115 protein-coding genes (2 of these 115 cut by a window edge) are annotated in these 114486 nt (G+C 55.1%); 66 read left to right on the forward strand and 49 right to left on the reverse strand.

From position 1 onward, the window contains the following. A protein-coding gene (gene murJ, locus WH298_RS17200) for a murein biosynthesis integral membrane protein MurJ (protein WP_180823410.1) crosses the window boundary here: on the forward strand, positions 1-456 show its end. The gene continues 1083 nt to the left of window position 1, outside the view; the window shows 456 of its 1539 coding nt (coding positions 1084-1539); its start codon lies beyond the left edge, outside the window; it ends in the stop codon at positions 454-456. A gap of 319 nt (positions 457-775) precedes the next feature. Here murJ and flgN read toward each other — a convergent pair whose 3' ends face one another. The 3 genes from flgN to flgA all read right to left on the reverse strand — a co-directional run bounded on the left by flgN (position 776) and on the right by flgA (position 2283). Then, positions 776-1207: a flagellar export chaperone FlgN gene (flgN, locus tag WH298_RS17205; protein ID WP_007885821.1), complete on the reverse strand. Its 432-nt coding sequence runs from the start codon at positions 1205-1207 to the stop codon at positions 776-778. 5 nt (positions 1208-1212) lie between these two features. Continuing rightward, positions 1213-1518: a flagellar biosynthesis anti-sigma factor FlgM gene (flgM, locus tag WH298_RS17210; RefSeq protein WP_007885819.1), complete on the reverse strand. Its 306-nt coding sequence runs from the start codon at positions 1516-1518 to the stop codon at positions 1213-1215. Between the two features lie 105 nt (positions 1519-1623). Beyond that, the gene (gene flgA, locus WH298_RS17215; protein ID WP_007885817.1) at positions 1624-2283 is read right to left on the reverse strand and encodes a flagellar basal body P-ring formation chaperone FlgA; all 660 of its coding nucleotides are present in this window, start codon (positions 2281-2283) and stop codon (positions 1624-1626) included. A 153-nt stretch (positions 2284-2436) separates the two neighbouring features. On the opposite strand from flgA, the gene flgB reads away from it, so the two are divergent. The 11 genes from flgB to flgL all read left to right on the forward strand — a co-directional run bounded on the left by flgB (position 2437) and on the right by flgL (position 12392). Beyond that, the gene (gene flgB, locus WH298_RS17220; RefSeq protein WP_007885812.1) at positions 2437-2850 is read left to right on the forward strand and encodes a flagellar basal body rod protein FlgB; all 414 of its coding nucleotides are present in this window, start codon (positions 2437-2439) and stop codon (positions 2848-2850) included. A gap of 2 nt (positions 2851-2852) precedes the next feature. Continuing rightward, positions 2853-3257 carry a flagellar basal body rod protein FlgC gene (gene flgC, locus WH298_RS17225; RefSeq protein WP_007885810.1) on the forward strand — a complete coding sequence of 135 codons (405 nt, stop codon included), beginning with the start codon at positions 2853-2855 and terminating at the stop codon, positions 3255-3257. A gap of 12 nt (positions 3258-3269) precedes the next feature. Next, positions 3270-3941, forward strand: coding sequence for a flagellar hook assembly protein FlgD (gene flgD / locus WH298_RS17230; RefSeq protein ID WP_007885808.1), 672 nt, complete (start codon positions 3270-3272; stop codon positions 3939-3941). Positions 3942-3966: 25 nt separating this feature from the next. Further along, positions 3967-5229 (forward strand): flagellar hook protein FlgE, encoded by a 1263-nt coding sequence (gene flgE / locus WH298_RS17235; protein ID WP_007885806.1) that lies wholly within the window; start codon positions 3967-3969, stop codon positions 5227-5229. A gap of 20 nt (positions 5230-5249) precedes the next feature. Further along, positions 5250-6008, forward strand: coding sequence for a flagellar basal body rod protein FlgF (locus WH298_RS17240; protein WP_007885802.1), 759 nt, complete (start codon positions 5250-5252; stop codon positions 6006-6008). 17 nt (positions 6009-6025) lie between these two features. Then, complete coding sequence (gene flgG / locus WH298_RS17245) at positions 6026-6808, forward strand: flagellar basal-body rod protein FlgG (RefSeq protein ID WP_007885801.1); 783 nt, start codon at positions 6026-6028, stop codon at positions 6806-6808. Positions 6809-6871: 63 nt separating this feature from the next. Beyond that, positions 6872-7582, forward strand: a complete 711-nt coding sequence (locus tag WH298_RS17250; protein WP_007885798.1) for a flagellar basal body L-ring protein FlgH — start codon at positions 6872-6874, stop codon at positions 7580-7582. 12 nt (positions 7583-7594) lie between these two features. Continuing rightward, positions 7595-8701, forward strand: coding sequence for a flagellar basal body P-ring protein FlgI (locus WH298_RS17255; RefSeq protein WP_007885796.1), 1107 nt, complete (start codon positions 7595-7597; stop codon positions 8699-8701). Next, the gene (gene flgJ, locus WH298_RS17260) at positions 8701-9642 is read left to right on the forward strand and encodes a flagellar assembly peptidoglycan hydrolase FlgJ (RefSeq protein ID WP_049851093.1); all 942 of its coding nucleotides are present in this window, start codon (positions 8701-8703) and stop codon (positions 9640-9642) included. The genes WH298_RS17255 and flgJ overlap by 1 nt, the downstream gene beginning before the upstream one ends. Before the next feature lie 119 nt (positions 9643-9761). Next, the gene (gene flgK / locus WH298_RS17265) at positions 9762-11405 is read left to right on the forward strand and encodes a flagellar hook-associated protein FlgK (RefSeq protein ID WP_180823411.1); all 1644 of its coding nucleotides are present in this window, start codon (positions 9762-9764) and stop codon (positions 11403-11405) included. A gap of 18 nt (positions 11406-11423) precedes the next feature. Next, on the forward strand, positions 11424-12392 hold the full coding sequence (flgL, locus tag WH298_RS17270; protein ID WP_180823412.1) for a flagellar hook-associated protein FlgL: 969 nt from the start codon (positions 11424-11426) through the stop codon (positions 12390-12392). A gap of 291 nt (positions 12393-12683) precedes the next feature. Here flgL and rne read toward each other — a convergent pair whose 3' ends face one another. Both rne and WH298_RS17280 read right to left on the reverse strand, forming a co-directional pair. Further along, the gene (gene rne, locus WH298_RS17275; protein ID WP_180823413.1) at positions 12684-15989 is read right to left on the reverse strand and encodes a ribonuclease E; all 3306 of its coding nucleotides are present in this window, start codon (positions 15987-15989) and stop codon (positions 12684-12686) included. 251 nt (positions 15990-16240) lie between these two features. Continuing rightward, positions 16241-16420, reverse strand: a complete 180-nt coding sequence (locus WH298_RS17280) for a hypothetical protein (RefSeq protein ID WP_152929112.1) — start codon at positions 16418-16420, stop codon at positions 16241-16243. Positions 16421-16561: 141 nt separating this feature from the next. Between WH298_RS17280 and rluC the strand changes: the two genes are divergently transcribed. Beyond that, positions 16562-17518, forward strand: a complete 957-nt coding sequence (gene rluC, locus WH298_RS17285; protein WP_007885787.1) for a 23S rRNA pseudouridine(955/2504/2580) synthase RluC — start codon at positions 16562-16564, stop codon at positions 17516-17518. Between the two features lie 11 nt (positions 17519-17529). Here rluC and WH298_RS17290 read toward each other — a convergent pair whose 3' ends face one another. Then, entirely contained in the window at positions 17530-18111 is a 582-nt protein-coding gene (locus WH298_RS17290; protein ID WP_180823738.1) for a Maf family protein, read from the reverse strand. A gap of 143 nt (positions 18112-18254) precedes the next feature. Between WH298_RS17290 and yceD the strand changes: the two genes are divergently transcribed. From yceD to ptsG, 14 genes are all read left to right on the forward strand, one after another. Continuing rightward, entirely contained in the window at positions 18255-18776 is a 522-nt protein-coding gene (yceD, locus tag WH298_RS17295) for a 23S rRNA accumulation protein YceD (RefSeq protein ID WP_007885785.1), read from the forward strand. A 14-nt stretch (positions 18777-18790) separates the two neighbouring features. Continuing rightward, on the forward strand, positions 18791-18961 hold the full coding sequence (rpmF, locus tag WH298_RS17300; RefSeq protein WP_007885783.1) for a 50S ribosomal protein L32: 171 nt from the start codon (positions 18791-18793) through the stop codon (positions 18959-18961). Between the two features lie 26 nt (positions 18962-18987). After that, positions 18988-20028 (forward strand): phosphate acyltransferase PlsX, encoded by a 1041-nt coding sequence (plsX, locus tag WH298_RS17305; protein ID WP_180823414.1) that lies wholly within the window; start codon positions 18988-18990, stop codon positions 20026-20028. Then, positions 20029-20982 (forward strand): beta-ketoacyl-ACP synthase III, encoded by a 954-nt coding sequence (locus tag WH298_RS17310; RefSeq protein WP_007885779.1) that lies wholly within the window; start codon positions 20029-20031, stop codon positions 20980-20982. A gap of 16 nt (positions 20983-20998) precedes the next feature. Then, complete coding sequence (gene fabD, locus WH298_RS17315; protein WP_180823415.1) at positions 20999-21931, forward strand: ACP S-malonyltransferase; 933 nt, start codon at positions 20999-21001, stop codon at positions 21929-21931. Between the two features lie 10 nt (positions 21932-21941). After that, entirely contained in the window at positions 21942-22676 is a 735-nt protein-coding gene (gene fabG / locus WH298_RS17320; RefSeq protein ID WP_007885776.1) for a 3-oxoacyl-ACP reductase FabG, read from the forward strand. A gap of 153 nt (positions 22677-22829) precedes the next feature. Further along, positions 22830-23066, forward strand: a complete 237-nt coding sequence (gene acpP, locus WH298_RS17325; RefSeq protein ID WP_007885774.1) for an acyl carrier protein — start codon at positions 22830-22832, stop codon at positions 23064-23066. Between the two features lie 86 nt (positions 23067-23152). Continuing rightward, positions 23153-24394, forward strand: a complete 1242-nt coding sequence (fabF, locus tag WH298_RS17330) for a beta-ketoacyl-ACP synthase II (protein ID WP_180823416.1) — start codon at positions 23153-23155, stop codon at positions 24392-24394. A gap of 75 nt (positions 24395-24469) precedes the next feature. Next, complete coding sequence (gene pabC / locus WH298_RS17335) at positions 24470-25282, forward strand: aminodeoxychorismate lyase (RefSeq protein ID WP_180823739.1); 813 nt, start codon at positions 24470-24472, stop codon at positions 25280-25282. After that, positions 25279-26298, forward strand: a complete 1020-nt coding sequence (gene mltG, locus WH298_RS17340) for an endolytic transglycosylase MltG (RefSeq protein WP_180823417.1) — start codon at positions 25279-25281, stop codon at positions 26296-26298. Before pabC ends, mltG begins: the two co-directional genes overlap by 4 nt. Further along, positions 26288-26923, forward strand: coding sequence for a dTMP kinase (tmk, locus tag WH298_RS17345; protein WP_180823418.1), 636 nt, complete (start codon positions 26288-26290; stop codon positions 26921-26923). Before mltG ends, tmk begins: the two co-directional genes overlap by 11 nt. Further along, the gene (holB, locus tag WH298_RS17350) at positions 26920-27909 is read left to right on the forward strand and encodes a DNA polymerase III subunit delta' (protein WP_180823419.1); all 990 of its coding nucleotides are present in this window, start codon (positions 26920-26922) and stop codon (positions 27907-27909) included. Before tmk ends, holB begins: the two co-directional genes overlap by 4 nt. A 17-nt stretch (positions 27910-27926) precedes the next feature. Then, the gene (locus WH298_RS17355) at positions 27927-28718 is read left to right on the forward strand and encodes a metal-dependent hydrolase (RefSeq protein ID WP_180823421.1); all 792 of its coding nucleotides are present in this window, start codon (positions 27927-27929) and stop codon (positions 28716-28718) included. Positions 28719-29004: 286 nt separating this feature from the next. Beyond that, complete coding sequence (gene ptsG, locus WH298_RS17360; RefSeq protein ID WP_049851105.1) at positions 29005-30438, forward strand: PTS glucose transporter subunit IIBC; 1434 nt, start codon at positions 29005-29007, stop codon at positions 30436-30438. A gap of 179 nt (positions 30439-30617) precedes the next feature. Here ptsG and bglB read toward each other — a convergent pair whose 3' ends face one another. Together bglB and WH298_RS17370 are read right to left on the reverse strand one after the other, a co-directional pair. Then, positions 30618-31757, reverse strand: a complete 1140-nt coding sequence (gene bglB / locus WH298_RS17365; RefSeq protein ID WP_180823423.1) for a beta-galactosidase BglB — start codon at positions 31755-31757, stop codon at positions 30618-30620. Further along, positions 31754-33361 carry an MFS transporter gene (locus tag WH298_RS17370; RefSeq protein WP_180823424.1) on the reverse strand — a complete coding sequence of 536 codons (1608 nt, stop codon included), beginning with the start codon at positions 33359-33361 and terminating at the stop codon, positions 31754-31756. The genes bglB and WH298_RS17370 overlap by 4 nt, the downstream gene beginning before the upstream one ends. 355 nt (positions 33362-33716) lie before the next feature. Here WH298_RS17370 and hinT point away from each other — a divergent pair, with 355 nt between their 5' ends. The 8 genes from hinT (at position 33717) to WH298_RS17410 (ending at position 39856) form a co-directional block, all read left to right on the forward strand. Then, complete coding sequence (gene hinT / locus WH298_RS17375) at positions 33717-34067, forward strand: purine nucleoside phosphoramidase (protein WP_007885755.1); 351 nt, start codon at positions 33717-33719, stop codon at positions 34065-34067. Between the two features lie 17 nt (positions 34068-34084). Then, positions 34085-34450, forward strand: coding sequence for a YcfL family putative periplasmic lipoprotein (locus tag WH298_RS17380; protein ID WP_007885751.1), 366 nt, complete (start codon positions 34085-34087; stop codon positions 34448-34450). 10 nt (positions 34451-34460) lie between these two features. After that, positions 34461-35057, forward strand: coding sequence for a penicillin-binding protein activator LpoB (gene lpoB, locus WH298_RS17385; protein WP_007885749.1), 597 nt, complete (start codon positions 34461-34463; stop codon positions 35055-35057). Positions 35058-35073: 16 nt separating this feature from the next. Beyond that, positions 35074-35859 (forward strand): thiamine kinase, encoded by a 786-nt coding sequence (gene thiK / locus WH298_RS17390; protein WP_422616034.1) that lies wholly within the window; start codon positions 35074-35076, stop codon positions 35857-35859. Between the two features lie 15 nt (positions 35860-35874). Further along, entirely contained in the window at positions 35875-36918 is a 1044-nt protein-coding gene (gene nagZ / locus WH298_RS17395; protein ID WP_180823426.1) for a beta-N-acetylhexosaminidase, read from the forward strand. 39 nt (positions 36919-36957) lie between these two features. After that, a complete protein-coding gene (gene ycfP / locus WH298_RS17400; protein ID WP_007885741.1) occupies positions 36958-37500 on the forward strand; it encodes an alpha/beta hydrolase YcfP in 543 nt (180 codons plus the stop codon). A gap of 212 nt (positions 37501-37712) precedes the next feature. Then, on the forward strand, positions 37713-39017 hold the full coding sequence (locus tag WH298_RS17405) for an NAD(P)/FAD-dependent oxidoreductase (RefSeq protein ID WP_085982480.1): 1305 nt from the start codon (positions 37713-37715) through the stop codon (positions 39015-39017). A gap of 296 nt (positions 39018-39313) precedes the next feature. Then, positions 39314-39856, forward strand: coding sequence for a glycine zipper 2TM domain-containing protein (locus WH298_RS17410; RefSeq protein ID WP_007885735.1), 543 nt, complete (start codon positions 39314-39316; stop codon positions 39854-39856). A gap of 180 nt (positions 39857-40036) precedes the next feature. Here the strand turns inward: WH298_RS17410 and mfd are convergent, their stop codons facing one another. Beyond that, the gene (gene mfd / locus WH298_RS17415) at positions 40037-43480 is read right to left on the reverse strand and encodes a transcription-repair coupling factor (protein WP_180823427.1); all 3444 of its coding nucleotides are present in this window, start codon (positions 43478-43480) and stop codon (positions 40037-40039) included. Between the two features lie 103 nt (positions 43481-43583). Next, positions 43584-43793, reverse strand: coding sequence for a hypothetical protein (locus WH298_RS17420; protein ID WP_007885732.1), 210 nt, complete (start codon positions 43791-43793; stop codon positions 43584-43586). 260 nt (positions 43794-44053) lie between these two features. Here WH298_RS17420 and lolC point away from each other — a divergent pair, with 260 nt between their 5' ends. The 4 genes from lolC (at position 44054) to cobB (ending at position 48170) form a co-directional block, all read left to right on the forward strand. Continuing rightward, the gene (gene lolC, locus WH298_RS17425; protein WP_007885731.1) at positions 44054-45253 is read left to right on the forward strand and encodes a lipoprotein-releasing ABC transporter permease subunit LolC; all 1200 of its coding nucleotides are present in this window, start codon (positions 44054-44056) and stop codon (positions 45251-45253) included. Then, positions 45246-45947 carry a lipoprotein-releasing ABC transporter ATP-binding protein LolD gene (gene lolD, locus WH298_RS17430; RefSeq protein WP_007885730.1) on the forward strand — a complete coding sequence of 234 codons (702 nt, stop codon included), beginning with the start codon at positions 45246-45248 and terminating at the stop codon, positions 45945-45947. Before lolC ends, lolD begins: the two co-directional genes overlap by 8 nt. Next, positions 45947-47191: a lipoprotein-releasing ABC transporter permease subunit LolE gene (lolE, locus tag WH298_RS17435; RefSeq protein WP_180823428.1), complete on the forward strand. Its 1245-nt coding sequence runs from the start codon at positions 45947-45949 to the stop codon at positions 47189-47191. Before lolD ends, lolE begins: the two co-directional genes overlap by 1 nt. Positions 47192-47336: 145 nt before the next feature. Next, positions 47337-48170 carry a Sir2 family NAD+-dependent deacetylase gene (gene cobB / locus WH298_RS17440; RefSeq protein WP_049851116.1) on the forward strand — a complete coding sequence of 278 codons (834 nt, stop codon included), beginning with the start codon at positions 47337-47339 and terminating at the stop codon, positions 48168-48170. Between the two features lie 146 nt (positions 48171-48316). Here cobB and potD read toward each other — a convergent pair whose 3' ends face one another. Genes potD through potA form a run of 4 tightly spaced genes read right to left on the reverse strand, consistent with a single transcriptional unit; the run spans position 48317 to position 52097 of the window. After that, entirely contained in the window at positions 48317-49360 is a 1044-nt protein-coding gene (gene potD / locus WH298_RS17445) for a spermidine/putrescine ABC transporter substrate-binding protein PotD (protein WP_007885725.1), read from the reverse strand. A 10-nt stretch (positions 49361-49370) separates the two neighbouring features. Further along, positions 49371-50144 (reverse strand): spermidine/putrescine ABC transporter permease PotC, encoded by a 774-nt coding sequence (gene potC / locus WH298_RS17450; RefSeq protein ID WP_180823429.1) that lies wholly within the window; start codon positions 50142-50144, stop codon positions 49371-49373. Beyond that, positions 50141-51001, reverse strand: a complete 861-nt coding sequence (potB, locus tag WH298_RS17455) for a spermidine/putrescine ABC transporter permease PotB (RefSeq protein ID WP_007885723.1) — start codon at positions 50999-51001, stop codon at positions 50141-50143. The genes potC and potB overlap by 4 nt, the downstream gene beginning before the upstream one ends. Further along, positions 50985-52097, reverse strand: a complete 1113-nt coding sequence (potA, locus tag WH298_RS17460) for a spermidine/putrescine ABC transporter ATP-binding protein PotA (RefSeq protein ID WP_007885722.1) — start codon at positions 52095-52097, stop codon at positions 50985-50987. Before potA ends, potB begins: the two co-directional genes overlap by 17 nt. Before the next feature lie 299 nt (positions 52098-52396). Between potA and pepT the strand changes: the two genes are divergently transcribed. After that, the gene (pepT, locus tag WH298_RS17465; protein WP_007885720.1) at positions 52397-53623 is read left to right on the forward strand and encodes a peptidase T; all 1227 of its coding nucleotides are present in this window, start codon (positions 52397-52399) and stop codon (positions 53621-53623) included. Between the two features lie 74 nt (positions 53624-53697). Here pepT and WH298_RS17470 read toward each other — a convergent pair whose 3' ends face one another. The 8 genes from WH298_RS17470 to rluE form a co-directional block, all read right to left on the reverse strand. Next, positions 53698-54819: a ribosomal protein uL16 3-hydroxylase gene (locus WH298_RS17470; RefSeq protein WP_007885716.1), complete on the reverse strand. Its 1122-nt coding sequence runs from the start codon at positions 54817-54819 to the stop codon at positions 53698-53700. A gap of 57 nt (positions 54820-54876) precedes the next feature. Continuing rightward, positions 54877-56337, reverse strand: a complete 1461-nt coding sequence (phoQ, locus tag WH298_RS17475; protein ID WP_007885714.1) for a two-component system sensor histidine kinase PhoQ — start codon at positions 56335-56337, stop codon at positions 54877-54879. Positions 56338-56340: 3 nt separating this feature from the next. After that, positions 56341-57009, reverse strand: coding sequence for a two-component system response regulator PhoP (gene phoP / locus WH298_RS17480; protein WP_007885713.1), 669 nt, complete (start codon positions 57007-57009; stop codon positions 56341-56343). A gap of 122 nt (positions 57010-57131) precedes the next feature. Beyond that, on the reverse strand, positions 57132-58502 hold the full coding sequence (purB, locus tag WH298_RS17485) for an adenylosuccinate lyase (RefSeq protein WP_007885712.1): 1371 nt from the start codon (positions 58500-58502) through the stop codon (positions 57132-57134). A 44-nt stretch (positions 58503-58546) separates the two neighbouring features. Further along, a complete protein-coding gene (gene hflD / locus WH298_RS17490) occupies positions 58547-59188 on the reverse strand; it encodes a high frequency lysogenization protein HflD (RefSeq protein WP_049851120.1) in 642 nt (213 codons plus the stop codon). A 36-nt stretch (positions 59189-59224) separates the two neighbouring features. After that, the gene (gene mnmA / locus WH298_RS17495; protein ID WP_180823431.1) at positions 59225-60337 is read right to left on the reverse strand and encodes a tRNA 2-thiouridine(34) synthase MnmA; all 1113 of its coding nucleotides are present in this window, start codon (positions 60335-60337) and stop codon (positions 59225-59227) included. Between the two features lie 42 nt (positions 60338-60379). Then, positions 60380-60853 carry an NUDIX domain-containing protein gene (locus tag WH298_RS17500; RefSeq protein ID WP_049851122.1) on the reverse strand — a complete coding sequence of 158 codons (474 nt, stop codon included), beginning with the start codon at positions 60851-60853 and terminating at the stop codon, positions 60380-60382. Between the two features lie 30 nt (positions 60854-60883). After that, on the reverse strand, positions 60884-61522 hold the full coding sequence (gene rluE / locus WH298_RS17505) for a 23S rRNA pseudouridine(2457) synthase RluE (RefSeq protein WP_422616035.1): 639 nt from the start codon (positions 61520-61522) through the stop codon (positions 60884-60886). A gap of 131 nt (positions 61523-61653) precedes the next feature. Here rluE and icd point away from each other — a divergent pair, with 131 nt between their 5' ends. Further along, the gene (gene icd / locus WH298_RS17510) at positions 61654-62904 is read left to right on the forward strand and encodes an NADP-dependent isocitrate dehydrogenase (protein ID WP_007891496.1); all 1251 of its coding nucleotides are present in this window, start codon (positions 61654-61656) and stop codon (positions 62902-62904) included. A gap of 83 nt (positions 62905-62987) precedes the next feature. Here the strand turns inward: icd and WH298_RS17515 are convergent, their stop codons facing one another. The 3 genes from WH298_RS17515 to WH298_RS17525 form a co-directional block, all read right to left on the reverse strand. Beyond that, on the reverse strand, positions 62988-63917 hold the full coding sequence (locus WH298_RS17515) for a glycosyltransferase family 2 protein (RefSeq protein ID WP_180823433.1): 930 nt from the start codon (positions 63915-63917) through the stop codon (positions 62988-62990). Then, the gene (locus WH298_RS17520; protein ID WP_007891506.1) at positions 63914-64273 is read right to left on the reverse strand and encodes a GtrA family protein; all 360 of its coding nucleotides are present in this window, start codon (positions 64271-64273) and stop codon (positions 63914-63916) included. Before WH298_RS17520 ends, WH298_RS17515 begins: the two co-directional genes overlap by 4 nt. A 180-nt stretch (positions 64274-64453) precedes the next feature. After that, positions 64454-65710: a mechanosensitive ion channel family protein gene (locus tag WH298_RS17525; RefSeq protein ID WP_180823434.1), complete on the reverse strand. Its 1257-nt coding sequence runs from the start codon at positions 65708-65710 to the stop codon at positions 64454-64456. Positions 65711-65914: 204 nt separating this feature from the next. On the opposite strand from WH298_RS17525, the gene WH298_RS17530 reads away from it, so the two are divergent. After that, the gene (locus tag WH298_RS17530; RefSeq protein WP_007891509.1) at positions 65915-66112 is read left to right on the forward strand and encodes a DUF6404 family protein; all 198 of its coding nucleotides are present in this window, start codon (positions 65915-65917) and stop codon (positions 66110-66112) included. Between the two features lie 54 nt (positions 66113-66166). On the opposite strand, the gene WH298_RS17535 is transcribed toward WH298_RS17530, so the two are convergent. Continuing rightward, positions 66167-66415: a CsbD family protein gene (locus WH298_RS17535; protein ID WP_007891510.1), complete on the reverse strand. Its 249-nt coding sequence runs from the start codon at positions 66413-66415 to the stop codon at positions 66167-66169. A 182-nt stretch (positions 66416-66597) separates the two neighbouring features. Between WH298_RS17535 and WH298_RS17540 the strand changes: the two genes are divergently transcribed. After that, positions 66598-66816, forward strand: coding sequence for a DUF2767 family protein (locus WH298_RS17540; protein ID WP_422616036.1), 219 nt, complete (start codon positions 66598-66600; stop codon positions 66814-66816). A 26-nt stretch (positions 66817-66842) separates the two neighbouring features. On the opposite strand, the gene WH298_RS17545 is transcribed toward WH298_RS17540, so the two are convergent. After that, complete coding sequence (locus tag WH298_RS17545; RefSeq protein WP_180823435.1) at positions 66843-67394, reverse strand: hypothetical protein; 552 nt, start codon at positions 67392-67394, stop codon at positions 66843-66845. A 61-nt stretch (positions 67395-67455) separates the two neighbouring features. Beyond that, the gene (locus tag WH298_RS17550; protein ID WP_049851222.1) at positions 67456-67785 is read right to left on the reverse strand and encodes a hypothetical protein; all 330 of its coding nucleotides are present in this window, start codon (positions 67783-67785) and stop codon (positions 67456-67458) included. Between the two features lie 199 nt (positions 67786-67984). On the opposite strand from WH298_RS17550, the gene WH298_RS17555 reads away from it, so the two are divergent. Together WH298_RS17555 and WH298_RS17560 are read left to right on the forward strand one after the other, a co-directional pair. After that, entirely contained in the window at positions 67985-68164 is a 180-nt protein-coding gene (locus WH298_RS17555; RefSeq protein ID WP_049851126.1) for a hypothetical protein, read from the forward strand. Between the two features lie 163 nt (positions 68165-68327). Further along, positions 68328-68711: a hypothetical protein gene (locus WH298_RS17560; RefSeq protein ID WP_180823436.1), complete on the forward strand. Its 384-nt coding sequence runs from the start codon at positions 68328-68330 to the stop codon at positions 68709-68711. A 1-nt stretch (position 68712) separates the two neighbouring features. Here WH298_RS17560 and WH298_RS17565 read toward each other — a convergent pair whose 3' ends face one another. Both WH298_RS17565 and ldcA read right to left on the reverse strand, forming a co-directional pair. Continuing rightward, positions 68713-69375 (reverse strand): MBL fold metallo-hydrolase, encoded by a 663-nt coding sequence (locus tag WH298_RS17565; RefSeq protein WP_180823437.1) that lies wholly within the window; start codon positions 69373-69375, stop codon positions 68713-68715. A gap of 23 nt (positions 69376-69398) precedes the next feature. Beyond that, positions 69399-70322, reverse strand: coding sequence for a muramoyltetrapeptide carboxypeptidase (ldcA, locus tag WH298_RS17570; RefSeq protein ID WP_180823438.1), 924 nt, complete (start codon positions 70320-70322; stop codon positions 69399-69401). Positions 70323-70485: 163 nt separating this feature from the next. Between ldcA and emtA the strand changes: the two genes are divergently transcribed. Continuing rightward, positions 70486-71115 (forward strand): membrane-bound lytic murein transglycosylase EmtA, encoded by a 630-nt coding sequence (gene emtA, locus WH298_RS17575; RefSeq protein ID WP_072093393.1) that lies wholly within the window; start codon positions 70486-70488, stop codon positions 71113-71115. Between the two features lie 78 nt (positions 71116-71193). On the opposite strand, the gene WH298_RS17580 is transcribed toward emtA, so the two are convergent. After that, complete coding sequence (locus WH298_RS17580) at positions 71194-72144, reverse strand: sugar-binding transcriptional regulator (protein WP_180823440.1); 951 nt, start codon at positions 72142-72144, stop codon at positions 71194-71196. 183 nt (positions 72145-72327) lie between these two features. Between WH298_RS17580 and WH298_RS17585 the strand changes: the two genes are divergently transcribed. The 7 genes from WH298_RS17585 to WH298_RS17615 all read left to right on the forward strand — a co-directional run bounded on the left by WH298_RS17585 (position 72328) and on the right by WH298_RS17615 (position 79853). Beyond that, on the forward strand, positions 72328-73269 hold the full coding sequence (locus tag WH298_RS17585) for a D-ribose ABC transporter substrate-binding protein (RefSeq protein ID WP_007891538.1): 942 nt from the start codon (positions 72328-72330) through the stop codon (positions 73267-73269). 13 nt (positions 73270-73282) lie between these two features. Further along, positions 73283-73882 (forward strand): DUF2291 family protein, encoded by a 600-nt coding sequence (locus WH298_RS17590; RefSeq protein WP_007891540.1) that lies wholly within the window; start codon positions 73283-73285, stop codon positions 73880-73882. After that, positions 73882-75396 carry a sugar ABC transporter ATP-binding protein gene (locus WH298_RS17595; RefSeq protein ID WP_036621842.1) on the forward strand — a complete coding sequence of 505 codons (1515 nt, stop codon included), beginning with the start codon at positions 73882-73884 and terminating at the stop codon, positions 75394-75396. Before WH298_RS17590 ends, WH298_RS17595 begins: the two co-directional genes overlap by 1 nt. A 1-nt stretch (position 75397) precedes the next feature. Next, positions 75398-76504 carry an ABC transporter permease gene (locus tag WH298_RS17600; protein WP_007891542.1) on the forward strand — a complete coding sequence of 369 codons (1107 nt, stop codon included), beginning with the start codon at positions 75398-75400 and terminating at the stop codon, positions 76502-76504. Between the two features lie 88 nt (positions 76505-76592). Further along, positions 76593-77426, forward strand: coding sequence for a transketolase (locus tag WH298_RS17605; RefSeq protein WP_007891543.1), 834 nt, complete (start codon positions 76593-76595; stop codon positions 77424-77426). Beyond that, complete coding sequence (locus tag WH298_RS17610) at positions 77419-78363, forward strand: transketolase family protein (protein ID WP_180823441.1); 945 nt, start codon at positions 77419-77421, stop codon at positions 78361-78363. Before WH298_RS17605 ends, WH298_RS17610 begins: the two co-directional genes overlap by 8 nt. Positions 78364-78365: 2 nt before the next feature. Beyond that, positions 78366-79853: an FGGY family carbohydrate kinase gene (locus WH298_RS17615; protein ID WP_180823442.1), complete on the forward strand. Its 1488-nt coding sequence runs from the start codon at positions 78366-78368 to the stop codon at positions 79851-79853. A 103-nt stretch (positions 79854-79956) separates the two neighbouring features. On the opposite strand, the gene WH298_RS17620 is transcribed toward WH298_RS17615, so the two are convergent. Then, entirely contained in the window at positions 79957-80691 is a 735-nt protein-coding gene (locus WH298_RS17620) for a flagellar brake protein (protein WP_007891548.1), read from the reverse strand. A 185-nt stretch (positions 80692-80876) separates the two neighbouring features. On the opposite strand from WH298_RS17620, the gene WH298_RS17625 reads away from it, so the two are divergent. After that, on the forward strand, positions 80877-81125 hold the full coding sequence (locus WH298_RS17625) for a GlsB/YeaQ/YmgE family stress response membrane protein (protein WP_049851133.1): 249 nt from the start codon (positions 80877-80879) through the stop codon (positions 81123-81125). Positions 81126-81187: 62 nt separating this feature from the next. Here WH298_RS17625 and WH298_RS17630 read toward each other — a convergent pair whose 3' ends face one another. Continuing rightward, a complete protein-coding gene (locus tag WH298_RS17630) occupies positions 81188-83287 on the reverse strand; it encodes a TonB-dependent siderophore receptor (RefSeq protein ID WP_007891555.1) in 2100 nt (699 codons plus the stop codon). A 261-nt stretch (positions 83288-83548) separates the two neighbouring features. After that, positions 83549-85228, reverse strand: coding sequence for an alpha,alpha-trehalase TreA (treA, locus tag WH298_RS17635; RefSeq protein ID WP_180823443.1), 1680 nt, complete (start codon positions 85226-85228; stop codon positions 83549-83551). A 207-nt stretch (positions 85229-85435) separates the two neighbouring features. Between treA and ghrA the strand changes: the two genes are divergently transcribed. From ghrA to WH298_RS17650, 3 genes are read left to right on the forward strand one after another with little or no spacing between them, the layout of a single operon-like run. Next, entirely contained in the window at positions 85436-86374 is a 939-nt protein-coding gene (gene ghrA / locus WH298_RS17640) for a glyoxylate/hydroxypyruvate reductase GhrA (RefSeq protein ID WP_180823444.1), read from the forward strand. A 24-nt stretch (positions 86375-86398) separates the two neighbouring features. After that, the gene (locus tag WH298_RS17645; protein WP_049851135.1) at positions 86399-87136 is read left to right on the forward strand and encodes a phosphatase; all 738 of its coding nucleotides are present in this window, start codon (positions 86399-86401) and stop codon (positions 87134-87136) included. Positions 87137-87162: 26 nt separating this feature from the next. Beyond that, positions 87163-87723 carry a TorD/DmsD family molecular chaperone gene (locus WH298_RS17650; protein WP_007891569.1) on the forward strand — a complete coding sequence of 187 codons (561 nt, stop codon included), beginning with the start codon at positions 87163-87165 and terminating at the stop codon, positions 87721-87723. 3 nt (positions 87724-87726) lie between these two features. Here WH298_RS17650 and WH298_RS17655 read toward each other — a convergent pair whose 3' ends face one another. Both WH298_RS17655 and WH298_RS17660 read right to left on the reverse strand, forming a co-directional pair. Then, complete coding sequence (locus WH298_RS17655; RefSeq protein ID WP_180823445.1) at positions 87727-89088, reverse strand: CoA transferase; 1362 nt, start codon at positions 89086-89088, stop codon at positions 87727-87729. A 47-nt stretch (positions 89089-89135) separates the two neighbouring features. Continuing rightward, the gene (locus WH298_RS17660) at positions 89136-90026 is read right to left on the reverse strand and encodes an EamA family transporter (protein WP_180823446.1); all 891 of its coding nucleotides are present in this window, start codon (positions 90024-90026) and stop codon (positions 89136-89138) included. A gap of 190 nt (positions 90027-90216) precedes the next feature. Here WH298_RS17660 and WH298_RS17665 point away from each other — a divergent pair, with 190 nt between their 5' ends. Further along, positions 90217-90942, forward strand: a complete 726-nt coding sequence (locus WH298_RS17665) for a glutamine amidotransferase (protein WP_180823447.1) — start codon at positions 90217-90219, stop codon at positions 90940-90942. On the opposite strand, the gene WH298_RS17670 is transcribed toward WH298_RS17665, so the two are convergent. Continuing rightward, on the reverse strand, positions 90930-91493 hold the full coding sequence (locus tag WH298_RS17670; protein WP_007891578.1) for a class I SAM-dependent methyltransferase: 564 nt from the start codon (positions 91491-91493) through the stop codon (positions 90930-90932). The genes WH298_RS17665 and WH298_RS17670 overlap by 13 nt on opposite strands. 238 nt (positions 91494-91731) lie before the next feature. On the opposite strand from WH298_RS17670, the gene exaC reads away from it, so the two are divergent. Together exaC and WH298_RS17680 are read left to right on the forward strand one after the other, a co-directional pair. Continuing rightward, positions 91732-93252 (forward strand): acetaldehyde dehydrogenase ExaC, encoded by a 1521-nt coding sequence (gene exaC, locus WH298_RS17675; RefSeq protein WP_180823448.1) that lies wholly within the window; start codon positions 91732-91734, stop codon positions 93250-93252. Positions 93253-93424: 172 nt separating this feature from the next. Next, positions 93425-93637 (forward strand): hypothetical protein, encoded by a 213-nt coding sequence (locus WH298_RS17680; RefSeq protein WP_180823449.1) that lies wholly within the window; start codon positions 93425-93427, stop codon positions 93635-93637. A 101-nt stretch (positions 93638-93738) separates the two neighbouring features. Here the strand turns inward: WH298_RS17680 and fumA are convergent, their stop codons facing one another. Continuing rightward, positions 93739-95382 carry a class I fumarate hydratase FumA gene (fumA, locus tag WH298_RS17685; RefSeq protein WP_180823450.1) on the reverse strand — a complete coding sequence of 548 codons (1644 nt, stop codon included), beginning with the start codon at positions 95380-95382 and terminating at the stop codon, positions 93739-93741. A 164-nt stretch (positions 95383-95546) separates the two neighbouring features. Further along, positions 95547-97058 (reverse strand): anion permease, encoded by a 1512-nt coding sequence (locus WH298_RS17690; RefSeq protein ID WP_007891586.1) that lies wholly within the window; start codon positions 97056-97058, stop codon positions 95547-95549. Positions 97059-97663: 605 nt separating this feature from the next. On the opposite strand from WH298_RS17690, the gene WH298_RS17695 reads away from it, so the two are divergent. Further along, positions 97664-100444, forward strand: coding sequence for a flavocytochrome c (locus WH298_RS17695; RefSeq protein WP_180823451.1), 2781 nt, complete (start codon positions 97664-97666; stop codon positions 100442-100444). Between the two features lie 51 nt (positions 100445-100495). Then, positions 100496-101455: an FAD:protein FMN transferase gene (locus WH298_RS17700; protein WP_180823452.1), complete on the forward strand. Its 960-nt coding sequence runs from the start codon at positions 100496-100498 to the stop codon at positions 101453-101455. On the opposite strand, the gene dcuR is transcribed toward WH298_RS17700, so the two are convergent. The 4 genes from dcuR to WH298_RS17720 form a co-directional block, all read right to left on the reverse strand. After that, the gene (gene dcuR / locus WH298_RS17705; protein ID WP_007891598.1) at positions 101449-102168 is read right to left on the reverse strand and encodes a two-component system response regulator DcuR; all 720 of its coding nucleotides are present in this window, start codon (positions 102166-102168) and stop codon (positions 101449-101451) included. The genes WH298_RS17700 and dcuR overlap by 7 nt on opposite strands. Further along, on the reverse strand, positions 102165-103790 hold the full coding sequence (locus WH298_RS17710; RefSeq protein ID WP_180823453.1) for a sensor histidine kinase: 1626 nt from the start codon (positions 103788-103790) through the stop codon (positions 102165-102167). The genes dcuR and WH298_RS17710 overlap by 4 nt, the downstream gene beginning before the upstream one ends. An 821-nt stretch (positions 103791-104611) precedes the next feature. Next, a complete protein-coding gene (msrA, locus tag WH298_RS17715; protein ID WP_007891162.1) occupies positions 104612-105148 on the reverse strand; it encodes a peptide-methionine (S)-S-oxide reductase MsrA in 537 nt (178 codons plus the stop codon). A 63-nt stretch (positions 105149-105211) separates the two neighbouring features. Next, positions 105212-105766, reverse strand: coding sequence for a flavin reductase family protein (locus WH298_RS17720; RefSeq protein WP_007891160.1), 555 nt, complete (start codon positions 105764-105766; stop codon positions 105212-105214). Between the two features lie 101 nt (positions 105767-105867). On the opposite strand from WH298_RS17720, the gene WH298_RS17725 reads away from it, so the two are divergent. Both WH298_RS17725 and WH298_RS17730 read left to right on the forward strand, forming a co-directional pair. Next, positions 105868-106926, forward strand: coding sequence for an NAD(P)H-dependent flavin oxidoreductase (locus tag WH298_RS17725; protein WP_339541589.1), 1059 nt, complete (start codon positions 105868-105870; stop codon positions 106924-106926). 48 nt (positions 106927-106974) lie between these two features. After that, positions 106975-107400, forward strand: a complete 426-nt coding sequence (locus WH298_RS17730; protein WP_049851865.1) for a thiol-disulfide oxidoreductase DCC family protein — start codon at positions 106975-106977, stop codon at positions 107398-107400. 22 nt (positions 107401-107422) lie between these two features. Here the strand turns inward: WH298_RS17730 and WH298_RS17735 are convergent, their stop codons facing one another. Then, a complete protein-coding gene (locus WH298_RS17735) occupies positions 107423-108349 on the reverse strand; it encodes a LysR family transcriptional regulator (protein WP_036621699.1) in 927 nt (308 codons plus the stop codon). Positions 108350-108444: 95 nt separating this feature from the next. Here WH298_RS17735 and WH298_RS17740 point away from each other — a divergent pair, with 95 nt between their 5' ends. After that, a complete protein-coding gene (locus WH298_RS17740; RefSeq protein ID WP_180823455.1) occupies positions 108445-108933 on the forward strand; it encodes a GNAT family N-acetyltransferase in 489 nt (162 codons plus the stop codon). Positions 108934-109025: 92 nt separating this feature from the next. On the opposite strand, the gene WH298_RS17745 is transcribed toward WH298_RS17740, so the two are convergent. Further along, positions 109026-109235, reverse strand: coding sequence for a DUF1471 domain-containing protein (locus WH298_RS17745; protein WP_180823741.1), 210 nt, complete (start codon positions 109233-109235; stop codon positions 109026-109028). A gap of 294 nt (positions 109236-109529) precedes the next feature. Here WH298_RS17745 and WH298_RS17750 point away from each other — a divergent pair, with 294 nt between their 5' ends. Continuing rightward, positions 109530-110255 (forward strand): pirin family protein, encoded by a 726-nt coding sequence (locus WH298_RS17750; RefSeq protein WP_180823456.1) that lies wholly within the window; start codon positions 109530-109532, stop codon positions 110253-110255. Between the two features lie 42 nt (positions 110256-110297). Here the strand turns inward: WH298_RS17750 and WH298_RS17755 are convergent, their stop codons facing one another. The 4 genes in view from WH298_RS17755 to WH298_RS17770 are tightly spaced (at most 37 nt apart) and all read right to left on the reverse strand, a layout consistent with a single transcriptional unit that may run on beyond the window. Continuing rightward, a complete protein-coding gene (locus WH298_RS17755; protein WP_007891147.1) occupies positions 110298-111119 on the reverse strand; it encodes an alpha/beta fold hydrolase in 822 nt (273 codons plus the stop codon). 37 nt (positions 111120-111156) lie between these two features. Further along, positions 111157-112782: an MFS transporter gene (locus WH298_RS17760; protein ID WP_180823457.1), complete on the reverse strand. Its 1626-nt coding sequence runs from the start codon at positions 112780-112782 to the stop codon at positions 111157-111159. Further along, the gene (locus tag WH298_RS17765) at positions 112769-113191 is read right to left on the reverse strand and encodes a DoxX family protein (RefSeq protein ID WP_007891145.1); all 423 of its coding nucleotides are present in this window, start codon (positions 113189-113191) and stop codon (positions 112769-112771) included. Before WH298_RS17765 ends, WH298_RS17760 begins: the two co-directional genes overlap by 14 nt. 3 nt (positions 113192-113194) lie before the next feature. Then, positions 113195-114486: the 3' portion of an amidohydrolase gene (locus tag WH298_RS17770; protein ID WP_180823458.1), read on the reverse strand. Its footprint extends 586 nt past the window's final position; the window shows 1292 of its 1878 coding nt (coding positions 587-1878); its start codon lies beyond the right edge, outside the window; it ends in the stop codon at positions 113195-113197.

Consider the following 114486-nt stretch of genomic DNA (forward strand, 5'->3'; position numbering starts at 1 on the left):
ATGGGACTGATCGTGGTGAAAGTGCTGGCACCGGGCTTTTACTCACGTCAGGACATCAAAACGCCGGTGAAAATTGCCATCGTGACGCTGGTTGTCACGCAGTTGATGAACCTGGTGTTTATTGGTCCGCTGAAGCATGCCGGCTTGTCACTGTCGATCGGTTTGGCTGCTTGCCTGAATGCCGCGCTGCTCTACTGGCAGCTACGTAAACAGGATATCTTTCAGCCGCAGCCAGGCTGGTTCAGTTTCCTGTCGCGCTTGCTGATTGCGGTGGTGGTGATGGCTGCGGCGCTGCTGGGTATTTTGCAGGTGATGCCGGCCTGGGAAGAGGGGCAGATGTGGTGGCGCCTGATTCGTCTGGCCGCAGTCTGCGCCATCGGCGGCGGGGCTTATTTTGTGATGCTCGGCCTGCTTGGCTTCCGTCCCCGCGATTTTGCGCGCCGGACGCTGGCGTAATAATTATGCACTCACGCAGACGGGAGTTTATTTTGGTCCGGCGGTCCTCGCGCCGCTGCGCGGTACCTTCACGTCGTACGTCAGCCTGACGTACCGGCTCAGCCGGGACCTCCCTGTCCCGGCTGAGCCTTTTGCCCGCGTCCTGCGGGCAAATCCTGGCTTCCTTTCTCCGTTCAGCCCTGTGGATGCCTGCCCAAAATAAACGCCCGACTGCTATTTATCTCTCATGCGTTCTGTCTAAAAGCAAAACAAAAAGGCCGCCATCCCGCAAGATGGCAGCCTTAATCAAACCCGCAATATTACGCCACGAACAGCGTTTTTACCCTTTACGACTTAAGGTCGCCTGACCTTTACCTAAACCATCCGGGCCGTAAAATGCCTGAGTTTGATGGGGTCGCAACACCGCCAGGGCTTCATTGGTGAAGCCAATCTGATGCTGCAGCAGAATCCCGTTATGCGTGTTGGTATCACGCAGGCGGCGCGTATGCTGCTGAATGCGTGTCCAGCGGATCTCGCGTTCACTGTGATCACCATAGGGCGCCTGCGTACCAAGGGTTTTCTCGGTATTACGGCGCATTTCGTCCAGATAATTCAACGTCGTCAGCAGCGCGCTTTTATCTTCGGAAATACGCTGCAGCATGTTGCCATTAACCTGGCCGGCAGAAAGTTGCTGCTGCTCTTCATCCATTATCACGGTAAGGGAAGCCAGCACGTCCTGCATTTTATCTAAGGTGATCAGCAGATTGTCCATTGGGATTAGTTACCCTCTAAATACGCCTTGGTATCGGCGATCAGCGCATCGGCGATCTTACCGGTATCCATTTTCAGTTCGCCATTACGAATGGCCGTTTTCAGCTGCTCAACGCGCGCTGTATTAATATCTTTGCTGCCAGGCTGCATCAGCTGCGCCTGCGCAGTGCTCAACTTCACTTCCGCACCGCTTTCACTGGTGGTGCTGGCTGCTGGCGTGGCGCTCTGGCGCACTTTGCCGCTGTTATCGTTGTTGTCGCGTGTTTGAACAGTGCTAACCGGGTTAGTAGGCTGCGTTCTGTCGATGCTCATGGTAAGGCTCCTGTAAGGTCAGTTGGGGGTCAGCCAACTGAGTCAGCATAGGGTAATGTCTTTGTTGATATCTCTATCGGCAGAACAACAGGGTTCTTTAACGCTTTATAGCGATATCAGAATATTCCCATCCGCGTCGACGCGACCACTGACAACCTGACCATTTCCCATCCTCACGCGCACCATTTGGGCCGCGCTGGCGTTGTTCAGCGCACGTCCTTCGCTGCTGGCATTAAACCCGTTTCCGCTCGCCACCACCATTACATTTTGACCGGCTTTCACCCGCCACGGCTGACGCACCATGGTCGCGGTCACTGGTTGTCCTGGCGGGATATCGCGCAGCGCTACTGCATCAATGACGCCGCTGCTATCCATCAATGCGCGTGCCGGCAATTCATCCAGGCGGCCGGTTTCCAGACGCACGTCCGCCGGGCTGAGATTGCTGCCGCGCGCTACCTGACGGCTCGCCACCAGATATTGGCCGGTGACCTGCACCTGCACCTGCAAGAAACGCCGATTTTGATCGCAGTTGGCGGCGATGCTGATGTTGCCCCACTGGCGGCTGTTGCCCGGCAGCTGCAACTCCGGGGTTTCACAGCTTGGCCATTGCGCCTGCGGTGTACGCACCACCACCGTCATACCGGCGGCATGTTGCGGGTCGCGCGCTTTAAAAAATTGCGTCAACTGTGCGGTGAGATCCGCAGCATGACTGGGTAGCGCCAGTGCCAGCCAAAGTGTGGTTAGCAAGGTGGAATATCTGCGCATAACGCCTCCTGACGAGAAGATGGCACTGAGTCTACGCCTTGCGCAAAAAAATCAATGTCAAAAATAGCCGTCATTTTTGCTGCTATTCAGACGATCACCCTTGCTTTTGTCCACTTAAGCTGTCAGCTCGAAATTCTCATTCGCGGAGGAAGCATGCTCGACAAACTCGATGCCGCGCTGCGATTTGGTACTGAAGCGTTAAACCTACGTGCTCAGCGTCAGGAAATTCTGGCGTCAAACATTGCCAACGCCGATACCCCGGGTTACCAGGCCCGGGATATCGACTTTGCCAGCCAACTGAGCAAGGTGATGCAAAACGGTCGCGCCGAAGGCAGCAGCCTGGCGCTGAATGTGACGTCCTCACGCCACATTGAAGCGCAAACCAACTCTCAGCCGTCACTGGATCTGATGTACCGCATTCCCGATCAACCCGCCGCGGATGGCAACACCGTGGATATGGATCGCGAGCGTACGCAGTTTGCTGATAACAGCCTGAAATACCAAACCGATCTCACCCTCATCAGTAGCCAGATCAAAGGCATGATGAGCGTACTGCAGGGGCAATAAGCATGGCATTGCTGAATATCTTTGATATCGCCGGTTCTGCGATGACAGCGCAATCTCAGCGCCTCAACGTCAGCGCCAGTAACCTGGCGAACGCCGACAGCGTAACCGGGCCCGATGGCCAGCCGTACGTGGCAAAGCAGGTGATTTTCCAGACCGATGCGGCGCAGGGCGCAGCCACCGGCGGCGTGAAAGTCGCCGGCGTGGTTGACGATCCAACACCGGCAAAACTGGTGTATGACCCAGGCAATCCGATGGCGGATCAGAAAGGCTACGTCAAGATGCCGAACGTTGACGTGGTGTCTGAGACCGTTAACACCATGTCAGCGTCGCGCAGCTATCAGGCCAACGTGGAAGTGCTGAACACGGTGAAGTCAATGATGATGAAAACCCTCACCATCGGTCAGTAACGGAGAACGAATATGAGCGTAGCAGTTGGGATTAAAGACAGTCTGGACCCAACGGTACTGACCTCCAGCAGTGCGTCGAGCGGTAACTCTTCCGCCGACCTGCAGAATCAGTTCCTGAACATGTTGGTGGCACAGCTAAAAAACCAGGATCCGACCAATCCCATGGATAACAGCCAGCTCACCACGCAGTTGGCACAGATCAACACCCTGAGCGGTATTGAAAAACTGAATACCACGCTGGGATCTATCTCTGGCCAAATCACCACCAGCCAGTCGTTGCAGAGTTCAACACTGATTGGACATGGCGTGATGGTGAAGGGTTCGCAGGTGCTGGTAGGCAGCGGGACAACCACGCCGTTTGGTGTGGAGCTCGCCACGGCTTCCACTGCCACCAGCGTCACCATTAAAGACAGCAATGGCGCGACGGTTCGCACCATCGATCTTGGCAAGCAGAGTGCGGGTGTCCACACCTTCTCGTGGGACGGCAAGATGGATGACGGGTCTACCGCCGCGGATGGCAAATATTCTATCTCACTGGCCGCCAGCAATGGCAGCACGCAACTGGTGGCGCAGCCGCTGAACTATGCCTACGTCAATGGCGTGAGCACCACGGATAACACCACAAAACTGGATCTCGGCACCATGGGCTCCGCGACACTCGATGAAATTCGTCAGATTCTCTGATTAACCTTTTAGCAGGAGAGATTACATGTCTTTTTCACAAGCGGTGAGCGGCCTGAATGCTGCCTCCAGCAACCTGGATGTGATTGGTAACAACATTGCCAACTCCGCCACAGCCGGTTTTAAATCCAGCACCATTGCTTTTGCCGATATGTTTGCCGGTTCTAATGTGGGTCTGGGTACCAAAGTTGCCGCCGTTATCCAGGACTTTGGTGATGGCAGTACCACATCAACCAGTCGTGGACTGGATGTAGCGCTGAGCGGCAACGGTTTCTTCCGCATGACCGACGCCAGTGGCGGCGTGTTCTATTCTCGTAACGGCCAGTTCACTCTGGATGAAAACCGTAACCTGGTAAACACTCAGGGCCTGAACGTCTCTGGCTATCCGGCCAGCGGCACACCGCCAACCATTCAGACCGGTGCCAACCCGGTTGCGCTGAGTATCCCTACCACGCAGATGGGCGCACGTGCAACGACGACAGCCACCCAGGTTGCAAACCTGAACTCCACCAGCACCACCCCGAGTGTGACCACGTTTGATAAGTCTAACGTTGACAGCTACAACGCGAAAACCACCATGACGGTGTATGACACGCAGGGTAATGATCATCAGCTGGATATGTACTACATCAAAACGGCGGACAACACCTGGACTGTGCACATGGTCGACTCCACCACGGGCAGTGAAGTTGGTAACACCGCAGCCGGCGATAACCTGGGCTACCAGATGTCGTTTGATGCTAACGGTAAGCTGACGCAGGTTGGAAAAATCACCGCAACCGGTGTAGCTGACACCAGCGCCTCATTAGCAAACCTGGTTGTGGGCGGCACCAACGGTGCGGATGGCATGAACATCAGCCTAAGCATGTTGGGTAGTTTGCAGCAAAACACCGGTGCGACCACCTTTGGTAACCCAACGCAGGATGGCTATCAGCCAGGCGATTTGACCAGCTACACCATCAACGATGACGGCACCATTACCGGCACTTACTCCAACCAGAAAACCCAATTGTTGGGCCAGATCGTGTTGGCGAGCTTCTCTAACCCGGAAGGTCTGAAGTCTGAAGGTGACAACGTCTGGTCAGCGACCAGTTCATCAGGTCAGGCCGCAGTGGGTCTGGCAGGCACGGGTACTTATGGCAACCTGACTTCAGGTGCGCTGGAAGCGTCCAACGTCGATATGAGCAAAGAGCTGGTCAACATGATCGTTGCGCAGCGTAACTATCAGGCCAATAGCCAGACCATCAAAACTCAGGACCAGATTCTTAACACCCTGGTTAACTTACGTTAATTCGCTAACGGGATTGCTTTATGGATCACGCAATATATACCGCGATGGGTGCGGCCAGTCAGACACTGGATCAGCAATCGGTCACCGCCAGCAACCTCGCCAATGCCTCAACGCCGGGCTTCCGTGCTCAGCTCAATGCGTTGCGCGCCGTGCCGGTCAGTGGCTGGTCGCTGCCGACGCGTACCCTGGTTGCCGCTTCAACGCCGGGCGCTGATATGTCGCCCGGCGCGATGGACAACACCGGCCGTGCGCTGGATGTGGGCGTACAGCAAGACGGCTGGCTGGCGGTGCGTACCGCTGACGGTTCTGAAGCTTATACCCGCAACGGCAACATGCAGATCAGCTCAACCGGTATTTTGACCATTCAGGGCAATCCCGTGATGGGCGATGGCGGTCCAATCGCCATACCGCAAGGCTCCGAACTGACGATTGCGGCAGACGGCACCATCACCTCGCGTAACGCCGGCGATGCGCCTAACGCCACGGTACAGATTGGCAAACTGAAGCTGGTACGTGCCACAGCCAAAGAGTTACAGCGCGGTGATGACGGCATGTTCCGCCCAACCCAGCAAGCGCAGGCCACGCGCGGTGCCGCATTGGCCAATGATGCCACGGTGAGCGTTATGCCTGGCGTGCTGGAGGGCAGTAACGTCAAGCCGGTGGAAACCATGGTCGATATGATCGCCAACGCCCGACGTTTTGAGATGCAGATGAAAGTGATCTCCAACGTCGATGAAAACGAACAAAAAGCTAACAGCTTGCTCAACATGAGCAGCTAAGGCGTAAGGAAAACACCATGATTCGTTCTTTATGGATCGCCAAAACCGGTCTTGACGCTCAGCAAACCAACATGGACGTCATCTCCAACAACCTCGCGAACGTGAGCACCAACGGCTTTAAACGTTCGCGCGCGGTATTCGAAGATTTGATGTACCAAACCCTGCGTCAGCCGGGCACGCAGTCGTCGGAGCAAACCACGCTGCCGTCAGGTCTGCAGATCGGTACCGGTGTGCGTCCCGTCACCACCGAACGTCTGCATCAGCAGGGTAACCTGTCGCAGACCAGCAACTCGAAAGACGTGGCGATCAACGGCCAGGGTTATTTCGAAGTGCAGATGCCGGATGGCACCTCAGCCTATACCCGTGATGGTTCGTTCCAGGTGGATCAGAACGGCCAGCTGGTCACCAACGCCGGTTATCCGGTGCAGCCGGGCATTACCATTCCGGCCAATGCCACCAGCATCACCATCTCGCGTGATGGTGTGGTGAGCGTGACGCAGCAGGGCCAAACCAACCCGGCGCAGGTTGGTCAGCTGACGCTGAGCACCTTCATGAACGATGCCGGTCTGAATAGCCAGGGTGAAAACCTCTATCAGGAAACCCAGGCATCGGGCGCAGCCACGCAGAGCACGCCGGGTCAGAACGGCGCGGGCTTGCTGTATCAGGGTTATGTGGAAACCTCGAACGTCAACGTGGCGGAAGAGCTGGTCACCATGATTCAAACGCAGCGCGCTTACGAGATTAACAGCAAGGCGATCAGTACCTCCGATCAGATGCTGGCGAAGTTAACCCAGCTATAAGGCTGGTGTCGTTGGGCCAGCTTAGCTGGCCTGATTAAGCAACATAAATAAGGTCAGAACTCCGTGGCGAAGCAAGTGATTCTCAAGCCTGGTCATTGGTTGGTAGCCACGCTGCTACTCACTCTTAACGGTTGTGCGCTGGTACCGCGCACGCCACTGGTACAAGGATCGACGACGGCTGAGCCGACGCCATCCGCACCGCCGGTGGTGAACGGTTCCATTTTTCAGGGCGTCGCACCGCTGAACTACGGCTATCAGCCGCTGTTTGAGGATCGCCGTCCACGCAATATTGGCGACACATTGACGATCACCTTGCAGGAAAACGTCAGCGCCAGCAAAAGCTCCTCCGCCAACGCCAGCCGCGATGGCAGCAACAGTTTAGGCGTCACGGGCGTGCCAACCGGTCTGAGTGGCCTGCTGGGTGCGAGTGGCGAAAAAGCCACGCTTGATGCCAATGGCAAAAATGACTTCGCAGGTAAAGGCGGCGCGACCGCGAATAACACCTTTACCGGCACCATCACCGTCACCGTGAATCAGGTGTTGTCGAACGGCAACCTGCGCGTAGTGGGTGAGAAACAGATCGAAATTAACCAGGGCACCGAATTCATCCGGTTCTCCGGTGTGGTAAATCCGCGCACCATTAGCGCCAGCAACGCTGTGTTATCTACACAGGTGGCCGATGCACGTATTGAGTACGTCGGAAATGGTTATATCAATGAAGCGCAGACGATGGGCTGGTTCCAGCGTTTCTTCCTGAACGTCTCGCCGATGTAAGAGGTAGTAAGAATGACTATGACGACTCTGCTCCGCCTGAGCCTGGGCTTGCTGCTCGGTTTCAGCGTAATGGCACATGCTGACCGCATCCGCGATCTCACCTCGGTGCAGGGCGTGCGCGATAACCAGCTGATCGGTTACGGTTTGGTGGTGGGCCTCGACGGCACCGGTGACCAGACTACGCAAACCCCATTTACCACGCAAACTGTTAGCAACATGCTCTCGCAGCTCGGTATTACGGTACCTGCGGGTACCAACATGCAGCTGAAAAACGTGGCGGCGGTGATGGTCACCGCCAAGCTGCCGACGTTTGCGCGTCAGGGGCAAAACATCGACGTGGTGGTTTCCTCGCTGGGTAACGCCAAAAGTTTGCGCGGCGGTACGCTACTGATGACGCCGATGAAAGGCGTCGATAACCAGGTGTATGCGCTGGCGCAGGGCAACATTTTGGTCGGTGGTGCCGGTGCATCGGCCGGCGGCAGCAGCGTGCAGGTTAACCAGCTCAACGGTGGCCGTATTACCGGCGGCGCTACGGTGGAGCGTGAACTGCAGAGCAACTTCGGTAGCCAGAACACCATTAACCTGCAGCTGAATAATGAAGACTTCAGCATGGCGCAGCGTATCGCCGACGCGATCAACAGCCGTGGTATCGGCTCGGCGCAGCCGCTGGATGCGCGCACCGTGCAGATTCGCGTCTCACCAAATAACAGTTCGCAGGTACGACTGCTGGCAGAGATTCAGAACCTCGATGTTTCGGTACCGCTGGAAGATGCCAAGGTGATTATCAACTCACGTACCGGTTCGGTGGTGATGAATCGCGAAGTGACGCTGAACACCTGTGCCGTAGCGCAGGGCAATCTGTCGGTTACCGTCAATCAGCAGCAGAACGTCAGTCAGCCTGATACGCCATTGGCCGGTGGTCAGACCGTGACGACCAACAATACCCAGATCGATCTGCGTCAGAGTGGTGGCGCACTGCAGCGTGTGAACTCCAGCGCCAACCTCAATAACGTGGTGCGTGCGCTTAATGCGCTCGGTGCATCGCCGATTGATCTGATGTCGATTCTGCAATCGATGGAAAGCGCAGGTTGCTTACGCGCCAAACTGGAAATTATCTGATGACCGACACGCAATCGCTGATGAATGCGGCCTATGACAGCCGCTCACTGAACGACCTAAAACGTGAAGCCGCCGCCGATCCGAAAGGGAAGGCGATGCAGGTGGCAAAGCAGGTTGAAGGGATGTTTGTGCAGATGATGATGAAGAGCATGCGCGCAGCGCTGCCGCAGGATGGCATGCTGAGCAATGACCAGACGCGGCTTTTCACCTCAATGTACGATCAGCAGATTGCGCAGGAGATCGGGAAACGCGGGCTAGGGATGGCGGATCTGATCGTTAAACAGATGCAGCCCGCGCAGGAGCCAGACGAAACGGCGGGCACGGTGCCGATGAAGCTGGATAACAGCTTCATTTATAGCAATCTGCCCTCCAGTCAGCTCGAGCAGATGGTGCGTAAAGCGGTGCCACGTCTGCCAGTTTCACCGAGCAGTTTGCCCAGTGACAGCAGCGACTTTATCGCGCAGCTGGCGCAGCCGGCTCAGGTTGCCAGCCAGAAGAGTGGTATTCCGCATCACCTGATTCTGGCGCAGGCCGCGCTGGAATCAGGCTGGGGCCAGCGTCAGATTCTGACGCGCGATGGCAAACCGAGTTACAACGTGTTTGGCATCAAGGCGAGCGGCGACTGGAAGGGGCAAACCACCGATATCATGACCACGGAATATGAAGGCGGCGAAGCGAAAAAAGTGCGCGCCAGCTTCCGTGTCTATGGTTCGTATATGGAAGCGCTCAGCGACTACGTCAAACTGCTTTCCAGTAATCCGCGTTATGCCGCCGTGGCGAATGCGCCAAGCGCCGAGCAGGGCGCCCGTGCTCTGCAGGCCGCCGGTTACGCCACCGATCCGAAGTATGCGCAAAAATTGGTGGGAATGATCCAACAATTCAAAAACATGGGCGAAAAAGTGGTGAAGGCGTACAGCAACGATATCACCGATTTGTTCTGATTTTTGCCCTCAAGTTTAACTTAAGCACGCCGATAACAATCACATGCCGCGGGCGTTCTCCGCCCGCGCAATCGCACTGATGACTGCCAGCCCGGTTAACGGGAAATTAAGGAACCGAGATGTCCAGCATAATTAACTCAGCGATGAGTGGGCTGAGCGCCGCACAGGCTGCATTAAGCACCACCAGTAATAACATCAGCAATTACACGGTAGCGGGCTATTCGCGTCAGACGGCGATTTTGTCGCAGTCCAACAGCACCTTGCAGGGCAGCAGCTATTACGGCAACGGTGTGACGCTTTCAGGCGTACAACGTGAATATGATGAATTCATTACTGCTCAGCTGCGCGGTTCCAGCGCCAACTACAGCGCCGTGAATACGCAATATAATCAAATTTCTAACATTGATGATCTGCTGTCGACGTCAACCACGAGCTTGTCGACCTCAATCCAAAGCTTCTTCACCAACGTACAGAACGTGGTGAGTAACGCCAACGATCCGTCAGCCCGTCAATCAATGTTGAGCTACGCACAAGGCCTGGTAAACCAGTTCCAGACCACGGCGCAATATCTCAATAATATGCAGAACAGCGTCAATACTGACGTTGCTTCAAGCGTTGATCAGATCAATACCTTCACCAGCCAAATCGCTGACCTCAACAGCCAGATCGCCAAGCTCACTACCGGCGGTGGTGCGGCACCGAACAATCTGTTGGATCAGCGCGATCAGTTGGTGAACAGCCTGAACAATGTGGTTGGCGTTAACGTATCCCAGCAGGATGGTAGCTATATCGTCTCCATGGGCAACGTGACGCTGGTGAATGGTAAGAACTCCACCAGTTTGGTGGCGATGCCGTCCAGCAGCGATTCCACACGCACCACCGTCGGCTATGTCGACAAGCAGGCGGGCAATGTTGAAATTCCAGAGAAGACGCTGACCACCGGTTCACTCGGCGGTTTACTGGCGTTCCGTACGCAGGATCTGGATAGCGCACAAAATCAGCTCGGCCAACTCGCTGCGGCGTTCACCACTAGCTTCAACAGCGTGCACAGCGAAGGGTATGACAGCAACGGCGATCAGGGTGGCAACTTCTTCAATATCGGTTCGCCAACCGTAGTGGGTAACAGCAAAAACACCTCAGCAGCTACCGTTACTGCTGCCTGGTCAGACACCAGCGCGATGAAAGCCTCTAACTACACCGTCAGTTACGACGGCAGTAATTGGTCGGTAACCCGCATGTCTGACAACGTGAAGTTTAGCGTTACGCCAGATGCGAACGACGGAACCCTCAACTTTGATGGTCTGAAACTGACGGTCAGCACCTCACCTGCGCCTAACGCCAAAGACAGTTTCCTGGTTAAACCGGTACAGAACGTCATTGCTGGCATGTCAGTGGCGATTACTGATGAGTCGCAAATTGCCGCGGCATCCAGCGCGACCAGCGGTGAAAGTGATAACCGCAATGCGCAAAAATTATTGGATCTGCAGGACAGCAAATTGGTGAATGGCAATGCGACCATTGCCCAGGCATACGCCAGTCTCGTTAGCAGCGTCGGTAACAAAACCAGCACGCTAGAAACCGCCAGTACCACCCAGGAAAACGTGGTCACGCAGTTGAGCGATCGCCAGCAGTCAGTGTCGGGTGTCAACCTTGATGAGGAGTACTCTAACCTGACGAAGTATCAGCAGTTCTATATGGCGAATGCGCAAGTGCTGCAAACGGCGAGTACCATTTTTAATGCGCTGATGGGCATCCGCGGCTAAGCATAGAGGATAAAAACCATGCGTCTTAGTACCAATATGATTTTCAACCAGCAGGTGCGCGGCATTACCGATTCGCAAGCCTCATGGTTAAAAGTGGGTGAGCAGCTCTCCACCGGACTGCGTGTGAGCAATCCTTCAGATGACCCGATTGCAGCATCACGTGCAGTGGTTCTGTCGCAATCACAGGCGAAAAGCAGCCAATATGCCACCGCGCGCAGTTTTGCCGATCAGAGCTTGTCGATGGAAGAGAATGCACTCTCGAGCGTGACCAGCAGCATTCAGGATGCGCAGACCATGATTGTGTATGGCTCTACCGGCACCCTGAGTGATGATGACCGTGCATCGATTGCCACAAAATTAGAGGGCATCCGCTCACAATTATTGAATCAGGCAAATAGCCGTGATGGTAACGGTCGTTACATCTTTGCGGGCTATCAAACCGATTTTGCGCCGTTCAGTGACGCGGGTGCACCGGCTGGCGTCTCATACGTTGGCGGCGCTGATGCCATTACGCAGAAGGTCGATGATGGTCGTACGATGGCGGTGAGCAGCACAGGCTCGTCAGTGTTTATGTCGATTACCAGCAACTCAAAGGTTGAGCCAGACGGCAGCCCAAGCGAAACCAACCTGTTCAATATGCTCGATAGCGCAATTGCTGCATTAAAAACGCCGCAGGATGATGCCGATGATGCAACCAAGCAGGTATTCCAGGACGCGATGGATAAATCCAACCGTGGACTGAGCAACTCATTAAATAACGTGCTTGCCGTGCGTTCAGCTGTGGGGTCTCAATTAGCTGAACTTGATACGCTGGATGCGCAAGGGGATGACCGTGACACCATCATGGCTTCGCAAATGACGGATCTGGTGCAGGTTGATTACACCCAAGCCATTTCCAGCTACACCATGCAGCAAACGGCTTTGCAGGCATCGTATAAAACCTTCACTGATATGTCGAAGTTGTCGCTGTTCCAGCTTAATTCGTAATTGATCTGAACCTTTGAGCGTACTTTAACCGGGTGCGCTTAGTTTCTCCCACCGCCTTTCGGGGCTGTGGGATTTTTTTTGCCTGCTGCTCGGGTAGCCATAAAGGGCGTCATGCCGCTCACTCAGGCAATCATTGGCCTACATATGCAGATGCGCTTGAATACGCACCCTACAAAAACTCAGCTAAAAAAACGTAGGAGTGTCAGTTATGGCATCAATCTAACGCCGCCAATCGCAGGCAATAAAAAACCCCGGACTGGCCGGGGTTCGATTTTACTGACTTGCTAACGCTTAGGCGCTTTCCGGACGGGTAGCCGGAGCGGTTGCCTGATGCGTGGCGCTGTGACCACCTGCAGAACCACGACCTTCGAAGCCAAACGCGGGACGAACCCAATCGCTATGACGAGCTGGTTCAGGTTCCCATGCCGGTGCCGGTGCTTTGGTCATCGGGGCGGTAGCATGATGTTTGAAGCGCGTTTCAATGGTAGTTACCGCAGTGTCACGTGCTGCAACCGGCGCATGCGGTTCCGTTACCGGTGTGACATCAGCTCCTGCAGCCACTGGCGCAGCCAGTACTTCTTCAACCTGTGCTTCCACTGCTGGCGAAACATCAGCCGGCGCCTGCTCAACAACGTCAGCCACTGCGCTAACTTCAGGCTGCGCTTCTTCAACGCTGGCCGCCGGTTCTGCTTCAGCTGCGGTTTCCTGCGCAACTTGTTCATCAGCAGCAGAAATCACTGATGGTTCTTCGTTGACGGGCGCTGCAATCGGCGTGACGTCATCAGTATTCACTACCGGCACCTCAGTGTGCGCCTGCGGTTCAACCTGATGCACGGCTTCTTCAAAGGCAACCTGCTCAACGGCCGGTTCAACAGCAGCGGGTTCAACCGTAGCGGTTTCAACAGTAGCGGTTTCAGCCACGGCGGCGGCGGTTTGTTGATAGCCGTAATCCGACACTTCATGCATGGCATCTTGCGTGGTGTACTCTTCCTGCGCTTGCGCAACCGGGTAAGAAATCCACACTTTACCGGATGCCATTTCTGGCGAAGCTGCAGCAGATTCCAGCGGCATTGCAGACTGCGTTGGGTAACGCTCGTCACGATAACGACGACGACGCTGGCCGCTTACGCGCAGGTGACGCGGTGAACGACGTGAACGACGCGGCATATTGGCGCTGTCACGGTTCTCGCTATCATCTTGCTCGTCATTGCTGGCTTCCGGATGTTCGATGTACTGAGCACGTGGTGCAGTTTCAGCGGCGGCTTCATGCACAACTGGCGCTGGCGCTTCAGCGGTGACTTCACCGGTATCGCCCACACGTACGCGTTGTGACAGCTGACGCTGTTTACGGCGCGGCATCACCTGTACACGCTCTTCTTCCTGCGCAACATTTTCGTCTACGACGTCAGCCTGAACGACCGGTTCAGCGACTTTCTGATCCTGCTGCTGAGTACGTTTTTCTTCCTGACGACGACGCTGGCGATCGGCACGCTGTTCGCGGCGCTGTTGCTGCTGCTCATCACGTTGCTCAAGTGCTTCATCGCTCAGTACAGGACGCGCTTCACGCGGTTCGTTCTGACGCTTGTTGCGACGATTGTCCTGATTGTCACGCGGTTCGCGGGCTTCACGTGGCTCACGTGCTTCGCGCGGCTCGCGTGGTTCACGCGCTTCGCGACCTTCACGCACCTGACCATTCTCGCCATTACGCGGTGTGCGCTCACGACGATTATTACGACGGTTGCTATTGTTGCGACGTTCGCCACGCTGTTGCGTATTTTCCGCTTCAACAGCCGCTGGCGTCTCTTGCTGAGTTTCAGCCGGAGCCGCAGCAGGCGTATCGCCGGCAAACAGTTTCTTCAAGCCGTTCAGCAGGCGGGCAACGAAGCCGGTGCTGGTCACTGCAGGTGCGGCAACAGCAGGTTTGGCTTTCGCTTCAACGGCTGGCGCTGGCTGTGTCTCTTTAACCACTTCAACCGGTGCTGGCGGCGCATCTGGCATCGCGAAGGCGGCCAGGGCTGGCTGCTCCGGACGACGACGCTCCGCGTGCTCTTCTTCAGAAGGCAGCGCCATTTCCGCTTCGTGCAGTTTTGGCAGATGGTAGCTCAGGGTTTGCGTCTCTTCACCGGTGCGGACACGCAGTACAGAGTAATGTGGCGTTTCCATCTGATCGTTTGGCACGATGATGGCACGCACGCCGCCCTGACGTTTCTCGATGGCGCTCACCGCATCACGTTTTTCGTTCAGCAGGTAAGAGGCCACCGGAACCGGCACGATCGCATGCACTTCTTTGGTGTTGTCTTTCAGCGCTTCTTCTTCAATCAGACGCAGAATAGACAGCGACAGCGATTCGTTATCACGGATGGTGCCGGTACCGCTACAGCGTGGGCAGACGTGATGACTGGATTCACCCAGTGACGGGCTGAGGCGCTGACGCGACATCTCCAGCAAACCGAAGCGTGAAATGTGGCTAATCTGGATGCGTGCACGATCCTGACGCACGGCTTCACGCAGACGGTTCTCGACGGCGCGCTGGTGACGCACTGGCGTCATATCAATAAAGTCGATAACAATCAGGCCGCCGAGATCGCGTAGACGCAGCTGGCGAGCGATTTCATCGGCCGCTTCCAGGTTGGTATTAAACGCGGTCTCTTCGATGTCACCGCCGCGCGTAGCACGTGCGGAGTTAATATCGATGGCGGTCAGCGCTTCGGTGCTATCGATAACAATCGAGCCGCCTGACGGCAGGCGCACTTCACGCTGGAAGGCAGATTCAATCTGCGATTCAATTTGGTAATGGCTGAACAGCGGGATTTCACCGGTGTACAGTTTGATTTTGCTGCTAAAATCGGGACGGCCTAGCGCAGCAATGTGCTGACGCGCCACTTCCAGAACTTTCGGGTTATCGATGAGGATTTCACCAATATCCTGACGCAGATAATCGCGGAAGGCGCGGACGATAACGTTGCTCTCCTGATGAATCAGGAAAGGTGCTGGGCGGCTGTCTGCCGCTTTCTTGATCGCTTCCCAGTGCTTCAGACGGAAGCTGAGATCCCACTGCAGCGATTCGGCAGATTTACCGACGCCCGCGGTGCGAACAATCAGACCCATGCCATCTGGAAGTTCCAGTGCGGAAAGGGCTTCTTTCAACTCGGTACGATCGTCACCCTCAATACGGCGAGAAATACCGCCAGCACGTGGGTTGTTCGGCATCAATACCAAATAGCTACCGGCCAGCGAAATAAAGGTAGTCAGTGCTGCTCCTTTATTACCGCGCTCCTCTTTATCAATCTGAACGATAACTTCCTGGCCTTCACGCAGCACATCTTTAATATTCGGACGACCATGTGCGTTGTAGTTGGCAGGGAAGTATTCGCGGGAAATTTCTTTCAGAGGGAGGAAACCGTGACGTTCAGCACCGTAATCGACAAACGCAGCTTCAAGGCTGGGCTCAACGCGGGTGATTTTACCTTTGTATATGTTGGCTTTTTTCTGTTCGTGTCCAGGACTTTCAATATCCAGATCGTACAGACGTTGTCCATCAACCAGGGCAACGCGCAACTCCTCCTGCTGAGTTGCGTTAATTAACATTCTTTTCATCGTGACTTACTCGTTATTCTCACATGAGTGATGTAGCTGCGGGCATCGTTACCCTGGACGAGAATCAACCGATGACCCCGTGTCTTAATGCACAGACGTCAACCTCACGGTTGTCGGCGGCTAAAGGGGCGCAAATCTTGTCGGTGGCCTGTTTTTCATAAGGAAATCCAGCGCCTGAAGGTGGAAGTGTTACAGAGTATTCAAAAATCCACTCATCCTAGTCTGTCGTCCAGGCCGCAACCCGCAGCCCGCTAAGTGCCTGATTTAACATTACGTCTTACGCCATTGCTGCGTGTCCGTTCAATCCGGCAAAATGACTTATTTCGCTCTTTTTCCTGCCTGAATCTTTCCAGGGCAGAAACACCTGCATTATTCCATTGCTCACCAACATATAGCAAGGCGACTTTTGCCAAGCTGAGAAGTTTATTCATCCTTAACCTGTTCATTTGCAGGGCTAATCATCGCATCGTTGAAAATGTCGCCATTTTCAACGTTTCGTGACGCGACAAAGAGAGAGTTAAGCACAGAAAAAGGGGTGGCGCTATCCAGGGACACTAATTAGAATCGCCGCCATGAAAACAGAGAATCCCGGCGTACAGTATGTCGCCATTACGGCTGAAAATGCCGGACAACGTATTGATAACTTTTTGCGCACCCAACTCAAGGGCGTGCCAAAAAGCATGATTTATCGCATTTTGCGTAAAGGTGAAGTGCGGGTGAACAAAAAACGCGTGAAACCCGAATATAAGCTGGAGGATGGCGACGAGCTGCGCATTCCGCCAGTGCGAGTTGCCGAGCGCGAGGAAAATACCGTTTCACCGAAGCTGGATAAAGTTGCGGCTCTGACCAACGCCATTCTGTACGAAGATGACTATTTGATGGTGATGAATAAACCCTCCGGTACAGCGGTGCACGGCGGCAGCGGATTAAGTTTTGGCGTAATTGAAGGATTGCGCGCGTTACGTCCGGAAGCGCGTTTTCTCGAATTAGTACATCGCCTCGACCGCGATACTTCTGGCATCTTGCTGGTGGCGAAGAAGCGCTCGGCGCTGCGTTCGCTGCATGAGCAACTGCGTGAGAAGGGCATGCAGAAAGATTATCTGGCGCTGGTGCGCGGTGACTGGCCATCGCATCTGAAAGTGGTGCAGGCACCACTGCTGAAGAATATTTTGCAGAGTGGTGAGCGCGTAGTGCGCGTGAGTGCTGAGGGTAAGCCCTCCGAGACGCGCTTTAAGGTTGAAGAGCGCTTCGGCTTTGCGACCCTGGTTAAAGCGAGCCCGGTGACGGGGCGTACGCATCAGATCCGCGTCCATACGCTGCATGGCGGACATCCCATCGCTTTTGACGATCGTTATGGCGATCGCGAATTTGACGCGCAGCTTAGTTCGACCGGGTTATCTCGACTGTTTCTGCATGCCGCCGCGTTGACTTTTACCCATCCCAACACCGGAGAAGTGCTGCGGATGGAGGCGCCACTGGATGGCGCACTGAAGCACTGCCTGGCCCAGCTGCGCCAGAAAAAAGCCTGATTACTCGGGCATCAACATAGCGCGTTGATGCCCGCCGCTCTTAGCATCTCATTCAAAGCAATCAGCGGTAAGCCAATTAAGGTATTGGGATCGCGTCCTTCCAGTTTATCGAACAAACAAATCCCTAATCCCTCACTTTTAAAGCTACCTGCGCATTGCAGCGGCTGCTCCTTCTCCACATAACCGCGTATCTCTTCTGCACTTAACTGACGGAAATGGACAATAAAAGGTTCGCAAATAACCCACCGTTTGCCGCTCTGCGGTTGTATCAGCGCCAGCCCGGTATAAAAGGTTATGGCATTGCCGCTGGCAGCAGCGAGCTGACGGCAGGCGTTCTCTACGGTATGCGGCTTGCCGGTAATCTCGCCATTTAACACGCAGACCTGATCGGAACCGACAATCCAGCTATTGGGATGATGTCCAGCAAGCGCCTCTGCCTTGGCTAAGGCCAGACGCTGCACCAGCTCGGGTGCCGATTCATCCATCAGCGGTGTTTCGTCACAATCGGGCGCAGCGGTAATAAAAGGCAGGCCCAATTTGTTCAGCAGCGCCTGACGAAAAGGAGAGGTAGAAGCTAATACCAAAGGTGTCATCATTTTTTTTCAGAATAGATAGCGTAAAGATGACAGTCATTTTAAACTATGCGCCGCACTGGATGCGACTAACGGGTGAAAGATGCCGTAAACCGGCCTTTTTCTTTGACTCTATGACGTTACAAAGTTAATATGCGCGCCCTATGCAAAAGGTAAAATTACCCCTGACGCTCGATCCGGTCCGCGCCGCGCAAAAACGCCTTGATTATCATGGTGTTTATGCACCTGAATTGGTGGCGCGCTTGGCCGAAACGGTCGTGAGTGTGGACAGTGAAGTTGAATGCGATATGTCGTTTGCGGTTGACAACCAGCGCCTCGCCGTTCTGCAAGGAACAGCCGAAGTGCAGGTGACTCTGTCATGTCAACGCTGCAACCAGTCGTTTCCACGTCATGTTCACGTAAGCTATTGCTTCAGTCCTGTCTCTTCTGATGAACAGGCCGAAGCACTACCGGAAGCCTACGAGCCAGTTGATGTCAATGATTTTGGTGAGATCGACTTGCTGGCGGTGATCGAAGATGAACTCATCCTCGCGCTGCCCGTGGTTCCGGTGCATGATTCTGAACACTGTGAAGTGTCCGACGCGGACATGGTATTTGGTCAATTGCCTCCAGAGGCAGAAAAACCAAATCCGTTTGCCGTATTAGCCAGTTTAAAGCGTAAGTAATAGGAGTAAGGTCCATGGCCGTACAACAGAATAAACCAACCCGTTCTAAGCGTGGTATGCGTCGTTCACACGATGCTCTGACCACTGCTGCTCTGTCAGTAGATAAAGTTTCTGGCGAAACTCATCTGCGTCACCATATCACTGCGGATGGTTACTACCGCGGTCGCAAGGTTATCACCAAGTAATCCTCGCGATTACACAAGGCGATACCTTGACACGTTTGACCCTGGCAGTTGATGCCATGGGCGGGGATTTCGGTCCCTGCGTGACAGTGCCTGCAGCCTTGCAGGCACTGGCCTCTCATTCGGAGCTGGTTCTTCTTCTGGTCGGCGATCCCGACATCATCTCGTCATTTCTTGCCAAAGCGGATTCCTCGTTACAGAGGCGTGTGCAGGTTATTCCTGCCGAATCGGTTATTGCAAGTGATGCCAAACCCTCTCAGGCAATTCGTAACAGCCGCGGCAGTTCAATGCGTGTGGCGTTAGAGTTGGTGAAAGAGGGTAAAGCGCAAGCCTGTGTCAGTGCGGGAAATACCGGCGCGTTGATGGGGCTGGCGAAAATGTTATTAAAACCGCTGGATGGCATAGATCGTCCGGCGCTGATGACGGTTTTACCGCATCAGCAACATGGCAAAACGGTGGTGCTGGATCTCGGTGCCAACGTCGAATCTGACAGCGCCATGCTGGTGCAGTTTGCGATTATGGGCGCAGTGATGGCCGAAGAAGTGCTGGAGATCGCCCAGCCGCGGGTGGCGTTGCTGAATATTGGTCAGGAAGAGACTAAAGGATTGGAAACAATCCGCGCCGCATCTGCGGTGCTGCGAGCGTCACCGCAAATCAACTATATTGGTTATCTTGAGGGGAACGATCTCCTCACCGGCAAGACGGATGTGCTGGTCTGTGATGGCTTCGTGGGTAACGTCACGTTGAAGACCATGGAAGGCGTGGTAAGAATGTTCCTCTCTCTGCTGAAATCATCAGAGGAAGGAAAAAAACGGGCCTGGTGGCTAAAATTGTTGGGGCGCTGGATTCAAAAGCGCCTGGCAAAGCGTTTCGGCCACCTCAACCCCGACCAGTACAATGGCGCTTGTCTGTTAGGATTGCGCGGGACAGTGATCAAAAGCCACGGTGCGGCGAATCAACGTGCATTTGCCGTGGCAATAGAGCAGGCAGAGCAGACGGTGCGAAGGCAAGTCCCAGAGAGGATTGCGGCGCGCCTTGACACTGTATTAGCCAGGAGTGACAAAGCGTAGATGTTTACCAAAATTATCGGTACGGGCAGCTATTTGCCTGAGCAGATTCGCTCTAACGCGGATCTGGAAAAAATGGTCGAGACGACGGACGAGTGGATTGTCACCCGTACTGGCATCCGTGAGCGCCGCATTGCAGCACCGGATGAAACGGTCGCCACCATGGGCTTCACCGCAGCACAACGCGCGCTGGAAATGGCGGGTGTGAATGCGAGCGACGTTGGCCTGATCATTGTGGCCACGACGTCCTCCAGCCATGCCTTCCCAAGTTCAGCATGCATGATCCAGCAAATGCTGGAGATCAATGACTGCGCCGCTTTCGATTTGGCCGCTGCCTGTGCGGGCTTCACCTATGCACTGAGCGTTGCCGATCAATACATCAAGAATGGTGTCGTTAAACATGCTCTGGTGATCGGCGCAGACGTGTTAGCACGTACGCTCGATCCCAACGATCGCGGCACCATTATTCTGTTCGGTGATGGCGCGGGCGCTGTGGTGCTGAGCCAGAGCCAAGAGCCAGGCATCCTTTCCACTCATCTGCACGCCGATGGCCGTTACAGCAAGCTGTTAACGCTGCCGTATCAGGATCGTGCCCATCAGGATGAGCCGGCTTATCTAACAATGGCGGGCAATGAAGTCTTCAAAGTGGCGGTAACTGAACTGGCGCACATTGTTGATGAAACCCTGCAAGCCAACAATCTCGATCGTGAAATGCTCGACTGGCTGGTGCCGCATCAAGCGAACCTGCGCATAATTAGCGCAACCGCCAAAAAGCTGGGCATGGGCATGGAGAAAGTGGTGGTCACGCTGGATCGTCACGGCAATACCTCAGCCGCTTCCGTGCCAAGTGCGCTGGATGAAGCGGTGCGTGATGGCCGTATCAAGCCGGGACAACTGATTTTGCTGGAGGCCTTTGGTGGTGGTTTCACCTGGGGTTCTGCACTGGTTCGCTTTTGATTGACAGGAACGAAAGATGACGCAATTTGCTTATGTTTTCCCAGGACAGGGATCGCAGACTGTCGGCATGTTAGCCGAGCTGGCTGCCGAAAATCCGCAGGTTGAAGCCACTTTCCGTGAAGCTTCTGACGCGCTGGGTTATGACTTATGGCAGTTAGTCCAGCAAGGACCGGCTGAAGAGTTGAATAAAACCTGGCAGACGCAGCCTGCGTTGCTGGCAGCTTCAGTTGCTATCTATCGTGTGTTGCAGAGCAAGAACGCAACGCAGCCAAAGCTGATGGCTGGTCACAGCCTTGGTGAGTATTCGGCACTGGTTTGTGCTGGTGTACTCGACTTCGCGGATGCAATTAAACTGGTTGAGCTGCGTGGCAAATTAATGCAGGAAGCGGTGCCAGAAGGCACGGGCGCAATGCAGGCTATTATTGGTCTGGACGATGCGTCCATTCGTAAAGCCTGCGAAGAGAGTGCGCAAGGCCAGGTGGTTTCACCGGTCAATTTCAACTCGCCAGGTCAGGTAGTGATCGCCGGTAATAAAGAAGCGGTTGAGCGTGCAGGTGCAGCGTGTAAAGCTGCTGGCGCCAAACGTGCGCTGCCATTGCCGGTGAGCGTGCCGTCACATTGTGCGCTGATGAAGCCGGCAGCCGATAAACTGGCGGTTGCGCTGGAAGCTATTACCTTTAACGCACCTGTCGTACCGGTAGTTAATAACGTTGATGTGAAGTGTGAAACCGACGGCGCTGCGATTCGAAGCGCGCTGGTACGTCAGCTGTATAGCCCAGTGCGCTGGACCGAAGCGGTCGAATTTATTGCTACGCAAGGCGTAGAACAGCTGCTGGAGATCGGTCCAGGCAAAGTCCTGACCGGTCTGACCAAACGTATTGTGGATAGCCTGAGTGCCGCTGCCGTGAACGATTCTGCTTCACTGAGTGCGGCGCTTACACAGGAATAAGAGGAAAAACATGAGCTTTGAAGGTAAAGTAGCGCTGGTTACCGGTGCAAGCCGTGGTATTGGTCGCGCCATTGCGGAAACGCTGGCTGCGCGCGGTGCAAAAGTGGTGGGAACCGCCACCAGTGCAAGCGGTGCAGAAGCAATCAGTGCTTACCTCGGCGACAAGGGCAAAGGCCTGCTGCTGAACGTCACTGATGCAGCCTCAATTGAGAGCGTCCTCGAACAAGTTCGCGCCGAATTTGGCGAAGTGGACATTTTAGTCAATAATGCAGGCATTACGCGTGACAATCTGTTGATGCGCATGAAAGACGATGAATGGGCGGATATCCTTGATACCAACCTGACATCGGTCTTCCGTCTTTCTAAGGCGGTTATGCGTGCCATGATGAAAAAACGCGTGGGCCGTATCATTACCATCGGTTCTGTAGTTGGGACCATGGGTAACGCGGGTCAGGCAAACTATGCGGCAGCAAAAGCAGGTTTGATTGGCTTTAGCAAATCACTGGCGCGAGAAATTGCGTCACGTGGCATTACTGTAAACGTCGTGGCTCCGGGCTTTATTGAGACGGACATGACGCGTGCACTGAACGAAGATCAACGTTCGGGTATTTTGGCAGAAGTTCCTGCAGGTCGTTTAGGTGACCCGCAGGAGATTGCCAATGCTGTTGCATTCTTAGCCTCTGACGAAGCAGCCTACATCACGGGTGAGACGCTTCATGTCAACGGCGGCATGTACATGGTCTGATAATCACGAAAACATTTGCTTTATCTGCGGTAAACACCGCAGAATAACGCAAAATCGTGGTTCGACCAGCCGGGATTTTGTTGCATCTTTTTCAACATTTTATACACTACGAAAACCATCGCGAAAGCGAGTTTTGATAGGAAATTAAATAGTATGAGCGATATCGAACAACGCGTTAAGAAAATCGTAGCTGAGCAGCTGGGTGTTAAAGAAGACGAAGTGATTAACACTGCTTCTTTCGTTGAAGACCTTGGTGCAGATTCTCTTGACACCGTTGAGCTGGTAATGGCTCTGGAAGAAGAGTTTGATACTGAAATTCCAGACGAAGAAGCTGAGAAAATCACTACCGTTCAGGCAGCGATCGACTACATCAATAGCCATCAAGGCTAATGAATATCTTCAGGCGGTCACCTCGACCGCCTGAGTTTTATGTTTGCCCCACATAGCGTTATTTTTTCCCTCCCTGGAGGACGTGCGTGTCTAAGCGTCGTGTAGTTGTGACTGGTCTTGGCATGTTGTCTCCTGTCGGCAATACCGTAGAGTCTACCTGGAGTGCTCTCCTTGCCGGTCAGAGCGGCATTAGCCTGATCGACCATTTTGATACTAGTGCCTACGCAACGCGTTTTGCTGGCTTAGTAAGAGATTTCAATTGCGATGATTTCATCTCGCGCAAAGATCAGCGCAAGATGGATGACTTCATCCAATACGGCATCGTTGCTGGTATTCAGGCTATGGCAGACTCAGGTCTGATCGTAACTGATGAGAATGCGGGTCGCATTGGTGCGGCAATCGGTTCTGGCATTGGCGGACTGGGTTTAATCGAAGATAACCACAGCTCGCTGGTCAACGGTGGTCCGCGTAAAATCAGCCCGTTCTTTGTACCTTCTACCATCGTAAACATGGTGGCAGGTCACCTCACCATTATGTATGGCCTGAAAGGCCCAAGCATCTCAATCGCAACGGCGTGTACCTCCGGCGTGCATAACATTGGTCATGCGGCGCGAATTATTGCGTATAACGATGCGGATGTGATGTTGGCCGGTGGTGCGGAAAAAGCCAGTACGCCATTAGGTGTCGGTGGTTTTGGTGCTGCACGTGCGCTCTCTACCCGTAATGACAATCCGCAGGCGGCAAGCCGTCCGTGGGATAAAGATCGTGACGGTTTCGTGTTGGGTGACGGTGCTGGCATTGTCGTACTGGAAGAGTACGAACACGCTAAGAAACGTGGTGCGAAGATTTATGCTGAAATTATTGGTTTCGGCATGAGCAGCGATGCTTACCACATGACGTCACCTCCGGAAGACGGTTCAGGCGCTGCAGCCGCGATGGTTAATGCACTGCGTGATGCGCAGCTGAACGCTGAGCAGATCGGCTATGTCAACGCGCACGGCACCTCAACGCCAGCCGGTGACAAAGCGGAAGCGCAGGCGGTGAAATCGGTGTTTGGTACTGCAGCTCACAGTGTGATGGTCAGTTCAACCAAGTCGATGACCGGTCATTTGCTGGGCGCTGCTGGTGCGGTAGAAGCGATTTATTCGATTCTGGCGCTGCGCGACCAGGCGATTCCACCGACCATCAACCTCGACAATCCTGACGAGGGTTGTGATCTGGACTTCGTGCCACATACGGCGCGCCAGATCAGCGGACTGGAGTACACGTTGTGTAACTCCTTCGGTTTTGGCGGCACCAACGGCTCGCTGATCTTCCGTAAGGTATAATCGCTCCTGAGCTATACAGAGGCCCGCAATGCGGGCCTTTTTTATATTGCTATTGTGGTGTTCAAGGTGACCAGCATGTGGATCAACGGCATACAACAAACCGAGCTTTCAGCACGCGATCGCAGCGTGCAATTTGGTGACGGCTGTTTTACCACCGCCGCCGTAATCAACGGAAAAGTTGTTTTACTGGATGCGCATCTGCAACGTCTGCGTGAGGGCTGCGAACGCTTATTCATGACTCCACCCGACCTACCGCAACTCTCCGCTGAAATGTGCCAGGCAGCTCATAGACAGATGCAGGCGGTACTCAAAGTTATTTTAACGCCAGGCGCAGGTGGCCGCGGTTACAGCCGCACCGGTTGCATCTCACCTACGCGTATTGTTTCGCTCTCTCCGTGGCCACAGCACTACGCCGCTCTGCAACAGCAGGGGGCAGTGCTCCACACTAGCCCAATACGTCTGGCGCGCAATCCGTTGCTGGCCGGTGTGAAGCATCTGAATCGCCTTGAGCAGGTAATGATTCGCCACCATCTTGACCAGACGGGCGGCGACGAGGCGCTGGTGCTTGACACTGAAGGGACGGTGGTGGAATGCTGTGCGGCCAATTTATTCTGGCGCAAAGGCGGCAACGTTTTTACGCCGCGCCTTGAACAAGCTGGCGTGGATGGCATTATGCGTCGTTATCTGATGGCACTGATGGCCGCGAATGGCCAAACTTGTCAGCTGATTGATGGCAGCAGGGACGAGGTGTTGAACGCCGATGAAGTGGTAATTTGTAACGCCCTGATGCCCGTTTTACCCGTGCGACAAATTGACGACGTTTCGTTTACCGCACGCTCGCTGTACCAGCAACTGCGCGCCAGTTGCCCGACGATGGAAGCATCATGACTCGAATGAAAAAAATTCTCGCAGGCGTAGTGGTTGTCGCAGGACTCGCCACCGCCTTTAGCTATTGGCAGATTGAACGCTTAGCCGATACTCCATTAACACTGCAGCAGGAAACCATTTACACCTTGCCCGCCGGTAGCGGCCGCGTGGTGTTAGAAGCGCAGTTGGAAAGCCAGCACATTATTCCACAAAGTATCTGGTTTGGGCCGTTACTCAAACTGGAGCCCGAACTGGCAAAGTTTAAAGCGGGTACCTATCGCCTTGAAACTGGCATGACGGTGCGCCAGCTACTGCAACTGCTGGCAAGCGGTAAAGAAGCGCAATTCCCGGTGCGCTTTATTGAAGGTTCACGCTTAACCGAGTGGTTAGCGGAGCTGCGTAAAGCACCCTATTTGAAACATACGCTGACCGACGATCAATTTGCCACCGTTGCTGCTGCGCTCAAGCTTGAGGTTAACCAACTGGAAGGCAGCTTCTATCCAGACACCTACCTTTATACCGCCAATACCAGCGATGTGGCGCTGCTGGAACGTGCGCATGCGCGTATGAATAAACTGGTTGATGAGATTTGGCAGGGGCGCATGGATAATCTGCCTTACAAGAAAGAGCAGGATTTAGTCACCATGGCGTCTATCATCGAAAAAGAAACCGGTGTAAGTGAAGAGCGCGCGCGCGTGGCATCAGTGTTTATCAATCGCCTGCGCACCGGCATGAAACTGCAAACCGATCCCACTGTCATTTATGGCATGGGTGATAGCTATGCTGGCACGCTAACGCGTAAAAACCTGGAAACGCCAACCGATTACAATACCTACACCATTAGCGGCTTACCGCCGGGACCGATTGCGATGCCAGGCCGTGCGTCACTCGAAGCGGCGGCGCATCCAGAGAAGACCAACTACCTCTATTTCGTCGCAGATGGCAAAGGTGGACACACCTTTACCACCAATCTGGCCAGCCATAATAAAGCGGTGCAGGTCTATCGGTTGGCCATGAAGGAAAAAAATGAAAAGTAAGTTTATCGTCATCGAAGGTCTGGAAGGCGCAGGCAAAACCACCGCACGTGATGCGTTAGTTGCCGTGCTGCATGAGCATGGCATTAATGACGTCGTCTTCACGCGTGAGCCCGGCGGTACGCCATTGGCGGAACAGCTGCGGGTGTTGGTGAAGCAGGGCATCGAAGGTGAACAGGTTACCGATAAAGCCGAGCTGCTGATGCTGTACGCAGCTCGCGTGCAGTTGGTCGAGAACGTGATTAAACCCGCGTTGGCACGCGGTGCCTGGGTAGTCGGCGATCGTCACGATCTCTCATCACAAGCGTATCAGGGCGGCGGACGCGGCCTGGATGTGCAACTGATGACCACGCTACGCGATGCGGTGCTGGGCGATTTCCGTCCCGATCTGACGCTGTATCTCGACGTAACGCCAGAAATTGGCTTACAGCGCGCTCGGGCTCGCGGTGAGCTGGATCGTATCGAGCAAGAGTCGCTGCGCTTTTTTGAACGCACACGTGAACGCTATTTAGCGCTGGCGGCTGAGGATCCTACCATCCTGACCATTGACGCCACACAAAACATCGCAGACGTGACACTGTCACTTAAAAATGCATTACGTCACTGGCTGGCAGATCAATCGGTATGAACTGGTATCCGTGGCTGAATCAGCCTTATCGACAGATCATCGCGCGTCATCAAAGTGGTCAGGCACATCACGCCTTGCTGGTACAGGCCATTGAAGGCATGGGCGATGATGCTCTGATATGGGGCGTAAGCCGTTGGTTGATGTGTTTGCAGCCGGAAGGGCTGAAAAGCTGTGGGCACTGCCACGGCTGCCAACTGATGCAGGCGCACACGCATCCGGATTGGTATCGCCTTGAAGCGGAGAAGGGCAAGTCTTCGCTCGGCATTGACGCGGTGCGCGATGTTACTGAAAAGCTTTACCATTTCGCCCAGCAGGGCGGCGCGAAGATCGTCTGGTTGCCCGACGCGTCACAGCTGACCGAAGCCGCTGCCAATGCGTTATTGAAAACGCTGGAAGAGCCACCGGCCAACTGTTGGTTTTTCCTCAGCGTGCGCGAGCCTTCGCGATTGCTGGCCACGCTACGCAGTCGCTGCATGACGTGGCATCTGTCGCCGCCGGAAGAGGCTCTGAGTTTGCAATGGTTGCAAAAACAGCAGCCGCAGCCGGAAGCTAAACTGCGTGCAGCCTTGCGCTTGAGTAATGGCGCACCTGCGGCCGCGTTGACGCTATTACAGCCTGAACGCTGGCAGGCACGTGAAACGCTGTGTGAGACGCTGATCAAAGCGCTTAACGGCGATGTGCTGCAACTGCTGCCCGCGCTGAACAGCGAGGATGTCGCCGAGCGTCTTAGTTGGTTGATTTCGCTGCTGGTTGATGCAATGAAAGTGCAGCAGGGCGCGAGTCACTGGCTAAGTAACGGCGATCGTCCCGATGTGGTTACGCAACTGGCGCAGCAAATGAATAGCAGCTCGCTGAACAGCAGCGCGCAGCAGTGGATGCAATGCCGCGATCAACTGCTGCATGTAGCCGCGCTCAACCGTGAATTAATGCTCACCGATCGTTTACTCGCCTGGGGACGTTTACTCTCACCAGCAGTCGTCGGCTAAGCGAAAAAGAGATTTCTATGTTTATTGTCGATTCACACTGCCATCTTGATGGCCTTGATTACGAAAAACATCATCGCGATCTGGATGATGTCATCGCAAAAGCCGCCGCGCGCGATGTGAAGTTTATGCTCGCGATCGCCACCACCTTGCCGGATTACTACAAAATCAAACAGCTGGTTGGCGACCGTGAAAACATTGCGTTGGCCTGTGGCGTACATCCTCTGAATCAGGAGGCGCCGTACGACGTTGAAGAGTTTCGTCGCCTGGCCGCGGAGGATAGCGTCGTGGCGCTGGGTGAAACCGGGCTGGATTACTTCTATCAGCAGGAAACTAAAGCGCAGCAGCAAGCCTCGTTCCGCGAGCACATTCGCACCGGCATCGCACTGAATAAACCGATTATTGTGCATACGCGCGATGCGCGTGAGGATACGCTGGCGATTTTGCGTGAAGAGCAGGTAGAAAAATGTGGTGGCGTGCTGCACTGCTTCACTGAAGATAAGGAAACCGCGGCCAAGCTGCTGGATCTCGGCTTTTATATCTCTTTCTCCGGCATTTTAACGTTCCGCAACGCCGAGCAGATCCGCGATGCGGCGCGCTATGTGCCGCTGGATCGTATGCTGGTGGAGACGGATTCACCCTATCTGGCGCCGGTGCCGCATCGTGGTAAAGAAAACCAGCCCGCATTTACCCGCGATGTTGCGGACTACATGGCGGTGTTAAAAGGTGTCGATATTGAGACGCTGGCCGCAGCCACCACGGAAAATTTCTCCCGCCTGTTCCATATCCCAATGAGCCGTCTCGGCTGCTAACTGCTTTATTTCAAACACTGTAATTAATCACAAATCATACAGCTGCACTGCGTCTTCATCGACGCAGGCAGTGTTTTATTGCTGTTTATTAGCTCAAGTCAGTAAGAAATGACTGAAAGGACAGGCCTAGCCTTAGCGAAATGTGATGGCCGTCAATTTAACAATTAGCGATTTATTTTACTCTTCGTAATAAATCAAAAGACGCTCAGCGTCACCCCGGCGAAGGATCCTCCCCCTGAGCCATGCGCACTGCGCAAAAAAATTGCACTCATACTCAGGAGTTTCTATGTTCAAGAACGCATTTGCGAACCTGCAGAAAGTAGGTAAATCGCTGATGTTGCCGGTATCGGTTCTGCCGATTGCCGGTATTTTGTTAGGTGTTGGTTCTGCAAACTTTAGCTGGCTGCCGGAAGTGGTTTCCCACGTAATGGCCGAAGCGGGTGGTTCGGTATTTGCCAATATGCCGCTGATCTTTGCGATTGGTGTAGCGCTCGGCTTTACCAATAACGACGGCGTTTCAGCGCTGGCGGCTGTGGTTGCTTACGGCATCATGGTGAAAACCATGGCGGTGGTCGCGCCACTGGTGCTGCATATCTCGGCTGCGGAAATCGAAGCTAAGCATCTGGCAGATACCGGTGTGCTCGGCGGGATTATTGCCGGCTCGATTGCTGCCTATATGTTTAATCGCTTCTACCGCATCAAGCTACCTGAGTATCTCGGCTTCTTTGCGGGCAAGCGCTTTGTGCCGATCATCTCGGGCCTGGCGGCGATTTTCACCGGTGTGGTGCTGTCGTTCATCTGGCCACCAATCGGTACCGCGATTCAGGACTTCTCGCAGTGGGCAGCCTATCAAAACCCGGTGGTCGCCTTTGGACTGTACGGTCTGATTGAGCGTTCGCTGGTGCCGTTTGGTCTGCATCACATCTGGAACGTTCCTTTCCAGATGCAGATAGGTGAATTCACCAATGCGGCAGGTCAGGTATTCCACGGTGATATTCCGCGCTACATGGCGGGCGACCCAACCGCAGGCAAACTGTCTGGCGGCTTCCTGTTCAAAATGTATGGTCTGCCAGCCGCTGCTATCGCGATTTGGCACTCGGCTAAACCAGAAAACCGCGCCAAAGTGGGCGGCATCATGATCTCGGCCGCGCTGACCTCGTTCCTGACCGGTATTACCGAACCGATCGAGTTCGCCTTCATGTTCGTCGCGCCGATTCTGTATGTGATCCACGCGATTCTGGCAGGTCTGGCATTCCCAATCTGTATTCTGCTCGGTATGCGTGACGGCACCAGTTTCTCACACGGTTTGATCGACTTTATCGTGCTGAGCGGCAACAGCAGCAAAATCTGGCTGTTCCCGATTGTCGGCATCATTTACGGCCTGATTTACTACACCGTATTCCGTTTCCTGATTGTGAAACTGAACCTGAAAACACCTGGCCGCGAGGACACTGCAATGGAGCAGAGCAGCGCAACCGGCAGCGAAATGGCGGGCAAACTGGTTACCGCGTTTGGTGGTAAAGAGAACATCACTAATCTGGATGCCTGCATTACCCGTCTGCGCGTGAGCGTGGCGGATGTGGGTAAAGTGGATCAAGCTGAATTGAAAACGCTGGGTGCACGTGGCGTCGTGGTGGCAGGTTCAGGCGTTCAGGCAATTTTCGGTACTAAGTCCGATAACCTGAAAACCGAAATGGATGACTATATCCGCAGTATGTAACCTAAGTTGGTGGGCAGAGCCGGTGCGATGAAGCGGCGTCAGATCGTAAAGACGCCATAAACCATCCCTGGGGCTCGCCCCAAGCCATCCATGGCTTGGGATGCTTTACTCCTCTGCCGCCGCTTCAACGCACTTTAATTTCGGTGCCTAAAAATGCCCTCCAATGAGGGCATTTTTTATTATAAGTAGACCCGCAAATACTCCGTCAAACACAGCAGCGCCATTGCCTGGCCATAAGGCATCGAGGTAAGCGGTATCTGGCGGTAATACTCTAGATCGCTGCCCATTGCCGTGCCGAACGATACCTGCTTCAACTCCCCATCCTGGTCGATATTGCCGATTACCCCGCGCAACGCTTTCTCCGCCATGGGGAGATATTTTGCGGAGAGATAATGTTTGCGCACCGCCTTGAGAATGCCGTAGGCGAAACCGGCGGTAGCAGAGGCTTCAGGGTAGCTGTTGGGATCGTCGAGCAAGGTATGCCACAAACCGCTGCTGTGCTGACAACTGCTCAGTGCCTTCACCTGACTCTCCAGCACCTGCTGCAGGAAACGGCGCGTTGCATGCTGTTGAGGCCAGTTCATCATTTCGAGAAAATCAGGGATCACGATGGTGAGCCAGCTGTTGCCACGCGCCCAACGTGCGTTGGCAAAATTGTGTCGCCCGTCAAACGTCCAGCCGTGGAACCACAAACCGGTTTGGCGATCCATCAAATATTGGGTATGAATCAGGAACTGATAGCTGGCTTCCTCCACAAACTCTGGGCGATCGAGCAGCTGACCAATCTTCGCCAGCGCCATCACGCTCATCATTAGCGTATCGTCCCACAGCTGTTGGGTATTTTCGTTGTTATAGACGATGTGCTGCAAGCCGCCTTGCTCGGTGCGTGGCATCTCATACATTACCCATTCTGCCCAACGCTCCAGCACTGGCCGCCATGCCGCATTTCGCGTCTCTTCATAACGGTAGGCCAGCGTCAAAAACGGACAAACCGTATTGACGTTCTTGGTCGGCGTACCTTCCGCCAACCGCGTACTGAACCAGTCATCAATAATCTTCAACGTCGCCTGATCGCCGGTTTGTTGATAATAGTGCAGCATGCCGTATAGACCGATGCCATGCGTCCACTCCCAACCGGCCCAGCCTTTAGTATCGATCACCCGCCCATCGTCAAGGCGCAGCAAAAACTCACCGCTATGGTCGGTAATATTCACCAGATTCTGCGTGAGCTGATGAATCAACTGCACCAGTTCGGTTCGTGGCAACAGATACTCAGGTTGACGTAGCAATGCGCTGTGCTTTACAGGAAATACAGTCATGGTTCATTCCTATCATTAATCAGGGTAGTAGGTAGAGAAGGTAAAGATCGCGGCTGGCTCGGCAGCGGCGGCGCAGCCGCTTTATGCCGATTGAGATAACCGACGTTGTTATTGCCCCACAGATTTTCATACGGCATGCCCGCCAGCATTTCGACGATGCCGCGCGCCTGTGGCGTAATGCGTTCAGGCACCACGCGTCCGGCTGCGCGCATCTTCAGCGTCTCTTCACGCAGCACGGTGTGAGTTTGCAGGTTGAGCTTGAAACGCAGTGAGATAATGAAGCCGCAGGCCAGCACGCAAAGGGTGCCAACGCTGAGAATCGCCAAAATGGTATGGCCGACGGCAGGTACCTGGGTGGTTTGGCCGGAGGAGAAACCGGCTAACTGTAATACGATGCCGACAAACATCACCGCACCCGCCTGCGACGCCTTACGCGTCAGCGTCATAATGCCGGCGAAGATGCCTTCGCGACGCTGGCCGGTAATCACTTCATCGACGTCAGCAATATAGGTGTAGGTGTTCCACGGCACATAATTGATGCCGCCGCGACCAAGGCCGGCAAGGCCTGAAATCAGTACCAGCAGCGTGAAGTTGTCGTTCATGCCGGCGTACCACAAGCCAGCGTAGGAGAGGGCGCTGAGACCGAACAGTACGACCACCATGCGATAGGCGGGGGCGGGTCCAAGGCGGATACACAGCGGAATCATCGCCATCACCGCAATAAACTGCATCACCGCCATGGTGCCCATCAGATTGGACGCGATTTGGGCACTTTGCATCAACACAAACACCACATACCAGGTGAAAACCGCGTTGAACACGTCCTGCGCAATATAGCCGCCAAGATACATCCCAAGATGCTGACGAAAAATGCGAATGCGCAGCGTTGAGGCCAGCTCGGTGTAGAGGCGTTTCAGGCTCTGCATCAGCGTTAGCTGTGATTTCTCCTGCTCTGCACGACGTGATTCGGCAGAGAAATCGTCTGGATCGCGCTCCCAGGTAAACAGCCACACCAGCGTTAACACCAGCGCACAAATTACCGAGAACACCAGGCTGGCGTAGAAGAAGGAGATAGGATTTTCTTTGCCAAACCAGCCAATCAACACGCCCGGCAGGAATGCCGCCAGAATGGCCGAGAGTTGCGCCAGGCCAATACGCGCGCCGGAGAAGCGGGTTTTCTGTTTGAAATCGTCGGTCATCTCCGGTACCAGCGTTTCATAAGGCACCAGGATCATGGTGTAGACCATATCGAACAGCAGATAGGTCAGCAGATACCACCAGAAACTCATGTCGCCAACCCACATCAGGCTGTAGCTGAACACACAAGGGATGCCGAGCAGGATAAAGAACTTGCGGCGGCCAAAACGTTTGCCAAGCCAGGTTGAACCGAAGTTATCGGTCAGGAATCCCATCAGCGGGCTTACGACCGCATCCAGCACGCGGGCGGCGGCAAAAATGAAGGTGGCCTGAATCGGCGAGAGCCCGCAAAAGGTGGTGTAGAAGTAGAGCAGCCAGGCGGCAGTCAGCGCCGTGGTGCCTGCACCGAGGAAATCCCCGGAACCATAGGCCAGATAATGGCCCAGGCCAATCTTACGAGAGCGCATGGCAGGTTCTCCTTGAATTAGTCGGTAAACACATCCCTCATCACTCCGTACAACTTGCTCGGATTGGATTGAAAGTAGAGCGGCTTAAGCCGGCAAACCTTCGTGATTTCGCAATGCTTTAAAACGTCGTGGCAAAATCACAAAGAAAATGGCGTGATATCTCTAATTTATAAAACAGCGTTTCATTTTTGTGGTTAATCAGATGTGAGAAATGCGAGGTGCAGCACAGGGCAGGCAAAATGACAAAACGGCGTAAACGCAGCCATTTAATGCAGGAATTGTGGTCCTGAGGTTGAAAGAAATGGAATTCCTCACGCATACTGCCTGACTGAACTCAGGCTTAAGGAAATGCACCATGGCTGAAGAAACCATTTTCAGTAAAATCATCCGTCGCGAGATTCCCGCCGACGTGGTTTATCAGGACGAACTGGTCACCGCCTTCCGCGATATCGCGCCCAAAGCGCCTACCCATATTCTGATCATTCCTAACGTATTGATTCCTACCGCCAATGATGTGCAGGCTGCGCATGAGCAGGCGCTGGGCCGCATGATCACCGTGGCGGCAAAAATTGCCCGTGATGAAGGCATTGCAGAAGATGGCTATCGCCTGATCATGAACTGTAATAGTCATGGCGGTCAGGAGGTTTATCACATCCATATGCACCTGGTCGGCGGTCAGCCGCTGGGCCCGATGTTGGCCATCTAACTCAGGCGGATAATGTGATGCGTCAATGGCTGAGTGGCTTGCTGTTGCTGACCCTTGCGGGTTGCAGCAGCGATAAGCCGATGATTAATACTTCGCAGTCGCTGGTGATGGAGTCGGCGGTGCTGTCAGCAGGCATCATTACCGATGATCCAACGTTGACTGAACAAGATGGTCAGCAGCGTGCCATGAGCGTGTTGTACAACCAGCGTGAAACGCCGGTAAAAGTGCACTATCGTTTCTATTGGTACGACGACAAAGGATTGGAAATTACGCCAGAAGAGCCGGCACAGAGCCAAATCGTACCGGCGCATGGCAGCGTAGAAGTGGCCTCGCAAATGGGCAATCCGACCGCCAGTAAGGTGCGTCTCTATCTTTATCTTTGAGGAGTAAGCTGTGATTCGCAGTGTAAAACGTTCGGGCGCGCTGTTGTTTGCGCTAATGCTCACCGGTTGTGTGGTGCAACAACAGACGCCGGCACCGGTTGAACCGACGCAGCCAACCCCGCCAACCCAGCCGGTAGAACCGCCGACGCAGCCAGTGCCGCCGCCGCAAACCGTGCCACAGCCGCCAAAGCTGAAAACCATTAACTGGGATGCCAGCGTGCAGCCGCTGGTCGGCAAGATGGTGCAATCATCCGGTGTGAATCCAGGCAGCGTGCTGCTGGTGGACCGCATTAAAAACAGCACCAACGGATCGTTGCAGACCGACAAGGCCACCGACGCGATTCAGAACGCCCTGGCTAACAACGGTAAATTCACCCTGATCACCCCAGAACAGCTGGCGCAGGCCAAGCAGACGCTGGGCTTGTCGCCGGATGACAGTCTGAACTCGCGCAGCAAAGCGATTGGCCTGGCACGTAACGTCAACGCGCAGTATGTGCTGTACAGCAATGCGCAGGGCGATGTGAAAGCACCCACGCTGCAAATGCAGCTGATGTTGGTGCAGACCGGTGAAATCATCTGGTCAGGAAACGGTGTTGCTCAACCCTGATCCTCAGCTGCAAAACATGATTCAGCAACAATGGCCGACGGCGCAAGCTGCCGGTCATTTTTTCGCGCAGCCGGGACTGAGCGGACAAAGCGTGCGCGTGCAAACCGAGCAGGGCGAGCTGCTGGCGCGTCGTGCGCCGCCGCAGCCGATTCCGTTTGTCGATCGCCAACGCGAATACCGTGTGCTGCGCCAGCTGCGTCATGCGCAACTGGGGCCGCAGCCGTTGGCGTGGCACGATCCGTGGCTGCTACAGAGCTGGTTACCGGGCGAGGTGCTCACGCCCGCGCAGTTTAATGCGCAGCGCGAGGCCATTCTGGCGCTGCTGCAGCGTCTGCATCAACAGCCGCTCACCGGCTACCGTTTACGTTTAGCGCCGCTGCTGCAGCGTTACTGGCAGCTCTGTCGTCAGCGTCACTGGCGCTGGCAGCGTCGGCTGCAACGCTTATTACAGCAGGGCGAGCCGCAGCCGCTGCGCCTTGCGCCTCTGCATATGGACGTGCATGCCGGCAACCTGGTCGCCACACCCACGGGTTTACGCCTGATCGACTGGGAATATGCCGCCGACGGCGATGTGGCGCTGGAACTGGCGGCAGTTTGCGCGGTTGATGGTGATATGCGCCCGGCGTGGATTGCCGGTTACGCCGCGCACGCGCAGCTTGATGAGCGGGCACTGGCGCGCCAGATGCAGCGCTGGCAGCCGTGGCTGCAACTGCTGATGGCCAGCTGGTACCAGCTGCGGGCCGAGCAGAGTCAGGATGAAACATTACAACAGCTGGCGCAGGCCAGCTGGCATGACCTTTAACCTAGGATTTTAATCATGACCATGAACACGCCTGGACCGCTGATGCTTGACGTCGAGAGCTATGAGCTTGATGCCGAAGAGCGCGACATTCTGCAGCATCCGCTGGTGGGCGGGCTGATTCTGTTTGCCCGTAACTTCCATGATGTTGCGCAGCTGGCAGAGCTGGTGCGCCAGATTCGCGCCGCTTCGCGTAATCGGCTGGTGGTCGCCGTGGATCAGGAAGGGGGCCGCGTGCAGCGCTTCCGCGACGGCTTTACCCAATTGCCAGCGATGCAATCTTTTGCTGCGCTGCACGATCTCAGCAGTGCCGGTGAACTGGCGCAGCAAGCCGGCTGGCAGATGGCGGCGGAGATGATCGCCATGGACATCGACATCAGCTTCGCCCCGGTGCTGGATATTGGTCATATCAGCGCGGCAATCGGCGATCGTTCATTCCATGCAGATCCGGCGATTGCGCTGCAGATCGCGCGTCGTTTTATCAACGGCATGCATGAAGCCGGCATGAAAACCACCGGCAAACACTTCCCCGGTCACGGCGCGGTCAGCGCGGACTCACATAAAGAGACGCCGCGCGATCCGCGCGATGCCGCCACGCTGCGCCAGCATGACATGGCAATCTTTAAGCAGTTGATTGACGAACAGCTCCTCGATGCGGTGATGCCGGCGCACGTTATCTATACTGAGGTGGATCCGCTTCCTGCCAGCGGTTCGCCCTACTGGCTGCAAACCGTGCTGCGTAAAGAGCTCAGCTTCAACGGCGTGATCTTCTCCGATGATTTGTCGATGGAAGGCGCGGCGGTGATGGGCAGCTATGCCGAACGCGCGCAGCAGTCGCTGAATGCCGGTTGCGATATGATCCTGGTGTGCAATCAGCGAGCAGGCGCAGTAAGCGTGTTGGATAACTTGACGCCGATCGGGGCAGAGCGCGTGACGCAGTTATACCATCAGGGCCGTATGACCCGTCAAAGCCTGCTGGCAAGCGAGCGCTGGCGGCAGAATCAGCGTCAACTCAGCGCGTTGCAACAGCGCTGGCTGGCGCATAAAGCTTCGGTCAGCTAAGCGTCGCTGCCCGGATCTCACTTCACGCTGAGGAAAATCATGATCATCTATTTGCACGGTTTTGATTCCAACAGTCCGGGCAACCATGAAAAGGTGCTGCAGCTGCAGTTCATTGACCCGGACGTCAGATTAGTCAGTTACAGCACCCGTCATCCCAAACATGATATGCAGTTTCTGCTGAAAGAGTGCGATAAGTTGCTGCAACAGGGCGACGATGCGCATCCGCTGATTTGCGGGGTTGGCCTCGGCGGTTATTGGGCCGAGCGTATTGGTTTTCTTTGCGGCATGCGTCAGGCGATTTTCAATCCCAATCTTTTTCCCTTCGAAAACATGGAAGGCAAAATAGATCGGCCGGAAGAGTATCTCGATATTGCCACCAAATGCGTCAGCGATTTCCGCGCAACGAATCGCAACCGCTGTCTGACCATTTTGTCGCGCAATGATGAAGCGCTGGATAATCAGCGCAGCGCGGCACAGCTGCAGCCGTTCTATGAAATCATCTGGGATGACGAGGCCAGCCATAAATTTAAAAATATTGCGCCGCATTTACAGCGCATCAAAGCCTTTAAACTCCTCGCCTGACCTCCCGTGCGCCGTGTGATGCGGCGCATAAAATGTGTAACATTCTGATAATGCTGTTGAAAGATTGATCCACATCAATTTTCTTATGTTATGTCTCCGACGCCGTGATATTCTGCCCCTAGCTCGCGATTTAACGTCGCCAACCCTATGTTTATTAAGGTTTTTATTAACCATTAATTAACTATTGGTTTACAACTTTGAGGGGGTCTTTGTTGACTACATCTATGGAAAAAATCGTTATCATCGGCGGTGGTGCTGGAGGCTTAGAACTGGCCACGCAGCTGGGTCACAAGCTGGGACGCAAGAAAAAAGCCGAGATCATTCTGGTCGATCGTAACCACAGCCACCTGTGGAAACCGTTGCTGCATGAAGTGGCGACCGGTTCGATGGACGAAGGTATCGATGCGCTGAGCTATCTGGCGCACGCGCGCAATCACGGCTTCCAGTTCCAGCTGGGATCGCTGACGCAAATCAACCGTGAGAATAAAACCCTTGAGCTGGCCGAAATCCGCGATGCCGAAGGTGCGCTGTTAGTGCCGCAGCGTGAGCTGGCTTACGATCGCCTGGTCATTGCGCTCGGCAGCACCTCAAACGACTTCGGCACGCCGGGCGTAAAAGATCACTGCATCTTCCTCGATAACCCGCATCAGGCGCGCCGTTTCCACAACGAAATGCTTAACTTGTTCCTGCGTTTCTCGGCCAGCGAAGGCAGCCTGGAAAAAGTGAACATTGCCATCGTCGGCGGCGGCGCTACCGGCGTGGAGCTCTCCGCTGAGCTGTATAACGCGGTGAAACAGCTTCACAGCTACGGCTACAAAGGTCTGGACAGCTCTTCGCTCAACGTCACGCTGGTGGAAGCCGGTGAACGTATTTTGCCTGCGCTGCCACCGCGTATCTCTGCTGCGGCGCATCAGGAGCTGACCAAGCTTGGCGTGCGCGTGTTGACGCAAACCATGGTCACCAGCGCCACGGAAAACGGCTTGAATACCAAAGGCGGCGAATTTATTGATGCCGATCTGATGGTGTGGGCGGCGGGGATTAAAGCGCCAGATTTCCTGAAGGAGATTGGCGGGCTGGAAACCAACCGCATTAATCAGCTGGTGGTGAAAGAGACGCTGCAAACCACGCTGGATGATGATATCTACGCCATTGGCGACTGTGCATCCTGCGCGCTGCCGGGTGGCGGATTTGTACCGCCGCGCGCGCAGTCAGCGCATCAGATGGCTTCCCGCGCGCTGGAAAACATTCTCGCGCAGCGTAAAGACAAGCCGCTGAAAGCCTACGTTTATAAAGATCATGGTTCTCTGGTATCGCTGTCGCGCTTCAGCACCGTGGGAAGTTTGATGGGTAACCTGATGCGCGGTTCAATGATGGTAGAAGGGCGTATTGCACGTTTTGTCTACATCTCTCTATATCGTATGCACCAGATTGCGCTCCACGGATACTTCAAGACCGGGCTGATGATGTTGGTTGGCAGTCTTAACCGCGTACTGCGTCCGCGCCTCAAGCTGCACTAATGATTTTCGGGCGGTGCAATCCCGCTCCAAGCCACACCCGCTGCCGTAACCTGCTGAAAAACACCCGTTCAGCTTAAGGTTACGGCGCTATTACACCCGCTCTCAGAACTCTCCTAAAAGCTGGCCCTGGTGGGTTTCCGCTGCGTTTCCTCCATTAATCTGATGTTGCAATTACGGTCCATCTGTAAAACTTATTACCAACAAACACGGCGCGGCGCGCACGCCGGTTATGCCTCGGCTACCAGGATTTCGTAGCGGCAGGAATGCGCGGTAACAACCTTCAGGAGGACATTCCTGTGAATAAATCAATGTTAGCGGGTATCGGTATCGGCGTAGCAGCAGCGTTAGGTGTTGCCGCAGTCGCCAGCATGGATGTTTTCGATCGCGGCCCGCAGTTTGCACAAGTTCTGTCGGCGACGCCGATCAAAGAGAGCATCAAACAGCCGCGACAGGAGTGTCGCAACGTGACCTTAACCCATCGCCGAGCGGTACAGGATGAGAATCGTATCGCCGGTTCAGTATTGGGTGCGGTAGCGGGTGGCGTGTTGGGCCACCAGTTTGGCGGCGGACGCGGTCGCGATGTGGCGACGGTAGCTGGCGCGCTGGCCGGAGGTTACGGCGGTAATCAGGTGCAGGGTGCGCTGCAGGATCGTGATACTTACACCACCAACGAGCAACGTTGCAAAACGGTATACGATAAACAGGAAAAAATGCTGGGTTATGACGTGACCTATAAAATAGGCGACCAGCAGGGCAAGATCCGCATGGAGAATGACCCTGGCACCCGCATTCCGCTCGACCGCAACGGTCAGCTGATCCTGAATTCGAATCAGGCCTAATTGGGCAAAGCTACATCACAGCAGCAGTAACGAAAAAAGCGCCGTAAGGCGCTTTTTTTGTATATGAGATCCTCAACTCGCACGGATTCGTAGCGGCGCAATTTATTGCGCCTTATCAATGGCGCACGGAGTCAAAGGCGCGCGATGAATCGCGCCGCTACGATTCCGTGCGGATATCCACTAAACCCGGTTCTTCGCCAGCTCGCTAACAAAACTCTGCACCCACTCCATACGGACTTTCCGGTCCGCCATTTCACGGGTGAATTTCAGACGGGTTGGCCCATCCAGTTTCCACTGCTGCGGATCTTTCTGCAGCAGGCCAATCAGCCAGCCTGGATCGACGTGGTTCTGCGGCGCGAACTCGAAGAAGCCGCCTTTATCGCTGGCTTCAATCTTACGAATCCCCAACTCGCGCGCCACTAAACGCAACCCGGCGATGTCCAGCAGATTACGCGCCGCATCCGGCAGTTTGCCAAAGCGATCGATCATCTCCACCTTCAACTCAGCCAAATCCTGCTCATCCGCAGCGCTGGCTACGCGTTTGTACAGCGACAAACGGGTATTCACATCGGGGATAAAATCATCCGGCAGCAGGGCGGGCATGCGCAGTTCGATTTCAGTTTGATTGCTGGTGAGATCTTCCAGTGACGGCTCGCGACCCGCTTTCAATGCATCAACCGCGTTCTCCAGCAGCTCCATATACAGCGTGAAACCGATGGTTTCCATCTGTCCGCTCTGATCTTCGCCAAGCAGTTCACCGGCACCGCGAATCTCCAGATCGTGCGTTGCCAGCGCGAAACCGGCACCTAAATCTTCCAGCGAAGCGATGGCCTCGAGGCGTTTCTGTGCATCGGTAGTCATCGCTTTCGGATGCGGCGTCAGCAGCCACGCATACGCCTGATGATGCGAACGGCCCACGCGGCCGCGTAGCTGATGCAGCTGCGCCAAACCAAAGTGGTCGGCGCGCTCGATGATGATGGTATTCGCGCTGGGCACATCGATGCCGGTTTCGATGATGGTGGTACACACCAGCACGTTAAAGCGCTGATGGTGGAAATCGTTCATCACCCGCTCCAGATCGCGCTCGCGCATCTGGCCGTGACCAATGGCGATACGCGCTTCCGGCACCAGTTCTGCCAGCCGCTGCGCCGCTTTCTCGATGTTCTCCACGTCATTGTAGAGATAGTAAACCTGGCCACCGCGCAGCACTTCACGCAGGATCGCCTCGCGCACCACCAGGCTGTCGTACTCGCGCACAAAGGTTTTCACCGCCATACGTCGTGCCGGTGGCGTGGCAATAATCGACAGATCGCGCATGCCGCTCATCGCCATATTCAGCGTACGTGGAATTGGCGTAGCGGTGAGCGTCAGGATATCCACATCGGCGCGCATCGCCTTGATACGCTCTTTGTGACGCACGCCAAAGCGGTGCTCTTCATCGACGATCAGCAGGCCGAGATCGTGCCATTTCAGATCGTTCGACAGCAGCTTGTGCGTACCTATCAGAATATCGACTTTGCCTTCGCGTGCCTGTTCCAGCACCTGACTTTGCTCTTTCGCGGTACGGAAACGCGACAGCATCTCAATGCGCACCGGCCAGTTGGCGAAACGATCGCGGAAGTTGTCGTAATGTTGCTGCGCCAGCAACGTGGTCGGCACCAGCACCGCAACCTGTTTGGCATTTTCGACCGCGAGGAACGCGGCGCGCATCGCCACTTCGGTTTTACCAAAGCCTACGTCGCCGCACACCAGGCGATCCATCGCCAGCGGCTGGCACATGTCGCTCAGTACGGCATTGATCGCCTGGCCCTGATCCGGCGTAGTTTCAAACGGGAAGCCTTCACAGAACAGCTGATACTGATCGCGATCGTGCTTAAAGGCGAAGCCGGTCTTGGCGGCGCGCTGGGCGTAGATATCCAGCAGCTCTGCCGCCACGTCGCGTACTTTCTCGGCGGCTTTCTGCCGCGCGCGTGACCAGGCATCACTGCCGAGTTTATGCAGCGGCGCATTCTCATCCGCGCCACCGGCATAGCGGCTGATTAAATGCAGCGACGAAACCGGCACGTACAGTTTGGCATCGCCGGCATAGGAGAGCATCAAGTATTCCGCCACAATGCCGCCGGCTTCCAGCGTGGTCAGGCCGATATAGCGCCCAACGCCGTGCTCCAGATGCACCACCGGCTGGCCGGGATGCAGCTCGGCGAGGTTGCGGATCAATACGTCTGGATTGATGGTGCGGCGATTATCCTGGCGGCGGCGACTGACGCGCTCGCCGAGCAGGTCGCTTTCGCAGATCAACGCCAGCTGGCGCTGGGTATCGATAAAGCCACGCTCGCTGGCGCCGATCATCAGGCTGTACGGCTGATCGACGGCTTGATCGAAGTGATCGATAGCGTGCGGACGTAGTTTGATGCGCGTCAGCAGCTCTTGCAGGCTTTCACGGCGGCCTTCGCTCTCAACCGAAAAAATCACCTGCCCGCTGAACTGCTCCAGGAACTGACGCAGCAGATCAAGCGGTGCTTTGGCCTGCGCCTGCACGGTTAATTCCGGCAGCGGTTGATAACCGAGGTTGGTGTTTGCGGCTTTCTCCGGCAGCGTCTCGCTGCTCAGTTGCATGCGCGGCCAGGCTTTCAGTTCGCTGAGCAGCGCATCGGGGCGCAGCCACAGCGTGACCGGCTCCAGCAGCGGGCGCATTGGGTCGATGCGGCGATTCTCGAAGCGCGCATTGGCGTCAAGCCAGAAGCGCTCGGCGCTCGCCAGCAAATCGCCGCTGTTGAGCAGCAGCGTGTTGCCCGGCAGATAGCTGAACAGCGTCGGCAGCTCCTGCTCGAAAAATAGCGGCTGCCAGTATTCGATACCGGCGGGCAGCGTGCCTTTGCTCACCTGCTGATAGACGTGTTCCGGCTCGCGGCGCACGTCAAAGGTTTCACGCCAGCGGCTGCGGAACAGCTCGATGGCGGCTTTATCGGTCGGGAACTCATGTGCGGGCAGCAGGTTGATGGCGTTGACCGCTTCCAGCGTGCGCTGGGTATCGACATCAAACAGGCGCAGGCTATCAATTTCGTCATCAAAGAAGTCGATGCGATAGGGCTGATCGCTGCCCATCGGGAAGAGATCGAGCAGCGCGCCGCGCGTGGCGTATTCGCCATGCTCCATCACCTGATCGACATGGCGATAGCCGGCCTGCTCCAGCTGATCGCGCAGCGCATCGCGCGACAGTTTTTGCCCCTGCTGCATCACCAGCGCATGACCGTGCAGGAAGCTGTGCGGACAGACGCGCTGCATCAGCGTGTTGACCGGCATAATCAGCATGCCGCGCGTTAAGTTCGGCAGTTGATACAGCGTGGAGAGACGAGCGGAGATAATGTCCTGATGCGGTGAGAAGCTGTCGTAGGGCAGCGTTTCCCAGTCAGCGAGATTGGTGACCGGCAGATCGGTGAACTGGCGAATCTCCTCCTGCAGCCGCAGGGCAGATTGCATATCCGGGGTAATCATCAACACCGGACCGCTGTGGCGTTCGGTGATGCTGGCACACTCAAGCGCTTGTGCAGCGCCGACTAGCTGGCCGAGCTGGCGATGATCGCCGGCTTTGACTGGCAGGGTATAACGACTCTGTTCCGACATGGGATCTCGACATTCTCTCCTTGGATTACAGGGCGTCATCATTCCATAATCCGCCCTGAGGATCATCTGTCGTGGTGCGATTTCTCACACTCTGTCAGTTCTGCTACTTGGTGGATTGCTGTGTATAGTGCATACGGGGTCGATCGACATTGGCCCATGACAGCTCTTTTTCCAGATGATAGCTGTGGTTGCCGTCGTCCCACTTCACGTAATAACCGGTGGGCGAATCGCCCTGTTCGAAAACGTTCACAATCTCCCCTCTGATCTCGCCCGATTTATGTTTAACGATGCTGCCTTTAGGAAATTTCAACATAGTCTGTACTCCCGCGCCTGGCGCTTACTTCGGTACAACCGGTGCTTGATCTGGTGCTACATCATTGAGTTTACGCCAGCCTATGGCCAATAAACGTACAAATAACATCATTATTTTGTCGCAATTTTATGCATAAGCCTCCGCTGGGACGGTTTTTGACACAACTTTGCCGCAGACTCAGAGGGTTAGAGGTTTCATAAAGCAGGCACCTCCTTTATCATCCCACTACTTATTTTTAGGCAACTGCCAAGACGGATCTCATGTATCAACCAGTCGCGTTATTCATCGGTTTGCGCTACATGCGTGGACGTGCCTCAGACCGCTTTGGTCGCTTCGTCTCCTGGCTCTCTACCATCGGTATCACGCTCGGCGTGCTGGCGCTGGTCACCGTGTTATCGGTGATGAACGGCTTTGAGCGCGAGCTGGAAGGCAATATCCTTGGCCTGATGCCGCAGGCGCTGGTTACCAGCGAGAAAGGCAGTATCAATCCGCAACAACTTCCGGCGCAGGATCTCAAGCTGCAAGGCGTCACCCGCATGGCGCCGCTCACCACCGCTGATGTGGTGCTGCAGAGCGCACGCAACGTCTCGGTTGGCGTGATGCTGGGCATCAATCCCGATGAACAGGATCCGCTGACACCGTTCCTCGTTAACACCCAACAAAGCGTGCTGCAAGCGGGGCAATATAACGTCATCCTCGGTGAACAGCTGGCTGCACAGCTGGGTGTCAAGCGTGGCGATCAGCTGCGTTTGATGGTGCCGTCGGTCAGCCAGTTCACGCCGGTCGGGCGCTTGCCCAGTCAGCGTATTTTCACCGTGGCAGGGACCTACGCGGCGAACAGCGAAGTTGACGGCTACCAGATTCTGGTCAATCAGCAGGATGCGTCACGCGTGATGCGCTATCCGCTCGGCAACGTTACCGGCTGGCGTCTGTGGCTGGATAAGCCGCTGAGCGTAGATGCACTCAGCCAGCAAACGTTGCCGCAAGGCCTGACGTGGAAAGACTGGCGCGAGCGCAAAGGCGATCTGTTCCAGGCGGTGCGCATGGAGAAAAACATGATGGGGCTGCTGCTGAGCCTGATCATCGCGGTGGCGGCTTTCAATATCATTACGTCGCTGGGCCTGCTGATCATGGAGAAGCAGGGCGAAGTGGCGATTCTGCAAACGCTGGGCCTCACCCGGCGCCAGATCGTGGCGGTATTTATGGTGCAGGGCGCCAGCGCCGGGATCATTGGCGCGCTGCTTGGCACCGTGCTCGGCGTACTGCTGGCCAGCCAGCTGAATAATTTAATGCCGGTGATCGGCCTGTTCCTGGATGGCGCGGCGCTGCCGGTCGACATCAACGTGTTGCAGGTGATCACCATTGCGCTGGTTTCGATGGCCGTTGCGCTGCTTTCTACCCTTTATCCGTCGTGGCGCGCTGCCGCCGTCCAACCCGCTGAGGCTTTACGTTATGAGTAATACTCCTTTGTTGCAGTGTCGTGACCTGTGCAAACGCTATCAGGAAGGCAGCGTGCAGACCGATGTGCTGCGCAATGTGGCTTTCAGCCTGCAGCCGGGTGAACTGACGGCGATTGTCGGCAGCTCCGGTTCAGGCAAAAGTACCTTATTGCACCTGCTGGGCGGTTTGGATGCGCCGACCTCGGGCGATGTGATTTTTGATGGCAAATCGCTGAATGCGATGTCATCCGCCGCGAAGGCGGAACTGCGCAACCGCGAGCTGGGCTTTATCTATCAGTTCCACCATTTGCTGCCGGATTTTAGCGCGCTGGAGAACGTGGCGATGCCGCTGCTGATTGGCAAAATCGGCAAGGCAGAAGCGGAATCCCGCGCGCGTGAAATGCTGGCGGCGGTGGGGCTGGATAAACGTGCTGCGCACCGGCCTTCTGAGCTGTCGGGCGGTGAACGTCAGCGCGTGGCGATTGCCCGCGCGCTGGTGAATCGTCCGCGTTTGGTGATGGCCGACGAGCCCACCGGTAATCTTGATGCGCGCAACGCGGATGCGATTTTTGAACTGCTGGGCGAGTTGAACGTCAAGCAGGGCACCGCCTTCCTGGTGGTGACGCACGATCTGCAACTGGCGAAACGCCTGAGTCGCCAGATGGAGATGCGCGATGGCGAGCTGAGCGACCAACTGACGCTGGGAGTGATCTGATGGGTTCATCCTTATCCCTGCTGCTCGGGCTGCGTTTTAGTCGCGGTAGGCGGCGTGGTGGCATGGTCTCGCTGATCTCCATCATCTCCACCGTTGGCATTGCGCTGGGCGTGGCGGTGCTGATCATCGGCCTGAGCGCCATGAACGGTTTCGAGCGTGAGCTGAACAACCGCATTCTGGCGGTGGTGCCGCACGGTGAAATCGAACCGGTTAATCAGCCGTTCCGTCACTGGCAGCCGATGATCGCGCCAATTGAAAAGGTTTCGGGCATTGCCGCTGCGGCGCCCTATATTAACTTTACCGGGCTGATTGAGAGCGGCGCGAAGCTGCAGGCGCTGCAGGTGAAAGGCGTCGATCCGCAGCAGGAGTCACGGCTGAGCGCCTTGCCGAGCTTCGTCGCCGGTAACGCCTGGGCACAGTTCGCGGCCGGTAAGCAACAGATCATACTCGGTGGCGGTATCGCCAAATCGCTTAACGTCAAACAGGGCGATTGGATCACCATCATGATCCCCAATAACGATGGCGATAATAAGCTGCTGCAGCCGAAACGCATTCGTCTGCAGGTCAGCGGCGTGCTGCAGCTCAGCGGTATGCTGGATCACAGCCTGGCGCTGGTGCCGCTGGCCGATGCGCAGAAATATCTGGATATGGGCGACAGCGTCAGCGGCATTGCGTTGAAGATGAATGACCCGTTCCAGGCGCAAAAGCTGGTACGCGACGCCGGTGAAGTGACGCATTCATACGTCTACATCAAGAGCTGGATTGGTACGTACGGCTATATGTACCGTGACATCCAGATGATTCGCGCCATTATGTATTTAGCCATGGTGCTGGTGATTGGCGTGGCCTGCTTTAACATCGTCTCAACGCTGGTGATGGCTGTGAAAGACAAGAGCAGCGATATCGCCGTGCTGCGCACGTTGGGCGCCAAAGATGGCCTGATTCGCGCCATCTTTATCTGGTACGGTTTGCTGGCGGGTCTGCTCGGCAGCGTCAGCGGCGTGGTGGTCGGCGTGCTGGTGGCGCTCAATCTCACGCCGGTGATGCGGGTGTTTGAGCATCTTACCGGGCATCAGCTATTGGCGGGTGATATCTACTTTATTGATTTCCTGCCGTCCGAGCTGCACTGGATTGATGTGATTTCGGTATTGGGCACCGCGATTGTGCTGAGCCTGATTGCCAGCTGGTATCCGGCACGGCGCGCCAGCCGTATCGATCCGGCCCGCGTGCTGAGCGGGCAGTAAGATGGACCGCGCAGCCGCTTTAGCGGCTGCGCACATTTTCAGCGTCTGCCGCATGCAGCCGTCATACGCAGCCGCTATTATCGGGCAGATTAGCCCGAAAAATACCCGAAGCGCGGCGTTAAACGCCGCAGATTAAGGAGCTTTTATGCGCATACCGCGCCGCCGCCTACGACTCGCCCGCGACAAAAAAAACCGCCGCAAAGTGCATCAGCGCTTTCGCCAGCGCATCTTCGAGCGCGATCGCAAAGCTGAACTGGCTGCGCATCCGCAACCGCGCGTGGTGGTACTCACCGGTGCGGGTATCTCCGCCGAGTCCGGCATTCGCACCTTCCGTGCCGCCGATGGTTTGTGGGAAGAGCACCGGGTGGAAGATGTGGCTACGCCGGAAGGTTTTCAGCGCGATCCGGCGCTGGTGCAGGCGTTCTACAACGCGCGCCGTCAACAGCTGCAGCAGCCAGAGATTCAGCCTAATGCCGCGCACAAAGCGCTGGCGGAACTGGAGCAGGTACTGGGCGATAACTTCCTGCTGGTAACACAGAACATCGACAATCTGCATGAACGCGCCGGCAGCCAGCGCGTGCTGCATATGCACGGTGAATTGCTGAAAGTGCGCTGTGTGAACAGTGGACAAGTGCTGGACTGGACAGAAGATTTAACCCCGGACGATCGCTGCACCTGCTGCCAGTTCCCGGCAATGTTGCGTCCGCACATCGTGTGGTTTGGCGAAATGCCGCTGGGGATGGAGGAGATTTACCAGGCGATTGAGCAGGCAAACCTGTTTATTGCCATCGGCACCTCGGGTCATGTTTATCCGGCCGCCGGTTTTGTTCATGAAGCGAAACTGCAGGGCGCGCATACCGTGGAGCTGAACCTGGAGTCGAGCCAGGTGGGCAATGAGTTTGCCGAGCGTCATTACGGTTTAGCCAGTGAAGTGGTTCCGGAGTTTGTGCACACGTTCTTGCGTGGGTTGTATAAATAGTTGTGCGCGCTTTCCCTCATCCCTACCTTCTCCCGCAAGCGGGAGAAGGAGCTAAAAACAACCCTCTCCCGCTTGCGGACATGGAACTTTTTAGAACCCTCTCCCGCTTGCGGGAGAGGGCAGGGTGAGGGAAAACGCGCAGAGGACTAACGTCCCGCCTTCAACTTCTGAAACAGCGTCTCATACTGCACGCTGGCATCACCCACATCGTTCTGCCACTCGCCGTTTTTGATCACCGCCTCAGAAGGATAAAGCGAAGGATCATTCGCCACTGCCTGCGGCAGTAGCTTCTTCGCTGCCAGATTTGGCGTTGGATAACCAATGGTTTCCGCCACCTGCGCTGCCACTTCCGGACGCAACAGGAAGTTAATCAGTTTCAACGCACCTGCGCGGTTTTTCGCGTTAGCCGGAATCGCCAGATTATCCATCCAGAAAATTCCGCCTTCCTGCGGCCAGATAATCTGCAGCGGCGTGCCGGCCTGGCGCGCCACGTACGCCGAGCCGTTCCAGATCATGCCAACGTTCACTTCGCCTTCCATAAACGGATTGCCTGGATTGTCTGAGTTAAACGCCAGCACGTTCGGCATCAGCTTTTTTAACTCTTCATAAGCGGCTTCGATCTGCTTTGGATCGCGGGTGTTGCCCGAATAGCCGAGCTTACGCAGCGCCATCTGGAACACTTCGCGCGCGTCGTCGGTCAGCAGCAGGCTCTGCTTGTACTGCGGCTGCCATAAATCAGCCCAGCGGGTGATGCTTTTGGCATCCACTTCATCGGTGTTGACCCCAATTGCGGTCGCGCCCCAGATATAGGGGATCGAATAGTCATTGTTGGGATCGAACGGTTTGTTCAGCAGGTTAGGATCGAGATTCTTAAAGTTGCTGAGCTGGGATTTATCAATCTTCTGCAGCATGCCTTCATTACGCATTTTGGCAACGAAGTAAGTCGAAGGCACCACCAAATCGTAGGCGCCATCTTTCCAGGTCTTCAGCTTGGCATACATGCTCTCATTGGACTCGTAAGTGGAATAAATCACCTTGATGCCGGTCTCTTTAGTGAACTGCTCCAGCAGCCCCGGCGGCACGTATTCTGTCCAGTTATAGAAATAGAGCGTTTTGCCGTCATCCGCCTGCGCGCTCTGCATGCCCAGTGCCAGCGCCCCAGCCGCCAGCCAGTGAGACCACTTTTTCATCGATTATCCTCTATTTAGTTTTATCTCGGAGCAACAGCTGACTGAGCGCCACCAACAGCAGCGACAGCAGCAGCAAAATCGTCGCCAGCGCATTCACTTCGGGTGACACGCCAACTTTGACCATCGAATAAATTTTTAACGGTAAGATTTCAAAACTCGGGCCAGTGACAAATGACGAAACCACCACGTCGTCCATTGACAGGGTAAAGCTCAGCAACCAGCCCGCCGCGACAGCGGGCAGCGCCAGCGGCAGCAGAATTTTGCGCAAAATGGTGACTTCGCTGGCGCCAAGATCTTTAGCGGCTTCCAGCATGCGCACATCAAAACCTTTCAGGCGCGAATAGACGGTGATCACCACAAACGGCAGGCAAAAGGTGATGTGTGAGAACAGCAGCGACCAGAAACCAAGCGAAATGCCCAACAGCATAAACAGCACCAGCAGCGAAATGGCCATCACAATATCGGGCGACATCATCACCACAAACAGCATGCCGCTGACGAAGGGTTTACCGCGAAAACGATAGCGATAGAGTGCAACCGCGGTCAGCGAGCCGATAATTGTGGCACAACTGGCCGACAGCACGCCCATGATCAGCGAATGCTGCGCCGCCTGAATCAAGCTGTCGTTATTCATCAACAGGCGATACCACTGGGTACTGAAACCCTGCCAGTTGATGCCAAAGCGCGAGCTGTTGAAGGAATTGACGATCAGAATGATGATCGGGATGTAAAACCAGGCGTAAATCACGGCCATAAAGCCGCCGCGTAACCAGCGCACCATCATTGCAGCTCCACCTTGCTGTTCAGCATACGCGCCGCGCGCCAGTAGGCCAGCAGCATCAAGCCCATCAGCAGCGTCATCACAATACTGGTGGCCGCGCCAAACGGCCAGTCGCGGATATTCAGGAACTGACTTTTGATCACGTTGCCAATCAACAGGTTTTTCGCGCCGCCCAGCAAATCGGCAACAAAGAACAGGCCCATCGCCGGAATAAACACCAGCAGACAACCCGCAACAATGCCCGGCATGGTGAGCGGTAAAATAATGCGCAGAAAGGTTTTCACTTTATTGGCACCGAGATCGCGCGCCGCTTCGAGGCAGGATTTATCCAGTTTTTCCAGGCTGGAGTAGAGCGGCAGCACCATAAACGGCAGCAAAATGTAGATCAGCCCCAATATCACCGCTTCCGAGGTGTACATAATGCGAAAGGGTTTATCGATCACCCCGAGCCACAGCAAAAACTCATTGAGCCAGCCGCGCGTGCTGAGAAAGATTTTCAGCCCGTAGATGCGGATCAAGGAGTTGGTCCAGAACGGCACAATCAGCAGGAACAGCATCAGCGGACGCAGGCGCGCCGGTAGTTTAGTCAGACACCAGGCAAACGGGTAACCGAGCAGCAGGCAGCAGAGCGTGGCGATAAACGCCATGTTCAGCGAGTGCAGCAGCACATCGGCGTACAGCGGATCGAGCAGCCGCGTATAGTTATTCAGGGTGAAGGCCATGCTGACAAAATGCGCATCGTCGCGCGTCAGGAAGCTGGTGGCGAAGATCATCAGGTTGGGCAGCAGCACAAACAGCGTCAACCAACTGACGATAAGCAGCACAATCACTTTCTGTAGACGGTTACGCATCCGTTTCATACGGCAGCACCACCTCCCAGTTCGCTACCCAGCTGACGGCCATTTTCTGGTTCAGCGAGTGGTCAAAATCGGGATCGTCTTCATTAAAGAACTCGCTCACCGTCAGTAGCTTGCCGTTCTCCAGTTCAACGGTGGATTCCAGCGTCATGCCTTTGTAGTTGCGCTCACGGACGTAGCCGATCAGGTTATCGCTGCGGCTGTCATGATCGATCTCTTCCACGCGCAGATCTTCCGGACGCAGCAGCACATGCAGCTTATCGCCGGCGTTAACCGGGAAATCACACTGCAGCTCACATTCACGCCCTTCAACGCGCGCAAGGATAGTGGGCGCCTTTTCGCTATTCAGCACTTCGGCATCGAACACGTTGATCTCGCCAATAAAGCGCGCCACAAACAGGTTAGCCGGCTCTTCGTAAATCTCACGCGGCGTGCCGTCCTGCTCAATGCGGCCATCGCGCATCACGACGATGCGATCGGACATGGTCAGCGCTTCTTCCTGATCGTGGGTGACAAACACAAAGGTGATGCCAAGCTTGCGCTGCAACGCTTTCAGCTCGTTTTGCATCTGGCGACGCAGCTTATAATCCAGCGCCGAAAGCGACTCATCCAGCAGCAACACTTTCGGGCGATTCACCACCGCACGCGCAATCGCTACACGCTGTTGCTGCCCGCCGGAGAGCTGATGCGGACGCCGATCGGCAAAGCTCTCTAGCTGCACCATCGCCAGCGCGTCGTTGACACGTGTGGTGATCTCGGCGGCTGGGGTTTTCTGCATGCGCAGGCCAAAGGCGACGTTTTCAAATACCGACATGTGCGGAAACAGCGCATAACTCTGAAATACCGTATTGATGTGGCGATGTTCGGCTGGCAGATCGGTGATGTCATTATCATCAAGAATGATATGTCCGGAATCGGCATCTTCCAGTCCGGCAATCAGGCGTAAAATGGTGGTTTTACCGCAGCCGGACGGACCGAGCAGCGTGATGAATTCGCCGTGACGGATGGTCAGATCGAAGTCAGAGATGATGGTTTTGCCATCGAAAGCTTTACTGATGCCAGAAAGCGTAACCAGCGCGAGATCGCGTGTTTGCGTCATTTTAGTCACTCAGTCTGATGGTGAATCAGGTTACAGCATAGCCGCTGGTGCCAGCTTGCTGTGATGAAGGGCGCGATGATACCGCAAAAAAGCGTCAATGCCATGTTTTGCCACGGATTTACCTTGAAAACTCTGAAAAATGCCGGAGTATGCGTAACGGGCAAGTCGTACAGGCGACGGTGAGTGAATTTTCAGCGCATTTCACGCTGAGAGAGCTAACCTGAAGGATAATGATTTGACGCAACATGGGGGCTCCAGGCCACCATGATAATGACGCAGGTTCTTAAGAGGGATGACAGATGGATCAATTACTTGAGCGTTTTCTCAGTTATGTCGCAGTAGAAACTCAGTCAAAACCTCAGGCGCGACAGGTGCCAAGCAGTGAAGGGCAGTGGGCGCTGGCGCGTCAATTACAGGAAGAACTTATTGCGCTGGGCTTTGTTGATGTCTCTTTAAGCGACCATTGCTGCGTAATGGGCACCTTACCGGCGAATGTCGACTGGGCCACTCCGGTAATCGGCTTTATTTCGCATATGGACACGTCACCGGATTTTACCGCCAAAAACGTTAATCCGCAGATTATTGAAAACTATCGCGGGGGTGACATTGCGCTGGGTAACGGCGATGAAGTTCTGTCGCCGGTGATGTTCCCAATCCTGCATAAGCTGATTGGCCATACGCTGATTACCACCGACGGTAAAACCCTGCTCGGCGCCGATGACAAAGCCGGCATCGCCGAGATCATGACGGCGATGGCGCGTCTGGCGAACAGTGATATTCCGCACGGTGCAATTCGGGTGGCATTTACCCCCGATGAAGAGATTGGCCGTGGTGCGTCGCACTTTGACGTGGAAGGTTTTGCCGCCGATTGGGCCTACACCGTGGATGGCAGCGATCTCGGCGAGTTCGAATTCGAGAACTTTAACGCCGCCACGGCGATGGTCAAGATCACTGGCAATAACGTCCATCCGGGCAGCGCTAAAAATGTGATGGTCAATGCGCTGGATCTGGCGATGCGCTTCCACGCGGAGCTGCCAGCAAAAGAGAAGCCGCAGTATACCGATGGCTACGAAGGCTTTTTCCATCTGCACACCATCAAAGGCACGGTTGAGCATGCCGAACTGATGTATCTGATTCGTGATTTCGACGCGGATAGCTATGCCCAGCGCAAGCAGCTGCTGGAAGAGATTGGCCAGCGTGTGAGCCAGGGGCTGCAAAGCGAATGTTCAGTGAAGGTGGAGATCAGCGATAGCTATCGCAACATGCGTGAGAAAGTCGAACCGCATCCGCACATTATTGAGCTGGCGCTGCAGGCGATGCGCGATTGTGGCATTGAACCGAACGTTAAACCGATTCGCGGCGGTACCGATGGATCTGCGCTGTCATGGAAAGGGTTGCCATGTCCGAACCTGTTCACCGGCGGCTACAACTATCACGGCAAGCACGAGTTCGCCTCACTCAACGTGATGGCGCAGTCAGTAGAGGTGATTGTGCGGCTGGCTGAGTTGGCGGGGCAGAAAAAGTGACAGTAATCAGGTGCGCATAAATGCGCACCCTATAACATTTGAGGGTCGCCATTCATGGCGGCCGTAACACCAACTTACTCGCCGAAGAACCAATACCCACTATTAACCAGCGCCGCCAGCTGCGCCAGCATTGACGGATCGTCCAGCGCATCGCCAAAATCTTCCAGCGTCAGCACATGATTGTGCGCCAATGCCGCCAGCACCTGCGGATGGTTGCAGCTGATTGATTCACCGTTCACAAACACCGCATCACCGATGGTCAACACGCGCAGGCCGCCAAGACGCGTCAGCGCATCGCCTTGCTGCAATGCATCGTAAATTTCATCCGGCTGATAAGGCGGCTCCGGCGGAGCGACATCCAACTCATGACGCGACTGAGAAATAAACTCGCCAAACCATTGATTAAACTGCTCTGGCTGGTTGATCACATCCATCATCACTTTGCGGATGCCTTCCAGCTCCGACGGCAAAATTTGCGACGGGCAATCACGTGACGGCACGTCCGGATCGCTGTAGCGATAGCTGCCCAATTCGTTAGCCAGCATGTGATCGGCAAAACCGCTGATCAGCTCGCGACCGTTCGGTGCACGGAAGCCCACCGAATAGTTGATGGCGTTCTCCAGCGAATAGCCTTCGTGCGGGAATCCAGGCGGAATATAGAGAATATCGCCCGGCTCCATCTCCTCATCAATGATGGCGTCAAACGGTTCAACCTGCAGCAGATCTGGATGCGGGCAGTGCTGTTTCAACGGCACTTTTTCACCCACGCGCCAGCGGCGACGGCCGGTGCCCTGAATGATAAACACATCATATTGGTCGAAATGCGGGCCCACGCCGCCGCCCGGCACGGCGAAGGAGATCATCAGATCGTCAACGCGCCAGTCGGGCAGGAAACGGAACGGGCGCATCAGTGCAGCCGAAGGCTCATGCCAATGGTTGACTGCCTGCACCAGCAGCGACCAGTTGCTCTCACCGAGATGATCGTAGCTTTCAAACGGGCCGTGGCTAACTTGCCATTTGCCTTCGTTATGGCTAACCAGACGGCTATCCACCTCATTTTCCATTGCCAGACCGGCCAGCTCGTCAGGAGAAATAGGATCGACGAAGTTTTTAAAACCCCGTTTAAGCACCACCGGGCGTTTCTGCCAGTAGCGTTGAATAAAGTCGGGCCAGTTGATGTCGAGCTGATAGTCCATATGCGGAGTCCGTTTGCTGCAAAGAATGATGGCAAGTATAACAGCCCGCGTCCCTTTCTACTCGCGGTGATGCTCGACTTCCTGGCGCTGGAAAATCACTTCCATCCGCGCGCCGCCAAGCGGGCTGGTGGTGGCGATGACCTGACCGGCGTACTGTTCGAGGATATCGCGCACCACGGCCAAACCTAATCCCTGGCCGGGACGTAGCGTATCGGCGCGCTGACCGCGCACGAAGATCAGATCGCGTTTGCTTTCTGGAATGCCCGGGCCATCATCATCAATAAACAGATGCAGAGTTTTGTCGGTTTGGCGTGCGGTGACTTCAATAAACTCCAGGCAGTATTTGCAGGCGTTATCCAGCACGTTGCCGAGCACTTCCATAAAGTCATTTTTATCGCCGATAAAGGTCAGCTCGGGAGAGATATCCAGGGTGATCGCCACGCCTTTACGCTGATAAACCTTGTTGAGAGCCGAACACAGGCTGTCGAGCAGCGCCGAAACCGAATGCAAATCGCGCTGCAGCGGATTGTGATCGGCCTGCATGCTGGCGCGATGCAGATAATAGCCAATCTGCTGGGAGATGCGGCTGATCTGCTCCAGCATCACCGGTTCCGCCTGTTCCACGGTTAACTCTTTGCCGCTGCGTAACGAGCGTAGCGTACTCTGCAGCACCGCCAGCGGGGTTTTCAGGCTGTGCGTCACGTCCGACAGGGTGGTGCGATAGCGCGTATAGCGCTGGCGTTCGTTGGTCAGCAGCAGGTTGAGATTGCGTACCAAGCTGCGCAACTCCTGCGGCGGATTATCATCGAGATTCTCGCGTTGGCCGGTTTCCAGCTCGCGCACATGCGCGGTGAGATCGCCAATTGGTCGTAAACTCCAGTGCGCCGCCAGCCACAACAGCGGGATCACCAGCAGCAGGTTGGCGGCCAGCACATAGCTAAACCACGACCACACCACATCGGAATGCTGCAACTCCTGCGGAATTGAGTCGACAACCACGATGGTCAGCGCCGGCAGGTTGGTGGTGGCATCGTAACGATTGACCGCTACCGAGTGAGTAAAGGTATCGTTGCTGTCACTATCCAGCGCATGCAGCCGCTCTTTTGCCTGTGGATTGTTGCCCATCGCCGCCATGCTGGTGCGATTGCTGGTGTCGATTTCGTAAAAATCGGGCTTGAGCAGCCATTCGCGGCGAATCTTTTTGCGGATGTCCGGCACGTCACGCTGCTGCCACAGCAGTTTGCCGTGTTCATCGTAGATAAATACCAGCGTGGGGAAGTTGAGCGTCATGCGCTCTGGCTGGGCGATGGTGAGCTTGTCGTCTTGCCACTGCGCCAGCGTGAAGAACAGATTGCTTTCGCCGCGCATCACGCGGTAGGTATTTTTATCGAAGCTAACTACATAACCCACGACGGCAACCATGCCGTAGGAGAGCGATAAAAACAGGACGATCGCCGCCGTTGCCAGCAGGAAACGGGCGCGTAACGAGAAGGGGCGAAAGCGTTTTAACCACGTCATAAATCAGAGATCAAAGCGATAACCCTGGCCGCGCACGGTGTTAATCACTTCGGTCGGATAGAGCGAGAGAATTTTTTTACGCAGGCGACCCATCAACACATCAATGGTGTGACTCTCGCGCAGTTCCGCATCCGGATAGAGCTGCAGCATCAGTGAATCTTTGCTCACCACTTTACCCGCGTTGCGAATCAGCGTTTCAACGATGGTGTACTCGAAAGCGGTAAGTTTTACCGGTTGATCCTGCACCGTTAGCTCACGGCGTGACAGATCGACCTGGAACGGCGGCATGGAAATAATCTGTGACGCGTGGCCGCTGTTACGACGCATTAGCGCCTGCAGACGCGCCGCGACTTCTTCAATATGGAAAGGTTTAGTGACGTAGTCGTCGGCACCGGCTTCCAGCGCTTCGACTTTTGCCTGCCAGCCTTCGCGGGCGGTCAATACCAGAATCGGTTGACGTACGGCATCGGTGCGCCAGCGACGGATCAACGACATGCCATCTTCGTCGGGCAACCCCAGATCGACAAGGGCGATATCGGGCATGTGCTCCTGCAGGAAATAATCTGCTTCTTTGGCATCTTCTGCGGCATCGACCTGATGGCCCATTTCACGCAGCTGCACGGCGAGGTGATGGCGCAACAGCGCGTTATCTTCCACAACCAGAACACGCATAGTATTTCCTTAGCTTCCGACTCAATAATGATGGAGAAAAGTATATGCGAAGCCAGCTAAACAAGAGATCAACGTTTGTTAATAGAGGCGTGCCCAACATTGAACACGCCTGTTGTTGAGATTTACTGCAAATCATCAACCATCTGAATCGCACGGCCAAGGTAGTTGGCTGGCGTCATCTGCTTCAGACGCACTTTTTCCTCTTCCGGCAACGCAAGGCTATCGATGAACGCTTGCATGCCTGCGGCATCAACACGTTTACCGCGCGTCAGCTCTTTCAGCTTCTCGTACGGCTTCTCAATGCCGTAACGGCGCATCACGGTTTGAATTGGCTCGGCCAGTACTTCCCAGTTGTGATCCAGTTCATCCAGCAGACGATCGCGGTTCACTTCCAGCTTAGAGATGCCTTTCAGCGTCGCCTGATAAGCGATCAGCGCATAGCCGATGCCGACACCGAGATTACGCAGCACGGTAGAGTCAGTGAGGTCGCGCTGCCAGCGTGAAACCGGCAGTTTGCTGGCCAGATGCTGCATCATCGCGTTAGCCAGACCGAGGTTGCCTTCGGAGTTTTCGAAGTCAATCGGGTTCACTTTATGCGGCATGGTTGAAGAACCAATTTCACCGGCGATGGTTTTCTGTTTGAAGTGATTGAGCGCTACATAGCCCCAGATATCACGATCAAAGTCGATCAGAATGGTGTTGAAACGTGCGATGCAATCAAACAGCTCGGCGATGTAGTCGTGCGGCTCGATCTGCGTGGTGTACGGGTTCCAGGTGATGCCCAGTGAGGTGACAAACTGCTCGCTCAGCTGGTGCCAGTCCACTTCCGGATAAGCGGAGATGTGGGCATTGTAGTTGCCAACCGCGCCGTTAATTTTGCCGAGGACTTCAATCTTGCTGAGCTGACGCAGCTGGCGCTCCAGACGGTACGCCACGTTTGCCATCTCTTTGCCCATGGTTGACGGCGTTGCCGGCTGGCCGTGGGTACGCGACAGCAGCGGAATGTCACGATACTCGTGCGCCAACCCTTTTACGGCATCGATGAGCTGGTTCCAGAACGGCACGATCACCTCGCGACGTGCGGTTTCCAGCATCAGCGCGTGGGAGAGGTTATTGATATCTTCAGAGGTGCAGGCGAAGTGGATGAACTCAGACACCGCATGCAGCGCCGGAACATCGGCCACTTTCTCTTTGAGGAAATACTCCACGGCTTTTACGTCGTGGTTGGTGGTGCGCTCGATGGTTTTGATACGTGCAGCGTCTTCTTCGCTGAAATTGGCGACAATCGCATCAAGGAAAGCGTTTGCGTCGGCATCAAATGCAGGAACTTCCTTGATCTCTACAGTCGTAGCCAGTTTTTGTAACCAGCGAACCTCAACCTCAACGCGGAATTTCAGCAGACCGAATTCGCTGAAAATGGCGCGCAGTGGGCTGACTTTATCGCCGTAACGACCATCGACAGGTGAAACGGCGGTCAGAGAGGATAATTCCATCAGTGCAACTCCTGAATCGTTTAACAATGATGCCGGGGCGGCGCTTAATACGCCGGGCCCAGGCGGGATAAAATGGTTTTGGCTTCGCTCAGCAGACGCTGGCGCGAAAACATCAGCTGCAGACGGCCACCGCCAACCTGCTGCCATAACACCGCAGAGCGAATGCCGGCCAGCAGGGCGGCGCGCACTTTACTCTGCACTTGTGAATTCTGTAATACCTGCGGCGAACCGGTGACCTGAATGCGTGGGCCTAATGGGCTGATCACATCCACGTAAATCCCGGCCATGGCGCTGGTGATAGTGTCCGATTCCAGCTCGTAATGCGCCAGTTGGCGATCAAGCTGGCTAATGCGTTGTGCCAGCGTATTCATCGCGGTTTTATTACCGTGCAGCTTACGCTCCAGCACCATCATACTCAGGGTATAGCGCGTCAGTTCTGCGCTGGCGCCTTGGCGATTACTGCTGTTGAGCACCGCCATCAAGGTCTCTAATCCTGGCTGCAGGTTGGCTTCATCGTTGCCAAACACCGCCAGCGTCGAACCGGGATTGAGATCAATCAGGCTGCGCAGCGACACATTCAGGGCAGCATTATTGCACTGGCCCTGCTGCGCGAGTTGCTGCACCACATGGGCCGCCTGGCAGACACCCGCCAGCGCCAGCGTAATCTCATAATAGTTCTTAGCCACGCTTAACTCCTGTCATCGCGTCGGGCAGCGCCGACCTTAGGCTTCTGCCAGAGGCAGGCGTTGTTCGATAATGCCGCCGCCGAGGCACACTTCACCGAGATAAAACACGGCGGATTGGCCTGGCGTGACCGCCGCTACCGGCTCGTCAAAACGGACTTCAATACGGTCGTCGCCGTGCGGAATGATTTCGCACGGAATGTCAGTCTGGCGATAGCGGGTTTTCACCGTGCAGCGCAACGGAGCGGTGATTGGTTGGCGATCGACCCAGTGCAGCTGTTGGGCCATCAAGCCCACCGACATCAGACGCGGATGTTCGGCGCCCTGCGCCACCACGAGGCGATTGCGTGCCACATCTTTATCGACCACGTACCAGGGATCGTCATTGCTCTCTTTACGACCGCCAATCCCCAACCCTTTGCGCTGGCCGAGCGTGTGATACATCAAACCCTGATGCTCACCGACAATGTCGCCGTCAACGGTTTCAATTTCACCCGGCTGAGCGGGCAGATAGCGGCCAAGGAAATCGCGGAACTTGCGTTCGCCAATAAAGCAGATGCCGGTGGAATCTTTCTTCTTCGCGGTGATCAGGTCGAGCTGTTCAGCGATACGGCGTACTTCCGGCTTATCCAGTTCGCCGACCGGGAACAGGCTTTGCGCAATCTGCTGGTGGCTCAGGGTATAGAGGAAGTAGCTCTGATCTTTATTGCCGTCGAGGCCGCGCAACAGGCGGCTTTGGCCCTCAACATCCTGGCGGCGCACATAGTGGCCGGTGGCAATATAGTCTGCGCCGAGATCGTCCGCCGCGAATTCGAGGAAGGCTTTGAACTTGATCTCTTTGTTGCACAGGATGTCGGGATTCGGCGTGCGTCCCGCTTTGTACTCTTCCAGGAAGTGTTCGAACACGTTATCCCAGTACTCAGCGGCGAAGTTGATTTTGTGCAGTTTGATGCCGAGTTTGTCACACACGGCTTGTGCGTCAGCCAGATCATCGGCGGCGGTGCAATACTCCTCGCCGTCGTCTTCCTCCCAGTTCTTCATGAACAGGCCTTCAACCTGATAGCCCTGCTGTTGCAGTAACCAGGCGGAAACGGAAGAATCGACGCCGCCGGACATCCCGACGATCACTTTTTTCTGGCTGTTGTCAGACATCACGCACTCTTAAATTACGATAAAAACAGGCGGCGCATTCTATCATGCAGAAGCGGGGCGCGCACCCTCATGAAACGGCCACTGGAACGGCGCGACCAGATGCAGCGGATAACGCGCGCCTTGTTGCCACAACCGTACGCTCTCTGCGACTAACGGCGAACGCAGGCGATTGGCCGTCAGAATCTGCTCTGGCGGCAGCCACCAGCAGCAATCAATGTCACGATCGTGCGGCGACGTTTCGACTTTTTCGGCCAGATCGAGACCAAACAGGAAACGCACAAAAGGTGTATCGTCCGGCGCAATCCACTGTTGCACGCCGAGAAAATACTCGGGCTGAGCATCAATACCGGTCTCTTCGAACAGTTCGCGCTGCGCGGCTTCCTGAATAGTTTCATTGGCCTCAAGGTGTCCGGCAGGTTGATTCCAGGTAATACGGCCGTGCACCCGCTCTTCAACCACCAGCAAATGTCCCTGAGCCTGCACAATACAGGCGACCGTTACATGAGGTTTAAACATCCTTCCTCCGGAATTGTTAACTAAAAGTTATTAAATGGTGGCGCTGATATCGCGCCATTCGCCCGGCGCCAAATCGCCCAACTGGTGCTCACCCATCGCAAAGCGAATCAGGCGCAACGTGGGAAAACCAATATGTGCCGTCATGCGGCGCACCTGCCGGTTACGTCCCTCAAACAGCGTGATTTGCAGCCAGCTGGTGGGAATCGCTTTGCGCTCGCGAATCGGCGGCTGGCGCGGCCACAGCCACTTGGGCTCAGCCACTAACTCGACGCCTGCCGGCAAGGTTGGACCATCGTTCAGCGTAATGCCGCTACGTAACAGGGATAAATCTGATTCCTGCGGCGCACCTTCCACCTGCACAAAATAGATTTTTCCGGTGCGCTTGCCGGGCTGCGTCAGCGCCGCCTGCAGCGCGCCGTCGTTGGTTAAAATCATCAAACCTTCGCTATCGCGATCGAGGCGGCCCGCGGCATAAACCTCGCTGACCGGTACAAAATCCTTCAGCGTCCGGCGTCCGGCCTCGTCACTAAATTGCGGCAAAACATCGAAAGGTTTGTTAAAGAGTATGACGCGTCTTGGGCCTTTCGGGCGGGTATCGCGGCGCACGGGCTTGCGTGCCGGGGCGCTTGCGCGCTTATCCTGGTGAAATCGTTGAGAAGTTTTTCGCATGAGCTTTGCAGTCGGAAACATTCGGCGCATTATAGCGCGAAACTACGGTGATTGGCGTAGCGGAAATAATCAAGTAGTATTGACCCGCATCTTACAAATCATTAACAAAAAATCGCTCGAAGGAGAGGTTGATGGAAAGCAAAGTAGTTGTTCCGGCGGAAGGTCAAAAAATCACCCTGGATCAGGGAAAACTGAATGTTCCGAATAACCCGATTATTCCTTACATTGAAGGTGACGGTATCGGCGTTGATGTTTCCCCGGTAATGTTGAAAGTGGTTGATGCCGCTGTGAAGAAAGCCTACAACGGCGAGCGAAAAATTTCCTGGATGGAAATTTATACCGGCGAAAAATCAGTAGAACTCTATGGCCAGGATGTCTGGCTGCCGCAAGAAACCCTCGATTTAATCAAAGAATACCGCGTTGCCATCAAAGGCCCGCTGACGACCCCAGTCGGTGGCGGTATTCGCTCCCTGAACGTTGCGCTGCGCCAGGAGCTGGATCTGTACGTCTGTCTGCGTCCGGTTCGCTACTACAAAGGCACGCCAAGCCCGGTTAAGCGTCCAGAAGAGACCGATATGGTGATCTTCCGCGAAAACTCAGAAGATATCTATGCGGGTATCGAGTGGAAAGCGGGCACGCCAGAAGCGGACAAAGTGATCAAGTTCCTGCGTGAAGAGATGGGCGTGAAGAAAATTCGCTTCCCAGAGCAGTGCGGTATCGGCGTTAAGCCATGCTCGGAAGAGGGTACCAAACGTCTGGTGCGCGCAGCGGTTGAGTACACCATCACCAACGATCGTGATTCTCTGACCCTGGTTCACAAAGGCAACATCATGAAGTTCACCGAAGGCTCTTTCAAAGACTGGGGCTACCAGTTAGTGAAAGAAGAGTTCGGCGGCGAGCTGATCGATGGCGGCCCGTGGATGAAGTTCAAAAACCCGAACACCGGTAAAGAGATCATCGTTAAAGACGTGATCGCCGATGCCTTCCTGCAGCAGATCCTGCTGCGTCCAGCTGAATACGACGTGATCGCCTGTATGAACCTGAACGGTGACTACATCTCTGATGCCCTGGCGGCACAGGTTGGTGGTATCGGTATCGCACCAGGCGCGAACATCGGTGACGAATGTGCGCTGTTCGAAGCGACGCACGGTACAGCACCGAAGTATGCTGGTCAGGATAAAGTGAACCCAGGTTCAGTGATTCTGTCTGCAGAAATGATGCTGCGTCATCTGGAATGGTTCGAAGCTGCTGACTTAATCGTGAAAGGTGTTGAAGGCGCTATCGCTAACAAGACCGTGACCTACGATTTCGAACGTCTGATGGACGGCGCTAAACTGCTGAAATGTTCAGAGTTTGGTGACGCGATCATCAGCAACATGTAATTTGCCGCTCAGGCAGAAAGCATAACGGGAGCCAATGGCTCCCGTTTTTCATTGGGTTAATATTAAAAATAAAGGCTTTAAAGTTATTTAACATCATGTTTATCATTCGCATCCTTTTTTATATATCGTGGTCTATGTTTTGATTCAATATAAATCCTGCCGATATATTCACCTAATACTCCGATGCCTATTAGCTGTACACCCCCTAAAAAGAGTATTGAAACTAATATTGAAGGATAACCGGCTACCGCATTCCCCCACACCAACTTATCGATAATCATCCAAATTGCATAAATGAATGATAAGAACGCCACAAAGAAGCCAATATAGCTCCACACTCTTAATGGAAATGTTGAGAAGCTGGTGAAACCCTCAAGTGCCAAATTCCACAGTTTCCATCCGTTAAACTTAGGCTTACCTGCAACACGCTCAGAGCGATTATAAGTGACTATCGCTGCATCGCCTTGAACCCAGCTTAAAATCCCTTTCATGAAGAGATTGTGTTCCTGTAACCGCTTTATATTTTCAACCGTAGCACGGGAAAGTAAACGAAAGTCTCCCACATTTTCTTCTAACTCTGGTGAGCTGATCACATTATGGAGTTTGTAGAACCAGCTGGCGGTTTGGCGTTTAAAAAAGCTGTCACTGCTTCTATCAATGCGTTTAGCCAGAACAATCGGCCATCCTTCCTGCCATTTTTCGATTAGCAAGGGAATGACTTCTATTGGATCCTGCAGGTCTACATCAATCGGGATCACCGCATCGCCGGTTGCATGCTCAATCCCCGCTAGCAAAGCCGGTTCTTTACCGAAGTTGCGAATAAAGGTAACCGACAAAATTGACTCATCCTTCTCCTTCAACGACTGAATGATGTGTTCTGTTCGATCCGTGCTGCCATCATTAACAAAAACAATCTCAACATTGTAGGAGGAGAGTTTTTCTTTCACAGCTCTATAAAATAGGGGAATGGTATCTTCTTCATTAAATACGGGAACAACGAGGGAAATTTTCATTTGTTCACCCTAAAAACGATAAAGTTTGAATAGATGAAGCCGAATATGAGGCTTATAGCCGAGAAAGTAACAAGCGTAATGAACGGGTTGATATGAGTATGATCGGCCAGCAAGCCAATACCGGCGGCCATAGCCCCCATAAAAGCAACAAACATGACATAACGAAAAGGCGTTATTTGGGTTTTGAACGTCCATTTTGCATTAGCAAAAAATGAAAATGTTACGGCAACGCTGAAAGCAATGAAGTTTGCCAGCCATTGACTAACGTGTTGAGAATATATTAGCGCGAATACCACCCAATGAATCAGCGTGTTGATGATCCCAACTGAAAAAAATCTGGAGAATATTTTTAACATTCTGAAAGTTTGTCCAGGAGGGTTTCGTTGTTACTTAGCGTAGACAACTATGCTACAGATGGAAAATTAATCTGTGGGGGAGAGTCAGCGATTAACACGCTATACATCTGCAAGGGGTATTGCCGCGCAACGGGTCAGAAAAAAAACGGGAGCCACTGGCTCCCGTTGTTTATCGACAGATTAGTCGACTTGCTGCTCATGGGAGGTTGTCTGCTGCGCACGCTCCTGAGAAAGTCGCCAGAAATCGCTGCCGCCGGGATGTTGATACATCCGCAGCGAAAATTGACCGACAATGGCATAGATATATTCGAAAATGGCCGACTGGGAGTTCTCGTAATCCACCCACAGCACTGACGAGGTAAAGCAATAGACCTCCACCGGCAGCCCTTCAGGCGACGGTTTCATCGCGCGCACCACGATATACATATCCTTCTTAATATCGTCCCGCTGCGACAGCCACGCCGTCAGGTATTTACGAAACACGGTCAGATTAGTGATGCCGTTTTCAGCAAACCAGCGTTCGCCCACCGCATTGCTGTCGCGGCCATCCATCAATGCCGAAAGCTGCTCACTGACGCCACGGATCTGGCTCATCTGCTGCACCATGTCATGGTCGAGAAAACGTATCGACATCTGATCAAGATGAAAACTGCGCATAATGCGGCGTGCGCCGGAGGAGAACATCGCCTGCCAGTTGGTGTAGGTTTCGGTGAGGAAATTTTTGGTCGGGATGCGCGACAGCGTATTATCCCAGTTGCGTATGGTGATGGTGTGCAGCGCGATATCGATCACTTCACCGCTGATGCCGTTGTCCGGCATTTCGATCCAGTCACCGAGTTGCAAAACATCGTTCGAAGATACCTGAATATTGGCTACCAGCGACATCAACGTATGCTGGAACACCAACATTAATACCGCAGCCACGGCACCTAAACTGGAGATAATGATCACCGGCGACTTATTCGACATAATCGCTAAAATCATGATCGCCGAAATAATGTGCACCAGAATCTTACCGACCTGAATATAGCCTTTGATTGAATGATTCTTGCGCTTGGCTTTTTTGGAGTAAGAGTTATTAACAATCTCCAGCACTTCGGTAAAGAACAACGATAAATAGACGAAGAACAGAATGCCGCAGATGGTCTTTATCGCTATCAACAGATGCTCGGGCAAATCCGGCATAAACTGCAGCAGATAATAGACGGTAATGACCGGAATAAAGTTGGAGAGTTTCTCCGAAAGTCGCACGTCCTTATCGAGCGGCACCTGATTTTTATGCGTGCTGAAGAACACCTTTCTGACGACTTTAACGATGAAGAATTTGCAGATCAGATGCGCAATCATGCCGGCAAACATCAGTAACAACAGGCTAAATGCGGCAGACAACACCGTATTGCCTTCAATAAAATTTTGGATATTACTTAAATAAGTCATTTCAACCACGTGCCGGACAGTATTGGCGGGAATTCAAACATAAATGCGCGGTCGGCGATATGCGACGCGTGCGCAATATTCAACATCATTGCGGGTTTACAATCCCTTTCACAGAAATTTGAAACTGCTAGCATTTAAACGTTAACAGCCGTGTGTCATAGCGATTAAACCGTTATCTTCAGCGCTTACGATTGAGGAGGTGGTATGCAAGGTGTGATCAAGTTCGTCAAAGGCTGGCTGCTGTTTTCGCTGTTGTGGGGCATTTTCATGTGGTTTGTTTCATGGCAGGCACAAGGCAAAGAGATTGGCATGGTGATCGTGATGAGCTTGTATGCAGGTTTAATTTATCAGGCGCTGATGACCATGGTAGCGCGCTATAAGGCGCGGCGAGCGCAGGTTTGATTATCATCCCACAAAACATGAAGAACGGGGCCAGCGCGGCCCCGTTTTGACGGATTATTTCCGTCCGAGCAGAAAACCGACAATCACACCAATGCTGGCTGCAACAGCCAGACCGGTCGCGGGATTATCGCGTACCGATTTCACCACACAATCCGCTGCATCCTGAACCGCATAGCTGGCCTGAGCCGGATAGCGACGCGCCGCGCCTTTAGCTTGCTGACGGCGTGAACCGGTGAATTCGCCAAATTTTTCCTGGACGGCACCTGCCGCTTCATTCAATTTTGCTTCCGCTTTGTCGCTCATGATAACTCCCTGATAGTGGTGAATGTCTTACTTAGCGTAGTCAGAGAAACTGCAGTCGGCAAATGACGCAGCGGTAAAGGTTGTAACAGCAATTTGCAGTACGCGAAAATTCTGCCCAGACTAAAAAGTGCTCAAGTGTACTTTTCTGCACGCCAAACGGACCCTTTTAAACGGGAGGAATCATGAAACGCGATGTGCTGAATGAAGACGATTATGATGAAGTGTGCCGGGTGATCGGCGATGCCGTAATTGTATTAACCGAACTGGGGCATGAGACCCGGCGGGAGGAGATCACCACGCTGCTGCAGCGCACTCGCCATCAGCGAGCGCATGATGAGCGGGATGAACAGCGCATGCTGAGCGGGATGAACAGCGCATGCTGGAGCACGCCATCCGTTTAGTGCGGCCTAATTAGGCATAAAAACGATTACTGTTTTCCCCGATAGGCGGGATACCAGCTGACCAAAAAGTGTCGCAGATGATCAAAACACCATTCTGCATCGTCGGCCTGCTGGCAGTAATAGCGCAAGGTGACCTTCTCGTAGCGTATATGACGCTGATGCAGCGGTGACCAGCTCCAATCGAGCACGGCGCGCGCGTAATTGATTAGCGTGCCACTCTGCATGCTGTGCTGTTTTTCCTGGCGGCTGAGGTAGAGCTCAAACGCCTGATCGAGACTTTGTGTCTCTTCACTGCTGGCGCTTGCTAGCGTCGGGCGAAACGCCACATCGATAAAACCACATACCCCGTCTTCACGCTGCTGCCAGTCGCAGGCCAGCGTCATAAACAGACCATCCTGTAAATTCACCTCTTCCAGCAGACGGCGCAAATTTTCTGAATGTTGCCCGGCGGCAATCTCATCAATCCGCGTGGTTTCCAGCGTGAGGTCAAATCCACACGGGTTGACTGAGCCATCTGCATTGGTGCTGGCAGGGAAGGGGAAATCGATATAGCCGTTGTTATCCAGACACTTTTCCATAAAGCCGATCCGTAACGTAAGATAGCCGGAGAATAAACCATCGCGCGCGACGGCGCACGGCTTATGGGCACGTCCAGGTGATCATGGTGTTCTGGTAGGGATTGATCAGGCGGAACTGTTTATCCGACAGGCGTTGCGCATAGAAACCTTCAGCGGTAATCGCCGAGGGCACATACTGGAAGCGATCGGTAGAGTGCAGCGTGCCGCTTTGGACTTTTACCCCATCGCGGGAGACGGCAAACGCGCTCACCAAATCAAAAATTCGTGCCTGAGTATTGCCCATTGACTGGCCATAAATCGTCGACACGTCGCCCGGACAGTCGACACCTTTGGGTGCCGAACTGCAGCCAGCTAAAACTAAAAGGGTGAGTACAACCGTGATTCGCCACATGAGCACCTGCTTCATTCCCTGGTTTGCCATGGCACGCCAATGCGTACTGATAAGTGGATCATAGCAGGTCTGACGCTGCTTCCCATTTGTCATTTGTATAATCGTTAAGCGGAAGGAATGTAAGGGGGTGACTTTAGTAGCAGATAAACGTTATTCTTGCCAGCGTTGCGCACCAGGTAAGCAAAACAAGGGTAAATGAATGAAAGAAGAAGAAGCGAGTTTAATGATTCTTCAGCACGCGATCGACAAATTAGAAGCCGACAAAAAAAAGCAGATTATGAGCTGTGTAGCGGCCATCCAGGAAGTGATGCAGCGTTTTGAAGCCGAAGAGGCTGGGCTGGCATTGATGTTAGTGGCCGCGCAGGTGGCCGCTGAGTGATTCTCACTGCTGGTAATCTGATCACGCTGTCCATTTGATAGCATTGCTGCTGCGCGGTTGATACGGCTAGCCGCAGCAGCAATGCCATTAGCGATTAATTTGTGTTACCCTCCGAGCAAGAAAATCCCAACGAAATCATCATGTAACCTCAGCGGAGAATCCAATGAAGGCGATAGTAATGGCCGTTGGCGTGCTGGCTTGTCAGATTGCGCCCGCCTGGAGCGAAACCGAATATCAAATCACCTGTCCCGGCCGTCCCACCATGACGGTATCGCGTGCCGAATATGGCTTAAGCACCTTGATGTGGCCGACGCGCCATTTCCAGATTGCCGCCGGGCAGCAGCGCACCAGCCTGAAAGGGGGAGATAAAGTTGCCATCACCCGTTTTCGTAATGGCGATCAGTTAATCGTCAATAAAAACAACGATGAAACCTTCTTTGTCTATGCCGACAGCAATAAGCTGCTGCCGTGCAGCCGCACGGAGAAGCGCGATGCGCAGATTCTTTCACTGGAACGTTACGACGACAGCGCGCGCCCGAACTCCTGATTCAAATCAATTGCCGCTGGCGCAAATCCAGCGGCGACTGTTCCGCCTCATCAATGGCGGCCAGCCAGCTCTGTAAATTCACCTTCGCCCACGAAAGATGTCCGCGCGTGGTGCTCATCAATACCACATCAGGCCGCAATGAGCGGTAAAGCTCCAGCGACTGCTGCAACTCGCTGGGATTACTCTCTGGCATCAGCACGCTGATCCAGCGATGGTAGTCGCGGGTCAAGGTATCGCCGACAAACAGATAAGTATGGCCGAGCGGAGAGTGATAGAGATAGCTGCTGCTGCCGGGCGTGTGGCCCGGCGTGGGCAATAGGTGAAAATCGCCGAAGTGCGTCTCGTGCTGCGTGAAGGTTTCGTCAGGCTCAATCACTAAGCTAACCGGCCCAAGCGAACGGCTATGGCAGTAGATTGCGCTATTAAAGCGTTGCTGAATGGCTATCGCGCCCGGTGCCGCTTCATGCCAGTGCGTGAAATAGTGGCGGATAACCCCGCCAGCCTCGTCGAGGAATTCGTGGTCGAGCGGATGCTCCACGCGACCAATCAGCAAATTACCGCGCGGATGGCGCAGCATAAAGCCGTGCATCATCAAATCGCTTGCCGTCTCTTCGGCGGGGAATTCGGGCGTGGAGATCCACAAGTCGTCGTACAGTGGCTTCATTGTCGGTCTCCTGCGGCAAAACGTTAGCGCAATGTCGGGTGGCCGGTGAAGGCGAACTGTGCTTCTCCATTCTCAATCTGCAACGTGGCGCTGGCACCCAGCGGCAGCGTCACGGTGTCGGCATCGTGACCAAAAGCCAGATCGCTAATTACCGGAATCTGGTACGCATCACGCATGCGCTGCCACACGGTGGCGAAATCAAAACCATTGTCGTAAGCCGACAGCGAGGTACTGGTAAAGCTGCCGGTGATAATCGCTTGCTGACGCGGCAAAATGCCACTCTGCTGCAGCTGAATCAGCATACGCTCGATGCGGAACGGGTGCTCGTTGACATCTTCGATCACCAGAATGCCGCCTTCAATTTGCGGCATCCACGGCGTACCAATCAGCGAGCATATCATCGCCAAATTGCCGCCCCATAACGTACCTTGCCAACGGCCCTGATCCGGGCTTTCACTGCGCCAGTTTAGGTTAACTGTAGGTGATGTTAGCGCTTGCCAAAAGTGTGCCTCGGTAAAATCAGATAATGCCTCTGCGCCGAAGTTACCGGCCAGCATCGGCCCACTGAAGGTAACCAGGCCAGTTTGCGCCAGCAGTGCCAGCTGAATAGCGGTGAAATCGCTGTGTCCACATAGTGCCACCGGCTGATTAAGCAATCGACGCTGCAGGCCGATGTAATCGATCTTATCGAGCAACCGTGATGCGCCATAACCGCCGCGTACGGCCAGCACGATATCGGGAAGATGTTCCAGCGTTGCCAACCCATTGATATCATCCAACCGCTCAACATCATCACCAGCAAAACGTTGATAGCGGCGAGTAATCGCTGATTGATTCTGCAGGTGATGGCCTGCGGCCTGTAAACGGCTGACCGCGCGCTGGGCGGCGTCCTGATTGTGGCAATAGCCGGAAGGGGCGATGAGACGTAGCGTGCGGGGAGTAACCATAACTTCCATCCTGCTGTAGAGTGGCCTGCCGATGATGTCGAAATGCGTTATTGAAGTCACGGTAGCATAAGGTTTTTTATCGATTTAGGATAAACGGTAATTTTGCATCGCGCTGCGCCAGGTATGATAGCTTGCGCCAACCCTATTGCGGAACCAAAAATCAGTGAAAATTCGCCTACTTATGCTTTCTGCACTGCTGCTTGCGGGCTGTTCAAGTGAGCCGGAAAAACCGGCACTGCCCGAGAAGAATACGCCGTTAACCCAGGCTCCGCCGTCGAAAGTGAATGATGCATGGTCAATGTTTACCGAAGATGCCGCCAGTCATTATGGCGTTGATGAGAAGTTAATCAGCGCCATTATTAGTGTCGAATCCGGAGGCAATCCCACCGTAGTGAGCCGCTCCAATGCGGTTGGGTTGATGCAAATTAAGGCGTCCACCGCCGGTCGCGAAGTCTATCGCACCCAAGGCCGCCACGGTCAGCCGTCCTCTTCTGAGCTGCGCGATCCGGCGAAGAACATCGATATCGGTGCAGCATATCTGAAAATTCTGCAGGACTCGGCGCTGGCCGGCATTCGCGATCCGCTGACGCTGCGTTATGCCACCATCGTTTCCTACGCCAACGGTGCAGGGGCGTTGTTGCGCACCTTCTCGCGCGACCGCGATCGTGCCATTGCGATGATCAACTCCATGACGCCGGATGAGTTTTACCAGCACGTCCAGAACAAACATCCGGCGGCGCAGGCCCCGCGTTATTTGTGGAAGGTTACCACCGCGTATCGCACCATCGGGTAATGTTGATAAGGTCGCCATTCCTGGCGACCTTATCAACAATCGCACTACCATAGCGACCTGACTAACAACCCCACCACATCAACCCTCAGCCAATAATCTCGCCGTCGGATAATCGACAATCAACACCTGCACATAGCCGCCGCGTAACGCGCCGCGAATCGCCTGCGCTTTCTCTTTGCCGCCGGCGAGTGCCACCACTTGCGGACAGCGTTTAACCTGCGCCAGCTCCATACCAATCACCGGATCTTCTGCCGCGCTCAGCACCGGCTGACCATCGGCATCGAAATAGTGCAGGCAAATATCACCCACCGCGCCACGTTCGGCCAGCGTGCGCAGCATCTCGCCGTCGTAATAGTTGCCGGAGTTACGTAGCAGGGCGGATGGCTCGAGATCGCCAATGCCGACAATCGCCAGGTCCACCTGATCAAACTTCTCCAGTACCACCGCCACCTCGGGATTAACCGACAAACGCTGGCGATCCTGCACCGAATGCTCAATCGATTGCGATGGCAGCAGCCACGCTGGACAATCCAGCAGCGCCGCCAGATTCTGCGTCAGAATCGTCGCCTGCACGTTGCCATTGGCGCCCACGCCGCCCAGCAGCTGAATCACGCCTTTACAGGGCGCGCTCAGCGGATGCAGGGCATCCACCATGGCACGAATGGTGCCGCTCCAGGACGAAATGCCAATCAGCTCATCGGCACGCAGACGCGTTTCCAGATAGTGCGCGGCAGCGGAACCAATCGCCTGTTTAATCTGCAAAGCCGATGCCTGATCCGGCACATCCACCACGATCACCTGCGGCAGTTGATACAGCTGCTCAATGGCTTTTTCCAGTTCGGGAAACACGTTGGCGGGCGGTACCACGCTGATCTTCACCACACCTTCTTTTATGCTGCGATTGAGAATGCGCGACACGAAGGATTGCGACAGCTTCAGCAGCTGCGCGATGTCGGATTGCTTCCTGCCTTCCACATAATAGAGCGTGGCGATTTTCACCATCAGCCGCTGTTCATCCTGTTTTGCCATGGTTTTTTCTCTCTCTTAACCTGCCTGGTATTGTTAATCAGCCGCCCATAAATAACAACGCAGAACATTTTGTGATCGTTTTCGCTTTTTGAGGATCGCGCAATGGACGTGCTCAGAAAGGCAGCGCATAGTCATTATGCATATAAAATCGCAATTGAATATATATTCAATCGGAGATAACAAATGAAAGCCTCTGTTCTCAAAGTCTCTCTACTTGCTTCAATCATGATGATATCGGCAGCGTCGCTCGCGGCAGATAAGGGATTGCTGGCCATTATTACGCCCTCGCACGACAACCCGTTCTTTAAAGCGGAAGCCGACGGCGCGCAGGAAAAAGCCAAAGCGCTGGGCTACACCACGCTGGTGGCATCACATGATGATGACGTCAACAAGCAGAACCAGCTGATCGAAACCGCCATCGCGCGCAAAGCTAAAGCCATCATCCTTGATAATGCCGGCGCTGATGCCACCGTTGGACCGGTACAGAAAGCGAAAGATGCCGGTATTCCAACCTTCCTCATCGATCGCGAAATCAACAAAACCGGCATCGCCGTGGCACAAATTGTCTCCAACAACTATCAGGGCGCACAGCTCGGTGCGGAGAAGTTCGCCAAGCTGCTGAACGGCAAAGGCGATTATGTGGAGCTGCTAGGGAAAGAGTCTGATACCAATGCGGGCGTGCGTTCGCAGGGTTATCACGATGTGCTGGATGATTATCCCGATCTGAAAATGGTGGCACAGCAGAGTGCCAACTGGAGCCAGACCGAAGCCTTTAGTCGTATGGAAACCATCCTGCAGAAAAACCCAAACATTGTCGGGGTGATCTCCGGTAACGACACCATGGCGCTGGGTGCGGAAGCGGCGTTAAAAGCCGCGGGTAAAACCAATGTAATTATCGTGGGTTTCGACGGCAGTGATTACACCCGTGATTCCATCATCAACAAAGGCAATATCAAAGCCACGGTGCTGCAGCCGGGCTGGGATCAGGCGCAGATGGCGGTTGAACAGGTGGATTATTATCTGAAGAACGGCAAAGCGCAGAAAGAAGAGAAGCAGCTGATGGATTGCGTGCTTATTGATGACAGCAATGCCTCGAAGCTGAAAACCTTTAAGCTGGCGCAATAAGATGGCGGTCGGCATGAAGGGCAAGGTGCTGGTCGCGCTGCTGACGCTGATGTTAGCCGCCTGTACCGTGGTGGATTTGGATGCCAACGGCAATCCCATCATGCCGAAAGATCCTAACGCTAAGCCGGGTTACCGCGATCAGACACCGCAGCAGATCGCCGAATCGAGCTGGGCCAGCCGCGTGCAGCAGCCTGCAGAGAAGCAGGCGCTGAGCTGGGCAGATATGGAAACCAAAAGTCATACCGTCAAAGCGGGCGGCAGCGAAAGCGTGTTTGTGCGCGCATCGGGCACGGTGACGGCGTTTGATACCAGCAACGACCGTGAGCGCAGCCTCACCATGACCATCAACGGCAAGCCGGTGAAGGTGCTGATCGGCCCGGTACTGCGCGGCAATGCCATTCGCGATGCCGCCGGCTTCCGTTTTGAAGAGTTCACCAATCAGGTGCAATACGCGCAACTGACCAAAGCGCTCAATCGCCATGCGGTGAAGCAGCTGCCTGCGGTGGATGCCAGTTGGGTGGGTAAGCCAGCACAGGCGCTACTCGCGGTCAGCATGGGCGCTGGCACGGTGGACGATGTGGTGGCGATTCAGCTGCAGCAGGGGAATCCATGATGAGCGACGAGATTATTCTGCAGGCCAATCAGATGTCGATGCTGTTTCCCGGCACGTTAGCCTTGGATCGCGTGGATTACCGCGTATGGCGCGGTAAAGTCAACGTCATCATCGGCGAGAACGGGGCGGGTAAATCGACGCTCATGAAGATTCTCGCCGGCGTGCAGCAGCCGACCAGTGGCGAGATGTTTCTTAACGGACAAAAAGTGGCGTTCAGCAGCACGCGTGACGCCGCGCGCCACGGCATCGGCATGGTGCATCAGGAACTTAACCTGTTCGAAAACCTTAGCGTGGCAGAGAACATTTTTCTCGGTCGCGAAATTCAGCACGGCATACGTCCGATCAACGAAGCTGAGCAGAAGCGCCGCACCGCCGCGCTGATGCAGCGCCTCGACCAACCCATTTCACCGGATGAGAAGGTCGGCAACCTCAAAGTCGGCCAGCAGCAGCTGGTGGAGATCGCCAAAGCGCTGGCGGAAGATGCCGACATTTTAATCCTTGATGAACCCACCTCGGCACTGAGCAAAACCGAAGTGGAGATCCTGTTTCGGGTGATCCGCGAACTGACGCGCCAGGGCGTTTCCATCATCTACATCTCGCATCGGCTGGAGGAGCTGATGGCGATTGGCGATGTCATCACCATTCTGCGCGACGGCCGTTTTCAGGCTGAAGCCCAGGTGAGCGATATCGACGTACCGTGGATCGTGCATGAAATGCTCGGCAGCGATCCGGTTAACACCTTCCTGCCACCGAACCGGCAGTTTGGCGCGCCGGTGCTGGAAGCCGAACACATCACCTGCGTCAGCCCGAACGGCAACACGCTGGTCGATGACGTCAGTTTTCAGGTGCGTTCCGGCGAAATTGTCGGCATTTACGGCTTAATGGGCGCCGGTCGTACCGAGCTGTTTGAGTGCTTGCTCGGCACCCAGCGCAGCTATCTAGGCAAACTGTGGCTTGACAGTAAACCGCTGCCGACGCGGCTTCCCACCGCGGAACGTATTCGCATGGGCATGAGTTTGGTACCGGAAGATCGCAAACGCTCAGGCATTTTTCCCATCTCGTCGGTGGCGAGCAACCTGACCATCGCCAGTCTGTGGCGGCGCTTATCCCATCGTACGGTGATCTCTGAGCAGGCCGAACGCGAGGTGGTGGCCAGCACGGTGGGCAATCTGGCCATCAAAATCTCCTCGCCGGACGTCGCCATCAGCGCGTTAAGCGGCGGCAATCAGCAAAAGGTGGTGATTGGCCGTTCGCTGCTGACCAACCCGCGTTTGCTGCTGCTGGATGAGCCGAGTCGCGGTATCGACGTTGGCGCCAAAGCGGAAGTGTTCCGCATGATGGTGAAGCTGTCGGAGCAGGGGATTGCGGTGGTGTTCTCAACCTCTGACCTGAAAGAAATCATGGCCGTTGCCGACCGCATCATGGTGATGTCCGGTGGCAAATTGACTGCTGACCTGCCGCGCGCTGAAGCGGAAGAGGCGGCGCTGGTTAAAGCAAGCGCACAAGGGTTCTGATATGAAAAACAACGGCGCGCTCGCGCTCTCAACGCCGGGCAAAGCGTTTAACTCACGCGAAAGCCTGATTCTGCTGCTGTTAAAACTGCGTACCTTTATTGCGCTGTTCCTGATTGTCGGTTTCTTTGCCATTACCGTGCCGGATTTCCTCGCGGTCGGCAGCATGGTGATCATGGTGAAACACATCGCCATTAACGCCTTTCTCGCGCTCGGCATCACCTTTGTCATTATCACTGCGGGCATCGATCTCTCCATCGGCGCTACGCTCGGCCTGTGCGGCATGATTGCCGGCTGGCTAATCACCAAAGGCATTGTGCTGCCGATGTTCGGCATCGCCATCTTCCCCAGCGTGTGGGTGATCGTGCCGATTGTATTGCTGATTGGCGGAGTGATAGGCGCGGCGAATGGCTGGATCATCACCCGCTATAACGTGGCGCCGTTCATCTGCACGCTCGGCACCATGTACATCCTGCGCGGCACCGCGATGCTTACTTCGGGGGGCGAAACCTTTCCCGGCTTGCAGGGCAATGAAATGCTCGGTAACACCGGATTTGACAAGATCGGCGCCGGCTATTTTCTCGGCTTGCCGTGGGCCATCTGGATGATGGTGCTGCTGGCGCTGGTGATCGCGTACGTTGCGCGGCGCCTGCCGTTTGGCCGCCAGGTTTATGCCATTGGCGATAACGAACGCGCGGCGGAACTCTCGGGCGTGAAGGTGAAGTCGGTAAAAATCTGGGTATACGCCATTTCCGGTTTCTGCGCGGCAATTGCCGGCATCGTGGTCTCTTCACAGTTGGTGGCCAGCCATCCGGCGAACGGTACCTCATTCGAAATGAACGCCATCGCTGCGGTGGTGCTGGGCGGCACGTCGCTGGCCGGTGGACGCGGCACCATCCTCGGTACGCTAATTGGCGCTTTCGTCATCGGTTTCCTCGCCGACGGATTAATCATGATGGGGGTGAGCGAGTTCTGGCAGATGGTGATCAAAGGCATTGTGATTATTGTGGCGGTGATCATCGATCAGATGCAGAGCCGCATGCAGCAGAAAGCGGCGGTGGTGGCGCAGAAAGCGCTGATTGAGGAGGGCGCTAGCCCGGCAAAAAGTTAATCGGTTGGGTGCAGGCGCCGATTGTCTGCACCTTTTTTTATTCATCGAGAATAAATATTCATCCATGCTTTAAAATTCAGAGGTGTCTATGAATCCTTTCAAATATTCGGTAGCGGATCTGGCCGCCAAAGCGCGCGCTGTGCGCCGTCGCATCATCCAGCTTAACGCTGGGAGCCCGGCTGGTGGGCACACCGGTGCCGATCTCTCCCAGGTAGAGATTCTCACCGCGCTCTATTTCCGCATTCTTAACTGCGCGCCGGATCGCACCAACGATCCGCAACGCGACATCTATATCCAGTCGAAAGGCCATGCCGTCGGCGGTTATTACTGCGTGCTAGCGGAAGCGGGCTATTTCCCTACCGAATGGCTGCCGACGTATCAGCATGCTGATTCACATCTGCCGGGCCATCCGGTACGACAGAAAACGCCGGGGGTTGAACTGAACACCGGTGCGCTGGGGCACGGATTACCGGTCGCCGTCGGCATTGCGCTGGCGGCGAAAAAAGATAACAGCGACCGCCGCATTTTTGTCGTCACCGGCGACGGTGAACTGGCGGAAGGCAGTAACTGGGAAGCCGCGCTGGTGGCGGCGCATTACGGCCTCGATAACCTGGTCATTATCAACGATAAGAACAAGCTGCAGCTGGCAGGCCACACGCGCGACATCATGAACACCGATCCGCTGCCGGAAAAATGGCGCGCCTTTGGTCTGGAGGTGAGCGAATGTAATGGCAATGACATGGCTGCCGTAGTTGAGGCCATTGAAACGCTGCCACGGAACGGCGGCAAACCGCAGGTCATTGTGGCGCACACCGAAAAAGGCTTCGGCATCTCCTTTATTCAGGGCAAGCCCGAGTGGCATCACCGTGTGCCGAAAGGCGAAGAGATTGAGTTGGCACTGGAGGAGTTGAAAGATGAGTAATGCAAAACACCTGGCGACGGTAATGGTCGAGGCATTTATCGATGCGGTGAATCGCGGCGTTGATTTAGTGCCGGTGGTGGCCGACTCCACCTCAACCGCCAAAATTGCGCCGTTCATCAACGCGTTTCCCGATCGCCTGATTAACGTCGGCATCGCGGAACAAACGTTAGTGGGGACCGCTGCCGGACTGGCGATTGGCGGCAAAGTCGCCGTCACCTGTAATGCCGCGCCGTTCCTGGTTTCCCGTGCTAATGAGCAGGTAAAAGTCGACGTCTGCTACAACAACACCAACGTTAAATTGTTTGGCCTGAATGCCGGTGCCAGCTATGGGCCGCTGGCCAGCACCCATCACAGCATCGACGACATTGCGGTGATGCGCGGCTTCGGCAACATCGAAATCTATGCGCCATCCTGCCCGCTGGAGTGTCGCCAGATCATTGAGTACGCGCTGGCGCATGTGGGCCCAGTGTATATCCGCCTCGACGGCAAAGATCTGCCGCAGCTGCACAACGAAGACTACCAATTCCGTCCCGGCCAGATTGATGTTTTACGTGAAGGTGATGACATCGTGCTGGTGGCGATGGGCTCCACCGTTCACGAGGTGGTTCACGCCGCTGAGCAACTGCATGAACAAGGCATTACGGCGGGTGTGATCGCCATTCCATCGATTCGACCTTGTGATACCCAACGGCTTCGCGAGCTGTTAAATCACTACCCAGCGGTAATTAGCGTGGAAGAGCATAACGTCAACGGCGGGGTTGGCAGCCTGGTGGCAGAAGTGTTGGCTGAAGGTGGCTGCGGCATTCCCCTGCTGCGATTGGGCATTCCGGATGGCGAATACGCGATTGCCGGCGATCGTGCCTCAACCCGGGCACGCCATGGCATCGATGCGGCCAGCGTGGTGAAGAGTGCGGTACGTATCTGTGCAGGAGCGTAAAGATGGCAGGTTCGTTGATACTGGCGATTGATGAAGGTACCACTAACGCCAAAGCGATTGCGGTGGATGGCGCAGGAACGGTGGTGGCGCGCAGCAGCCAGCCGCTGACGCTGGCCCATCCGCAGCCGGGACTGGCGGAACAAGATCCGCTGGCGATTTGGCAGGCGGTAAAACGAGCGGTCGAAGAGTGTCTGGCGCAGTGCGCGGGCGCGGCAGTGGCGGCGGTGGCGATCAGTAATCAGCGCGAGTCGGTGTTGATCTGGCAGCGGCACAACGGCCAGCCGCTGACGCCGTTAGTCAGCTGGCAGGATCGCCGATCGGAAGCCTTTTGCCGCGACTTACGCGTGGCCGGCAAAGCGCCCCGTATCACCGGCCTCACCGGATTGGCGGTGGATCCGATGTTTCCAGCCGGCAAACTCACCGGCATGCTGGCCGCCTTGCCGAACGGCCTGGCGCGGGCGCGGGCCGGTGAACTCTGTATCGGTACCGTGGACAGTTGGTTGAGCTGGCAACTGAGTGAGGGTGAAAGTTTCGTCACCGATCATGCTAATGCGGCGCGTACTCAACTTTATAACCTGCACAGCGGCGACTGGGACGATGAGCTGCTGGCGTTATTCCACATTCCACGCGCAGCGCTACCGCAGATTGTGCCCTCGGCCAGCGCCCATGGCGTGGTAACACGTCAGGATATGCCCGGTTTAACGCCGGGCACACCGATTCTGGCGCGCATCGGTGATTCGCATGCCGCGCTGCAAGCGCAGCGTAACGGCAACGAAGAGGTGGTAAAAGCCACTTATGGCACCGGGTCATCGCTGATGATGTCGATGGCGACGCCGCTGCTGACCGAAAATGGCCTCAGCACCACGGTGGCCTGGCACGACGGCACGCTGCGCTACGCTTTTGAAGGCAACATCACCCATACCGGATCGGGGGCGGCGTGGCTTGGCCGCATGTTGGGCATCCAGGACCCGCGTGAACTCACGGCTCTGGCACAGCGTAGTGAGCACAATCAGGGCATCTATTTTGTGCCCGCGCTTTCCGGGCTGGGCGCACCCTGGTGGGATCTGAAAGCGCGCGGCATGGTGTGCGGGCTGACCGATGCAGCCACGCCGGAAGTGCTGGCGCGCGTGGCGCTGGAATCGATCACCTTTCAGATCGCGGACGTGTTTTTCGCGATGGAACAAGTCAGCGGCGTGCGGCTGCCAGCGTTGTGCGTTGATGGCAGCGCCACGGAAAACAGCTGGTTGATGCAGTTGCAGGCGGATGTATTGCAGCGGCCACTGAAGCGCGTGCCGACGCCGGAGGTTTCCGCACTGGGCGCTGCGCTACTGGCGGGCCGCACGTTAGGCTGGTGGCAGCAGGGCAGTGAGATGCAGGCGCTGCAGGGGGGCAGCGTCATTATGCCGCGTGAAGAGCAGGCGAAAAGCATGCAGGAGAATTATCAGGGCTGGCTCGAAGCGGTGGCACGTTGTCGTTATCAGCCGCATTGACCGGTGCGGTTTTCGTCAGGTGCGCATTGATGCGCACCTGCAACATCGCTCGCCATACATGGCGGCCCTACGGATAAACTGTGCACAATGATGCGTACCGGGATTACTGGAACCGATTCGCCTTATCACGCGCCAGGCGCTCCAGGGCAAAAATTACCTGCTGTAGCTGGCGTTCCTGAATCGGTTCGATGGCGGTAAAGCGGAAGCTCAGGCGTGGTGTCACGCGGGTATCGTTCTTGCTGGTCACCACGGTACGTTCACCGATGTGTAGCAGCTGCGCCGTCACTTCAAAATGGCCATATTCTGCGAGATCAACGCGGAGTTTTTTAAAGGTATCGCCACGGTTGAGACCTTCTGGCAGCGCTTCATCCAGCAGTACGCCGACGCCGCCTAAGGAGAGATCCTGCAGACGGAAACGCGCAGTACGGCCATCAGGCCACTGGCTGTGGCAGTAAAACACCGGCTCCAGCGGCGCATTCACGCGGAAAAATTCACGGCGCTGAATTTGCCATACCAATTCGGGTAGCGATGCGGCAAAAGCGGGCAGACCTTCAAATTCGATACGTTGTAAACCGGTTAAGCCAAATTCCACTTTGGCGCCGTGTGTTTCGGCGGCAATATTGATTTCGCCACCTTGCAGCGCTAAATCGTTATCCAGCGCATTGCTGCCGAGGTCAAAGATCACCTGATCTTCATCGGCTGACAGCATGCGGCTGATAAACTGACCGCGCGAAAAATTCACCATCAACGGGGTTTGAAAACGCAACAGGTCTTTCATCACGCCCAAAACAGCTAACGTGCCTCGCTTGAGGTATTGTTCTTTATCGGCTTCTCCCACGTCCTGCTCCATTATCCGATTGTTATTTTCACGACTGCCAATGCTGTTCGACTGTTATCGGCGTATTCACGCTGAGCTTTAGCCTGCTAACGATGATTTACTGTGGCAAGTTGCGATGCAGATCAAAAAATCCCGGCTATACTTGTTGCGGTGAACACATTGATTAATAACGTAAGGAGCAGTACATGGGTATTCTTTCATGGATTATTTTTGGTCTGATTGCCGGTATTATCGCCAAGTGGATTATGCCGGGTAAAGATGGCGGCGGCTTTATCATCACCGTAGTGCTGGGTGTGGTGGGTGCGGTTGTCGGTGGCTGGATCAGTACCCTGTTTGGTTTCGGTAGAGTTGACGGTTTCAACTTTGGCAGCTTTGTGGTGGCGGTAGTGGGTGCCATTGTGGTGCTGTGGATTTACCGTAAAGTTCGAAGTTAACCGCACAGAGATTTGATGAAATCCGCCATCCCAATCAGGATGGCGGATTTTTTTATACCTGCTTAAAAGTCGTAGCCTACCGTTGCCATCACGGTGCGCTCGGCGCCGCGATAGCAGTAACCGGTGCCATAACAGGCCGCCAGATACTTTTTATCCGTCAGGTTGTTGGCATTGACCTGCAGCCATGCCCCTTTCAACTGTGAATTCCACGCGCCAAGATCCGCACGTACCGACGCATCGAACAGCGTCACCGATGGCAAACGCGTGGTGTTTTCGTTATCCGCCCACTGTTTCCCGATATAGCGCACGCCAGCCCCGGCACTCAAACCGTAATCAAACTGATAGTGACCCCACAACGATGCCATGCTGTTTGGCGTCACGTAAGGTGTATGGCCATCGTTGCCGTCTACGGAGTCTTTGAAGCGCAGATGATTCAGCGTGTAACCCGCGATGGTGCTGAAACGCGAGGTAAGCTGATTACGTGCTTCCAGCTCAATACCCTGTGAATGCACTTTGCCCGATGGCGTGTAAGTACCGTCCTGCACGTTACGGTTGGCGACATCATCCTGGGTTAAATCGTATAGGGCGATGGTGTACATATCGCGCGTGCCGACCGGCTGATATTTCACGCCCGCTTCGTACTGCTCGGAGGTGGTCGGTTTCAGCTGATTGCCATCAGGATCGGTCAATGAGGCGGGGGTAATCGCCTGGCTCCAGCTGACGTAAGGCGATACGCCATTGTCGAAGGCGTACAGCAGCGCAGCACGGCCGCTGATGTGATCGTCCTGACGACGGCTGTTGCCATTTTCTGACACGATGCGGTCGTAGCGGCCCGAGAGATCCAGATGCCAGCGATCGAGCTGCAACTCATCCTGCAGATACAGGCCGGTCTGATAATAGCGACGCGTTTGCGCTGTCCAGGCAAAATCTGGCATCGCGCCGACGGCTTCACCGGTCCACGGGTTCAGCGCACTCGCTGCGCCGCTAGAATCGCTGATGTCGTTTTTATAACGATGGTATTCGGCACCCAGCGTCACGCGATGTTGGAGCGCGCCGGTGGCAAAATCGGCCTGCAGCTGGTTATCGTTGGCCCAGGCGTTGAGTGATGAACGCTCGCCGGAGAAGTAGCGATTCAGCAAGTCTGGATTGGTGGCATTCCAGCCAATCTGATACACCTGATCGAGCTCGGTATTAGAGTGACTGTAGCTGCCGGTAGAGTGCACTGACCACACATCGTTGAAGCGGTGTGAAAAATCATAGCTGTAGATCTGTTCGTGGCGCTTGAACTGATCGAGCGCGCTGTCGCCTTCGTAGAAGCTATCGCTTAACTTACGACCATTATGACTGTAAAGCGTGCCTTCTGCGGGTACCGAACCGTGATAGCCGCCAGACGGATCTTTCTGCAGATAGGCGCGCAGCACTAAATTGGTGTCTTCACTTGGCTGCCACATCAGCTGCGGTGAAATCGCATACTTCTCTTCACGGGTGTGATCGTATTGGGTATCGCTGTTGCGCGTGATGCCGGTTACACGGAATGCCCACTGATCATTGATGGCGTTGGTGTAATCAAACGCGGCGCTGTTAGTGGCATTCGTGCCAGTAGACAGGCGGAAATGGCCCTCTTCAGCAAACTGCGGACGCTTACTGACCATATTCACCAATCCGCCCGGCACGGTTTGGCCATACAACGCAGAAGAGGGGCCTTTAATCACATCGATGCGATCGAGGAACCAGTTATCCACCTGCAGAATGTTGAAGCTGCCGCCGTCACTCATCACGCGCAGTCCATCAAGGAAGGTGTTATCGACATCACCGCCGTGGAAGCCGCGCAGGGCGATGGTGTCATAACGCGTGGCGGCACCGCCAAAGTTGGTAAACACGCCCGGCGTATAACCCAGTGCCTGATTGAGATCCTGCGCACCCTGATCTTGCATTTGCTGACGCGTTACCACCGAGATGGATTGTGGGGTGGTAATCAGCGGTTGATCGGTTTTACTGGCACCGCTGCTGCGCGTGGCGAGATAACCTTGCGTCGGTGAAGTGGCGCTCTCCTGCGGCTGAGCGGTAACGACAATCGACTCTTCCGCAAAGCTCGCAGCGGGTAGAGCCAGCGCAAGCGCACACAGCACGCGGCCACGTTTAAGGGTAAACAGCGAGGTCATGAGGGTTCCTGTTGTTATTAATGGGAATGGCTATCGATATCAGATTGAGAATTATTATCTTTTAATGCGGGTGTTTCAAGGTGTGAATTTGTTGTAAGAGGGTTGTGAGGAAAATGCACAGATGACGCATACAAGCCGTAGCGGCGCGATTTATCGCGCATAATAATGGCGGAATTATGCCCATCCAGAGGATGCGCAATAAATTACGCCGCGACGGAATGTGCGGTTGCCGGGCCTGTTCGCCCGGCATGAGGGATAGGATTACTTCGCGGAAGTCAACGCAGGCATATCAGGAATATCACCGGCGCTGTTACAGGTTTTGTCTTTCGGGCAGTATTTGTCGAGCAATTTCAGCGTCACGCCATTGGTCCAGCCGAAACCGTCCTGCAGCGGATATTCACCGCCGCCACCGCCGCCCAGCTGCGCGCCTTCCACCACATATTTCTCAACCAGTTTGTGCTCCTTGTCGTAGGTTGCCTGCACGTTTTGCAGGAAGCGCTGACCAATCTGCTGCGCCAGCTTCGGCTGGTTGTAATGCTCCAGACCTTCTACCGCCACCCACTGCAGCGGGGCCCAGCCGTTTGGCGCATCCCATTGCTGGCCGTTGTTTACGGTGGTGGTAACCAATCCGCCGGGTTTCAGCAACTGTTTCTCCACCGCTTTAGCGGTGCGATCTGCTTGTTTATCGCTCGCTACCTGCATATAGAGCGGGAACAGCGTGGCTGCCGTAAGCTGAGGATGTACCTGCTTTTTCTGGAAGTCGTAATCGGCGTACCAGCCTTGTTTGTCGTTCCACAGATAACGATTGATCGCTGCCTGACGTTTTTCGGCATCCGCAGCAAACGTTTTGGCCTTGTCATCCTGCTTGTCCAGTTTGGACGCTTTCGACAATGTCTGTTCGAGGTGGAACAGCAGGCTGTTGAGATCGACCGGCGCTAACTGCGTGGTGCGGATCGAGGCCAGATTATGGGCATCAGTAAACCAGCGCGAACTGAAATCCCAGCCTGACGCCGCGCCCGCACGCAGATCGCGATACACCTGCTGCTTATTGCGCTCCGGCGCTTTGTTCGCCGTGTTGACATCATCCAGCCAGGATTCGGTACGTGGTGCGTCGCGATCGTCCCAGTAGCGGTTGAGCAGCGTGCCGTCGCTCAGTTTAATCACCCGTTTGCTGGCCTGACCGGCGGCGACTTTATCGCTGTCCGCCATCCAGTAGTCGTACTCTTTCTGCAGCTGCGGCAGGTATTGACGATAGACATCGTCGCCTTTGTGCGTCGCCAGCAGGTCAATCATCAAGCTGAAGAACGGCGGCTGCGAGCGGCTGAGATAGTAGCTGCGGTTGCCGTTAGGAATATGGCCATATTTATCGAGTTCGGTGGCGAAGTTATCCACCATATCCTGTACGCGATCCCAGTGACCGCTCTCCGCCAGGCCCAGCATGGTGAAGTAGCTGTCCCAATAATAGACTTCACGGAAACGACCGCCGGGCACCACATAAGGTTTTGGCAGCGGCAGCAGTGAATCATATTGGCTGGCGCTCTGCGCAGTGCGCGTCAGCACCGGCCACAAACCGTTGATGTGCTCTCGCAGGCTTTGTCCGGATGGCGGTACATATTTGTCCTGCTCTTTCGGCAGCGTAAAGTTGCTGTCGACAAAGTGCTTGAGATCGAAGTTGCGCTGGCTTTTCTGCATCTGCCAGTCGGCGAGAATCGAAGAGGGATTCGATTTTGGCACCGCATCGGCGAAGGTTTTCTGGTCCGGATAAAATTTCGCCTGCTGCACCGCATTGAACAACGGTCCCAGGCGCACATCCGGTGGCTGCGGTTGATTGCTGAGCATGCGGCTTTGGTCATCGGCGTGCGCGGCGCTGGCACCGGCCAGCAGTGCGGCGCTGAGTAAAAAGGTCAGACGCGCGGGCGTGAATACGGCATTTTTTATCATCGGTTTTTCTCCTTGTCCGAAAAGGTGGTGTGCTAACGCATTGACCACCCGAACAACTTTAGTCGCTATCGCGTCGCTTAGCCTTCTGTCACAGTGGAAATGTGAAGCGCCCGGAATTAATCACCTGAGAAATTGCATTAAGGCTAAGGTTTTTGCTTGCCCTGTACGGCTATTTGCCTGAGGCTGAAAGAAAAAAAGGAGAGCTGTATGGAGATTATCTGGTATCACCCATCGCTGGCACCGCACGGTTGGCTGGACGGTTTACGTCAGCGTTTACCTGAGGCGCGCGTTCGTCACTGGCAGCCGGGCGACACGGCCCCGGCCGATTACGCCATCGTGCGTTCTCCGCCGGTTGAGATGCTGGCAGGCCGTCAGTTAAAAGGTGTATTTGCCATGGGCGCGGGCGTCGACGAAATTCTTAAGCAAATTCGTGAAAATCCACAGATGCTGGCTGACGAGGTGCCGCTGTTCCGGCTGGAAGACACCGGTATGGCGCGCCAGATGCAGGAGTATGCCAACTGGTGCGTGCTGGGCTGGTTCCGCCGCTTCGCTGACTATCGCCAACTGCAGCAGCAATCGCAGTGGCAGGAGCTTGATGGGCGGGATCGGCACAACTTCACCGTTGGCGTATTAGGCGCGGGCGTATTAGGCCGCAGCGTGCTGGAAAGCCTGCGTCAGTGGGGTTTTCCGTTGCGTAGCTGGAGCCGCTCCGCCAAACAGATTGACGGCGTGCAGAGTTTCCACGGGCGCGATCAGCTGAATGCCTTCCTCGATGGCACTCAGGTGCTGATCGATCTGTTGCCCACCACACCGGAGACCACGAACTTAATCGATAGCCACTTGTTGCGCGTGTTACCGCGCGGTGCCTGCTTCCTTAACCTGGCGCGCGGTGCGCATGTGGTGGAAGCCGATTTGCTCGCCGCACTGAATAGCGGTCAGCTGGCGGCTGCCGCGCTGGATGTGTTCCAGACCGAGCCGCTGCCGCAGGATCATCCATTGTGGTCTCATCCGCATGTCACAATCACGCCACATACTGCGGCTATCACGTTGCCGGGTGAAGCGATGGATTACATTGCGGATGCCATACTTGCTCTACAGCAGGGCGATAAGCCAGGCGGTTTGGTCGATCGCCAGCGCGGTTATTAATTCACATTTGGTCAGGAGATGAAGATGTATCCCGTTGATTTACATATGCACACTGTCGCCAGCACCCACGCATACAGCACGCTGCATGATTATGTGGCGCAGGCGAAACAGAATGGCTTAAAGCTGTTTGCCATTACCGATCACGGTCCGGATATGGCCGATGCGCCGCACTATTGGCACTTCGTCAACATGCGCATCTGGCCGCGCGTGATTGACGGCGTCGGCGTACTGCGCGGTATTGAAGCCAACATCAAAAATCAGCATGGTGAGATTGATTGCAGCGGCCCGATGCTGGATGCGCTCGATCTGATCGTCGCCGGCTTCCACGAGCCAGTGTATGCACCGCGCGATAAAGCGCATCACACCGAAGCGATGATTGCCGCCATGGCTGGAGGTTTAGTGCATATCATCTCTCATCCCGGCAACCCAAAATTCCCGGTAGATATCCGCGCGATTGCCGAAGCTGCGGCGCACTACGATGTGGCGCTGGAGATCAATAACTCCTCCTTTACGCATTCACGGCCGGGCAGCGAACCGAACTGCCGCGCTATTGCTGAAGCCGTGCGCGATGCCGGTGGTCGCCTGGCATTTGGTTCCGATTCGCATACCGCGTTTACGCTGGGGCATTTCGAACACTGCATTCGCATCACCAGCGAAGTGGATTTTCCGCAAGATCGCGTGTTAAATGTCACGCCGCGTCGCCTGCTCGATTTCCTCGAACAGCGCACCGGCAAACATATTGCTGAATTTGCTGATTTTTAACTTTTTGCCTCAAGGAATTCTGTTGCATGAATGAGTTTTCCATTCTCTGCCGCGTCATCGGCTCGCTGTTTAATCGCCAGCCGCAGGATCCGCTGCTGGTACCGCTGTTCACGCTGCTGCGCGAAGGCAAACTGCAACAGCAGTGGCCGCTGGAGCAGGAGGAACTGTTGACGCGTCTGCAGCAGAATAGCGATCCCCAGGCGCTGGCCGCCGATTACAACGCGCTGTTTGTAGGCAGCGAGTGTAGCGTGCCGCCGTACGCTTCGCAGTGGCCAAATGGCCCACAGGAAGCCGAGGTGCGCGCCTTTCTCAGCGCCCGCGGCATGCCACTAAGCGAAGCCCCGGCCGATCACTTCGGCGTGCTGCTGCTCGCGGCATCGTGGCTGGAAGATCAGTCGGCGGAGGATGAATCCGCCGCACAGCTGGCACTGTTCGATGAGTATTTGCTGCCGTGGTGCGGCGCGTTCCTCGGTAAAGTGGAAGCGCACGCTACCACGGCGTTTTATCGCACGCTGGCCGCACTGAGCCGTGAAGCCATGCAGGCGATGTATGACGAGCTGAACGAAGAGCAGGGCGACGAGGCGTAATCGTTACCAGCTGGCTGCGCTGCTGCCGAGTTTGACACCCGGCGTAGCGCAGATCATTGGCGTGCCGGGCAGATAAGCCGCGGCACGCAATCTCTGCGCAATGCCCCACTGATTGAACTCCACGCTGCTCAGCACATCATCGCGCTGCGCATCAATACCGTTTTGCCCATTTTCTGGCGCGGCACCGAACTGTTGCAATAGCTGCGCCGTACGTGCCAGTGACAAACGCGCCTGCCAGCCGACGCCATGGCTTAACCGTTGACGCAGACCTTCCAGCACCGCTGAAGCCATCAGGTAGCCGGTGGCGTGATCGAGCGCCTGCACCGGCAGCGGTGTCGGTTTGTTGCTGCCGCTCCAACGCATGCCTTGCTCGGCGATGCCGCAGCCCATCTGCACAAGGCTGTCGAATCCGCGCCGGTTGCGCCACGGCCCGCTCCAGCCCCACGCATTAAGGCTGACATCCACTAAGCCGGGTGCCAGTTTGCGGCGGGTATCGGCATCCAGTCCCAGTTTATCCAGCGCATCGGCACGATAACCGTGTACCAGCACATCGCTGTGTTGCAACAGCTGGCGCAGCTGTTCGCGCCCGGCCCGGGATTTGATATCAAGACGCGCACAGCGTTTGCCGCAGGTGATCTCCTCTTCCAGCGTCGGCTCGTGCCAGTCGGGCGGATCGATGCGCAGCACATTGGCGCCAAGGCTGGCGAGAAAGCGCGTGGCGACCGGACCGGCGATGATGCGGGTGAGATCCAACACGCGTACGCCGAGCAGCGGGCGTGCGGGCGATAACGTCCAGCCTGGCGTCGGCGCCTCGCCGCAGGCCTGCTGTGCAATCAGCGGCTCATGTTGCACCGCGCTGCCTTGCGGATGCTGCCGCCATTGTGCTTCGCTGCGCATCTGCGCGGCGCAACCGCCGGCCTCAATCACCGCCTGCTCGAGCGCGGCGGCGGGCCAGCGTGCGACCGCGTCGGCCAGTGAGGCGCGATGGGCATGCTGGCCAAGAACCTGCTCCATCGCGGCACGATGATGAGCGGCATTAGTGTGCAGGCGGATCCAGCCGTCGGCGCTGGCGTAATCGCCGGCGAATTCGTCCCACAGCGCCGCGGGAGGCCGATTAAGCGGAATCAGGCTGTGTTGAAACCAGCGTGAGGCAAGACGGACGTTGACGCTGACCGGCGCGGATTGGCCGAGTAAGTCGCTCAGCGCCTGGCTGGCCAGCCCGATGCTGGTGGCCGCCAGTTCACTGACGGCAAAGGCAGACGCGAAGGTTTCAGGTTGGAGGAAGGTGAGCGAGGGAAGCGCATCTGCGCCTCGTAATCCCTGCCACATTTGCTGCCACAGTGCGGCAGCACGTTGAGAATCCATGTTGAGTCTCCGGATAACGCGCGAGACTCAAGCATAGCAGAGGCAATTTAACGGCGACGCAAGCGTAAACGGGGGAAACGCGCGTGCATGCGCAGGTTACGCAGATTGATCACGGCAATCGCGGTCCCCAATACCACCAGCGAAGCGCCGAGAACCTTAAAGCTGTTCATGCTATCGCCGAGCACCAGTACGCCCATCAACACCGCCAGCACCGGCGTCAGCAACGAGTAGGGCATGATCAGATTCACGTTGTACTTCTTCAGCAACGCGTACCACAGCGTATAGGCCACAATCGACGAGGCCAGCGCGCTGTAGAGAATACCAAACCAGCCGCGCCAGCCCGCGTGGCTCAGCGCGTAAAACTGGTGTGATTCGGTGAGCCAGGAGGCTGCGCCGACAATCGGCACCGCAAGAAAGGAGATCCAGCCGGTGAGCGTCAGCGGTTTAATCGGCGGCGATTTTTTCACAATCATATTGCTAATGGCCCAGCCGAAGGCGCTGCACAGCAGAATGCACAGCACCCACCAGGCCGGAATGGTGGGGCTACCCGACAGCACCGCCACGCCGCTTAACGAAATCGCGATACCGATCAGCTGTATCACGCGCAGCTTCTCTTTCAGAATCACCATCGCCAGCAGCATGGCAATCGGCGTGCCGAGCTGCACCACAATGGCACCGGTGCCGGCATCGGTGTAACGCATGCCGACAAACAGCAGCGAGAAGTGCATAAAGCCAAAGGTGAACGCCAGCGTCAGCAGCCACGGCAGCTGCGCGCGCGTAATGCGACAGAAGGGCACCAGCACAACCGCCACCACCACAAAGCGCATCCAGGTAAGAAACAGCGGGGGAAGTTCCAGCAATCCCCACTTTACCGCTACGTTATTGAACGCCCAGATGGAAACCACCATCAGAACCATAAAAAAATGCCGCGCTGCCACAATGTCTTCCTTCACCGTCAATCAGGATTAATACCGGCTAATGATGGCATGAAGGCGATGACTTCGGGCGTGTCTAAGGAAAAAAAATTCGTTGAAGCATTAGCTTATGCAGGAAAAAAATAAGACATGTTGCTGATTTATTGTCAAAGTGGATGTCCGAAAAGCGACCATAATGAGGAACGTATTCGGCATGACACAGACCCGCGCATTACCCCTTGCCCTGATTCAACTCGACGTTCCGCCGCCACAGGTTGTGGCACAAATTGGTGAACAACCGCAGTGGTTTATCGATGCGCTGCAGCTGCAGCCCGATGACTATGTGATTGTGCGTCCGCATCTGGGCGATGATTTACCGGCGTTTGACCGCGTCAGCGGCGCGATTCTCAGCGGTTCCTGGGCGATGGTGACCGATCACGCCGACTGGAGTGAACGCACCGCCGCCTGGATTCGCGGCGTGCTGGATGCAGAACTGCCGCTGCTCGGCGTGTGCTACGGCCATCAGCTGATGGCTTACGCGCTGGGTGGCAAAGTGGGCGATAATCCGCAAGGCTGGGAGCGTGGACTGAAACCGCTGACGTGCAGTGCGCAGGCGAAAACCGATCCCTGGCTGGGGCCGTTACCGGGCGAGTTCCAGGCGTGGTTGTCCCATCGTCAATCGGTATTAACGCCGCCGCCGCATGCGCAAGTGCTGGCGAGTTCGGCGCAGGATGGCTGTCAAATTTTGCGTTATTCACCGCAGGCGCTGTCGGTACAGTTCCATCCGGAATTTACCCGCGACATTATGACGGCTTGTTTACCGGCGGGCGTCAGCGATGAGGGTACGCCATTGGTGGGGGAAGATTGGTCGCGTGAACTGTTGCGGAGCTTCTGGCAGCAAACGCGGCCGCAGCCGCGCGTGCAGGCTCAGGGCGCGTAATGACGGGTGCAGCGATAGACCCACGCGGGTGGCATGTTTTTCAGCACCCGCTGGCGTTCCCAGGTGAAGTAACGCGATAAATTGGGTTGGGTAAACGAGGTGTATTGAAACTGAACAAATACGCCGCGTGGACCCAACGCATCATGCACGGCGCTGAGAATCGCATCGCGCGTGGCGGGCGGTAAGGACAGCAGCGGCAGGCCAGAAAAAATCACATCATATTCCCCAGCGAGATACTCAGCCGAACAGGCACGCACTTGCATGCGCGGGTCCGGTAAGCCGCGCAGACTTTTCACCAGTTCCGGGCTGATTTCAAACACATCCAGCTGTGCTTCCGGCGCCATGCGAGCCAGTAGATGACGCGTCAGGACGCCGTCACCGGCGCCGAGTTCGGCGATGCGCATACTGCTATCCCAATTCACCGCATCGCACATGGTGCGGCACAGCGCGGCGGAAGAGGGCGTGATGCTGCCCATTTTGCGCGGGTTGCGGATAAATTGCTGAACAAAGTTCGCTTTGGCGCGCATTAACGTCAGGGCTGAAGCCAACATCTGTTTCTCCTGGTTAGTATCCTGCTTCATATTGACCACATATTTGGCCCATGTTCCGCTTTTTGCTGCATCTGCGGGAAAACTCGGAATTATCTGTAGCAGCGACCGCACGCCAAATTTCCCACGATGCGGTCACAGTTTCCCGCTCTGCGATCTGACAGGCTGGCACCGATCGCCCAATGTTAATAACAGGTTTCATAGTTGTTAATCGCCACTCTGTCCCGCAAGGAGAAACACCATGCGTTACGCTGCTCCGGGAGAACAAGGTTCTCTCATTACTCTGCAATCGCGTTATGGCAACTTTATCAACGGCGAATTTGTTGCGCCGGTGAATGGAAATTACTTCCTCAACACCTCCCCAATTAATGCTTCCACCATTGGCGAATTTCCGCGCTCGGATCGCGCTGATATCGATAACGCCGTTGCCGCCGCGCAGGCCGCCGCCGATGCGTGGGGCAAAACCTCGCCGCAGGCACGATCGTTAGTGCTGCTAAAAATTGCTGACCGGCTGGAAGAGAATCTGGAATACATCGCAGTCAATGAGACCTGGGATAACGGCAAGCCGGTGCGCGAAACGCTGGCCGCCGATCTGCCGCTGGCGGTCGATCACTTTCGCTATTTCGCTGGCTGCGTGCGTGCGCAGGAAGGGACAGCGGCTGAAATCGATGAGCTCACCGCCGCCTACCACTTCCACGAACCGCTGGGCGTGGTAGGGCAAATCATTCCATGGAATTTCCCGCTGCTGATGGCGGCATGGAAACTGGCGCCGGCACTGGGCGCAGGCAACTGCGTGGTGTTGAAACCGGCTGAGCAAACGCCGCTGTCAATTACGCTGTTTATGGAGGTGATTAAAGATCTGCTGCCGCCGGGCGTGATTAACGTGGTGCACGGCTACGGTAAAGAGGCCGGCGAAGCGCTGGCGTCGCATCCGGGTATCGCCAAAATCGCCTTTACCGGATCAACTGCCACTGGGGGGCATATTCTCGAGCTGGCCGCGAAAAGTCTCATCCCGTCCACCGTCGAGTTAGGCGGAAAATCGCCGAACATTTTCTTCGAAGACATCATGGACGCGGAGGAGAGTTTCATTGAGAAAGCCGCAGAAGGCGTGGTGCTCGGCTTCCTCAATCAGGGTGAAGTCTGTACCTGTCCGTCACGCGCGCTGGTGCAGGAGTCGATCTTCGAGCCGTTTATGGCAGCGGTGATGAAGCGTATCAAAACCATCAAACGTGGCGATCCGCTGGATACCGATACCATGATTGGTGCGCAGGCCTCGCAGCAGCAGTTCGATAAAATCCTCTCTTATCTGGAAATCGCGCAGCAAGAGGGCGCGCAGGTGCTGCACGGCGGCGGCGTGGAGAAGATCGGTGAGGAGTTTGCCAGCGGCTACTATATCCAGCCGACGTTGCTGAAAGGTGACAACAGCATGCGCGTGTTCCAGGAGGAGATCTTTGGGCCGGTGGTTGGCGTGCTGACCTTCAAAGATGAAGCCGAAGCGCTCGCCATCGCCAATGACTCGATTTATGGTCTCGGCGCGGGCGTGTGGACGCGTGATATCAACCGTGCCTATCGCATGGGCCGTGCAATCAAAGCCGGTCGCGTGTGGACCAACTGTTATCACCTCTATCCGGCACATGCGGCGTTTGGCGGCTATAAAAAATCGGGTATCGGCCGCGAAACCCATAAAATGATGCTCGACCATTATCAGCAAACCAAAAACCTGCTGGTGAGCTACAGCACCCAACCGCTCGGTTTCTTCTGATCCACCAAGGGCAGTAGAGTCATCTGCTGCCCGTTCATCTCTCCGTCATCTTGCCTCTGCAGGATAGTCCTGTCGCAAGAAATTTCCGATTACGTAACATCTTTAAGCCAGGTCTTGTGTTCTTTAAAGGGCGTGATTTGCCAGAATGGCCCACCTATTTTAAGGAGATCCCATGAACTCGTTGTACAACTACCTGGAACAGCACGATGAGATGCTGGACGGTGTCGAACAAAATATTATTACGGTAAATCTGCCTGGGCGTCAGGCGGTGTATGTAATTGGTCAGAATGATGCTGACCTGCTGCTGGAAGTGAAAGCGCGCGAAATCGCCACGGCGCAGCGCATAGAGACGTTGCGTCAGCTGGAGAGTCAATTCCGTTTTTAACTTTTTTGCTTTGCCTCATTCGATGATCAATTTGTCAGAAATATCGCAATAAAAAAGCCGCTATCACACGATAACGGCTTTTTTGTGCTGCGATGCGTATATTACTTCACGCAGGCCGCGCAGTTGTTGTGAATCTGCTGGAAGAAGTCGTTTCCTTTGTCATCCACCAGAATGAACGCCGGGAAGTTTTCCACTTCGATTTTCCAAATCGCTTCCATGCCAAGCTCGGCATACTCCACGCATTCCAGACTCTTAATGCTCTGCTGTGCCAGTACCGCTGCCGGGCCGCCGATGCTTCCCAGGTAGAAGCCGCCGTGTTTTTGACACGCATCGGTAACCTGCTTGCTGCGGTTGCCCTTCGCCAGCATCACCATGCTGCCGCCGTTGGCCTGCAGCAGATCAACGTAGGAGTCCATACGACCTGCAGTCGTTGGGCCGAGTGAGCCAGAAGCATAACCTTCTGGCGTCTTGGCCGGACCCGCGTAATACACCGGATGATCTTTGATGTATTGCGGCAAACCTTCGCCGTCATCAATACGCTCTTTCAGCTTGGCATGTGCAATGTCGCGCGCCACGATGATGGTGCCATTCAATGACAGGCGCGTGGAGACCGGATACGCCGACAGCAGCGCCAGAATCTCGCTCATTGGCTGGTTCAGATCGACATGTACCACTTCACCTTCGCCCTGCTGACGCAGCTCTTCCGGAATGTAGCGGCCCGGATTATCTTCCATCTTCTCAATCCAGATGCCTTCGCGGTTGATTTTGGCTTTGATGTTACGGTCAGCGGAGCAAGACACGCCCATGCCCACCGGGCAGGATGCGCCGTGACGTGGCAGACGCACTACGCGGATATCGTGCGCGAAGTATTTACCGCCAAACTGCGCGCCCAAGCCCAGCTCCTGCGACGCTTTCAGCAACTCTTCTTCCAGCTGCACATCGCGGAAGGCCTGACCATGTTCGTTGCCTTCAGTCGGCAGTGAATCGTAGTAGTGGGTTGAAGCCAGCTTAACGGTTTTCAGTGTGCTTTCTGCGGAGGTGCCGCCGATGACAAAGGCGATGTGGTACGGCGGGCAGGCCGCGGTGCCCAGCGACATCATCTTATCGACCAGGTAGTTCTTCAGCTTAGCTGGCGTAATCAGCGCTTTGGTTTCCTGATACAGATAGGTTTTGTTAGCGGAACCGCCACCTTTAGCAATGCACAGGAATTTGTACTCGTCGCCATCCACGCTGTAGAGATCGATCTGCGCCGGCAGGTTGGTACCGGTATTCACCTCTTTATACATATCCAGCGCGGCGTTCTGTGAGTAGCGCAGGTTATCTTCAATAAAGGTGTTGTAGACGCCCTGTGACAGCGCGGCTTCATCGCCGCCGCCGGTCCAGACGCGCTGGCCTTTTTTACCCATGATGATGGCGGTGCCGGTGTCCTGACAGGTTGGCAGCACGCCTTTCGCGGCAATTTCCGAGTTACGCAGGAACTGCAGCGCGACATATTTATCGTTCTTGCTGGCTTCATCATCGGCAAGAATCGCGGCGACCTGCGCCTGGTGCGAAGCGCGCAGCATAAAGGACGCATCATGGAATGCCTGCTTCGCCAGCAGCGTCAGCGCTTTAGGATCGACTTTCAGGACTTCTTCGCCATCGAAGTTGGCTACCGAGACGTAATCACGGCTCAGCAGATAGTATTCAGTATCATCTTTGGCGAGAGGAAACGGATTCTGGTAATAGAAGGGTTTGTTCGACATGTTGGCTCACTTAGCTTCGTGTTGCCCGCCAGCATGACGGGCGACAAATTAGGCAATCTGTTATTTGATTTTTCTCTCGCCAGCCCTCCGCAGGGGCTGACTGGCGAGCATCATAACATTTTCACGGTAATACGCGGCTCCGTTTTAACATCGAAGCAACATCATCAGAACATCATCACCATCCATGGATAGGCGACAACCATCAGCAGAACCAGGAACAACGCACCGAAGATGGTACCGAGACGCCAATAATCTTTGGTTGGCAAATAGCCGCTGCCGTAGTAAATCGGGCTTGGGCCGGTGCCGTACGGGGTGATAATGCCCATCACGCCGAGAGAAACACACATCATCAAACAGAATACCGGCATGTTGATGCCCGGGATGGAGGCGGCAATGGTCAACATCGCTGGCAGCAGCGCCGTGGTGTGCGCCGTGGTACTGGCGAACAGGTAGTGCAGCAGATAGAAGGCGACTAACAGGACCACGGCAGAAACTTGCGGGTCATAGCCTTGTAGCAGCATCGCACCTTCTTTACCCAGCCAGGCGATGAAGCCAACGCGTGCTAAGCCATCGGCGAGGGCGACCAGCGTGGCGAACCAGGCAAAAGTGTTCCAGGCTGCTTTGTTGCTGGTGATGTCATTCCAATTCAGTACACCGGTCCACAGCATCAGCACGATAACCAACAGTGCGGCCATCGCCGGTTCAATCCACGCTGTGGCGAAGATCCACATCATCAGCGCAGCCACCACGAAGCCCAGCAGCAGGATTTCGTTGCGTTTCAGTTTGCCCAGTTTCGCCAGCTCAGCAGTCGCCCAGCGCGGCACTTCATCATTCACTTTCACTTCTGGCGGATAGAGCCAGTAGGCCAGCAGCGGCATGGTGAGAATCAGCAGCACACCCAGTGGCAGGAAGGCGAGGAACCACATGCCCCATGAGATATCGAAGCCGACCACGCTTTTGACCAGCGCCAGCGCCAGCAGGTTAGGTGCCAGAGCCGAAAGGAACATTGAACTGGTGATACACGCGGCGGTGATCGCTACCCACATCAGGTAAGAACCAATCTTGCGTGCGCTCGGATCGTTAGGTTTTGAACCGTAGAGCGGCGGCAGGTTGGCGATAATCGGGTAGATGGTACCGCCACTGCGTGCGGTGTTCGACGGCGTAAACGGCGCCAGCAGCAGGTCAGCGAAGGTAATCGCATAACCGAGCGTCAGGCTACGACGACCAAGATATTTCACCAGAATCAGCGCCAGGCGGCGACCAAACTGGGTTTTATCGTAGCCCGCAGCGAACATAAAGGCACCGAAGATCAGCCAGACCGTAGAGTTGCCGAAGCCGCTCACTGCCCATTTGAATGACTGCGCGGCGGTTTTGAACTTGGGATCGGCCAGTTCCGCTGGGCTAAACAGCACCCATTGGCTGAACAGCGCAATGATCACCACGCCGGTCAAGCCGATGACCGCGCCGGGTAACGGCTCAAAAATCAATCCAACAATGACCCCGACAAAAATGGCAAAGAAGTGCCATGCGTAAGGCTCGAGTCCTGCCGGCGTCGGCACCAGCAGCAACAGCACAGCGACAACAATTGGCAGGCACAACATAATCAGGCGGTTCTTTTTCCCCGGTGCCGCAGGCGGCGCGGGTAGTGATTCACTCTGGGTGGTTTGTGTGTTCATAGTTTTGGTCTGCAAGTTATGGAGATGCGGTTATACGCCCCGAACTAAGTGGGTTTATTTAGTTACAAAACCCTTGTAGCAGATTAGTCGTGACATTTAAAACTGAGTTTTAATAAATCGCTATTTGCAAAATTCGATACGCGAATTATCTATTGAATGTGAGTATGATGCGATTAATTAAAATATCTATTTTGATCTAGATCAATAAAATTTATTCGTGTTTTTTTTGCATTAAGCGTGCGCCTGTTAATAAACGAACCATTAGGTGAAAATTAACTGTGTGAGGCAAACGAAACGCCACAAATCAAGCAAAAAACAGAGAGGGATGGTGATTTATCTTTATGATAAGGCTGGTTTTGTTTTAAATGTAAGGAAAAAGTTGATTTTTGTCAAGTCTTGGTTAAAACTTAGCGGAACGCAGCTTTCAGCAATGAGCATCAAATATTATTTTCATGCGTAAAACTTATATAACTAACGAATAAGGTTATGTAAGTAAATAAAATGGTATATTTATGGCATGAAGTCGGACCACTCAAATAAATATAAATTCCTCCGAACCGCCAAAGAATTGAATACAAAATTTCTTAATTCTGGAGTTGCTCATCATGAATACGCTCACCCCGATTCTTAATCCGCTTACGCTACCGAAAGGTGCGGTGCTCAAAAACCGTTTGGTTATGGCGCCGATGACCACCTGTACAGGTTACTTTGACGGCGGTGTTACCAGTGACCTTGTCGAATATTATCGCGTGCGTGCCGGCAGCATCGGCACCGTAATTGTTGAATGCTGCTTTGTTGATAACCGCGGCCCGGCGTTCCCTGGCGCACTCGGCATCGATAGCGATAACAAAATTCCCGGCCTGGCGAAAATCGCGCACGCCATCAAGTCTCAAGGCTCCAAAGCGATCCTGCAGATTTATCACGGCGGCCGTATGGTGGAACCTGCGCTGATCGGCGGTAAAACGCCGGTCGCGCCTAGCGCCATCGCCGCACCGCGTGAAGGCGCCACCACGCCACAAGCGCTGACGGCAGAAGAAGTCGACGTGATGATCACCAAGTTTGGTGATGCGGTGAACCGTGCCATCAAAGCCGGCTTTGATGGCGTGGAAATTCACGGTGCAAATACCTATCTCATCCAACAGTTCTACTCGCCAAACTCGAACCAGCGTGATGATAAGTGGGGCGGCAGCCGCGATAATCGTGCCCGTTTCCCACTGGAAGTGCTGGAGATCACCCACAAAATGGCCGACCGTTTTGCCGCGGCGGATTTCGTCATTGGTTATCGCTTCTCACCGGAAGAGCTGGAAGTCCCAGGTATCCGCTGGGATGACACGCTGTACCTGCTGGAAAAACTGGCCGAACGCGGCCTCGATTACGTGCACTTCTCCGTCGGCCAACTGCTGCGTCCGTCGATAGTCGATACCCAGGATCCAACGCCGCTGATCACCAAATACCTTGCCCAGCGCTCACCAAACCTGGCGAAAGTGCCGGTGATTGGCGTCGGCGGCATTGTGAATAAAGAAGATGCCGAGAATGCGCTGGAGCACGGTTTCGATCTGGTTGCGGTCGGTAAAGCCTGTATCGCCTATCCGGACTGGGCCGATCGCGCGATCAAAAATCAGCATATGGAGTTGTACATTGACAGCACCAAGCGCGAAGAGCTGACCATCCCGGAACCGCTGTGGCGCTTCTCGCTGGTGGATGCGATGATTCGCGACGTCAGCGATACCGGGCGTAAGTACAAGGCCGGCGTTTATCAGGCCAAAGTCGAAGCCGAAGCGCTGAAGCTGAAAATCAACGTGACGCTGGATACCGACCGTATTACCGACATTTCACTGGTGCCGGATCCGAGCCTCGATGTCGACTTCACCAGCACCTTCGAGAGCCTGCGTGAACGCATTCTGGTGGCGAACAGCCCACACGTGGATGCCATCACCGGCGCCACTACGCAGAGTGAAGCGCTGAAAAAAGCGGTATCACGCGCCATGACCACCTCAAGCAAAGAGTATGTGATTGAGGAGGGCGGTAACCCTAACGCACCGGTTAATTACGATGTGGTGGTGGTGGGCACCGGCGGTGCCGGTCTGGCGGCAGCGATTCAGGCGCATGACGATGGCGCGCGTGTGGTAATCATCGAGAAGATGCCCACCATCGGCGGCAACACCATTAAAGCCTCAGTGGGTATGAACGCGGCTGAAACCCGTTATCAGAAGCTGAAAGGCATTGAAGACAGTAAAGAGCTGTTCTACGAAGAGACGCTGAAAGGCGGCAAATTCAAAAATAATCCGGTACTGCTGCGCGAATTTGTTGAGCAAGCACCTGAAGCGATTGAGTGGCTGGCGGCGAAAGAGATCGAGCTGTGCGATATCACTATCACCGGCGGTATGAGCATCGATCGTACGCATCGTCCGGAAGATCGTTCTGCGGTGGGTGGCTTCCTAATCAGCGGCCTGGTTAAAAATGTTAATCAGCGCAATATCGAAGTGCTGCTGGAAACCTCGGTGGCCGAAATCCTGGTGGAAAATGGCGCAGTCACTGGTGTCAAAGTGGTGGATGAGTACAACGATAGCCGTATCATCAACGCTAAAAGCGTGATTGTGGCCACCGGTGGCTTCAGTGCAAACCGCGAGATGGTGGTGAAATATCGCCCTGAGCTGGATGGTTTTGTAACCACCAACCATAAAGGCGCCACCGGCAGCGGCATTGCCATGTTGCAACACATCGGCGCGGATACGGTGGATATGGGCGAGATTCAGATTCACCCAACGGTTGAGCAAACCACCTCGTATCTGATTTCCGAAGCGATGCGCGGCGGCGGGGCAATCCTGGTCAGCCAGGCGGGCAAGCGTTTCTACAACGAAATGGAAACCCGCGACAAAGTTTCTGCCGAGATCATCGCCCTGCCTGAGAAGAGCGCGTGGATCATTTTTGATGAGCAGGTTCGTGCTAACAACAAAGCGGCTGACGAATACATCGCCAAAGGCTTCGTGATTAGCGCACCAACGCCACACGAGCTGGCGGTGAAACTCAATATGGATCAGGAAGCGCTGCAAACCACGCTGGGTCGTTACAACGAGTTCGTGGCGAAGCAGGACGACGAAGACTTTGGCCGTAAAACGGCGCTGCGTCATCCGCTGAACAAAGGCCCGTATTTTGCGATTCGTATCGCACCGGGCGTGCACCACACCATGGGCGGCGTGACCATTAACACCGATACCGCGGTGCTGGATGCACAGAAAGCGGTGATTCCAGGTGCGTGGGCGGCAGGTGAAGTGGTCGGTGGCATCCACGGTGCTAACCGCATCGGCGGTAACGCGGTGGCCGATATCATCATCTTTGGTATCAAAGCCGGTCACAATGCCGCTAAACTGGCGCTAGGACACTAAGCTGTAAAGATGCCCGCCTTGTGCGGGCATCGTTTTCTTTAGAGGCATGCAATGACCGATGGCGTCTTCTCTTACTCTGCCGTACTTATGGGTTCGCCCATACTGCTCAAACTCTTCGACGACAATCCCACGCTAGCCCGCCAGGTTTTCCAACTCATCAAGCAGCAAGAAAATCTGTTCACCGTTAATCGCGCTGAATCCGAAGTGATGTCGATCAATCAGGCCGCAGGCCGGAATCCGGTGGTGGTGAGCGAGCCGGTTTTCGCTTTGATTAGCGTGGCACACGCCGTGAGCTTGCTACCGGATAGCGCGTTTAATTTCACTATCGGGCCGGTGGTGAAGCGCTGGAAGATTGGATTTCAGGGACGCGCGGTGCCGCCGGCAAACGAGATTGCTGCTCTGTTGAAGCTGACCGATCCGCATCAGGTGGTGCTTAATTCCGCCGATTGCTCGGTATTTCTGCTGCAGTCGGGCATGGAGATCGATCTCGGCGCCATCGCCAAAGGCTATATCGCCGATCGCGTACAGGCGTTTCTGCATCAGCAGGGCGTGCAGCAGGCGCTGATTAATCTGGGCGGTAATGTGCAAACGCTGGGCTCGCCGCCGCATGAACCGCAAGGTTGGGGCATCGGTCTGAAAAAACCCTTTGGACGTGATGATGAGCTGTTAGGCGTGCTGCAAGTGCAGGGTAAATCGGTGGTGACGTCGGGCATTTACGAGCGCTATTTCGAACGGGATGGCCGCTGCTGGCACCATATTTTTGATCCGCAAAACGGCTATCCGCTCGATAATGAATTGCTGAGCGTGACGGTGATTTCCGATCGCTCAATTGATGGCGATATCTACACCACGCTGCTCTACGGCATGGGCGTAGAGCAAGGGCTGGCGTATCTCGCTGACCAGCCCGATATCGATGCGGTATTTGTTACGCGAGATCGGCAGATTATCTGCTCCTCGCCGCGCCACTTCCAATTCCAGCAGCGCGATTTCGCCTGGCAGCTCCGTTACTGACAATATTGCTGCAGCAGCGAATGGTATTCCGGCTGCAAGCGATAGCGATATACCGGGCGACCGGTGGCGCCATAGTGAATGCTGGTGAACAGGATATTAATCTGCGCCAGCCAAATCAGGTATTTACGGCAAGAGACGCGCGAAATATTCACCTCGGCCGCCAGCTCATCGGTCGAGAACTCATGACCCGGATGGGCGTCAATCCACTGACACAGCGTGCGTAGCGTCTGCGGCGTTAACCCTTTTGGCAGGCGCTTATTATCGTGTTGCGTTGCCGGGCTGCCGTGAATCAGCAAATCAACATCGGATTGCTGATAGTAATGCTGATTGTCCATCAGCGATTTCTTCTGCCGCCAGCCGGTCAGCGCCTCTTCAAAACGCGGGAACTGGAAGGGTTTGATCAGATAATCCACCACGCCGTAGTGCAGCGAAGTTTTGATATTCTCTGCATCCGCCGCTGACGAAATGATGATCACTTCCACCGCGCTTTGCGCCGTGCGCAATTCCGGTAACAGATCGAGACCATTCTCCTGCTGCATATAGATATCCAGCAGCACCAGATCGACTGCGGTATCGCTATTGAACAGGATCTCCTTCGCCTGCTTCAGCGTTGAGGCGGTGCCACAACAGTGAAAGCCCTGAATCTGGCCGATATAAGCGCGATTAAGCTCGGCGACCATGGCGTCATCATCGACCACTAACACATTGATCATGCGGATTGGTTTCCTCCATCCCAGGGAAGTTGGACTAAAAATTGGGTAAACACGCCGGGTTCTGACTCTACGCTTACGCTGCCACCGATATGCTCGGTTTGTTGCTGCAGCAAAAACAGCCCGACACCGCGGTTTTCACCTTTGGTGGAGAAGCCTTTTTCAAAAATCGTGGCGAGGCGATCGGCTTCAATGCCTGGGCCATCGTCACTCACTTCACAGGTTAACCAACCATTTTGGTAGTGCAGCATCACGTGAATCTCGCCTTCAACCTGCTCGCTCAGCGCATCCAGCGCGTTTTCAATTAGATTGCCGATCACCGTAATCAGCGCCGCCATCTGCTCTTCATTACCGCTGTCGGGCAGGAAGCTGGCATCGCTAATGGTCAGGCGATGGCCGCAATCCGAGGCGCGGTTGATTTTACTCAGCAAAAATCCGGCAATCACCGGCGATTTTATTTTGTCGAGCAGGAAACCAATCTCCGTCTGGTAATTATTGGCGGTCTTGAGAATATAGCTCTCTACCTGCGTGTAGTTTTTCATATGCAGCAGGCCAAGAATCACGTGCAGCTTATTCATAAACTCGTGCGAGCGTTCACGCAGCGCATCCACGTAGTTTACCATGCCGGTCAGGCGCTGCATTAGCTGACTGATTTCCGTTTTATCCCTGAAGGTGCAAACCGCGCCGATAATCCGGCCCTGGTTGCGCACCGGCACGGTATTGCTCAGCAGCACACGGCCATTAACATTCAGCTCCTGATCGCGCCGCGCCCGTCCGCTTTGCAGCACATCACGCAGATGATCGTTGATCACCGACGCATCATAGATGCGATCGCCGGTGATCGTGCCCATGGAATCATTGAGCAGCGCACGCGCCGCCTGATTGACCAGCGTAACCTGGGCCTGCTCGTCCATCGCCACCACGCCCTCTTTCAGCGAGTTTAAAATCGCCTGGCGCTGTTCAAACAGCGTGGAGATCTCGTAGGGTTCGAGTCCAAACAGAATGCGCTTCAGCACGCGTACCAGCACCAGGGTGCCAATCGCCCCCGCCAGCGTACCAATAAAGATGGTCCACAGAATGCTCCAGCGGCTTTCGTTGATCTGCACGCTGACCGCATCCAGTGAGATGCCTATCGCCACCACGCCAATTTGTTGGTGCTGCGCGTTGAAGACCGGCGTGAAGACGCGCAGTGCTTTCGCCAGCGAACCTTTGTTCACCGAGACATTTTCATGGCCGCGCAGCGCGGGTTCGAGATCGTCTCCGATGAAGTGTTTGCCAATCAGTTCGGGGTTTCGATGTGAATAGCGGATGCCGTCCATGTTGGTCACGGTAATGAACAGCAAATTATTGGTTTCCTCAACCGCTTTGGCGATTGGCTGGATGCGCGTGCCATCCGGCGGATAGGTCAGCGCGCGCTGTATTTCCGGCGAGTCGGCCAGCGTGCGCGCCACGGCCATGGCTTTATCCTCCAGCTGCGCGCGGGTGGCCGCGCCAATCTGGAAAAAATAGAACATGTGCACACTGAGCAGCACCAGCACAATTACCGCGCTGAGCATCAGGGTGACCAGCGTATTGAGCTTCATCGGCTGCTTGCGCGCCGTTATTCCTTGCTGTGGAGAAGACATGATCGCTCTCGGCGGAGAAGAGGGCGGTTATTATGACGGATAAATGCGTGCAGGTCGCGCACCAGGTAAGGTTGCCATTCATGGCGTAATACCGATCAGTTAAGCGCTGAGCGACTTTCGTTCGCCATCGGCTGAGGCAGTTTCAGCTATGCCGTGCGGCGACCGAGCAGAGGACGCCTGGCCGCGCCCTCTGCACTCCCGGGCCCTGCGCCAGCCCGCCCCGCCGCTTCGCGGTGCCTTCGCTCCCTCGCGATTCCTGACGGACCGGCGGCGATTCGCTCCTGCTCAGCGCCGCCTCTCGCCGCATCCCTGCGGCTCGCCCTGGAATCCCTCACTCGCTCAGCGGGCTGGGATGTCGCCTCAACACCCGCGCTGCAGCAGCAATGCCTATCCCTGAATTATCATCGCTGGAACGTCTGTAGGGTCGCCATTTATGGCGACCACGTGCCCCATAATCTTCAGCCTGCAAAATTTCAAATCAGATGCGGTAATGGCAGGCGATGGTGTTGGGCGCTATCCGCAGCGCCGAGCGCAGAGTGACGGCCAGGATGAGCCGACACGACGTCGGCGAAAGCGCGGCATGAGCCAGGGATGGCGAATCCGCGCGGTCCGTCAGGCCGGAGTGATAAGCGAGGGAACAGCGAGGACGGCGCAGGCGCGGATTGCTAAGGTCCGCGCCTTCGGACCTTAGCCCGGCCGCCTGCTTCACACATTCTGAAACTGCCATAGACTTAGCGGGCGGAACCCCCACGGAGCCAGTGCGCTGCTTAACTGACGAGCATTACGCCATTCATGGCGACCTCAACGTTGACGGTGGCGAATTAACTCGATTTGACGCGATTAGCAAAACTCTTACGCAGCTTCTGCAGTTTCGGTGGAATCACCGCCATACAATAGCCGTTGCGCTGTCCGGCGCCTTCCCAATAATCCTGGTGATAACCTTCCGCCGCATACCACTCTTTCAGCGGCTCGATGGTGGTCACTACCGGATCGCTAAGGCCTTCCTGCGCGCGCGCAATGGCGGCAATCGCTTCAGCTTCCTGCTCAGGATTGGCCGGGAAAATCGCCGAACGATACTGGGTCCCAATATCGTTGCCCTGGCGGTTCAGCTGGGTAGGATCGTGAGTGGCAAAGCTGATGTCCAGCAGATCGCCGTAGCTCACCTGTGCCGGATCGAAACCGACGCGAATCGCCTCTGCATGCCCAGTGGCACCGCTGCACACCTGCTCGTAAGTCGGATTCGGACGAGCGCCGCCGGTATATCCGCTCTCGACTGACTCCACGCCAATCACATCTTTAAACACTGCTTCGGTACACCAGAAACAGCCACCGGCGATCACCGCATATTCGGTTGCCATTGTATTTACTCCTGTCAGGGCGAAAGCTTGAAAGTGGGGGTAAGCCTATAGTAATTCAAGCAGTTAAATTAACATTTCTGGCTTAAAGTCACCGCGCTTGTCGAGCAGCAAATTGCTCATCACGCTAAAGCGCCCTTCGCCCGTGTAGTGCAGCGTAGGTGGAAACTCCGGCGTTGCGGCGACATGCGCTTTAACGATCTCGAAAATAAAGAAGTTGTAATTATCCACCATTGAATCGTCATACAGCTGGCACTCAAAGCTGGCAAAGCATTCGTCAATTAACGGTGCATTCACCACGCTGGCGGGTTCGGGCGTCAGTGTAAAAGCATCGAACTTATCGAGACGATCGCCGTGGCTGTTGCCGATCGCCACAACGCTATCGACCAGATTGGCTGACGGTACGTTGATCACGCACTGGCCGCTCTGGCGAATCAACTCATGGCTGTGGTTGCCGCCGGCGATCATGCAGCCTACCAGCGACGGCGAGAACTCCAGAATGGTGTGCCAGCCGAGCGTCATGATGTCGCGCTGATCCTCAAATTGCGAACTCAGCAATACCACCGGACCCGGCTCCAGATATTTCCGCGCTTTGCTCACCGGAAAGTCGATTTTATGCATCGGATTTCTCCTGCTGTAGGTAGAAGTCCTCTAAGTGTAGATCCTTTACGGGGCGGGCAAATCACGGCATGGTAGAGCGTCATCTTAGCGGGAGCCAAAACGTGAACACGATCCTTAGTCAGAGGTTAAATCTTACCTATCCGATCATTCAGGCACCGATGGCGGGTGTCTCCACGCCGCAGCTGGCGGCGGCGGTGAGTAATAGCGGGGGGCTGGGATCGATTGGCATTGGTGCCTCAACGCCAGAGCAGGCCGAGAAGATGATCCGACAAACGCGTGCGCTCACCGCTGGGCCGATCAACGTTAACGTCTTTTGTCATGCCGCCGCGCAGCGTGATCCGCAGCTGGAGCAGGCGTGGATTGCCCGTTTTCAACCGCTATTTGATCGCTATGATGCGGAGATACCGACAGCGCTGTCTGAGATTTATCAAACCTTCCTTGAAAACCAGGCAATGCTGGAGGTGTTGCTGGAAACCGCGCCGGCTGCGGTGAGTTTCCATTTTGGCCTGCCTTCAATAGCGTTTGTACAGCGCTTAAAGCGTCGCGGCATTATCACGCTGGCGACCGCCACCAGCCTGGCGGAGGCGCAGGCGATTGAGGCTGCGGGAGTCGACTTTATTGTCGCGCAGGGCATTGAGGCGGGTGGACATCGCGGGATATTCGATCCGGCAGGTGACGATCATCAGCTCAGCACCTTCACGCTGGTGCAGGCGATACAGCAGGTTTCCCGGGTGCCGGTGATCGCGGCGGGCGGCATTATGAATGGCGCAGGCATTGCGGCGATGTTCAAACTGGGGATCGCAGGCGTGCAGCTGGGCACGGCGTTTATTCTATGCCCGGAGTCGGCGGCTAATCAGGCGTATCGCCAGGCGTTTAAAAGCCAACAGGCCATCAGCACGGTGATGACGTCGGCGATTTCCGGACGACCGGCAAGATGTATCACCAACGATTTTTGCCGCCTGGCGCGCGAGTTTAGCCACGACACCATTCCTCCCTATCCGCTGACCTATGCGCTCGGCAAAGCGCTGGCCGCCGCTGCCGCGGCTAAGGGCGCGCACGGCTTTGGCGCCCAGTGGGCTGGGCAGGGCGCGGCGCTGGCGCGAGAAATGCCGGCAGCTGAATTGATTACAACGCTGGTGGCGGAGTGGCAGGCGGCATAACGTGCGTCATGCAATGATGGGACAGCTTGTAGGATTGAGGAGCATGTGATGGCAAAACCCCCTTATTTACATCCGGGAGAACAGGTGGTGCTGTATGACGGCCTATGTAAACTCTGCAACGCGTGGGTGGTGTTTTTGCTTCGTCACGGTATTCCGCGCTCTATACGTTTCGCCGCAGTACAGAGTGAGCAGGGCAAAGCGCTATTACGTTTTGCCGGTTTACCGGATGACAATATCCGCACTATTGTTTTCATTCACGGTAACGATCGCTGGCTGCGCGCGCAGGCTATTTTTCGCATCATGCGCTTTTTGCCGTGGCCATGGCGCGCGCTCTCTCTCTTTAGGTTTATGCCTGACGTTATCAGCAATTATTGTTACGACCGCATTGCTTTAAATCGCTATCGACTATTTGGTCGCTACGACACGCATTACGTGATTAAGTCAGATTATAACGGACGGTTTTTAGATCAGTGAAGCAGGGCGTACTCGCGCCGTATTAATTTTCATAGCGGTACTCTGTCTCCATAATCGTTTTCGCCATCATGGATTTAACCCATTCGGTGGGTTCCCGTTTGCCACTGCGTTTGTGTGAATAGATTTTAACGGTGAACCTTGGCGCCGGAAAAGGCAGCCTGAAGGTGGTGACGTCCACGGCCTTATTGATTTTACCGGCCACGAAGGAGGGAATGGCCATGAGAAGTTCGCTTTCTGCGACAATAAATGGCGCACTCAGCATTGAAGGCGTTCTCATGGTAATGCGACGGTGCTGACCTATTTGAGCAAGATGAAAATCCAGCAGCCCCTGCTTTTCATTCCACGGCGTAACAACCAAATGTCCGGCTGCAAGATAAGACTCTAGATCAAGGCTGGTTCGTCGCGCATTGGCAATCACAATAAATTCATCACTGAACAGATCCATTTCGTCCAGGTCTGGATGGTTAACCTCTCCCGGCTCGCTAAAACTCAACGCTAAATCGATTTCACCGGCCAGTAGTTCAATCAGGGCCGGGTTATGCGGCAGATGGCACAGTTCAAAACTCAGGTTTGGTGCTTGTTCGGTGAGCGCATTCATCAGTCCAGGAAACACACAAAATGCGGTGTAATCGGTTACCGCGATTCTAAAACAGTCATTGCTGGTAAGAGGATCAAAGGGTTTAACCGGACAGAGATGCTTATTTAATCCTGTTAGCGTTTCGGCGATATAGGGCGCGAGCTGACAGGCATAGACGCTAGGACACATTTTGTGTCCTTCCCGATAAAAAAGGGGATCTTTGAAAAACTCGCGCAGTCGAGATAGCGCATGGCTCAGCGCCGAGGTACTGAGGCAAAGCTCGATGGCGGCCAACCTTACTGATCTATGCCTAAAGACTGCGTCGAAAACGGGGAGAAGATTTAAGTCGAGCCGACGCAGGACATGATGCATGAAATTCACCTAGCATTGATTTTATTGCACTTATTTCATCGAACAATACCCATTATGCTGGATGGCATCAATCTGATTCAGTAAGAAAATAATAAATGAACATGACTATTCGACAGGCTAATTCTGCAGACGCAGACGCTATCCACAGCATGATCGCCGAATTGTCGGTTTATGAGCAGGGATTGCAGGCGTCACTCACCACTGCAGAAGAGATCAGACAGGCGCTTTTTAGCCCCGACAGTAAGTTGGAAGCGTTTATCTGTGAGATTGACGGATCTGCTGCCGGTTATGCTGTGATTACCAGTAGCTACTCTGCCTGGCTGGGCCGCCGCGGAATTTATATGGAGGACATCTATTCCTATCCGATTTACCGTGGTTTGGGTGTGGGCAAGGCACTGTTGCAATATGTCGCGCAGCACGCAGTGAAGCGTCAGTGTAACCGCATTGAATGGAGTGCTTTAGATTGGGACCAGTCAGCAAGAGATTTCTACCTGAGTATTGATGCGCTTCCCCTCAACGAGTGGATCCGTTATCGCCTTGACGGGGCAGCGTTAGAGAAGTTTGCTGCAGCCGATCCGCACTGAGGGTTCCGCCTCAACGTGTTCACCGCGCAATACAAAGACAAAAAAGGCCGCCTGACGGCAGCCCATTTTGGCAACTCCATTTGCGACCATGATTATTTGGTCAGGCGAGCAGTCATATGCACCTGGTTACCGGCATAGGCTTCAGTGATGCTGTAACCCATTCCTACCTGTTTTGCTTTTGCAGCGATCTGCGCTTCAGCACCATCCAGAGTTGAGGCCGTAGCCGTAATAGTCTGGGCAAAACTTGCTGATGACAGCAGTGAAAGGGCGATAATAGCAACGAAAGTTTTGGTGGATTTCATGGTCATTTCCTCAGATTTTAAATTTGATATGAGGCGTTTTGCCTCGATGGAATGCATAGTAGACCTCTCCAGCTTGAGTAAAAATCCCTATTTCCTGTCTAAATTGATCAAAATAATTGAATGAAAGATATTTTTCTATTTGCCATTCGCCGCCGAAAAAAAAGCCAGCATTATTGTCAACTAATATGAGACTAACTTTGCCTTTATTCGTCATTGTTGATTGATTAGGTTTACGATAATTTTCTCCTATCGGAAGGGCATCAGCGCCTCTCCTCATTCAACCAGGAGAAAAAAATGATTGAACAACGTTTAGCTGACCAGCGCGGACTGGGCGATCACGGCTGGTTACGATCGCATCATACTTTTTCATTCGCTAACTATTGGGATCCCAAACAGACCGGATTCTCTGATCTGTTGGTCATCAATGATGATCAGGTGGCGCAAGGGCGCGGCTTCGGTGCCCATCCGCATAGCAATATGGAAATCATCTCTTATGTGCTGGATGGCGCGCTGGAGCATAAAGACTCTATGGGCACCGGTTCAGTGATTGTGCCGGGCGATGTACAGCTGATGAGCGCCGGAAGCGGCGTAACACACAGTGAGTTCAACCATTCAAAACAGGCAGGCGTGCATTTCCTGCAAATTTGGGTGGTGCCTGCGGAAAAAGGCGGCGAGCCGCGTTACCAGCAAACCCGCATAACGGAGCAGGAGAAACGGGGCAAATTCAAACTCATCATTTCACCGGATGGGGCAGAAGACTCACTGAAAATCAGACAGGATGTGCGCATTCACGCTGGGCTGTTTGCGGGAGATGAACAGCAGACGATGACGCTAGCAGAAGATCGCTATGCCTATATTCATGTAGCGCGAGGCAGTTTGATGGTTAATGGCGTTCTGTTCCGTGCCGGCGATGGTGCGCGAGTACGCAATGAACCGACGCTGGTGTTCAGCGGAGGAGAAGAGGCGGAGGTATTGTTGTTCGATCTGCGCCCCAATGAAGTTAATCATCCTGTGCGTTAAATAATGACCGGCCAAACTGGCCGGTCTAATGATTAACGTCAATTACAGCGATTGCAGGAAGGCCAGTAAATCGGCATTCAGCTGTTCGGTATGGGTAACCGCAAAGCCGTGCGGCGCGTTGTCATACACTTTCAATTGCGCCCCCCCGATCATTTCAGCAGCGACTTTCCCTGTGGTTTCGAAAGGCACGATTTGATCGTTGCTACCGTGGATGACCAGCGTAGGAACGTCGATTTTTGCCATATCTGGACGGAAATCCGTCTCGGAGAAGGCGGTAACACAATCAATGGTGCCTTTCAGGGAGGCCAGCAGCGCGATATTTAACGTCTGCGTCAACGCCCCTTGTGAAACCGTTTGACCGGCGTTGATACCATAAAATGGCGTTGCGAAATCACTGATGAACTGCGCACGATCTTTTCTCAAGCCCTGACGAATGCCTTCAAACACCGACAGATCCACTCCTGCAGGATAATCGGCGGCTTTGCCGAAAATCGGAGTCACCGCGCCCAGCAGTACTAAGCCATCCACGCGTGCAGTGCCATAATTATTAATATAGCGCGCCACATCGCCGCCACCCATCGAGAAACCGACCAGCGTGACATTTTGCAGATCGAGATGCGTGATCAGGTCATTTATATCAGCCGCAAAGGTATCGTAGTTATATCCTTCCCACGGCTGTTCGGAGCGACCAAAGCCACGGCGATCGAACGCGATAACGCGATAGCCATTCTCCGCCAGGAAGTTTAGCTGACTGTCCCACATATCACCGTCTAGCGGCCAGCCATGGCTGAACAGCACCGGCTTACCTGTACCCCAATCTTTAAAATAGATCTGCGTACCATCCTGAGTCTTTAATGTGCTCATGTTCCTGCCTTATACGATTTTGATGAAAGAGTGCGCCTTATTCAGGCGCCACGAGATAACGCACTGCCGGAAGTTCTGTGCCTTGATGGAATCCCAACACACGATCCTGAATCTTTTGATCGTTGATGGTGTAACGTTCGCGCTGGCGTAGATGTTCCATCCACGAACCGACGACGAAGTTCTCAACAAATATGCCGGGCTGCAGCATGTCTTCATAAAGGGACCAGTTCATCGCGCCGCCACGCCTTCGGACACGGCGCATATCCTGCATACAGACCGCAAAGCCATGTGCATCGCTGCGGTTGATCTGATAGTGATAGCTCACCATCACCGGGCCGCGGTCGTGTCTAATCTCCAGCTCAGGCAAGGGATCGCTAACCGTGCTGAGATCGAGATTCAGATCGGGATCCTGATCCAGCCGCCAGCGCATCACTGTCAGGCTCGCCAGTAACATGCCCAGGGTGGCCACGGTAAGAGAGAGTGAGATGCTGAAGTGGGAGGCCAGTTGCCCCCAGATGGCGCTGCCTAACGTCATTGAGCCAAAAAACACCGTGAGATAGACCGCCAGCGCCCGGGCTTTAACCCATTTTGCCGCGCTACGCTGTGCACCGAGGTTGAGCGTGGACAGAACGGCAATCCATGCAAAACCGGTGAAGAACTCGAAAGCGTTAAGCAGCCAGATGTGGCGGATGAACGCCAGCGCCAGCATAGTGATAGCAAACATGATGCTCGCCAGCACCATTAAGCGGTCAGGATTGAAGCGTTTACGCATACGCGGTAATAACAGCGCTCCGCAAATCGCCCCTACGCCGATACAACCCAGCATGATGCCGTAGCCGCCTGGCCCGAGGCCCAGCTCCCGCCGTGCCACCAGCGGCAATAACGCCCAACCGGCACTGCCAAAGACAAAGAAGGCGACGGTACGTACCAGCACATTACGCAGCACCGGTGCGGCATGAACATAACGTACGCCTGCTCGCACCGCCGGGAAGAAGTGTTCCGGTGGCAAACGTTGCACGCTGGGCTGCGCTTTCCATACGAACAGCACGATAAACACGCCGAGTACCGAGAGCGCATTGAGCAGAAATACCATCCACGGGCCGGCAAAAGACAGGATGAGGCCGCCTAGCGCCGGGCCAATCGCGCGACTGATATTGATACCAAGCGAGTTAAGCGCAATGGCGGGGCCAAGTTCTTCCTTGCTGACCAAATCCGGCACGATGGCCTGGAACGGCGGAGAGCTCATCGCCGCGCCGGTGCTCAACAGGAACGCGGCAATCAGCAGCACCATCGGTGTCACCAGCCCAGCCCAGGAGAGGAAGGTCAGGCCCGCCGCGGCGATAAACACCCAAATCTGCGAGAAAAGCAGGTATTTACGGCGATCAACAATATCTGCCATCACACCCGATGGCAGGGCAAACAGGAACATCGGCAGGCTACTGGCGGCCTGCACCAGCGCCACGGAAAGCGGGTCGGCACTTAGCGTCAGCATGGTCCAGTTGACGCCCACATCGTTCATCCACGAACCGATATTCGATACCACTGTCGCAATCCATAGCATGCGGAACACCCGCTGGCGCAGCGGCTGCCACGGCGAAACGGCCACCGCAACGGCAGGTACATCCGCATCAGGTGTATCGTGAACATCATTAATCTGCGCCACGTGACACCTCCGCTGATTCTGCGCTGAAGAGGCGCCAGCGTCCGGCGCCGGTCAGTGCAAGCGTGGTAAAGATGATCAGCAACAGCCAGCCAAACTGTCCTTCCGCCACGCTCCAGTCGGGATGGACGAACACCATCGCTACCAGTAATACGCCGATAATCGGCAGACAGGCGAGGCGGGTAAAGACGCCGAGCAGGATAAATAGCGGACAGACCACTTCGGCAAAAATCGCCGGAAGCAAACTCATGTAAGCACCGAGGCCAAAAGGATCCTCAATACGCGTCAGTTCTTCGCTGAAATGAAATATTTTCGGCAGGCCGTGTACGTGAAGCAACAGCAGGCAGGCCGTCAGACGCAGGAAGAACAGCCCCGCATCAATGCGGGGCGGCTGAGAGAGTGAATGTTTCATGGTTTAGAAGGCAAAGCAGCTGCAGCCAAGCGCGCCCCAGAAGGCGTTCTCTTCCGAAACAGGCAGGTTGGCGCCGCGCGCAATCTCATGCGAATGGGTATGTACGCCGCACGGGCCGCTGCAGTGATGGGCTTGCTGCATCATACCAACGCGAGTTGTTGTGGTGGGCGGTGCGCTGCGATAGTGGCCAGGCACCATGACGACGGGCGACCAATCGGGCAGGACCGGAATCGAAGGCGGTGCTTCCGCGCTAAAGGATCCTGCGGCATAGACGATATTCCCGTCCACCACGGTCAGCACCGATTCAATCCCTTTAATCTCCTCTTCCGGCACGCTGAAGTAGTCTTTGCTCAGTACCACCATGTCAGCCAGCTGACCGGATTTGATCTGCCCCTTTTTACCTTGCTCGCTGGAGAACCAGGCGCTTCCCTGCGTCCACAACATCAGCGCGGTGTCACGATCAAGGCGTGCGTTGATGTCGTACATCTGCATACCACCAACGGTTCGGCCAGACACCAGCCAGTAAAGTGCGGTCCATGGGTTATAGCTAGCGACACGGGTAGCATCGGTTCCCAAACCAACCGGCACGCCGGTTTCTAGCATACGCGCGACCGGCGGCGTGTGTCGGGTGGCTTCAATACCGTAACGCTCGGCGAAGTATTCGCCCTGGAAGGCCATGCGATGCTGCACGGCAATGCCTCCGCCTAACTCTTTAATACGATCAAGGTTACGTTGCGTTACGGTTTCGGCGTGGTCGAAGAACCAGTGCAGCCCGTTGAAGGGGATGTCGCGGTTTACTTTTTCAAACACATCCAGCATGCGACTGATGGATTCATCGTAAGTGGCATGCAGACGGAACGGCCAGCGGTGCTCCACCAGGTGACGCACTACGCGCTCCAGTTCATCTTCCATACCTGGCGCCAAATCCGGGCGTGGTTCGAGGAAGTCTTCGAAATCGGCCGCGGAAAATACCAGCATTTCACCGGCGCCGTTATGGCGGAAATAGTCGCTGCCCTGGCCCGGCGTCAGCATATCCGTCCACTTTTCGAAATCTTCCAGCTCATGGCCCGGACGTTGGGTAAACAGGTTGTAGGCGATACGCAGCGTCATCTGCTTTTTCTCATGCAGTTCAGCAATCACTTCGTAATCTTCCGGGTAATTCTGGAAGCCACCGCCGGCATCAATGGCGCTGGTCAGGCCCAGGCGGTTCAGTTCGCGCATAAACTGACGCGTTGAATTCACCTGCTGTTCCAGCGGCAGCTTGGGACCTTTCGCTAAGGTGGAGTAGAGGATCA

Source organism: Pantoea nemavictus (assembly GCF_037479095.1).
GTDB lineage: Bacteria > Pseudomonadota > Gammaproteobacteria > Enterobacterales > Enterobacteriaceae > Pantoea > Pantoea nemavictus.

Excerpts from the sequence above, each read along its gene's own strand:
- WH298_RS17625 (WP_049851133.1), top strand. The coding sequence starts at position 80,877 with ATGGGTATTCTTTCATGGATTATTTTTGGTCTGATTGCCGGTATTATC.
- WH298_RS17240 (WP_007885802.1), top strand. The coding sequence starts at position 5,250 with ATGGATCACGCAATATATACCGCGATGGGTGCGGCCAGTCAGACACTG.
- WH298_RS17550 (WP_049851222.1), bottom strand. The coding sequence starts at position 67,785 with ATGTGGCGAATCACGGTTGTACTCACCCTTTTAGTTTTAGCTGGCTGC.
- rne (WP_180823413.1), bottom strand. The coding sequence starts at position 15,989 with ATGAAAAGAATGTTAATTAACGCAACTCAGCAGGAGGAGTTGCGCGTT.
- WH298_RS17600 (WP_007891542.1), top strand. The coding sequence starts at position 75,398 with ATGAAAAACAACGGCGCGCTCGCGCTCTCAACGCCGGGCAAAGCGTTT.
- WH298_RS17555 (WP_049851126.1), top strand. The coding sequence starts at position 67,985 with ATGAAAGAAGAAGAAGCGAGTTTAATGATTCTTCAGCACGCGATCGAC.
- WH298_RS17580 (WP_180823440.1), bottom strand. The coding sequence starts at position 72,144 with ATGGCAAAACAGGATGAACAGCGGCTGATGGTGAAAATCGCCACGCTC.
- phoP (WP_007885713.1), bottom strand. The coding sequence starts at position 57,009 with ATGCGTGTTCTGGTTGTGGAAGATAACGCGCTGTTGCGCCATCACCTC.
- pepT (WP_007885720.1), top strand. The coding sequence starts at position 52,397 with ATGGATCAATTACTTGAGCGTTTTCTCAGTTATGTCGCAGTAGAAACT.
- WH298_RS17670 (WP_007891578.1), bottom strand. The coding sequence starts at position 91,493 with ATGTTGGCTTCAGCCCTGACGTTAATGCGCGCCAAAGCGAACTTTGTT.
- WH298_RS17565 (WP_180823437.1), bottom strand. The coding sequence starts at position 69,375 with ATGAAGCCACTGTACGACGACTTGTGGATCTCCACGCCCGAATTCCCC.
- pabC (WP_180823739.1), top strand. The coding sequence starts at position 24,470 with ATGTGGATCAACGGCATACAACAAACCGAGCTTTCAGCACGCGATCGC.
- msrA (WP_007891162.1), bottom strand. The coding sequence starts at position 105,148 with ATGGCAACCGAATATGCGGTGATCGCCGGTGGCTGTTTCTGGTGTACC.
- WH298_RS17690 (WP_007891586.1), bottom strand. The coding sequence starts at position 97,058 with ATGAACACACAAACCACCCAGAGTGAATCACTACCCGCGCCGCCTGCG.
- WH298_RS17645 (WP_049851135.1), top strand. The coding sequence starts at position 86,399 with ATGTATCCCGTTGATTTACATATGCACACTGTCGCCAGCACCCACGCA.
- WH298_RS17545 (WP_180823435.1), bottom strand. The coding sequence starts at position 67,394 with ATGGAAAAGTGTCTGGATAACAACGGCTATATCGATTTCCCCTTCCCT.
- holB (WP_180823419.1), top strand. The coding sequence starts at position 26,920 with ATGAACTGGTATCCGTGGCTGAATCAGCCTTATCGACAGATCATCGCG.
- WH298_RS17380 (WP_007885751.1), top strand. The coding sequence starts at position 34,085 with ATGCGTCAATGGCTGAGTGGCTTGCTGTTGCTGACCCTTGCGGGTTGC.
- WH298_RS17520 (WP_007891506.1), bottom strand. The coding sequence starts at position 64,273 with ATGTTAAAAATATTCTCCAGATTTTTTTCAGTTGGGATCATCAACACG.
- ldcA (WP_180823438.1), bottom strand. The coding sequence starts at position 70,322 with ATGGTTACTCCCCGCACGCTACGTCTCATCGCCCCTTCCGGCTATTGC.
- yceD (WP_007885785.1), top strand. The coding sequence starts at position 18,255 with ATGCAAAAGGTAAAATTACCCCTGACGCTCGATCCGGTCCGCGCCGCG.
- WH298_RS17525 (WP_180823434.1), bottom strand. The coding sequence starts at position 65,710 with ATGACTTATTTAAGTAATATCCAAAATTTTATTGAAGGCAATACGGTG.
- WH298_RS17630 (WP_007891555.1), bottom strand. The coding sequence starts at position 83,287 with ATGACCTCGCTGTTTACCCTTAAACGTGGCCGCGTGCTGTGTGCGCTT.
- dcuR (WP_007891598.1), bottom strand. The coding sequence starts at position 102,168 with ATGATCAATGTGTTAGTGGTCGATGATGACGCCATGGTCGCCGAGCTT.
- mnmA (WP_180823431.1), bottom strand. The coding sequence starts at position 60,337 with ATGTCTGACAACAGCCAGAAAAAAGTGATCGTCGGGATGTCCGGCGGC.
- WH298_RS17750 (WP_180823456.1), top strand. The coding sequence starts at position 109,530 with ATGATTGAACAACGTTTAGCTGACCAGCGCGGACTGGGCGATCACGGC.
- bglB (WP_180823423.1), bottom strand. The coding sequence starts at position 31,757 with ATGACTGTATTTCCTGTAAAGCACAGCGCATTGCTACGTCAACCTGAG.
- flgN (WP_007885821.1), bottom strand. The coding sequence starts at position 1,207 with ATGGACAATCTGCTGATCACCTTAGATAAAATGCAGGACGTGCTGGCT.
- rluE (WP_422616035.1), bottom strand. The coding sequence starts at position 61,522 with ATGCGAAAAACTTCTCAACGATTTCACCAGGATAAGCGCGCAAGCGCC.
- flgC (WP_007885810.1), top strand. The coding sequence starts at position 2,853 with ATGGCATTGCTGAATATCTTTGATATCGCCGGTTCTGCGATGACAGCG.
- WH298_RS17585 (WP_007891538.1), top strand. The coding sequence starts at position 72,328 with ATGAAAGCCTCTGTTCTCAAAGTCTCTCTACTTGCTTCAATCATGATG.
- WH298_RS17355 (WP_180823421.1), top strand. The coding sequence starts at position 27,927 with ATGTTTATTGTCGATTCACACTGCCATCTTGATGGCCTTGATTACGAA.
- ycfP (WP_007885741.1), top strand. The coding sequence starts at position 36,958 with ATGATCATCTATTTGCACGGTTTTGATTCCAACAGTCCGGGCAACCAT.
- WH298_RS17610 (WP_180823441.1), top strand. The coding sequence starts at position 77,419 with ATGAGTAATGCAAAACACCTGGCGACGGTAATGGTCGAGGCATTTATC.
- tmk (WP_180823418.1), top strand. The coding sequence starts at position 26,288 with ATGAAAAGTAAGTTTATCGTCATCGAAGGTCTGGAAGGCGCAGGCAAA.
- flgB (WP_007885812.1), top strand. The coding sequence starts at position 2,437 with ATGCTCGACAAACTCGATGCCGCGCTGCGATTTGGTACTGAAGCGTTA.
- WH298_RS17655 (WP_180823445.1), bottom strand. The coding sequence starts at position 89,088 with ATGGATTCTCAACGTGCTGCCGCACTGTGGCAGCAAATGTGGCAGGGA.
- WH298_RS17530 (WP_007891509.1), top strand. The coding sequence starts at position 65,915 with ATGCAAGGTGTGATCAAGTTCGTCAAAGGCTGGCTGCTGTTTTCGCTG.
- WH298_RS17540 (WP_422616036.1), top strand. The coding sequence starts at position 66,598 with ATGAAACGCGATGTGCTGAATGAAGACGATTATGATGAAGTGTGCCGG.
- WH298_RS17420 (WP_007885732.1), bottom strand. The coding sequence starts at position 43,793 with ATGTTGAAATTTCCTAAAGGCAGCATCGTTAAACATAAATCGGGCGAG.
- WH298_RS17735 (WP_036621699.1), bottom strand. The coding sequence starts at position 108,349 with ATGCATCATGTCCTGCGTCGGCTCGACTTAAATCTTCTCCCCGTTTTC.
- flgE (WP_007885806.1), top strand. The coding sequence starts at position 3,967 with ATGTCTTTTTCACAAGCGGTGAGCGGCCTGAATGCTGCCTCCAGCAAC.
- lolD (WP_007885730.1), top strand. The coding sequence starts at position 45,246 with ATGAGTAATACTCCTTTGTTGCAGTGTCGTGACCTGTGCAAACGCTAT.
- WH298_RS17370 (WP_180823424.1), bottom strand. The coding sequence starts at position 33,361 with ATGCGCTCTCGTAAGATTGGCCTGGGCCATTATCTGGCCTATGGTTCC.
- purB (WP_007885712.1), bottom strand. The coding sequence starts at position 58,502 with ATGGAATTATCCTCTCTGACCGCCGTTTCACCTGTCGATGGTCGTTAC.
- WH298_RS17755 (WP_007891147.1), bottom strand. The coding sequence starts at position 111,119 with ATGAGCACATTAAAGACTCAGGATGGTACGCAGATCTATTTTAAAGAT.
- flgK (WP_180823411.1), top strand. The coding sequence starts at position 9,762 with ATGTCCAGCATAATTAACTCAGCGATGAGTGGGCTGAGCGCCGCACAG.
- exaC (WP_180823448.1), top strand. The coding sequence starts at position 91,732 with ATGCGTTACGCTGCTCCGGGAGAACAAGGTTCTCTCATTACTCTGCAA.
- WH298_RS17730 (WP_049851865.1), top strand. The coding sequence starts at position 106,975 with ATGGCAAAACCCCCTTATTTACATCCGGGAGAACAGGTGGTGCTGTAT.
- treA (WP_180823443.1), bottom strand. The coding sequence starts at position 85,228 with ATGATAAAAAATGCCGTATTCACGCCCGCGCGTCTGACCTTTTTACTC.
- WH298_RS17535 (WP_007891510.1), bottom strand. The coding sequence starts at position 66,415 with ATGAGCGACAAAGCGGAAGCAAAATTGAATGAAGCGGCAGGTGCCGTC.
- WH298_RS17595 (WP_036621842.1), top strand. The coding sequence starts at position 73,882 with ATGAGCGACGAGATTATTCTGCAGGCCAATCAGATGTCGATGCTGTTT.
- flgL (WP_180823412.1), top strand. The coding sequence starts at position 11,424 with ATGCGTCTTAGTACCAATATGATTTTCAACCAGCAGGTGCGCGGCATT.
- potB (WP_007885723.1), bottom strand. The coding sequence starts at position 51,001 with ATGAAACGGATGCGTAACCGTCTACAGAAAGTGATTGTGCTGCTTATC.
- WH298_RS17310 (WP_007885779.1), top strand. The coding sequence starts at position 20,029 with ATGTTTACCAAAATTATCGGTACGGGCAGCTATTTGCCTGAGCAGATT.
- acpP (WP_007885774.1), top strand. The coding sequence starts at position 22,830 with ATGAGCGATATCGAACAACGCGTTAAGAAAATCGTAGCTGAGCAGCTG.
- thiK (WP_422616034.1), top strand. The coding sequence starts at position 35,074 with ATGATTCAGCAACAATGGCCGACGGCGCAAGCTGCCGGTCATTTTTTC.
- flgJ (WP_049851093.1), top strand. The coding sequence starts at position 8,701 with ATGACCGACACGCAATCGCTGATGAATGCGGCCTATGACAGCCGCTCA.
- WH298_RS17650 (WP_007891569.1), top strand. The coding sequence starts at position 87,163 with ATGAATGAGTTTTCCATTCTCTGCCGCGTCATCGGCTCGCTGTTTAAT.
- mltG (WP_180823417.1), top strand. The coding sequence starts at position 25,279 with ATGACTCGAATGAAAAAAATTCTCGCAGGCGTAGTGGTTGTCGCAGGA.
- flgM (WP_007885819.1), bottom strand. The coding sequence starts at position 1,518 with ATGAGCATCGACAGAACGCAGCCTACTAACCCGGTTAGCACTGTTCAA.
- mfd (WP_180823427.1), bottom strand. The coding sequence starts at position 43,480 with ATGTCGGAACAGAGTCGTTATACCCTGCCAGTCAAAGCCGGCGATCAT.
- WH298_RS17615 (WP_180823442.1), top strand. The coding sequence starts at position 78,366 with ATGGCAGGTTCGTTGATACTGGCGATTGATGAAGGTACCACTAACGCC.
- flgG (WP_007885801.1), top strand. The coding sequence starts at position 6,026 with ATGATTCGTTCTTTATGGATCGCCAAAACCGGTCTTGACGCTCAGCAA.
- WH298_RS17255 (WP_007885796.1), top strand. The coding sequence starts at position 7,595 with ATGACTATGACGACTCTGCTCCGCCTGAGCCTGGGCTTGCTGCTCGGT.
- WH298_RS17560 (WP_180823436.1), top strand. The coding sequence starts at position 68,328 with ATGAAGGCGATAGTAATGGCCGTTGGCGTGCTGGCTTGTCAGATTGCG.
- WH298_RS17500 (WP_049851122.1), bottom strand. The coding sequence starts at position 60,853 with ATGTTTAAACCTCATGTAACGGTCGCCTGTATTGTGCAGGCTCAGGGA.
- phoQ (WP_007885714.1), bottom strand. The coding sequence starts at position 56,337 with ATGACGTGGTTAAAACGCTTTCGCCCCTTCTCGTTACGCGCCCGTTTC.
- WH298_RS17695 (WP_180823451.1), top strand. The coding sequence starts at position 97,664 with ATGAATACGCTCACCCCGATTCTTAATCCGCTTACGCTACCGAAAGGT.
- cobB (WP_049851116.1), top strand. The coding sequence starts at position 47,337 with ATGCGCATACCGCGCCGCCGCCTACGACTCGCCCGCGACAAAAAAAAC.
- nagZ (WP_180823426.1), top strand. The coding sequence starts at position 35,875 with ATGACCATGAACACGCCTGGACCGCTGATGCTTGACGTCGAGAGCTAT.
- flgD (WP_007885808.1), top strand. The coding sequence starts at position 3,270 with ATGAGCGTAGCAGTTGGGATTAAAGACAGTCTGGACCCAACGGTACTG.
- WH298_RS17765 (WP_007891145.1), bottom strand. The coding sequence starts at position 113,191 with ATGAAACATTCACTCTCTCAGCCGCCCCGCATTGATGCGGGGCTGTTC.
- fabG (WP_007885776.1), top strand. The coding sequence starts at position 21,942 with ATGAGCTTTGAAGGTAAAGTAGCGCTGGTTACCGGTGCAAGCCGTGGT.
- WH298_RS17710 (WP_180823453.1), bottom strand. The coding sequence starts at position 103,790 with ATGTCTTCTCCACAGCAAGGAATAACGGCGCGCAAGCAGCCGATGAAG.
- potA (WP_007885722.1), bottom strand. The coding sequence starts at position 52,097 with ATGACGCAAACACGCGATCTCGCGCTGGTTACGCTTTCTGGCATCAGT.
- WH298_RS17470 (WP_007885716.1), bottom strand. The coding sequence starts at position 54,819 with ATGGACTATCAGCTCGACATCAACTGGCCCGACTTTATTCAACGCTAC.
- WH298_RS17515 (WP_180823433.1), bottom strand. The coding sequence starts at position 63,917 with ATGAAAATTTCCCTCGTTGTTCCCGTATTTAATGAAGAAGATACCATT.
- WH298_RS17740 (WP_180823455.1), top strand. The coding sequence starts at position 108,445 with ATGAACATGACTATTCGACAGGCTAATTCTGCAGACGCAGACGCTATC.
- WH298_RS17720 (WP_007891160.1), bottom strand. The coding sequence starts at position 105,766 with ATGCATAAAATCGACTTTCCGGTGAGCAAAGCGCGGAAATATCTGGAG.
- WH298_RS17680 (WP_180823449.1), top strand. The coding sequence starts at position 93,425 with ATGAACTCGTTGTACAACTACCTGGAACAGCACGATGAGATGCTGGAC.
- WH298_RS17605 (WP_007891543.1), top strand. The coding sequence starts at position 76,593 with ATGAATCCTTTCAAATATTCGGTAGCGGATCTGGCCGCCAAAGCGCGC.
- WH298_RS17590 (WP_007891540.1), top strand. The coding sequence starts at position 73,283 with ATGAAGGGCAAGGTGCTGGTCGCGCTGCTGACGCTGATGTTAGCCGCC.
- flgA (WP_007885817.1), bottom strand. The coding sequence starts at position 2,283 with ATGCGCAGATATTCCACCTTGCTAACCACACTTTGGCTGGCACTGGCG.
- ghrA (WP_180823444.1), top strand. The coding sequence starts at position 85,436 with ATGGAGATTATCTGGTATCACCCATCGCTGGCACCGCACGGTTGGCTG.
- rluC (WP_007885787.1), top strand. The coding sequence starts at position 16,562 with ATGAAAACAGAGAATCCCGGCGTACAGTATGTCGCCATTACGGCTGAA.
- WH298_RS17700 (WP_180823452.1), top strand. The coding sequence starts at position 100,496 with ATGACCGATGGCGTCTTCTCTTACTCTGCCGTACTTATGGGTTCGCCC.
- fabD (WP_180823415.1), top strand. The coding sequence starts at position 20,999 with ATGACGCAATTTGCTTATGTTTTCCCAGGACAGGGATCGCAGACTGTC.
- lolC (WP_007885731.1), top strand. The coding sequence starts at position 44,054 with ATGTATCAACCAGTCGCGTTATTCATCGGTTTGCGCTACATGCGTGGA.
- lolE (WP_180823428.1), top strand. The coding sequence starts at position 45,947 with ATGGGTTCATCCTTATCCCTGCTGCTCGGGCTGCGTTTTAGTCGCGGT.
- icd (WP_007891496.1), top strand. The coding sequence starts at position 61,654 with ATGGAAAGCAAAGTAGTTGTTCCGGCGGAAGGTCAAAAAATCACCCTG.
- WH298_RS17745 (WP_180823741.1), bottom strand. The coding sequence starts at position 109,235 with ATGAAATCCACCAAAACTTTCGTTGCTATTATCGCCCTTTCACTGCTG.
- WH298_RS17280 (WP_152929112.1), bottom strand. The coding sequence starts at position 16,420 with ATGAATAAACTTCTCAGCTTGGCAAAAGTCGCCTTGCTATATGTTGGT.
- ptsG (WP_049851105.1), top strand. The coding sequence starts at position 29,005 with ATGTTCAAGAACGCATTTGCGAACCTGCAGAAAGTAGGTAAATCGCTG.
- WH298_RS17290 (WP_180823738.1), bottom strand. The coding sequence starts at position 18,111 with ATGACACCTTTGGTATTAGCTTCTACCTCTCCTTTTCGTCAGGCGCTG.
- WH298_RS17665 (WP_180823447.1), top strand. The coding sequence starts at position 90,217 with ATGACACAGACCCGCGCATTACCCCTTGCCCTGATTCAACTCGACGTT.
- potC (WP_180823429.1), bottom strand. The coding sequence starts at position 50,144 with ATGATGGTGCGCTGGTTACGCGGCGGCTTTATGGCCGTGATTTACGCC.
- potD (WP_007885725.1), bottom strand. The coding sequence starts at position 49,360 with ATGAAAAAGTGGTCTCACTGGCTGGCGGCTGGGGCGCTGGCACTGGGC.
- rpmF (WP_007885783.1), top strand. The coding sequence starts at position 18,791 with ATGGCCGTACAACAGAATAAACCAACCCGTTCTAAGCGTGGTATGCGT.
- hinT (WP_007885755.1), top strand. The coding sequence starts at position 33,717 with ATGGCTGAAGAAACCATTTTCAGTAAAATCATCCGTCGCGAGATTCCC.
- fumA (WP_180823450.1), bottom strand. The coding sequence starts at position 95,382 with ATGTCGAACAAACCCTTCTATTACCAGAATCCGTTTCCTCTCGCCAAA.